This is a genomic window from Microbacterium lacus, assembly GCF_002812805.1.
Taxonomy (GTDB): Bacteria; Actinomycetota; Actinomycetes; order Actinomycetales; family Microbacteriaceae; genus Microbacterium; species Microbacterium lacus_A.
Map to the genome: position 1 here is coordinate 172019 of NZ_NMUM01000044.1, position 112089 is coordinate 284107.

Below are 112089 nucleotides of genomic sequence, written 5' to 3' on the forward strand. Positions count from 1 at the left end.
CTGGAATGCGGCATCCGTCGTCGCCCGAAGGTCGTACGTCGAGCTGAACACGATCTGCGGTAGCCGGGCCAGCTGTTCGAGACGGATGCTGTCGCCGACGACGATCGGCGGACGGTCGGTGGAGGCGATCACGACCAATTCCTCCATGAGGAGGGGAACGACCGTGAACCCGTCGCCGGTCGCGGTATCCGATGCGGTGATGAGGGCGAAGTCCAACTCACCAGCCGCGAGCTCTTCGAGGAGCCGGCGGGAACCCTGCTCGCTGACGTGGATGTCTATGTCGGGGTGCGCGCCGCGGAAGGCATTCACCCCCTCGGCGACGAGGCTGATGCACAGGCTCGGAGTCGCTCCGAGGCGGACGCGCCCCCGGCGGAGTCCCGCGAGTTCGTCCAGCTCGCGGCGAACGGAGTCCGCATCGGCGAGCATCCGTCGCGCGCGGGGCAGCAGCGACTCGCCCGCGGCGGTCAACGAGGCGCCGGTACGCGATCGATGGAAGAGCTCAGCACCGAGGCTGTGCTCGAGCGCCGCGATCTGTCGACTGAGGGATGGTTGCGCGAGGTGCAACTGATCGGCGGCACGCGTGAAGTTGCCGACCTGAGCGATGGCGACGAAGCCCTTCAGTTGATCGAGGTTCATAACCATACGATATTGCTATCGTTGGAGTGAAATAGATGCATTGGAGGAATCGCTCGATTCTCTTTAGTTTCGATCTATGAGCAATTCAGAGCGCCGCCTGTCCACGTCCGTCCTCGTTATCGGCACGGGGGGTTCAGGTCTTCGCGCCGCCATCGAGCTCGCCGAAGCGGGCGTGGACGTTCTCGCGCTCGGCAAACGTCCGAAGTCTGACGCACACACTTCTCTCGCCGCAGGAGGAATCAATGCGGCACTCTCGACGATGGATCCCGACGACAGCTGGCAGCAGCACGCCGCAGACACGCTCACCGAGAGCTACCTGCTCGCCAATCCCGAGACGGTTCGCATCGTCACCTCCGGCGCCGCCCGCGGCATCGCAGACCTCGAGCGGTACGGCATGCCGTTCGCCCGCGAAGAGGACGGCCGCATCTCGCAGCGGTTTTTCGGCGCGCACTCGTATCGCCGCACGGCGTTCGCGGGCGACTACACGGGACTCGAAATTCAGCGCACGCTCATCAACCGCGCAACCCAACTTCGGATCCCCATCATGGACACGGTCTACGTCACGCGCATCCTCGTTGACGAGGACGGTGCGGTGTTCGGTGCGTACGGCTTCGATCTCGAGGACGGCACGCGCTACCTGATCCACGCGGACGCGGTGATCCTCGCCGCCGGCGGACACAACCGCATCTGGCGGCGCACCTCGTCGCGTCGCGACGAGAACACGGGCGACTCGTTCCGGCTCGCGGTCGAGGCGGGCGGACGCCTGCGCGATCCCGAACTCGTGCAGTTTCATCCCAGTGGCATCATCGAACCCGAGAATGCGGCGGGGACGCTCATCTCGGAGGCAGCGCGAGGCGAGGGCGGCATCTTGCGCAACGGGCTCGGCGAGCGATTCATGCAGAACTACGACCCGGAACGCCTCGAACTCTCGACCCGCGACCGCGTGGCGCTGGCCTGCTACACCGAGATCAAAGAGGGTCGCGGCACGCCCAACGGCGGAGTCTGGCTCGACGTGTCGCACCTCCCCCGCGAAACGATCATGACGCGGCTTCCCCGCGTGTACCAGACGATGCTCGAGCTGCAGATGCTCGACATCACGCGGGATCCCATCGAGATCGCCCCCACCGCCCACTACTCCATGGGGGGTGTGTGGGTGCGCTCGTCGGACCACGGCACCGATGTTCCGGGACTCTACGCGATCGGCGAGGCGTCTTCGGGGTTGCATGGCGCGAACCGACTGGGCGGGAATTCGCTGATCGAGTTGCTGGTGTTCGGACGTATCGTCGGGCAAGCCGCGGCGGCGTACTCCGCGGCTCTGCCCGCGCAGAAGAGATCCGCCGAAGCCATCGCCGTTGCCCGAGATGAGATCACGGCGCTGCTGGCGGCATCCGGTCCCGAGAACGTGCGGGCGCTCCAGCGCGCGATCCGCAACACGATGACCGAGCACGCCGGCGTCGTTCGTGACGAGGCGGGCCTGCTCGCCGGGCTCGCAGAGCTTGATGCGATCGAGGCGCGCATGGGCGACATCGGGGTTCATCCCGATATCGCCGGCTACCACGACCTCGCGCACGCGTTCGATCTGAAGTCGGCAGCGCTCGCCGCCCGCGCGACCCTCGAAGCGGCTCTCGAGCGTCGCGAGACACGCGGATGCCACAACCGCAGCGACTTCCCCGAGAGTGACCCCGAGCTTCGCGTCAACCTCGTGTGGTCGCCCCGCACGGGGGTCACTCGAGAGGCGATCCCGCCGATCCCCGCCGACATCGCCGAGCTGATGCGCGAGGTGTCGGTGGCGGGCAAGCTGCTCGAGTAGCGCAGAGGCAACGGTAGGGCTGCGCCGCCGAGACCTCGGTCAGTGGTCCGACTAGGAGCCGATGAGCGCGCGCTCGAATCGGTCGACCGAACCAGCGAGATCCGCCAGCTCGGCCGCGGTGAGGGCCACGTCGATCGACCCGTCCGTTCGATGCGCGAAGACCACGGGTAAATCGACCCCACTCGCCGCGGCGCGGAGTTGCTCGTCGAGCTCGTTGCGGTGCAGAACCACGATGGGCACCCCGAGTCGTGTCACCATGCGATTCCACTCGGGTTTCCGACGCACCGGCGAGTGCGTGATGTCGCAGAGTGCGCACTCGGCGGTGCCGAAGAGATGACCGATCACGTACCGTGCCTCGCCGACGAGACCGCCGTCGGCGTTGTAGACGCCGGTGTACTTCGTCACGGCCGCGCCCGGCACGAAGCCGTCGGGATGGGTCTCGGGCATACGCGCAACCCTATGACGCGCAGGAGCCCGGTGGCCGGGTCCGCCGCACTCCGACACGCGCCCGAGTCAGGCCGGATGCTTCGCGAGCAGCTTTGAGACGGCGATCATCGCCCCTCCGAGCACCGCCGGTATCCCCCCGCCCGGATGAACGGATGCCCCCACCCGCCAGAGCCACGGCGCCCGCAGGTCGTGGTGAGCCGGCCGATGGAGCGGCCCGCTCATCCACAGCGGTCGCGCAGCACCGTAGAGAGCGCCGTGCGGTTCACCGAAGGAGCCGTAGTACTGCGGGTCGAGCACGGTGGTCCCGACCATGCCGTCGGTCAGCGGCGCATCGAGGCCCATGGCGGTCGAGATGCGTTCGATCTCGCGACGTACGAACGGGTGATCGAGTGAGTATTCTGCACCGTCCGCGGGACTGGTCAACAGGATGCCGAGGGTGCTCCGCTCGTTCGGATAGACCTCCCCGGCGCGGTAGTGATTGACGAATGCCATCGTGTCGGCAGGCTCGTCCCCCGCGGCGAGGCTGCGATGGAGCGCCGCCGGTTTGCTCGGGAGGATGACGCTGTGCGCGGCGACGTCCTCAAGGAGGGCTTCTTGCAGTACGCCGTAGATCGCGATGGCAGAGCACGAGAGCGTGCGGGCGCTTCGGGAGACGGGCCGACCCAGCAGCTCGTTGAGGCGGTCGGCGTCGAGCGCGCTGACGACGAGCTCGGCCGGATACTCGGCGACGGTGGTCGTGACCCGTCCGCGCTCCAGGCTCGTCACCGCTTCACCGGTGCGCACCTCGACGCCCGCGGCATCCGCGAGCCGCTTCAAGGCAAGTACGATCTCGTAGATTCCCCCGCGGGGCACCCAGGCGCCGGCCTCGGCCATGATCGCCGGCATGCTCGCGTAGAGCGCGGGGGTGCGCGCCGGTGAGACGCCGGCGTTGAGCGTGTGGATGGCGATGATCTCGCGCAGGCCGTCCGGCAACCACCTGAGGCTCTCGAGGTAGGCGCGAGTGTTCAGCCGCGTGCCGTAGACGGCGAGCAACCGACGCAGAGCGGGCAGAGAGGCCCGGTCGAGGGGATCCGCGAGCAGCAGCGCGGTGACATCGTCGGCGAGAGGGGCGTGCAGATCACTGAACCTCTGCCACGCCGGGTACCACGGGTGCGTGGGCGGCACAGGCAGCGGCACGATCTCGCCGTTGTAGTAGTACCGGCCGATCTCGGGCAGTCGTACGAGATCGAGCGCGCCGAGGTGCGCGATCGGAGGACGCCCCGCATCCAGCCGGCGCAGCAACTCGTCCCAGACGCCCGGGAAGGTGAACAGAGACGGACCGGTGTCGACTCGTTCGCCGTCGAGCTCAACACGCCGACTTTTGCCGCCCACGGTCGGAGCGGATTCCAGCAGGGTGACCTTGTGTCCCGCTTGCGCGAGCAACGCGGATGCGGCGAGCCCGCCGAGCCCGCCGCCGATGACCACGATCCGCATCATGACGGCACCCCGCCTTCCCCGCACGCCCGCGTCACGGGTAGACCCCGAAGAAGATGCCAGCAAGGATGAGCCCGCTCGCCACCGAGCCGGCGATGTACGGAAATGCAACCGACAGCGGATAGAGCAGCCGTCCGGTCGCGGGGGACGGTCGACGCAACAGCCAGACGATCAGGATGCCCGCGATCACGAGGTTGACGGCGGCCACGGGCAGACTGACCGCGGCGAAAAACGCGGTGGACACGAGCCACCATGCACCGCTCCACACGGCGGTCCCGCGCGGTCCGAGCCGGATCGCCGTTGTCATGATGCCCGACTGGCGGTCCTCCTCGATGTCCTGAACCGCGTCGAAGGCGTGCTTGGCCACGCTCCAGGCGAGCAGCCCGAGCACTGCGGGCCATACCGGCGGTACGCCGAGCGCGACCGGAACGATCAAGAGAGGCAGTGCGTATGCAGCGTTGCTCAGGGAGTCCAGGAACGGGCGTGTCTTGAATCGAAGCGGGGGCGCGGAGTAGAAGACGAAAACGCCCGCGTAGAGCAAGATCAGGGCGACCGCGAGAGGGGGAAGGGCGACGACGAAGTAGACGAAGAACGGCAGGTTCGACGCCGCGACCGCCCACGCGATCAGCCGGACCTCTCGCGGCTCGATGCGAGCGCCCTCGATGGACCCCTTGCGAGGGTTCAGCGCATCGGTTTCCTGGTCGTAGATGTCGTTGACGCCGTAGATCAGCAGATTGAACGGCAGAGTCAGCCAGATGAGGATCGGAAGCGCCTGCGGGTCGAGCAATTGGCCGGTCAGCCACATGCCGACGACACCGGTGCCGATGGTGTTGATCCACAGCACGGGCCTCGAGATATGGATCAGCCGCGCGGCATTCGACAATGCCCTGGGCTTTCGCGTCCGGGGTTGGTCGATGGCAGTGCCCCTTGAGCTTTCCGTTGGCGCGTCAGTTGATGCGTACGCATCGATTTTACCGTTGCTCGTGCCCCTCGGGTCCGACCTGCCCTTCATTCCGCTCGGCTTCGGCCTCTTTGCGGGGATTGAGTTCGCTGACCACGGCGCCCGCGACGATGAACGCAGCACCGAGGATCGCAATCGCCGGCAGGCGGTCGCCGGCGATACGGCCGACGATTCCGGCCCACACGGGCTCGCCCGCGTAGATGATCGTTGCCCGGGTCGGTGAGACGGACCGCTGAGCCCAGTTCATCGTCAGCTGAATGATGCAGCTCGCCGCCCCCAGGGCGAGTGCGGATACGACCCACACCCAGGAGAACGCGGGCAGCTGTTCGCCGACGACCGGCATGGTCAGCATCGCCAACACCCCAGCGACGAGGAGCTGCACGACCGTCACGCGCCCGACGTTGACCTTGCGAGCAAAAACGCTGATCAGGATGATCTCGGCTGCAATGGGGAGGGTGCTGATGAGCGTCATGATCTCGCCCTCGCCGAACGTGAAGCCGACGCTCGTCGGGTCGGCGATCAGCATCAGCCCGGTGAACGCGAGGGCGACGCCGATCCAGGTCAGCAGCCGCGGGGGTTTGCGGAAGACGATCCACTGCAGAACCGGAACCAGCGGGACGTACAGGGCCGTGATGAAGGCGGACGTGCTGCTGTTGATGGTCTGCAGGCCCACGGTCTGCAGTCCGTAGCCGAGGAATATCATCACGCCGATCGCCGAACCGGCGCCGATTTCTCTCCAGCGCATGCCCGGGAGGACGCGCGCGAAGATGACCGCACTGATGACGCCGGCCGCAAGGAACCGCATGCCGACGAAAAACCACGGGCCGCTGTATTGCACGGCGATGTGGACGATGAGGAACGTCGAGCCCCACACCGCGGTAACCAGGACGAGGGCAAGCTCTTGCTTGGACAGCAGTCGCTTGCGCGTCCCGATTTTTGGCACGCTTCACACCCTATGGCTCGTGGGCCGGGCGGTCGGTGACTAAGCGGCCACGCCGGGGACCTCGGTCAGTGCCGTATAAACGGGCAGGCCGCGCTCGCGGGCGATCGCGACATCCTGATCGGCACCGCGGGACTCCCCTGGCAGCCGTAGCACCGCGTCGCAGTGCTGCAGGAGCCGGTGCGCGACGGGATACATCACGTCCGCGGCTAGCGGGTCGCTGGGGCCGCTCGCCCCGGCGCTGGTCAATACCGGCAGGGCTACCCACTCCCCGATCATGGGAATGTGGCCCGCCTGGAACAGCGGCCACGCCGCCTCCTCCAGCCGGTCGAGGTTGCGGCGCATGAGTGCGGGGTCGCCATCGGTTCCGGTTGCGTAGGGTCCGGCGATCAGAATCATCAAAGGCTTCGTCATAGTGGCAAGATAGTACAACAACGTGCAACAACGTTAAGGAGTGTGCATGCTCGCCGCATCCAGGAAAGACCTCTTGCTCGCACGATTGCGGTCGGACGGACGGATCGTCGCAAAAGAGCTGGCGTCCGAACTCGGCGTCTCGGAAGACAGCATCCGGCGCGATCTGCGCGAGCTCGACGCCGCGGGCCTCGCAACGCGCGTCTACGGCGGAGCGCTCCCGGCGTCGCCCGCCGTCGCCGACTACGCGGCCCGGCAGAGTGTTGCCACAGAAAGCAAGCAGCGGGTCGCCCGTTTCGCCGCAAGCCTGATCGAGCCCGGCAGCACCGTCATCGTCGACGGAGGAACGACGGCACTCGCCACGGTCCGTGCGTTGAGTCGGACCCTCGAGTGCACCATCATCACGCACAGCCCCACGATCGCCGCCGCGCTGCTCGATCACGCCGCCGACGTCATCATCCTGGGCGGGCGCTTGTTCAAGCACTCCGCGGTCGCGAGTGGCGCGGCAGCGGTGGAGGCGGCGCAGGCGATCAGTGCTGATCGATTCCTGCTCGGGGTGACGGGCGTCCACGAAACGGCCGAGCTGACGACGGGCGACGCGGACGAGGCCGCGATGAAGCGCGCGCTCGCCGCACGAGCGAGCGAGACATATGTGTTGGGCAGCGCGGAGAAGATCGGCGCGGTGTCGCGGTACCGCGTTCTCCCGCTCGACGAGGTCGCGGGGATCATCGTCGACGGTGCGGACGAGGCATCCGCTCCGACCCTGGTTGCCCTCGCGGATCACGGCGTGCGCCTGCTGCGGGCCGGGTAGATTTCCGGGATGGGCGATGTCGTGAGCATCGAGCTTCTGCTCGACGACGAGACGCAAGGCTCCGTCCGCGCCGACTGGGAGCACCTGGCGCGAGCCGGGCATTCCAGCCTCGCCGCGCATACTGCGCCCAGCAACCGCCCCCACATCACCGTGCTGGTGCGCCAGTCGTTGCCGCTCGTCGACTTCGCCTCAGCCTCGGCGCTGTTGCCCGTGAGAGTGATGCTCGGGACGCCCATCGTGTTCGAACACGGCGATCGCGGCGTTCTGGCCCGAACGGTCGTGCTCGATGAAGCGCTCCTCGCCGTCTACAACGCGGTCCGCGCCGCAGTGCCGCCGGGAGAGGATGCGCCGCACACAGATCCGGACTCGTGGACCCCGCATGTGACGCTGGCCCGGCGCCTCCGGCTCGCGTCGCTCGATGACGCCCGCGCGCTGCTCGGACCGGAGCGGGAGGGATGGGCCGTCGGGCTCCGGCGATGGGATTCACGGACGCGGACGGTAACAACGCCCAGGTAGCGTGTGCCGTCCGCACGACCGAGCGCCCGACACGCCGGACGCTCGAGGCCGGGTCGGCGTGTTGATATTCGCGCCGTGCGGACGGCACCGCCGCTCCGTCGACACGCTCACAGAGCAGGCGGGTTAGCGAATGCGGCGGACGTCGAGAGCACGGGGCACCGTCACGCGGTCGCCGAGGTCCTCGCCCCGCGCGAAGCGCCCCCACACGGCACGGACCTGACGGCCGGATGCATCGATTTCCGCCCACGGCGTGCCCGTCACGAGCGCCGCAGCGCGCCAGGCATCCGCGTCCCCGAACAGCAGAGGCAGATCGACGGTGTGCGCAGACCCCCAGCCGCTCTTCGGCGCCGACCAACTGATGACGTAGTGATGCGCGCGGCCGCCTGCCCGGGCGTGACGGCGAGCGAACTTCCGGCTGTCCCGCGAATACACCAGGCGCGTGACGAGCGACACCACGGTGCGTCCGACGAGTTTGCCGAGCACGGGAACTCGCAGAACACCCTGCAGACTCTGCAGACGGGGCAGAAACAGCGCCGCCTCTTCGGCCGTGTGTCCGATCAGGATGTCGATGCTCGGCGCCGCGGCATCCCATGCTTCGTCCAGCTCGGACTCGGCGGGCAACGGCTCCTGCCCGTACTGCGTGCCGAAAGCCATGCCGCTCTTCAGGCCGAAGCGCGAGGCGGCCGTGTCGACCGCGGGTTGCATCGCCAGGATGTCCGCGGCCGGTGCATCCGGAGCGACACCCGTAAGAGCCTCACCGAAAACGTCGTTCATCGCGGCCGACATCTCGGACCGGCCCCGCGCCAATCCGAGGGGCGCACTCTGAATGATCGCGCGCGTGAAGAGCCCGGCCGCTCCGGGCGTCGCCATGAGGTGGGCGACCGCATCGCCTCCGGCGGATTGCCCGAACGCCGTGACCCGGCGGGGGTCGCCACCGAAGGCCGAGATGTTGCGCTGCACCCACGCGAACGCGGCGAGCTGATCCAGCAGACCGAGGTTGGCGGGACGCCCCGGTACTCCCCCGAGAAAACCGAAAAGACCGAGGCGATAGGTGACGGTGACGACGATCACGTTCTGTTCCGCGACGAGCGCGGCCGGATCCATGATCGGCAGGTCACCCGCGCCCGAGACGTATGAGCCGCCATGAATCCAGAGCATGACCGGCAGGTCGTCGCCCGGTTCAGTGCCCGCGGGCATCGTGACCGACAGGTGCTGGCAGTCCTCGTCGAGGCGCCGCTGGTCGAGGGTGCTGCCGAGCACCCTGTCCAGAAACGGCATCGCGCGCTGCGGGCACGCGGGCGACCAGTCCGTCGCGTCGAACGGCTCGCTCCAATCAGGGACGACGGATGGCTCGGCGAACCGCTCTGCGGATGCATACGGAATGCCGGTGGCCCGCGTCACGGGACCGTCCAGCCAGCCGCGAACCGGCCCGCAAGGCGGTGCGAACAGCGGGCCGCTCGTCGGGTCTGCCGTCACAGCCAGCGCTTCTTCCGGAACACGACGTAGAGGGTGATGCTCGTCGCCGCCATGAGACCGAGGGCCATCGGATAGCCGTAGGTCCAGTGCAGCTCGGGCATGTCGTCGAAGTTCATGCCGTAGATCGTGCCCACGAGGGTCGGACCGAACAGGATCGCCGCCCATCCGGAGATCTTCTTGACCTGCTCGTTCTGCACGAGCGCGGTCTCGGTGTGGCGCTCGCTCACCAGGGTCGAGTTGACGGTCAGCGCGTTGTCGAGCAGGGAGCGGAAGGTGGCCAGGCGATCAGTCGTCGACAGTGTGTGGTCGTGCACGTCCCGAAGCGACCGCTGCAGTTCGATGTTGACGTTGTACTTGTCGGCGCCCTTGAGCAGCGCGTCGAGCATCTCGGTCAGGGGCTGCGTGGCGCGCTGGAAGCTGATGACCTCGCGCGAGAGCTCGTAGATGCGCTGTGACAGCGACGCGCTTCCGCCGCCGAAAAGAGTGTCTTCGATCTCGTCGATGTCGTTCTCGACACCGAGCACCACGGGCTTGTACTCATCGACGACCTCGTCGAGGATCGCGTACAGCACCGCCTCGGGTCCAAGCGCGAGCAGATCCGGCTGCGATTCAAGCCGGTGCCGTACCCGGGCGAGGTCCGGGGCTTCGGCGTGCCGGATCGTCACGACGAAGTCGGGTCCGACGAAGATATGCAGCTCGCCGAATTCGACCGTTTCGGTCGCGTCCAGGTAGCGCGCGGGTCGTAGTACCGCGAACAAGATGTCGCCGTAGCGCTCCAACTTCGCGCGCTGATGCCCGGTCAACGCATCTTCGACGGCCAGGGGGTGGAGCGAGAATTCCTCCGCCACCTGACGGATCTCATCCTGAGTCGGTCGGAAGAGCCCGATCCACGCCATCCCCCCGCAGGCGCGCATGTACTCGAAGGTCTCGTTGAGGCTGGCGGGATTGTCCATCCGGCGACCGGCCACATACACGGCGTTGTCCACGATGGGCATGGTCAGAGCCCCGGCAGTCCGTCGATGCTGACGGCGTTCTTCTCGGCGCGGTACGCGGCCATCCCGTCCGGACCCTTCTTCTCGGCGTGGAGTCGGATCAGGTCGCGTTCGTCGCGCACCTCCATCACGGGCACTCCCCAGCCGCACGAGTCGCTGATGCGCGTGACATCGACCGCGATGACGGCTCGAGTGCTCGGATTCTCGGCATGACGGGAGGCGACCTCGTCGAAGCCCGCGTCGCCGGGCAGCAGCACGGTGCCGGTCCCGTGCAGTCGGACGATCCTGGGCCGGCCGTCGAACGACGTGAACATCACGCAGATGCGGCCGTTCTCGCGCAGGTGCGCGATGGTTTCGACTCCGCTGCCCGTGTAGTCGACCCAACCGATACGGTTCGGTCCGAGCACCGAGAAGGTGTCGTGTCCGCGGGGCGAGACGTTGACGTGTCCGTCCTCGGCCAGGGGTGCCGTCGACACGAACCAGAGGGGCTGCGCCTCCATCCACTCCGCGAGTTTCGGATCGATCGCGTCGAAGACTTTGCCCATGGACCTCACGATATAGCCGCCCGGTGAACACTTCGGCCGCCGCTCTGGCCGATCGTCGGCGGGGGTTCTAGGCTCACACGATGACCGGATTGGTGCCGTACCTGAAGTTCGATGGGCGCGCGCGTGAGGCGCTCACGTTCTACCGCGACGTTTTCGGCGGCGAACTCGAGATCCACACGTATGCCGACCTCGGCAATGAGCAGGGACTCCCGGATGCTGTGGCCCACGGTATCTTGAGCGGCCCCGTCGCTGTGTTCGCCTCGGACGTGGCGGGTGACGAGGCATCCTTCGACACCGCCGGGTTGATGTTCGCGCTGCTCGGCACGGCCGATTCGGCAACGCTCGAGGCGTGGTTCGCCGCGCTCGCCGAGGGGGGTGCGGTGAGCGATCCGCTGCAGGAGCGACCCTGGGGTGCGCACGACGGGCAGGTAACCGATCAGTTCGGGGTTCCCTGGCTGATCGGCTACGAGGACTGATGCCTTCCGCGAAGCACAGTCCCGTGCAGCTGTCCGGCGCGCACATGCTGATCACCGGCGGCGGCAACGGGATCGGGCGGCTGATGGCGCTCGGTGCCGCCGAGCGCGGTGCGCGCGTCACGATCTGGGACGTCTCGGAGGAGCGGGGACGCCAGGTCCGTGACGAGATCCGTGCGCGGGGCGGCAGCGCCGAAGCGACGACGATCGACATCACCGATCGGGAAGAAGTCGACCGGGCGGCGGCAGAGACCGGAGCCGTCGACATCCTGATCAACAACGCCGGCGTCGTGACGGGCAAGCGTCTGCTCGACGCGGACCCCGACGCGATCCGGCGGACCTTCGAGGTCAACACCCTCAGCCTCTACTGGATGACGCGTGCCTTTCTCGGCGGGATGGTCGCCCGCGACCGGGGCACGGTCGTCACGATAGCGAGCGCTGCGGGCCTCGTCGGTGTCGCGCGGCAGACGGACTACTCGGCCAGCAAGTTCGCCGCGTTCGGGTTCACCGAGTCGCTGCGCGCCGAGCTCGCTGCCGACCGCAGCCGCGTCGGAACGCTCGTCGTCTGCCCGTATTACATCAACACCGGCATGTTCGCGGGCGTCACAACGAGGTTCCCGTGGCTGTTGCCGATCCTCGACGAGCAAGACGTGGCGACCCGCATCCTGAACGCGATCGAGCGCGGAAAGCGCCAGCTCGTCCTGCCGCGGCTCGTCCGGTTGATTCCGGGAGTACGGATGCTTCCGGTCCCGGCCTTCGACGCCGTGCTGAACACTCTCGGCATCAACAAGACCATGGATCACTTCCGCGGCCGTGCTGGCCCACGCTAAGCGGATCGGCGTTCGTGGGTCGGAGATCCGGGCGGCGTCGGAGGATCCGTGCTCAACACTCCGACCCTGAGCGGATCTCCGACCCTCACGAGCTCGACGAGCGCTCAGCGGCCCACGCAGCATGACCGCGAGCGATCCGCCCCGAGGCGCTCAGCCGTGCCGCCGTGGATGAGGGCTTGCGAGAGGCCTGAGCCTCGATTGCCGCCGCAAACTCCGGGCCGAAGTCGAGGCGAGGCAGGGCCGCTGCCACCTCTCGACGAAGCACCACATCCCACTTCTCCGGGTCGGCATGCGCGACGTCGAGGCTCGTGGCCGCCTCGAGCAGGAAGCCCTCGGGGTCTTCGTCGACGTCGACACTCACCCACATGTGCCGTTCGATCACCTGCATGACGCGTTCCCGCCGCGAGGCCGGCCAACCAGCACCCGCCGCGAACGTCCACGCGGCAGCACCGCCGGATGATTCGAACGGCATGAGGTGCGCATCGAACGGTTCGGTCACGCCCAGGTCGTGCAGCATCGCCGCGACGAACAGCAGTTCATCGTCCACGGACAGTCCGAGCGACTCCCCCAGCGCCTTTGCCCACACCCACGACCGCAGGCAGTGATTGACGAGCGCTGGGCTGCACCACTCGCGTGCGACCTCGAGCGCGTGACCCGCGGTTGCGGTGGGTGGCTCGACCAGCCGCCCCACATCGAACGTCGATGGCATCGCCGACTCCTTCTGTTGAAGGCGACGGTAATGCCACGGAGTCGTCCCCGCGCTTCAGAGCAGCGGACGCGTCCGGATCAGCGGGAAACGTGGCAGTACTGAAGCGGGATCAGGTCTGAAACGGGATCAGCGCGCCTGAGCCGCGAGCGCGTCGGCGAGCAGATCCGGGTGGTGGATCTCGGCGACATCCGGGTGGGCGCGCAAGCGGGACTTCAGCTGGTTCTCGCCGTACGACCCGTGGATGACGTTCGAGGGGTCCTGCTCGATCCCGCGCGCGGCGGCGCTGTATTCGGGCGCCATGTTCAACCGGGGTACGACAGCGTCGAGTCGCGGGTTGAAGAAGAACGGAACCGAGATGCGCTCGGAGCCCTCCGCGGGAGCGATGACGCGGTGCACGGTCGCGCGCAGGTAGCCGTCCGTCGCCCATTCGAGCAGCTCACCGATGTTGACGATCAGTGCGCCGTCCTGCGGCGGCACGTCGTGCCACTCGCCCTGGTATTCGACCTGCAGCCCGCCCGCGTCCGGTTCGATCCACAACAACGTGAGCACTCCCGCGTCCTTATGCCGACCGACTCCCTGGCGCGAGCTGGCGTCCGCGGGAACCCCGGGGTATCGGGCGATCTTGATGTGGATCGATGGCTCGTCCGCGAAGATGTCGAGGAGCTGTGCAGGATCGGAGCCGAGCGCTTCGGCCCACGCGGCGAGCAACCGCAGTCCGATGACTTCGAGGCGCTCACGCCACTCCTCGATGACGGGGCGGAGTTCCGGGAGTGCACTCGGCCACTGGTTGGGGCCGTCGAGCCGCAGGTACGCCGGGTCGTCGGGTCCGAGTTCGCGCGCCTCGCGGCCGGGGCCGATGTCGATCTGCTCGCGCCAGTCGACCTTGCCCTGGGTAAGCTCGCCGCCGACCCGCGCGTAGCCCCGGAAGTACGGGGACTTCAGGTTCTCGATCTCGAGCTTCTGCTCGTCGGGCAGAGCGAAGAACGCGCGGGATGTCGACAGCAGGCGCGCCTGCAGGTCGTCGGGGATGCCGTGACCCACGAGGGTGAAAAAGCCCACCTCGTGCGTCGCGCGGCGCAGCTCGTCACGGAATTGCTCGGCCGCCGCCGGACCCTGGTCGAGCAGCGAGAGGTCGAGAACGGGAATGGGCGTGGCACTCATGCATACGACGCTAATTCGCTGCGGGCGGGATACGGCGAATTGTTTCAGAGAGTGACGCTCGCGCGGCACGTGCAGGCGTCATCCGCAAACGGCCCACCGTCCACGTGAGCGGTAGCTGTAGCGTCGAGGGATGGCCCTCGCATCCCGCACGTCCAGCCGTTCACCGCGACCCGCTATCGACCTCACTGTCGTGGCGAGCACGTGGCTCACTCCGCAGCTGGTGCGCGTGACGCTCGGGGGAACAGGATTCACGCAGTTCGAGGATCGGCCCGAGACCGACAAGTACGTCAAGCTCATGTTCACGGATGCTGACTCGCTCATCGTCACGCGGACCTACACGGTGCGTCGGGTGGACCACGAGGCACAGACGCTCGACATCGACTTCGTCGTGCACGGGGACGACGGCCTGGCGGGGCCGTGGGCGGCTGCTGCGGAGCCGGGTGCGACGCTTCGGCTAATGGGCCCGGGCGGCGGTTACGCGCCCAACCCCGAGGCATCCTGGTACCTGTACTTGGGTGATCTCTCGGCCGTGCCGGCCATCGCCGCCGCGCTCGAGGCGCTGCCCACCGATGCCGTCGGGGTCGCCTATATCGAGGTCGATTCGGACGATACCGCCCTCGCCCTCGAAGCGCCCGCGGGTGTGGAAGTGCACTGGGTCGTCAACACCGACCACGCCCCGGAAGCACTCGCCGACCGCGTTCGTGGCATGCCGTGGCGCGAGGGTTCGGTCGACGTCTTCGCCCACGGAGAGCGCGAATCGATGAAGGCCCTTCGCCGCGCGTTGTTCGAAGACCGTGGGCTCGACCGTGGCCAGGTCTCGCTCTCGGGTTACTGGGCGCGCGGGCGGACGGAAGACCGCTTCCAGGCCGAGAAGCGTGAGCCGATCGGCCAGATCCTGTAACTGCGCGCCTGCCGTGCGTTCAGACGCCGACGCGGGCGAAAGCGTCCTGACTGATGCCCTGATCGAGCACGACCTTCGCCCACTCGCGGGCGCTGTGCAGCGAGTGGTCGCGGAAGTTGCCGCACTCGATCGCCGAGACACCGGGGATGTCGGCCTCGACGGCTTCGTCGGCGATGAAGCGCAAGCTGCCGGTCAGAGCGGCCACGACATCCGGAATCTCGGGTTCGCCCCACATCAGCAGGTGGAAACCGGTGCGGCACCCGAACGGCGAGATGTCGATCACGCCGTCGATGCGGTCGCGCAAGAGTCCCGCGAGCATGTGCTCGAGCGTGTGCAGACCCGCGGTGGGGATCTCGCCCGCATTGGGCTGCACGAGACGCACGTCGAAGTTCGTGATCGTGCCCCCGCCCGGTCCGTGCTCAACACCGATGCGGCGCACGTACGGGGCGAGCACGGCGGTGTGGTCCAGCGTGAAGCTCTCGATCTCGGCCATTAGTTCCTCCTTGCGAACGCGGCGAGGCGCTCGATCAATTCTCGCAGCGTGTTCTCATCGTGCACGAGTCCGAGGCGGATGTGCCCGCGTCCCCGGGTGCCGAAGCCATCCCCGGGCGCGACGGCGACTCGCGCCTCGTCCCGAAGCCGCCGGGCGAAGTCGACGGCGTCCTGATCTCCGGGCAGGCGAACCCAGACGAAGAATGTGCCCTCGGGCGCCGCGACATCCCATCCGATTGCGCGCAGACCATCGACCACGACGTCGCGTCGGCGCTGATACAGCGCGACGAGGTCTGCGGCGGCGGATTGATCACCCTCGAGCGCGACGGCGGCGGCCTCTTGCGTGGCCCCGAACATGGTGCTGAACGCATGGGACTGGTACCGCTTCATAGCGGCGATGATCGAGGCATTGCCGGCGGCGAACCCGACGCGCCATCCGGCCATGCTGTACGTCTTCGACAGGGTTTGCACCTCGACCGTGACGTCGAATTCGCGGTCGATGCCGAGCGCCGACAGAGGGCGATTGCCGTCGAATCCGAGCGATGAGTACGCGAAGTCGTGCACGAAAGCGGCGCCCGTGCGCTTCGCGAAACCGACGGCCGCCTCGAGGGTGGCGCGTGAGGCGAGGGCCCCGGTCGGATTGTTCGGGTAGTTCAGCACCAGGACGCTGGCCGCCGAGACATCCGCGAGCGCGTCGAAGTCCGGCTGATAGCGCGGTGGTTCGAGAGGGAGAGGGACAACGGATGCCCCGGCCAGGTCGGCCGCGGAGGTGTAGATCGGATAGCCGGGGTCAGGCAGCACGACGTTCGTGCCCGGATCCGCGATCGCGAGGACCGCCGCCATGAAGCCCTCGTGCGAGCCGTGGAAGATCGCGACCTCGGTCTCGGGGTCGACCCCGACGCCGTGATCCTCGCGGTATCGGAGCGAGATCGCCTCGCGGACGCTGGGGCGACCGGCGTACGACGGGTACCGGTGGTTGCGGGGATCGGCGACCTCGTGCTGCATCGCCGCGACGATGTGCTCGGGCGTCGGCTGATCCGGGTTGCCCTTCGAGACATCGATCACCGCCGGGCCGGGCTCGGCGGCGAGGCGCGCGATCTCGCGGTCCATCCCTCCCCAGAAGTTGACCGGCAGGCCCGCGACGCGGGCGGCGGGGGTGAATTCGCTCACGGCCTACCGCCTCCGGTAACGCCGGGCCACGCCCGTGCCGATCGTCTGCAGGCCCTGCACCAGGATGATCAGGGTCACGCAGGTGATGACCATCGCGAAGCCGTCATAGCGCTGGTAGCCGTACGACAGGGCCAGGTCACCAATTCCGCCGGCGCCGACGGTTCCGGCCATGGCCGTGGCATCAACGAGTCCCACGCTCGCAATGGTCAAGGCCAGGATCAGAGAGCTGCGGGCCTCGGGCAGCAAGAAGCGCCAGAAGATCTGGAACGGCGATGCACCCATGGCACGCGCGGCCTCGATCACTCCCTGCGGGACCTCGAGCAGCGAGTTCTCGACGAGTCGACCGATGTACGGTGCGATCATCACCGTCAGGGGCACGATCGCAGCCCACACGCCGATGCTCGTGCCGACGAGCAGGCGCGTGAACGGCAGGATCGCGACCAACAGGATGATGAACGGTAACGAGCGGATGAGGTTGACGACGATCCCGAGGATCAGGTTGACGGGACGGTTGGGCAGCACGCCCCCGGGCCGCGTCAGCGCCAGGACCGTGCCGATCGCGATGCCGAGCACCGAGCCGAGGGCGAGTGCGACGCCGAGCATCTGCAGCGTCTCGCCGAGCGCCGTCAGGAAGATCTCGGGCGTAATGAGCGTCCACTTGTCGTCGTTCATCCCACGACCTCCTCGACGTGCGCCACGCGGCCCTCGAGGAACGCGTGCGCCGCGGCGACCTGCTCGGGCGAGCCCGTGACCTTCAGGATCATCTGCCCGACCGTGTGATTGCGGATCTCGGTCATGTCGGCGTGCAGCATGTTGATCGAGACGCCGATGCCGGTGATCAGGTCCGAGACGAGGGGCTGCGTGACCTGGTCGTCCACGAGCAGCAGACGCCAGAGGCCGTCGCCGCCCAGGTGTTCGACGACGCGTTGCGGGATCCCCTGCGGGATGACGGTGGTTACGAAATCGCGGGTGATGTCGGCCTTCGGGTGCAGGAAGGTCTCGAGCACGGTGCCCTGTTCGACGACCTCGCCCGCGGCCATCACGGCGACTTCTTCGGCGAGGTCCTTGATGACGTCCATCTCGTGCGTGACGACGAGGATCGTCGTGCCGTACTCGCGGTTGATGCTCCGCAGCAGCTCGATGATCTGACCCGTGGTCGTGGGGTCGAGGGCGCTGGTGGCCTCGTCCGACAGCAGGATCGTGGGGTTGCGCACGAGCGCCCGCGCGATGCCGACGCGCTGCTTCTGCCCGCCCGAAAGCTCGCCCGCGTGGTTGTCGGCCTTGTCGCCGAGCCCGACGAACTCGAGCACCTCTTCGGCCCGGGCCCGGGCGGCGGCCTTGCCAACGCCGTCGAGACGGAGGGGAAGGGCGACGTTGTCGCGCACCTTGACCGTCTCGAGCAGGTTGAACTGCTGGAAGATCATGCCGGTGCGCTTCTGGGCCGTGCGCAGGCGTGATCCCTGGAGAGATCCGACATCGATGCCGTCGACGACGACGCGACCGGATGTCGGATGCTCGAGGCCGTTCACCAGCCGGATCAGCGTCGACTTGCCCGCACCGCTGTATCCGATGACGCCGTAGATCGTGCCCGGCGCGATGTCGAGTGAAACGCCGCGAAGGGCCGCGGTGTCCGCGGCCCTTCCGGTGAAGGTCTTCGAGACATCCTCGAAGACGATCCTTCCCTCTGTGGGAGTGCTCAACTGAACCAGGCCGGCAGGTTGTACCCGTCGTACTGCGAGTTCGACTCGATGTATTCGATGAACTCGGGCGACTCGTAGGCAGCCTTGATGGCGAGCGCCCAGTCCGACTCGAGGTCGTCCGCACGCACGGTCACGACATTCGAGAACTCGATGGGCTGGTCTTCGAGAGCAAGCGCGTCGTCGTATTCCAGGCCACCGGCCACGATGAAGTTGCCCTGGATTGTGGCGTAGTCCACGTCCTGCAGCGCCGGCACCTGCTGCGCGTTCTCGATCGGGGTGATGTCGAGGTTCTTGGGGTTCGACGTGATGATCGACAGGTCGGCCGTGTTGGGGTCGTCGACGTCGTCGAAGTCGATCCAGCCGATGTCGCGCAGGATCAGAAGGCCGCGGTAGAGGTTCGCGGGCGAGTTCGGAACCGTGACGGTCGCGCCATCCTGAACGTCGTCGATCGACGTCGACTTGCCACCGAACAGTGCCATGCGCGGCGTCGGAATCTGCACGAGTGCGGCGTTGTCGATGCCCTCTTGGGCATTCACGAAGTCCATGTACACGGGGTGCTGCATGATGTTCGCGTCGATCTCGCCCGTCGACACGGCGACATTCACGACGATGCCATCGGTGAAGTCCACGGACTCGACGCCGTAGCCCTCGTCCTCGAGGATCGGCAGGATGCCCTCTTCGAACATCTGCTGGTAGGGGCCGGGGTTAAAGCCGATCTTGAGTTCGGTCTTCTCGGCCGCCGGGGCGCCGGACTCGGACGTCGTCGCTCCCCCGCTGCACGCGGCCGTCGTCAGGACCAGTGCCGCGGTGGCGGCGCCGAGCAGGGCGGTACGGATGAGCTTCATGGTCGTCCTTTTTTGTGATGGTGCGGGGGTGTCGTGATGGTGCGGGGGTGTTGTGATGCTGTGAGGTGTGCGCGATGCCAATCCCAGGGTTCCTGGGACACCGGCGCGCTGAAAACCGTAACCGGCAGAGCGCCCGGGCGCGGATTCGCGTCGTCACACTCGGCAACACAGCCGTTCGGACGGCCCCGATTCAGACGATGACCACGGCGCGCGCGTCGGCCTCCTGCGGCGTGAACAGGGTCAGGCCGGAGCGCTCACGGAATGTGTCGCCCCGGTATTCGCTCGGGAAGTACCCGCGCTCCTGCAGCTCCGGCACGAGAAGTTCGAGCATGTTCGACATCCCGGCCCCGACGTTCGGCGGATCGAAGTTGAACCCGTCACAGGCGCGTGCCTCGAACCAGTCGATCATGGTCTCGGCGACCGATGCCGGGGTACCCACGAGCGATTGGTGGCCGGTAGACCGCGACATCTTGATCATCAATTCGCGCAGCGTGAGTTCAGACGCCATCGCGCGGAACAGCCGCCACCGCTCCATCCGGTGCGGGCTGTCGCCGAGGCGCTCCGCAGGGATCAACTCATCGACATCGAGGTCGCTCACGTCGACGTCGAGCAGCCCGCTGACGAGCGCGCGTCCGTTCGTATCGGTGACACACTCATCCAGCTCGGCGGCGATCTCTTCCGCCTCCGCCATTGTCCGACCGACGATCGGGATGATGCCGGGCAGGACTTTGACCCGCTCCGGGTCGCGCCCCTTCGTCGCGAGGAGCTTTTTGTAGTCGGCGTACCAGGCGATCGCGCCTGCCTTCTCGGGCTGCACGGCGTAGATGATGTCCGCGTACGTGGATCCCAGTTCGATTCCCGCCGGCGACTGACCGGCCTGAACGAGCACGGGCCGGTCCTGGGGGGAACGCGGGATATTGGTCGGGCCCTGAACGCGAAAGTGCGCACCGACGTGGTCGATGTCGTGCACGCGATCGTTGTCGATCCACTGGCCGCCCACCTTGTCGTCGATGATGGCGTCGCGGTCCCAGCTGTCCCAGAGCTTTGTGACCACGTCGACGAACTCCATCGCACGCTCGTAGCGGGAAGACTTCTCGGGCATCTCGTCACGGCCGAAGTTCTGGTTGCCACTCACCGACGTGACGATGTTCCATCCCGCTCGGCCGCCCGAGAGCTGATCGAGGTTGCCGAATTGGCGTGCCACCGTGAACGGTTCCGACCAGGTCGTCGATGCTGTGCCGATCATCCCGATCTTCTCGGTGAAGCCGATCGATTCCGGCGCGCTCGGCGGCCTGGGCCATGTCGCGGACGTGAGCGAGAGAGCCGATGTCGGCGGTTCGACTCTGTGGATGACGCCAGGCGTCGTTCGCATAGCCGAACGCGGCCATGAACATCGTGAGCGTCATCCTGCGTTCGGTCATCCGCCGTCTCCTCGTTGATCGCGACAGTCGGCTCCGTCGCCGCCCGATCAGTTCCGCACACCCGGGATGGGCGGTCAACGGGGTATTCCGGGTGACGAAAGGTCGGGATGTGCGTCGCCAGACGGAGGTCGGCATAGCCTCGGTTCATGGACGCGCGCTTCCGCTTCTCGGACGATCCCGACGACATCGACCGCGAGCGTGTACACCACTGGCTGAGCGAGCAGGCCTACTGGGCGCTCGGGCGTGCGCGCGATGTTCAGGACGCCGCCATCGACGCATCCCGCAACTTCGCGGTGATCGATACCGCGACGGGAGCGCAGGTCGCGTATGCCCGGGTCGTGACCGACGGCGTCACGTTCGCGTGGTTGTGTGATGTGTTCGTCGATCCTGAGGTGCGCGGTGAAGGCGTCGGCATCGGGCTGATCGCGGGTGTCGTTGCGGCCCTCGAACCCCTCGGGCTGCGTCGCATTCTGCTTGCGACGGCCGACGCGCACGGTCTGTACGAGAAGTTCGGTTTCGCCGCGCTCGTCCAGCCCGAGCGATGGATGGCGCGGCTGCAGGGCTGACGCTCAGACGGCCGAGCGGGTGGTCAGGCGGCGCAGATCTCAGGCTCAGGCCGGTAGTCGCGAGAACGCGGCCGCGCGCTCGACCTGGTCGCGGGTGGGGACGACGCCCGTGTAGCGCTCGAACTGCCGGGCGGCCTGGAGAGCGACGACCTCGGCGCCCGAGATGACCGCGAGGTCCCGCTGGCGTGCCGCGCGGATCAGCGGCGTCTCGGACGGGAATGCCACGACGTCGAAGACGGTGCTGGCGGCCGCGAGATGGTCGTCCGAGAACGACTGGGCGGAGGCATCCGCTCCCTCCATGCCGAGCGGGGTGACATTGACGAGCATCGCGTGCCCGGGCGCGGGATCCGTTGCGACCCAGCGGTACCCGTATTTGTCGGCGAGCGCGCGTCCGGCGGCCTCATTGCGCGCGAGCACCGTCAGGTCATCGAAGCCCGCGCCGCGGAACGCCGCGACGACGGCCTTGGCCATGCCGCCCGACCCCCGCACGAGCACCGACTGGGCCCGGTCGACGTCATGCTCGGACAGGAGGGCCTCGACGGCTTCGTAGTCGGTGTTGGACGCGGTGAGTGTGCCCGCATCGTTCACGATCGTGTTGACCGACTCGATCGCTTCCGCGGACGGCTCCATCGCGTCGACCAGCGGGATCACGGCCTCTTTGAACGGCATCGACACCGAGCAGCCGCGGATGCCGAAGGCCCGCACTCCCCCGATCGCGCCCGCGATGTCGTCGGTCGTGAAGGCCTTGTAGACGAAGTTCAGCCCGAGCTCGTCATAGAGGAAGTTGTGGAAGCGGGTGCCAAGGTTGGACGGACGGGCGGCCAGAGAAATGCACAGCGTCATGTCTTTGTTGAGGATCGGCATGGGTTCATTCTGCCGCCGTCTCGTCGGCGGATGACAGGGTGGGCCCGAGAACCGGAGGCATCATGCGTATCGATCTGTCGGGCAAGACCGCCCTGGTGACCGCGTCGACCTCGGGTATCGGGGCCGCGATCGCCAGCGGATTGAGGCGCGCGGGAGCGAGCGTCGTCGTCAACGGGCGCTCCGAGGCCAGCGTCGAACGGGCCGTTGCCGCGCTTCGCGCCGAAGACGGCGAGGGGACCGTGACGGGAATCGCGGCGGATGCGGCCGAAGCATCCGGCGCCGAGGCCCTCGTCGCGGGCGCGGGTGACGTGGATGTTCTCGTCAACAACCTGGGCATCTTTGGCGCGGCGCCCCCGCTCGAAATCGAAGACGACGAATGGCGTCGCTACTTCGAGACGAACGTCCTGTCGGCAGCCCGGCTCACACGCATGGTGCTGCCCGGCATGATCGCCCGCGGGTGGGGTCGTGTGCTCAACATCGCGAGCGATTCGGCGATCGTCATCCCCGCAGAGATGATCCAGTACGGGATGTCGAAGACCGCCCTGCTCGCGGTCTCGCGCGGATTCGCGAAGGCGGCGGCTGGCACCGGCGTGACGGTCAACGCCGTGATCGCCGGTCCCACCCACACGGGGGGCGTCGAGGAGTTCGTCTACGAACTCGTCGACCGCAGCCTTCCCTGGGACGAGGCCCAGCGTGAGTTCATGCGCACTGCGCGCCCGCAGTCGTTGCTGCAGCGACTGATCGAGCCCGAAGAGATCGCGAACATGGTCGTGTACCTCGCTTCACCCCTGGCCTCGGCGACGACCGGCGGGGCGCTCCGCGTGGACGGCGGGTACGTCGACTCGATCCTGCCGTGATCGCACTGCAGGCGGCGCTGCAGGTCGCGCCGCAGACGGCCGTGTGGGCGCCGGGGACCCGCGCCGCCTGACGATCTAGACTGGGAGTATCCCCGTTTCGAAACCAGGTTCCACCGTGTCCACCGCCACTCCCGCGCCATCCGCAGCTGCACCGCGCTTCGCACTGCGGCATGTGCAGCTCGCGCGCGCCGGAATTGCCGCCGTCGCCGCGATCATGGTCACGTTTTCGTCCGACCACTCCGCGGCGGTCGGGCTCTCGGTCTTCAGCGGTTTCGCCATCGTCACGGGCCTGATCGAGCTGGTGTCGGCCTGGCTGACCTATCCGGCTGGGCGCCGCGCCGTGCCACTCACGCTCGGTGCGCTTTCGGTCGTCGCGGGAATGCTCGCCGGGATCTTGGTCTGGCGTTCCACGACCTTCTTCTTCGCCCTGGTGATCTCATGGGCGCTCGTCACGGGGTTGATCGAGGCGATCGGGGCGCTACGCGAGCGACGCTCCCCCGCCCTGCGGGCAGAGGCGCGCGATTCGCTCGTCGTCGGCATCTTCACCGTGTTGCTCGGCCTCGGCCTGCTGCTCGTACCCGCGCAGTACGCGCTGAGCTACCGCATTGACGACGTCGACACGGAGTTCACGCTGACCGGGATCATCATCGCGGTCGGGATCTTCGGTGCCTACGCGGCGATCGTTGCGGTCTTCCTCGGAATCGCAGGCTTCTCGCCGCGCCGTGATGCCATCGACGCCGGATCGCGCGACGCGGATGTCGCGGGCACAGCCGCTCCGGACGCCCGCACTGCGCCGGCACGGCGCGAGGAGGAGAGGGCATGACCGATCGACCCACCCGGCGCGAGCTCATGCGCCCGGTCCAGCTGCTCGGCGTCGCCTTTGTCTGCGCGGTTTTCGCCGCGGTGGTGACTTTCGTTTCCACCGGGGGCTTTCAGCCCAGCGTGGGAGTCCTCGCTCTGCCGCTGACCGCCATCATCGGCGGCGTCACGTTCATCGTCGTGCTCCTGGGGCTGTCGCTACTGCTGCTCGCGGTCGACCCGGCGCAGGTACAGAAGCCCATCGACCGCGCCGTGCTTCTCGACGACGAGCCGGACGACGCGCCGCGTTCCTGACTCGTCCGCGGTGCGCGGGTGTCGTCTCGCTGCGCTCGCTCAACGGGCGACCGGGCCCGGTCATTGAGCGAGGCCCGCAGGGCAGAGTCGAAATGACGTCGGTCACTGAGCTCGTCGAAGTGACTCGCAGTATCCTACCGCTCAGCCCTCGCGGTCGATGAGCTCCGCCGCCAAGCCCGTGTACGTCGCAGGCGTGAGGGCGAGCAGTCGGGCCCGAGCTTCTTCGCCGATGTCGAGCCCTCGCACGAACTCGGCCAGATCCGCGGAATTCACGCGACGACCCCGGGTCAGTTCCTTCAGTAGCGCGTAGGGGTCGGAGATCGTCGAGCGACCCGCGACGACCTCGGCCCGCACGACCGTCTGAATCGCCTCACCGAGCACTTCCCAGTTGGCGTCGAGGTCGGCCGAGAGCAGGTCCTGCGCGAGCGCGATCTCGTCGAGGCCGCGGCGCAGGTTGTCGAGCGCGAGCAGCGAGTGGCCGAAGGCGACGCCGATGTTGCGCTGCGTCGACGAGTCCGTGAGGTCGCGCTGCAGGCGGCTCGTCACGAGCGTCTGCGAGAGCGAGGCGAACAGCGCTCCCGCGATCTCGAGGTTCGCCTCGGCGTTCTCGAACCGGATCGGGTTGATCTTGTGCGGCATGGTCGATGACCCCGTGGCGCCCGCGATCGGGATCTGCGTGAAGTATCCGAGCGAGATGTACGTCCAGACATCCGTCGCCAGGTTGTGCAGGATGCCTCCCGCGTGACGCGCGCGGTCATAGAGCTCGACCTGCCAGTCGTGCGACTCGATCTGGGTGGTCAACGGGTTGAATCCGATTCCCAGCGATTCGACGAACTCGCGCGCAACGAGCGGCCAGTCGACATCGGGTCCGGCGGCGAGGTGCGCGGCCCACGTGCCGGTCGCGCCCGAGAACTTGCCGAGGTATTCGGATGCCTCGATCGCCCGTTCGACCCGCGCCAGGCGAGCCGCGAAAACGGCGATCTCTTTGCCCATCGTCGTGGGCGTCGCGGGCTGGCCGTGCGTGCGCGAGAGCATGGGCGCCGCGCGGTGCTCGACCGCGAGCTCGTCGAGGCGCTTGCGTACCGCCGAGAGGGCCGGCAACCAGACACGCTCGACGGCGCGCTGAACCGTGAGCGCGTAGGCGAGTGAGTTGACGTCTTCGCTCGTGGCGGCGAAGTGCGTGAGCTCGGCGATGCGGTCCAGGCCGAGCGTGGCCAGGCGGTCGCGCACGAGGTACTCGACGGCCTTCACATCGTGCCGGGTGATCGCTTCGCGCTCGGCGAGCCAGGCGATCTCATCCGCGCCGAACGAGCGGTAGAGCTCACGCAGCGCGTCGCGCTCGGAGGCTGCCAGGGGCGTTGTTCCGAAGAGCGACCGATCGGTGAGTGCCAGCAGCCACTCGACCTCGACCTCGACCCGTGCGCGGTTGAGCCCTGCCTCGGAGAGGTACTCCGCGAGGGGCGCGACGACGCCGCGGTAACGGCCGTCGAGGGGGCTCAGGGGCTGCGGGGGAAGGGACGTCACGGGGATGCTCCGAACGGGAAGGCGGCGGTGCGCGATCCCGGACGAAGGGCGGGTTCGAGCTGGCGGAAGAGCGACCGGGTCGCGTCCTCGATCATACCGAGCACGTCATCGAACATTTCGGTGGCGGCGTAGTACGGGTCCGGAACATCGAGCGTCGTCGGGCTGGGGAGGAACCCCAGCAGCAGGGCGACCTTGTCCGCATCCTCTTCCGTGCGTGCCCATCCCCGCAGGATCCGTTCGTGGCTGCGATCGAGCGCGACCACGAGGTCGTTGACGTCGAACGTATCGGCCGTGAACTGTCGGGCCCGATGGCGGCTGCCGTCGTATCCGCGGCGCTGAAGGGCCGCGAGGGTACGCTCGTCGCCCTGCTCGCCCACGTGCCAGTCGCCCGTGCCGGCGCTGCTCGAGGCGACGCGTGCGCCGTGACCCGAGGCATCCGCGAGCTGCCGGAAGACGACCTCGGCCATCGGTGAGCGACAGATGTTGCCCGTGCAGACGAACACGACGCGGAAGGGCGCTGAGGCGTCCAGGTTCCGCGTCATCCGCCCATTCTGCCCGCCCGCCTCTCTCCGCGCACTCTCTGCATCTCCTCCCCACGGGCGGAGGACGCCCATAATCCCCCATTTCGAGCGATGCGGACCGGAGTGAGGCCCCGGCACGGCCACCCTGAATCGGTGCCCGCTGCCGCCTTTCCCCGCTCCCCGCCGCCCGATCGCGAGTACGACGCCTCCGATGCGTGGCTCGCCGACCTCGTGACGGCGGCGCTGACGCTCGTCCGGGCCGTTGCCGCGGAGTCGGAGTCGGTCGCTGCGGCCCTGATCGCGCTCGAGGGGCGGGTGTCGTGGGAGGGTCCGGCCGCCCGAGACTTCCGGCGGCGCGCCGGTGCCCTCTCGGCCGACGGATCGGCCAGTTCCGCGGCGCTGGATGCGCTCGTCGATGACATTCGAGCTCTCCGCAATCGCGTCTGGACGCTGACGGAGGCGGCGCCCCATGGCTGATGACCTCGACATCCGATCGAGCGGCGCCGCCGCGATCGACACGTCCAGTTTGCGGAGCGCCGCGAACGCGGGGCGTGCACTGGCCAATCGGCTGCGCTGCATGGACGCGCCTCTCGACCTCGCCGCGGGATTCATCGCGTCGGTGCCGGGACTGCGCGCGGCCCGCGACGTGCAGCACGAGCTGGCGCGCGAGGCGCGACGGGTCGAAGGACTGGCCGAGGACTGCGAGCGCCTCTCAGTCGCTCTCGACCAGTCGGCCGACCTGTACGAGCTCATCGAGGTCCATGCCGCGTGGTACCTCTCGCAGCACGGCGACGCCGAGCGCACGGCCCTCGAAGCCCGGGCGGGTGTGCTCGGTACGCGGCTGTGGGGCGTCTCGGGGTCGGACGCGGCGTTCGAGATGCTGCTGCGAACGGGTGCGTTCGGGGATGGCGACAGCGGCGGCGCCCTTCGGATGCAGGCGGCCCTGGGCGCGGGTCTGGTCGGCGGAGCGTGGGCAGCGCCGCTCGGGTTCGCACTCGTCGCCGGCCTGCAGCTCGCCGCGGCGGGAGCCAGGAGTACCCGGGTGAACGCCGTACGAGCGCCCACCGCATCCGCGTCCCCGTCGCCCGCAGTGCGCCGGGAAGTCACCGTCACTCCCCTGCGCCGCATGGTGGCAGCGCCGGTCGCGGGTTTCGCCGATGCCGGGAAGCGCCTCTCGGGCCCCGAAGGCGCGCGCGTCCGTGTGGAGCGCTACACGATGCCGAGCGGCGGACGCGAGTGGGTCGTATACGTCACGGGCACCCAGAGTGTCGCGCTCGATGGACCCGAGCCGTTCGACATGCGCTCCAACCTCGCGCTCTACTCGGGTCAGGATGCCGCGGCGAGTGCTGCCGTTCGCGCTGCCCTGGCCGATGCCGGGGTCAGCCCCGGCGAGCCCGTGCACGCCGTTGCCCACTCCCAGGGCGCGATGGCGGCGGAGCTGCTCGCACGTGAGGGCGAGTACGACGTCCGAACGCTCGTGACCTTCGGCGCCCCGACGACGGATCCCCTTCCCGCCGACGTGACCGCGGTCACGATCCGCCACACCGACGATCCCGTGGCCGCCCTCGCCGGTTCGGTGCCCACCGCTGAGCGCGGCGCGCAGGGCGGCTTCGTCGCCGAGCGCATGGCCGACCCGCTCCCGGGACTACACGACATCACGATGCCGGCACACGCTCTGACTGCCTACGTCGAAACGGGGGCATTGCTGGATGCCTCCGCGGACCCGCGTGCCCGGGGAATCGACACCCTCTGGAACCGACTGGGAACGGCGGAGTCCGTGCAGGTCACCGAATACAGCGCGCGACGCGTCAGTCGCGGCGACGCTGGCGCTGGGGGCGCAGGATGATGCCGAAGATCCCGTTGATCACGGCGATGATCAGGGCCGCCAGAACGCCCCACCAGAAGTCGCCGACGGTCAGGCCAAACCCGAACCACGACGTGACCCAGGCCGTCAGCCAGAGCAGAAAACCGTTGATGATCAGGGAAATGAGACCGAGAGTGAGGATGTAGAGCGGGAAAGCGATGATCTTGACCACCGTGCCGATGACGGTGTTCACGAGCGCGAAGATCGCGGCGACCAGCAACAGGGTCAGCACGAGCTGGAGCGTCTCCCCCGGAGCGAACGGGGTGACCCTCACCTGCAGATCCGGGATCAGGGTGACGACCCAGATCGCGAACGCATTGATGACGACACGGACGATGAATCGCATGATCCCGAGTCTCCCACGGCGGGCATCCGCGCGTCTCCCCCACCCGCCTCGTAGACTCGACCGGGTGACCGACTCGCCCGCCGCACCCGTGCGACTCCGCCCCGAGATAGCCGCCCTGCCTGCGTATCGACAGGGCAAGCAGGCGGATGGCTCGGCTCACAAGCTCTCCAGCAACGAGAACCCCTTCGGGCCCCTTCCCGGGGTGCTCGAGGCCGTCGCCGCAGCATCCGGCATCAACCGCTACCCGGACGCCACAGCGGGACGCCTGCGCGGCGCGCTCGCCACGCGATTCGGGGTCGACGAGGATCGGGTGCACGCAGCCGCGGGAAGCGTGGCTATCCTCGCGCAACTGATTTCGGCGGCGGCAGGCCCCGGCGACGAGGTTCTCTATGCCTGGCGGTCGTTCGAGGCTTATCCCAATCTCGTGACGGTCGCCGGTGCGACGAGCGTCACGGTGCCGCTGACGGCCGACGGGCGTCACGATCTTCCGGCGATGGCGGCGGCGGTCACCGAGCGGACCCGAGTCGTGATCGTCTGCACTCCGAACAACCCGACGGGGCCGACTGTGCGCCGCGACGATTTCGACGCGTTCCTGGCCGCGCTCCCCCACGACCTGCTGGTGCTGCTCGACGAGGCTTACGCCGAGTTCGTCACCGACCCCGACGCGGTGAATGGTCTGGGTGCCACCGGATACCTCGACCATCCGCAGGTGGTGGTGCTCCGCACCTTCTCCAAGGCCTACGGCCTCGCGGGACTGCGAATCGGCTACGCGGTCGGCGATGCGTCGATCCTCTCCGCCGCGCGCAGCACAGCTATCCCCCTGTCGGTCACGGCCCAGGGTGAGGCGGCGGCACTGGCCAGCCTCGAGGCGGAACCGATTCTGCGCGGTCGTGTCGCGGAACTCGTGGAGCGGCGCGATCGCCTCGCCGGTGGGCTGCGGGATCTCGGCTGGCGTGTGCCCGAAGCGCAGGGCAACTTCGTCTGGCTGGCGACCGGTCCGGAGACGGCTCGGACGGCCGAGGCCTTCGAAGAGGCCGGTCTGATCGTGCGGCCGTTCGTCGGCGAGGGAGTCCGTATCTCCGTGGGCGAAGAAGAATCTGTCGAGAAGGTCCTACGCGTCGCGGCATCCATTGTGCAGAACCTCCCGGAAGACCATCCGGTGCGGACGTTAGCGTAGGGCAGGTGGATCCGCTCGAAGCACCAGACGTCGTGCGCGTACTCGCCGCAGACGGAACGTTCTCCCCGACCGAGTCGGCCGAGCCCTACCTGGCCTTGATCGATTCCCTCTCCGAGGAAGAGCTGCAGGGCTTCTACCGCGACATGGTGGTCATCCGCGCCTTCGACCGCGAGGCGACCAACCTGCAACGCCAGGGGCAGCTCGCCCTCTGGCCGCCGAGCTTCGGCCAGGAGGCCGCTCAGGTCGGGTCTGCCCGGGCGACCCGACCGCAGGATCACGTCTTCCCCTCGTACCGCGAGCACGCCGTGTGCATGATCCGCGGGGTCGACCTGGTCGACATCATCCGCGTCATGCGCGGGCACTCGCACGGTGGCTGGAACCCGAGGGATCCCCGCAACGGCAACACGAACATCTACACACTGGTGCTCGGTTCGCAGACTCTGCACGCTACGGGCGTCGCGATGGGCTTCGGGCTCGACGGGCTGAGCGGGTCGGGCGACCCCGAGCGCGATCAGGCCGTCATCGTCTACTACGGCGACGGCGCTTCGAGCCAGGGCGACGTCCACGAGGCGATGGTCTTCGCCGCGAGTTACGCGACGCCCGAGGTCTTCTTCTTGCAGAACAACCGGTGGGCTATCTCGGTGCCCGTTGCGACGCAGTCACGGACGCCGCTGGTCAACCGCGGCGCGGGCTACGGAATGCCGAGCATCCAGGTGGACGGCAACGACGTGCTCGCCAGCTACGCCGTCACGCGCATCGCGCTGGACGAGGCGCGCTCGGGTCTCGGACCTCGCGCGATCGAGGCGATGACGTACCGGATGGGTGCTCACACGACGAGCGACGACCCGACGAAGTACCGCACGGGCGACGAAGAATCCACCTGGGCGGGACGCGATCCCATCATGCGGATGCGGGCATATCTCGAGGGGCGCGGAGCATCCGACACCTTCTTCGCCGATGTCGAAGAGCAAGCCCATGCGCTTGCCGACGACACGCGTCTCCGCACACCGAACCTTCCGCTCCCGACGGTGGCGTCGATCTTCGAGCACGTATACACCGAGCCGCATCCACTGATGCAAGAGCAGCTCGCCTGGGTGCAAGAGTACGAAGCCTCGTTCGAGGAGGGGGACGTATGAACGCGCCCCAGAACATGCCGCTGAGCAAGGCCCTCAACGCCGGGCTGCGCAAAGCGATGGAACGCAGCGACCGCGTGCTCATGATGGGCGAGGACATCGGGCCACTGGGCGGCGTCTTCCGCATCACCGAGGGGCTCCACGCGGAGTTCGGCCCGAACCGCGTGATCGACACCCCGCTCGCCGAGTCCGGAATCGTCGGCACCGCGATCGGCCTGGCCATGGGCGGATTCCGGCCGGTGTGCGAGATCCAGTTCGACGGATTCGTCTACCCGGCCTTTGATCAGATCACGTCACAGCTCGCGAAGATCACGAACCGCATGCAGGGCGCACTGAGCATGCCCGTCGTGATCCGCATCCCCTATGGCGGGCACATCGGCGCGATCGAACACCACCAAGAGAGTCCGGAGGCGTACTTCACGCACACCGCGGGACTTCGGGTCGTCAGCCCGTCGACACCGAACGACGCCTACTGGATGATTCAGGACGCGATCTTCTCCGATGACCCCGTCATCTTCCTCGAGCCGAAGAGCAAATACTGGCAGAAGGGCGAGGTCGACCTGACTTCTCCCCCGGTCGGCCTGCACGAGAGCCGTCTCGTGCGTCGCGGAACGGATGTGACCCTCGTCGGTCACGGCGCCATGGTCACGACCCTGCTGCAGGCCGCGGCTCTCGCCGAGGCCGAAGGCATCAGCTGCGAAGTGATCGATCTGCGCTCGCTCTCGCCGGTGGACTACGGTCCCATCCTGGATTCGGTGCGTTCCACGGGACGCATGGTCTATGCGCAGGAGGCGCCGGGCTTCACGAGCCTCGGAAGCGAGATCGCCGCAACCGTCACAGAGCGCGCCTTCTACTCCCTCGAGGCGCCGGTTCTGCGCGTGTCGGGCTTCGATGCGCCGTTCCCCCCGGCGAAGCTCGAGGGCACATACCTCCCCGACGCCGACCGCGTCCTCGAGGCCGTCGACCGGGCCCTGGCATACTGAGCCCTGGTTCCCGCGGAAAGGATCCCGCATGAGCACGCAGACGTTCCTCCTCCCCGATGTCGGTGAGGGATTGACCGAGGCCGAGATCGTGACCTGGCGGGTCGCGCCGGGTGACGAGGTGAAGGTCAACGACGTCCTCGTCGAGATCGAGACTGCGAAGTCGCTTGTCGAGCTGCCCTCGCCGTTCGCCGGCACCGTGAGTGAGCTGCTCGCGGGGGAAGGCGAGACGGTGAACGTCGGAGCGCCGATCATCACGATCGGCGAGGCGGGAGCCGATGCACCGCCGCCGAACACCGCGCCCACCGAGGTGGGAGAGGCGACCGGCGGAGCCGTACTCGTGGGCTATGGCACGGGCGGCGCCGTCACCTCGCGCCGGCGCAAGACGGCGGAACGTCCGGTCGCCGCGTCCATCGGTGTCGTCGCGAAGCCGCCGATTCGCAAGCTGGCTCGCGACCTCGGGGTCAACCTGAGCGATGTGGCCGCCAGCGGAGACGCGGGCGAGGTGACGCGCGAGGATGTCGTGCGTCACGCGTCGCAGGCCAGCGTCTTCCGCAACATCGAGACTCCCGAGTGGGGGGCCGTGCGCGAAGAGACAATCCCGGTACCCGAGGCGGCGCCCGCGGAGACCAGCCCGAAGGCAGCCTCGGCGGATTCCCGCGAGGAGTCCATCCCGGTACGCGGCGTGCGCAAGGCCACAGCCACGGCGATGACGAGCAGTGCATACACCGCGCCGCATGTATCTGTGTGGGTTGATGTGGATGCATCGCGCACGATGGAACTCGTCAAGCGCCTCAAGACATCCCCTGACTTCGCGGACGTCAAGGTTTCCCCGCTCCTGATCATGGCTCGTGCCGTCATCTGGGCCGTTCGTCGCACTCCTATGGTCAACGCGGCATGGGTCGACACGGATGAGGGTGCGCAGATCCGCGTGCGTCATTACGTCAATCTCGGCATTGCTGCCGCCACGCCGCGAGGGCTGCTCGTCCCGAACATCAAGGACGCGCAGGATCTGAATATGCGCGAACTGGCACGTGCCCTTGAGAAGCTCACGATGACGGCGCGCGAGGGAAAGACGACGCCCGAAGATCAGCGCGGAGGCACGGTCACGATCACGAACATCGGAGTGTTCGGCGTCGATGCCGGTACCCCGATCATCAACCCGGGCGAGGTCGGAATCGTCGCGCTCGGCGCCATCCGCCAGAAGCCGTGGGTCGTCGACGGCGAGGTCCGACCGCGTTGGGTGACGACGGTCTCGGGCTCATTCGATCACCGCGTCGTGGATGGCGACGGGGTGTCTCGGTTCATCGCCGACATCGCTTCGGTGCTCGAAGAGCCCGCACTTCTGCTCGACTAGACATCCGCGCGTCACACGATCGGAAGCGGGCGCAGATCCTCGGCGAGGGACCGCGCCCGTGACGCGGCCGCATCATCGGCTTCGCGCACGGCGGACTCGTACGCTTCGACCGACGCGCGGTACGCCTCGAGTTCGAGGCGGGCCGTTTCGTGGGTCCAGTGCAGTTCGGTCTGAGCAACCTGTGCGACCTCTTCGATCGCCGCGAGACCGAGGTGGTCGTACTCGTAGCTGATCCGGGTCCGGCGATCGAGGAGGTCGTCGAGATGCAGCGCGCCCTCGTAGCGGATCGCGAAGATGATCTCGGCGCGAAGGTAGGCCGGGGCGTCAGCCAGCGGAGTCGCCGCGTCGGGAACCTCACGGCAGATGTCAGCAATGATCTCGACATCGGTGCCGTAGCGGTGGGCGAGGTGATCCTGCATCGCTGTGCCGAGGCCGAATTCGGCGCCGACACGCGCGGCGGCATGAGCTGCCCGGGGTGCGTCGGCCGCGCCGGCGAGCGGGACGCGGGTCGTGCGCGAGGGCCGGGACTTCGCGCCGTCGCCGAGGGCGAAGTCGACCGCATCCTCGGCCATCACGCGGTATGTGGTGAGCTTGCCGCCGGCGATCGAGACGAGCCCGGGCACGGGGGAGGCCACCGTGTGCTCGCGCGAGACCTTGGCAGACGCCGTCCCGGCCTTCGTCCCCGGCTGCAACAGAGGTCGAAGTCCCGCCCACGTGCCGATGATGTCGTCCCGGGTCAGGGGGGCCGCGAGCACCTTATTCGCCTCGGCGAGGACATAGTCCACGTCGCGGGACGTCGGCACCGGATGCGTCAGGTCCTCCGTCCACGGAGTGTCGGTCGTGCCGATCACCCAGTAGCGGGACCAGGGGATGACGAACAGCACACTGGATGACGTCTGGAGGATGAGGCCCGGGTCTCCCGCAATGCGGTCCTTCGGGACGACGATGTGGATCCCCTTGGAAGCGAGCACCTTGAGGCCGCTAGATGTCGCCATGGACTGCGTGTGCTCGGTCCATACGCCCGTGGCGCTGATCACGTTCTTGGCGCGAACGTCGAAGTTCTCGCCCGTCTCGAGGTCTTTCAGGGTGGCGCCGACGACGCGTCCCGCTTCGTCCTTGAGCAGCGCCGTGGCCTGTACGCGGGAAGCGGCGAGTGCCCCGTGGCCAACCGCCGTGCGCATGAGCGTCACGACGAGGCGGGCGTCGTCGACCGTGGCATCCCAGTACTGGATGGCGCCGACGGCCGCGTCGCGGCGGAAGCTCGGGAACGCGCGCGACACCGCGGAACGGGTGAGGTGGCGATGCCAGGGGAGGGGGCGCGGAGCGCGCTGCAGCGATGCGAGCACGTCGTACAGACCGATCCCGGCCCCGACGAACAGGCGATCAAAGATCGGTCGCTTCAGGGGGTACAGGAACGCCGCGGGTCGGACGAGATGCGGTGCCAGTCGCGTGAGAAGGAGGTTCCGCTCGGTGAGGGCCTCGCGGACGAGCTTGAAATCCAGCATCTGCAGGTACCGCAGCCCACCGTGCATGAGTTTGCTGGAGCGGCTCGAGGTTCCCGACGCCCAGTCCTGTCCGTCGATGACCGCGGTCCGCAAACCCCGGCTGGCCGCGTCGAGCGCGATTCCGGCGCCGGTGACGCCGCCGCCGACGACGAGCACGTCCAGCTCGTTGTGCGCTGAGCCATCTTTCATGGCGCGGAGCGCAGCCTGCCGAGTGTTGCCGTCCATACGGTTCTCGCGCATCAGATGGACCACCCTCCTGGTTGATGGGGTTGCATGCGGACGTGACGTGACGTGCCGCGCGTCCGAATAACGGTACGGCGCCATGAAGGGCTGGTGAACCTTCTTGCGTCGTACTTGCACATATGTGCAACATGGGTTTGAAGAAGGGTGGCGCCATGGAGAAACAGGAGCAGATGCTTGCGGCCGCCTCGATGTACTACCTGCAAGACCTCAAGATGGAGGCGATCGCGGCCCGGCTGCACCTGTCACGCTCGAGCGTCTCGCGCCTGCTGAAAGAAGCACGAGCTCGTGGACTGGTCGAGATCACGCTGCGCTCGCCGCCCACGGCAGCCCCGGAGGTGGGGCGACGGATTCAGGATGCGTTCGGCATCACAACCCATGTTGTTCCCCTGGGGGCCTCGGCGAGCGCGCCCGAACGCCTCGAGCAGGTGGCCCTGACATCCGCGCGACTCATCGGAGGCTGGTTCGACTCGGGCATGACGATGGGTGTGGCGTGGGGCACGACGATGGCGGCTATCACGCGGCATCTCGCGAAGAAGCCGACGCGGGGGAGTGCGGTGGTGCAGCTGAACGGGTCGGCGAACACCCGGACGTACGGCGTGGAGTTCGCGGGCGAGATGATGGTGCGCTTCGGCGAAGCCTTCGATGCGCGCCTGCACCTCTTTCCCGTCCCCGCCTTCTTCGATTACGCCGAGACGCGCCAGGCGATGTGGCGCGAGCGATCGGTGGCCCGTGTGCTGGATCTGCAGCGCACCGCCGATATCGCGCTGTTCGGCGTGGGCGCCCTGACGGGGGAGGTCCCGAGTCACGTGTACTCCGCGGGCTACCTCGAGCAGGACGATATACGTGCGCTCACCCGGGATGGCGTCGTCGGCGACGTTTGCACCGTTTTTCTGCGCGCCGACGGCACGTACGAGGATCTCGATCTCAACAGACGAGCGACCGGTCCGACGCCGGCAGAACTGCAGGCCGTGCCCCGGCGGGTGTGCGCCGCGGCGGGCGACAACAAGGCCGCGCCTCTGCTCGCCGCGCTCCGTTCGCAGGCGGTGACGGACCTGGTGGTGGATGAGATCACGGCCCAGGCCCTCGTCGAGGTGATGTCGGCGACCGAGCACGCCGCCGCCATCCGGTAGGTGCTCGTCTTCGTCGAGCTGATTCGAGAGCCGAGCTGATTCGAGAGTCGAGCTGATTCGAGAATGATAATCATGAGGGTTACGCTGACGGGGTGAACCCGACACGTCGCCTCCTTCCGATCATCGCCCTCTCGGCCGCCTCGGCGCTCGTCCTTGCCGGATGCGCGGGTGCGAGTCCCGGCGGAGAGGAGTCCGCGGGAGCGGGCCGACTCCAGGTCGTCGCGTCCACGAACGTCTATGGCCAGATTGCCGAGGAGATCGGGGGTGACGCGGTCGACGTGTCGTCGATCATCACCTCCACCGGCCAGGACCCGCACTCGTTCGAGGCGACCGCGGGCCACCAGCTCACGGTGTCACGCGCCGACCTGATCATCGAGAACGGTGGGGGATACGACTCGTTCATGGAGTCGCTCGTCGAATCCAGCGACGCTTCGGCGCACGTCATCACCGCCGCCGAGTTCTCCCACGACTGGCCCGGGAACGAGCATTCGGATGACGAGCACTCGGAAGAGGAGCACTCGGACGAGGAGCACGCCGAGGACGATCACGCCGAGGACGATCACTCGGGGCACGACCACATCGAAGGTTTCAACGAGCACGTCTGGTACGACCCGCACACCATCGAGCACGTCGCCGAGGCGATCGCCGAAGAGCTGAGCGAACTCGACCCCGCGAACAGCGAGACGTTCGAGACCAACGCCGCCGCGTTCGTCGAGCAGATCGAGGGTCTCGAGGCGTCGCTCGGCGAGATCGAGGCATCCGACGCCGGCGCCGATGTCTTCGTCACGGAGCCGGTCCCGGTCTATCTGATCGCCGCCGCCGGGCTCGTGAACGTGACGCCCGAGGCCTTCAGCGAGGCCGTCGAAGAGGGCCAGGATGTCCCGCCCGCGACTCTTCTCGAATCGCTCGACCTGATCGAGTCGGGCACCGTGCGCGTCGTGATCGCGAACTCGCAGACCGGCGGAGCGGAGACCACTCAGGTGCTCGAAGCTGCCGAGGGCCAGAACATCCCCGTGCTGGAGTTCTCCGAAACGCTTCCGGAGGGCCAGACTTACATCTCGTGGATGCAGCAGAACATCGAAGCCCTGTCGGGCGCGCTCGCGGGGTGAGTGCCGCACCTCCTCTTCTCATCGAGAACGCGGCGCTCCGCAGGGGTGACCGAGAGCTGTGGTCGGGCCTGGACCTGAGCGTTCAGGCGGGGGAGTTCATCGCCGTCCTGGGACCGAGCGGCTCGGGCAAGACAACACTTCTGCGCGCCATTCTCGGACTCGATCGTCTGAGTGACGGGACGATCACCGCCCTGGGCGAGCGCGTGCGGCGGCCGGGAAATCGGCGGATCGGATACATCCCGCAGCAGCGTCCGCTTGCCCGAGACGCAGCGTTGCGCGGCAGAGACCTTGTTGCGCTCGGCGTCAACGGCCATCGGTTCGGGCTCCCGATCCCGCGCAAAGCCGACCGGGAACGCGTTGACCAGCTGATCCAAGCGGTCGGTGCGAGCGGGTTCGCCGACCGTCCCGTCGGGGATCTCTCCGGAGGCGAGCAGCAGCGACTGCGCGCGGGCCAAGCGCTCGCCGACGAGCCCCAGTTGTTGCTCTGCGACGAACCGCTGACGAGCCTCGATCTGGCGAATCAGCAGGCGGTCACGTCGCTGATCGACCGGCATCGGCGCGAGACGGGCGCGGCGGTGCTCTTCGTCACCCACGACATCAACCCGGTGCTTCGTCACGTCGATCGGATCCTCTACCTGGCCGGCGGGCGATTCACCCTCGGAACCCCCGAAGAGGTTATGGACTCGCGCGTCCTGTCAGAGCTGTACGGCACCGAGGTCTATGTCCTCCGCGCGGGGGATCGGGTCGTGGTCGTCGGCGCGCCGGATGCCGGCGACTCCCACCATCACCACCATGACCACGAGGACGAGTCGTGAACTGGACGGATGTGTGGGAGGCGATGTTCGGCGGCCTCGCGGACTATGGCGACATCCTCGCGCTCGTGTCGAACTCGGTCATCGCGGGCGCGGCGCTGGGGCTCGTCGGTGGGCTGGTCGGCGTTTTCATCATGCAGCGCGACATGGCTTTCGCCGTGCACGGCATCAGCGAACTCTCCTTCGCCGGCGCCGCCGCCGCACTGCTGATCGGTGCCGACGTCGTGCTGGGGTCGATCTTCGGATCCCTCATCGCGGCGGGATTGATCGGATGGCTGGGCGCCCGCGCCCGCGACCGCAACTCGATCATCGGGGTGCTGATGCCCTTCGGGCTGGGACTCGGCATCCTGTTCCTCTCGCTCTACAGCGGTCGGAGTGCGAACCGTTTCAGCCTGCTGACGGGTCAGATCGTCTCCGTGCAGTCGGGGCAGCTGAGCCTGTTGATCGGCATCAGCCTGGTGGTCCTCGCCGGAATCGTGCTCATCTGGCGGCCGCTGCGCTTCGACTCGCTCGACCCGCAGTCGGCAGCCGCACGCGGGGTGCCCACGACCGCCGTCTCGCTGATCTTCATGCTGCTGCTCGGGCTGATCGTCGCGGTCAGCGTGCACATCATCGGTGCCCTGTTGGTCATGGCCCTGCTGGTGACCCCCGCCGCCGCGGCCATGCGCATCGCCTCGGGTCCGCTGTCGGTTCCTCTGCTGGCCGCGACATTCGGGTTCGTCTCGGCGGTCGGCGGCATCCTTCTCGCGATCGCCGGGACCCTCCCCGTGAGTCCGTACATCACGACGATCTCGTTCGCGATCTACGTCGTCTGTCGACTCGTCGGGCGTCGCCGCGAGAGGGTCACCCGGGCCCCGCGTTCGGGAACCTCCAAGCCGGCACGCGCCTAGACTTCTCGCATGGCCAAGCGCAACACCTGGCAGCGCGAACGCGTGCGCGACGCCCTGGACGAATCCCCGGGCTTCGTCAGCGCGCAGTCGCTGCACGCACTGCTGCGCGACGAGGGCACGGGCATCGGCCTCGCGACGGTCTACCGTGCGCTCGCCGACCTGGCGGCCGAGGGCGATGCCGACAGCCTGCAGAGCCCCGAGGGCGAGAGTCTCTACCGCGCCTGCCAATCGCCCGGTCATCACCATCACCTGATCTGTCGTTCGTGCGGCCTGACGGTCGAGATCGAGGGCAGCGACGTCGAAGAGTGGGCGCATCGCACGGCCGCACAGAACGGATTCACCGAGGCGGCGCACATCGTCGACATCTTCGGTCTGTGCGCGGCCTGCACGGCGGTGCGTGCGAGCGAGCGTGACGCGCAGTAGCGAGACGCGCGGTCACGGGTACACCCACCTCGCGGGGGTCCCGACCGTCGGTCGACCGGCGGCGCGGCCGCGGCGTGCTGCCTTGATCGGGGCCGCGATCGGCCTGGCCACGATCGCGGTGCTGTTCGCGATCGACGCGTGGGCGCCGCAGCTTTTCCCGAGTACTCTGCCGAGCCGCGCCCAGGACGGCTTCACGCTCGCCCTATCCGTGCTGATCGAGTCGCTGCCGTTCATCATCCTGGGGGTGCTGCTGTCGGTCGTCGTGCAGGTGTGGGTGCCCCCGGGTTTGATCGAGCGATGGATGCCTCGCCGCGCGTGGGCTCGCCGTGCCGTCCTGTCTCTGCTCGGCATGCTGCTGCCCGTATGCGAATGCGGGAATGTTCCTCTTGCGCGTGGCCTGCTGATCCGCGGATTCTCCGTTCCCGAGACCCTGACGTTCCTCATCGCGGCACCGATCGTGAACCCGATCGTCATCCTGACCACGCACCAGGCATTCGGCTGGGACGGCGGGATCCTCGTCGCCCGTCTCGTGGGCGGATACCTGATCGCGAACCTGATCGGATGGATCTACAGCCGCCACCCGGACCCGCAGGCGTTGCTCACCGCGCGCTTCCGCGCCGAGTGCGCACACGACGAACACCTCGACGGCTCCCGCACCCGCCGCAGCCTCGAGCTGTTCGTGCGCGAACTCCGCGCCGTGATGCCGGCCCTCGTGCTCGGCTCGGCCATCGCTGGTGCCGTGCAGGTCCTCGTGCCGCGCGATGTGCTGGTCGCCATCGGGTCGGACCCCGTGTTGTCGATCTTCGCGATGATCGCCCTCGGGCTGACAGTCGCGATCTGCTCCAACGTCGATGCCTTCTTCGCGCTGTCGTTCGCGTCGACCTTCACCCCGGGATCGATCGTCGCGTTCTTGCTGGTCGGGCCGCTCGTCGACGTCAAAATGCTCGCGCTGATGCGCACGACCTTTACGACCCGCACGCTCGCGGGCATCGTCGCCGTCGTGATCGCGGCGGCCTTCGTGATCGCGGTGGGGGTGAACCTCCTTGCGTAAGGGCATGGCACTCGGCACCCGCTGGCTCGGCGTCGGGCTGGCGACCGCGCTCGCCGTCGTGACGATCGGCCTCTGGGCGACCGGACGCATCGGGCTATACATCAACCCGGATGCCGCATGGTGGGCCGTGTCGATGTCGATCGTCTGCGTGGTGGCCGCGGTCTGGTCATGCGCGGTGCCGATCTCGCGGGAGCACGAGCACGAGCACGAGCACGAGCACGACGATGCTCCTGTGGTCCCTTCGACGAGCTCAGGGACCGAGAGTGCCCGTTCAACGCGCGAGAGTGCCGGTTTTGGCGCCGAGAGTGCCCGTTCAACGCGCGAGAGTGCCGGTTTTGACGCCGAGAGTGCCCGTTCTGGAACCCAGGGTGCCGGCGCGCGACCCGTGGGGCTCGTCGCGACGGGCGTGGGTGCGGTGCTGGCCTCCGGTCTCGTCGCGCTCGCCGTCGTCATGCCCCCGGCATCCCTCTCCGCTGAGCTCGCGCTCGCCCGCTCGAGCGGCGCACCGCCCGTGCTCTCCACCTCGGCGACGCTCGCGCTCGCGACATCCGACGACACCTCCGGCTTCGGCATCGGCGAATGGGCATCGCTGTTGTCCACGACGACCGATCCGGCGCGGTTCGTCGGTGAGAAGGCGACACTCACGGGCTTCGTCGGCCCCGACGGCGACAGTGACGGGTTCGCCCTGACCCGCCTGGTCATCGTGCACTGCGTGATCGACGCCCAGGCCGCCAACGTTCCGGTCGCGGAGCTCGCGGGCGGCGAGAACCTCTCGCCCGGGCAATGGGTCGAGGTCGAGGGGGAGTTCGTGCGCGACGAGGGGGGAGCGCTCGTGCTGCAGCCGGCGAGCGTGACCGCGATCGATGAGCCCGGGGATCCGTATGAGTACTGACGCCCCTCGTTCTTCCCGCGCCCCGCGGGATCAGACCCGGGGTGCCGCTCGTCGAGATCGTGAACACCGCCGCGCACGCTCCTCGTTCACGCGTTCGCTTGCGGTCGTGATCGCCGCGCTCGTCGTGGCCGGCGCGGGCGGTGCGGCTTACAGTCTCACGCAGGGGCCTCGCGTCAGCACGGTCGCGATCGACGCGCTCTCCGTGGCGGAGGCGGCCGGGCAGCGAATCGTGTTCACGACCAATCAGCCCTTGGCTCCGATCGAGGCCTCGCAGGTCACGATCGAACCGGCCGCCCCGTTCACGATCGAGGCATCCGGCCGCAACGTCGCCGTCCAGTTCACGTATCCACTCGATGCCGAGACCGAGTACACGGTGTCGGTCGCGGGTGTCGAAAGCGCCTCGGGTGGCCCCACGGCGACCATCTCGCACGACTTCGAGACGGGCACGCCGCCGATCTACGTGCTGCAGCGGCGCGATGGTAACGACGATGCGGTGTTCCTCACGAACCTCACCGGCGATCAGGCCGTCCCTGTCTTCACCCACCCGCAGATCGAGGACTACCGGGCTTCCCGCGACGGCCTGGTCGTCGAGACGTCGGATGGTTCGGGCGCGGCAGCCCTCACCGGGATGGCTCTCGACGGCTCCGACCCCGCGCCCCTCGCCGTTCCCGGCGAGGGCACGATCGCCGGTCTGCAGATGGCCGACCACGACGGGCTGGTGGGGTATACGTACACCGACCTGGACATCTCGGCGACCTCCGGAATCGAGTCTGCCCTGTACGTCTCGCGGCTCGACGACCCCGACGCCGAGCCGCAGCGCATCGAGGTGGGCACGGATCCGCGGGTCGTGGACTTCCTGTTCGTGCCGCAGACCTCGTCGCTCGTGGTGCTGACCTTCGACGGGCAGCTGCGCCTCGTCGACACCTCTCGGCCGGACGCGGAACCGGTTCTGTTGGGCGGTGCCCTCGGGCTATCGGGCATCGAGCGGGGGAGTGGCCGTGTGATCGCGGAGCAGTCCGACGGCACGGTGCTGATCGATCTGACCGACCTCAGCGAAACGCCCCTGCCGCAATCGGCCGAGCTCGACGCGCTGGGGATCCCCGGACCCGTCGTGCCGACCGTGCAGGGCAAGACCCTGCGGACCTTCACGCAGATGGGTGAGGATGGCTACCCGGAGTCACAGGCCGTCGGTCTGGTCGATGAGGCCGGAACGTTCGAGCCCGTGTTCGGGCTGGAGGACGGAGGCGACGCTGTCATGCAGACGTGCGCCTCGCCGAGCGGGAGCCACGTCGCCGTGATCGTCTCGCCCGATCTCGCGAACAACCCCTACGACACGTACTCACGCCCGCTTCCGTCGCGGCTCGAGACGCACATCGTCGACGCGCGAACGGGGGAAGAGGTCACGGTCATCGACGGCACGGATATCTCGTGGTGCGCGGTCACTATCGGATGATGCGTCACTATCGGATGACCGACTACCGCCCGGCGACGCGTGAGGATCTGCTCGATACGGCCCTCGTCGTGGCGCCCCGGCTGCTCGGCGCCCGGCTCACCACGCTGGTCGACGGGCAGCGCGTCTGCGTCCGCATCACCGAGATCGAGGCCTATCACGGCCTCGGAACCGGAGAGGTGAGTGACCCCGGTTCGCATGCGCGTATGGGCGAAACCCCGCGGAACGCGACGATGTGGGGCGAACCCGGTCACCTCTACGTCTACCTCAGTCATGGCATCCACTCGTGCGTGAACGTCGTCACCGGGCCCGCGGGCGTTGCGGGCGGGTTGCTGTTGCGCGCGGGCGAGGTCATCGAGGGAACGGATGTCGCGACGGTGCGCCGGCCTGCCGCCCGGGCGCCGAGGGACCTCGCCCGCGGACCCGGGCGCCTCGGTCAGGCGCTGGGCCTCAGGCATCCGATCCACGACGGAATCGACGCGATCGCCGGGGTGGCGCCCTGGCCGCCCGAGCGCGCTGGAGCCGTCGCCCGCCTCGACCTGGCGCGCGCGCCGGTGCGCGACGTATCGCGCGGCCCCCGTGTCGGCGTCGCGGGCGTCGCGGGAACGAGCGCGTTCCCGTGGCGGTTCTGGATCACCGGCGATCCGACCGTTTCGGTGTTCCGTCCCGGGCGCGGCGCCGTCGAGAGCTGACGCCTACCGCGGTCGGCGGGCTGGGCGCGCAGACACGCCGTGCTAGGATCAATGTTTGTCTGCGCGCTTTCCCGTGCGCAGTTCGTGCCCATTCATCCCCTTCGAGCCGGAAACGGTTCCTTCGGGCGTGGGCGCAGACAAGGGATCTTGGGTGAGGCCGTCCGGTCTCACGGTATTGAAGGAGAAATCACTATGGCAGCAGTGTGCCAGGTGACAGGAGCCGTTCCCGGCTTCGGTCACTCGATCAGCCACTCGCACCGCCGGACGAAGCGCCGCTTCGACCCGAACGTGCAGAAGAAGACGTACTTTGTTCCGTCGCTGGGCCGCAACATCAAGCTCAACGTTTCGGCCAAGGGCATCAAGGTCATCGACGCGCGGGGCATTGAGTCCGTCGTCAAGGACCTCATCGCGAAGGGTGTGAAGCTCTAATGGCGAAGAAGTCTCAGGACGTACGTCCGATCATCAAGCTGCGTTCGACCGCCGGCACGGGATACACCTACGTGACGCGCAAGAACCGCCGCAACAACCCCGACCGCATCGTGCTGAAGAAGTACGACCCCGTTGTGCGCAAGCACGTCGAATTCCGCGAGGAGCGCTAAACATGGCGAAGAAGAGCAAGATTGCTCGCAACGAGCAGCGCAAGGTGATCGTCGAGCGCTACGCCTCGCGTCGCGCCGAGCTGAAGAAGGCCCTGGTCGACCCGACCTCCACCGACGAGCAGCGCGAAGAGGCCCGCCTGGGTCTGCAGAAGCTGCCCCGCAACGCCTCGCCCGTGCGCGTGCGTTCGCGCGACGTCATCGACGGCCGCCCCCGTGGTGTGCTGACGAAGTTCGGCATCTCGCGTGTGCGTTTCCGCGACATGGCCCACCGTGGCGAGCTGCCCGGTGTGACCAAGTCGAGCTGGTAGCCAGCAGCATTCGTTCCGAAAGGGCGGGGATTCTTCGGAGTCCCCGCCCTTTTGCGTACCCCCGCGCCGTCCGCCCTCGGGGGTGCTCCGCTGTCACACATCGATGTTCAGCGCGCGGATGAAGGTCGATGTGCGACAGCGGAGCGGCTCCAGGACGCCGCGCAAGCGCCCGCGGACGGGGCCTCAGCAGTCACATTCGTCACACGAGCACCGAAAATACCCCGAAGTTGGTCAGAAACCCGCGGAAAGCCGCGGAAATACGCGGCGGACGGCGATTCGCGGGGTAGATTCGACGCGGTCGATCGACCAGCCGGGCTGAACGGTCCGGTCACGTTTACATGAGGCGGCGCTTCGGCCGCCGCTGGAGGGTAACCCCATGGCTGACAAGTCCATCACCAAGACCGAGCTCGTCGCGAGCATCGCCAGCGCCACCGGTGAGAGCCAGGCCACGGTTTCGCGCGTCGTCGACGGTCTGTTCACGACCGTCGCCGAGGCCGTTGCCAAGGGCACCAAGGTCTCGATCCCGGGCTGGCTCGCGTTCGAGCAGGTCGACACGGCCGCTCGCACCGGCCGCAACCCGCAGACGGGCGCCGAGATCAAGATCGCCGCTGGCAAGCGCGTCAAGGTCACCGCGGGCTCGAAGCTCAAGGCTGCAGCGAAGTAGTCAGAGGTTCTGTGAGGGAGGATGCCGCACCCGCGGCATCCTCCCTCTGTCTGTGCCCGACGGCCGGGCGTGCACACCGTCCGCCTAGGCTGGATGGGTGAGCCCCCGAACCCTGCGCGTAGCCGGGCCTGTGATCCTCGCGGTCACCGCCTTTGCCGCCGCCGTCGTGGCGCTCGCCTACGGCGGGGGAGCGGACGCTCTCCTCGTGGGGGACCCCGGTCCCGTCGTGCGCTGGGGTCTTCCGATCGCGAATCTGGGTGTCAACCTCGGTGCCGCCGCGATGGCCGGGTCGCTCGTGCTCGCCCTCTTCGCGCTTCGCGCCGGTGACACCGAGTTCGACACGGCCCTCGACCTCGCGTCCGTCGGCGCCGCCGTCTTCACCATCGCGGCGGGGACGACCGGTTTTCTGACCTTCCTGAACACCTTCAACGCGACACCGAGCGCGGATGCCGCGTTCGGGCAGGCTCTCGGGCGGTTCTTGCTCGACCTGGATCTCGGCCGCGCGTGGCTCATCACCACGTTGGCCGGTGCGGTCATGACGGTGCTCGCCTTCGCGGTGCGCTCATGGACCTCCACTCTGTTGGTCGGCATCCTGGGTCTCGCTGCCATCGTGCCGATGGCGACCACGAGCCACGACGGTGCCGCCGCCAACCACACCGCGGCCGTCACGACGCTGGCGCTCCACATCGTCGGTGCCGCCGTCTGGTTGGGCGGTCTCGTGCTGTTGGTCGTGCTACGGGCGTCATCCACGCCGCAGCGGATGGCGCAGGTGCTTCCGCGGTACTCGACGATCGCGCTCGTCGCCTTCGTCGTCGTAGCCCTGTCGGGTTACGCGCGTGCGGCCCTCGGGCTCGGCTCGTGGGAGGCCCTGCTTTCGGCCTATGGGGTCATCATCGTCGTCAAGGTCGCGGCGTTGTTGGCCATCGGTCTGCTCGGCGCTCTGTATCGACGCCGCCTCATCGCACGGATGGGCGAGGGTGCCGCCGCGCGGACCTTCTGGAGCCTGATCGCTCTCGAGCTGGCGTTCATGGGAATCGCGAGCGGTGCCGCGGCGGCGCTCGCGCGAACGGCACCCCCGATCGGAGACATCCCGACCACCGACCCGACCCCGGCCGAGACCCTGACCGGATCACCCCTTCCGCCCGAACTCGGCCTGACCCAGTGGTTCACCGTGTGGGACATCGACCTGCTGTGGGTTCTGGTCTGCGGCTTCGCACTCTTCTTCTACCTGGCCGGGGCGGTTCGGCTGCACCGGCGCGGTGACGCGTGGCCGCTCTACCGCACGATCAGCTGGTGCGCGGGCATCCTGCTGCTGTTCTGGGTCGTCTGCGGACCCGTCGCCGCCTACGAGAACTACCTCTTCAGCATCCACATGGTCGGGCACATGCTGCTGACCATGGCGATCCCCCTTCTGCTCGTTCCGGGGGCACCGGTCACGCTCGCGGCGCGAGCGATCCGCAAGAGGGATGACGGAACGCGCGGTGGCCGGGAGTGGATCCTGTGGACGGTGCACACACCCGTGGCGCGGGTGCTCACGAATCCCCTGGTCGCGGCGGCGCTCTTCATCGGCTCGCTCTGGGTGTTCTACTACACCGACATCTTCCGCTGGGCGCTGAACGACCATCTCGGGCACCTCTGGATGATCGCCCACTTCGTCATCACGGGGTACCTGTTCGTGCAGTCGCTGATCGGGATCGATCCGGTGCCGTACCGCCTGCCGTACCCGTTCCGGCTGATTCTGCTGATCGGCATCATGGCGATGCACGCGTTCTTCGGAATCTCGATCATGTCCCAGTCGGGTCTGATGCTGGCCGACTGGTTCGGGTCGATGGGGCGCACCTGGGGCGTGCCACCGCTCGAGGATCAATACATCGGCGGGGGCGTCGCCTGGTCGGTCGGCGAGATCCCGACCCTGATCCTCGCGATCGCCGTTGCGATCCAATGGAGCCGCAACGACGACCGTGCACAGCGCCGACGCGACCGCCACGTCGATCGGGTCGGCGACGACGAACTGGACGCCTACAACGCGCGTCTCGCCGCACTCGCCGACCAGGATGCGCGAGGGGATTCCACCCGCGGCGCGAAGGTCACTAGCCCTCCGGCGACCCCACGAGAATAGAAGCCGAACCGTCGGGCAAGACGGTGATCTCGGCGTCGAGACCGAAGGTGACGTCCTCTTCCACCGTTCGCACCGAGCCGTCGAACAGCGAGCGGATGTCGACGCTGATGTGGGCCACGGCTTCCGCCGGCTGCATGGCCCAGCCGGCGCCGTCCGGCACGAGCGTGACGGTCGGGTAGTCGACGATCGACCACGTGGGTAGGTTCGCGATGCGGTTCTGCACGACGAAGCCGAAGGGGCATGCAGTGGGCTGCAGCACCTGTTGCGTCGCGCAGTCGTCGAGGAACGAGTCGACGCGTTCTTGCACGACGCTCACGAACTCTGCCGTCGGCTCGGCCTGCAGTTCGAGCGGAACACGTGCAAGCGGTTCATCCGCCAGCACATCGGCGCCGGTCGTTTCGGCGATCGCGGTGTCGACCGAGACCCGGTAGAGCCCGGGTGAGAACACCAGGAGCGCGACGGGGTCGAGCGGGGGCGCGTCCACACCGAGGGGCGAGACCTGCCTTTTGTCGAGCGTGAATCCGTTGACCTCGAACGCCATGGACCCACGAACGGTGACGTCGATCACCGCGAGTGGGCTCTCGGTGAATCGCCACGAGGGGAGGATGCCCCTCCATCCGTCCTGCTCGACGGTGAATGTCGAGGCGCCCTCGTTGCCGCCGGCGCGGAAGCCGATCGTCACCTCGACAGCGCCGTCGACGATACGCTCGCCGACGGCGCGGATATCGCTCAGTGCGCTGAGAGCATCCCGCCGCAGGAGGGCGTCCGACGCCGTCTCGGGCAGGCCCGCGTCGGCGAGATGTGTTGCATCGACCGCGACCCCGGGGATTTCGAGGGCGTCGGCGGCGCGGCCCGCCGCGATCAACCCCACGTAGCGCTCGACGAAGGCGCTCGGGCCCCAGAACTGCTGGTACAGGGTCGCCCAGCCCGCGCCGAGGGCGGAGATCAACAGAACCCCGACGATCGCGAGGATCGTGAGATCCCGGGAGAGGCTGGAGCGCCGGGGTGCACGCTGCGCGCCGCGCCGCGAGCCCGTGTCCACCGCACTTGGCGCGCGGACGGTCGCCGCGTCGTGCGCGCGCGTGTTTACAGCCCCCTCGTCCACCTGGCCAGTTTAGGCGGCGGTCTTCACGGACCCGGCAGGCCCGGGCGGGTGAGCGCCGTGGCGCGAATAGCATGTTGCAGTGACCACGCCGCTGCTGTCCTCAGAACAGGACGCGTTGTTCCGGCGCATCGAAGACACCAACGACCACATCTTCGTCACCGGTCGGGCGGGAACCGGCAAATCGACGCTGCTGCAGCATTTCGCGGCGAACACGGCGAAGCAGATCGCGGTCTGCGCCCCGACAGGTGTGGCGGCGCTCAACGTCGAGGGTCAGACGATCCACTCGCTTTTTCGCCTTCCCATCGGGTTGATCGCCGATCAAGAGCTCGAACAACCGGAGGCGACGCGCAAGATCCTGGGCGCGATCGACACCCTCGTGATCGATGAGATCTCGATGGTCAACGCGGATGTGATGGATGGCATCGACCGTTCCCTGCGCCAGGCTCGGGCACGCCGCGCCGAGCCGTTCGGCGGGGTCCAGGTCGTCATGTTCGGTGACCCATATCAGCTCGCCCCCGTCCCTCCGCGGGGGGACGAACTCGCCTACATTCGCGACCACTACCGCTCGTTCTGGTTCTTCGACGCGCAGGTGTGGGCCGGTGCGGACGCGGGTGGCGGCAGCGGTAATGGCGGCGGGACCGCGCTCGCCGGCTTCGGGGACCTCGGGCGCTACGGCTCCGAGCTGAACGTGCACGAACTCGTCGACATCCATCGCCAGTCCGACGCGGCGTTCAAGGCGATGCTCAACGCGGTGCGTTACGGACGCGTCACGGCAGACATCGCGGGCGTGCTGAACGGCATGGGCGCTCGAACGCCCCCCGCGCCGGAGGCATCCGAGGCCCCCACCATCACGCTCGCAACGCGCAACGATCGCGTTTCGGCGATCAATCGCAAGCACCTCGAGGCTCTGCCGGGACGATCGCAGACCGCTATGGCCGAGATCACGGGGGACTTCGGTCGGGGCGAGGGTGCGTACCCTGCGGACGTCGAATTACAGATCAAAGTGGGTGCACAGGTCATGTTCCTGCGCAATGACATCGCCTCGTTCGGCGAGGCGCCTCGCTGGGTGAATGGCACGATCGGCACGGTGACGCGCATCACGGGCGGAACGGTACGGGTCGAGGTGGATGGTCGCGAACACGATGTCGAGCCCGCGGTGTGGGAGAAGTACCGCTACAACTACTCGCCGCTGACCAAGCGCATCTCGCGCGAGATCGTCGCCGAGTTCCACCAGTTTCCATTGCGACTGGCGTGGGCCGTGACGATCCACAAATCTCAGGGCAAGACGTACGACCGTGCCGTGATCGACCTGGGTCAGGGGGCGTTCGCGCCGGGGCAGACGTACGTCGCGCTCAGTCGGCTCACATCGCTCGAGGGCCTTTACCTCTCGCGTCCGCTTCGACCGAGCGATATCCGCGTCGATCCGGACGTCGAACGCTTCATGCGCTCCGTCCGCGGCTGAGGTCCGGCGGGGGCCCCGCCAGGCGGACGACGTCTCAGGCGACGGATGCCTCAGGCGACGGATGCTTCGGTGCGCGCGCGCTCGAGGTCCTGGAACAGATCGGTGTTGAACTGGTACGCCCGCAGCACCTCGTCGACGACGCGCTCACGCTCTTCGTCGTCCCACGGAACGGCGTCCAGCTGCTCGCGGTAGACGTCCTTGAACGCGCGGGGGTCCGCGATGTCGTCGAAGACGTAGAACCCGACGCCGTTCGTTTCGAACCCGAAACGGCGCTGCATGACGCGTCCGATGAAGATGCCGCCGGAGAGGTCGCCGAGGTAGCGCGTGTAGTGGTGCGCGATGAAACCGCCCGGCCAGGTCGCCCCGACCTCTTCGATGCGAGCGACGTAGCGCTCGGTGGTGGGGAGCGGACGGATGCTGTCTGCCCAGTCGGGTCCGATCAGGAACTCCAGGTCCGCCTCGAGCGCCGGCAACCGGGTCAGTCGCTCGGTGATGAAGGGAGCCGCGACGGGATCGCTCGACATCCGATCCGCGGCCGCCTCGAGGGCCCGGTAGATGAAGTAGTGCTGCGCGACGAGCGAGATGTAGTCGTCGCGGGTGCCCTCGCCCTTGAGCAGGCCGGACATGAAACCCTCGCCCTCGCTCGCGGAGTGGGCGCCGCTCGAGCGCTGACGGAGCAGGGTGGAGAACGGAACGACGTTCGACATGCAGACAGCATAGCGGGCGAATTTAGGATGCCCTAAGTAAATTTTACGCGTGGGGCCGAGGTTCGATTCCGAGCTCAGCGCAGGCCGCGTCGTAGAGGGCGACGACCTCGCGACGCACCTCGGGACGTTCGCTGATCGGGGCGCCGGGCCACGGTACACGCAACGCCGAAGACGTGCCCGCGGCATCCGTGACACTCCACTCGGCACCATCGCCGTCGAACCCGGTCATGACGGCGCCCACCGCTGCCGGGTGACCGAAGGCGCGCGCGATCAGAAGGTTGTCGTCGTTGTGATCGCTGTTCATGTGGTGCAGCACCGCCGAAACGGTGGCGTCGTCGAAAGCATGCGGCATCTGCACAGCTTAGGACGGCCGGGCGTGATGGAACCGTGACATCGAACCCATAAACTTCTGGGGACGACGCCGGAGGTGAGCATGGCCGCACGATGGACGCGCCGGCGTACCCTCGGTACAACAGCGGCGCTGTTGGCGGCGACTCTGGGCCTTGCGGGTTGTGCCGCCGATGGCCCCCAGGACGTCGACCTGCCCGCTCAGGCAGAGGCTGCCCTGGCGGATGACGTCGTCACTCAGCTGGACGAGGCCGTCCGCAGCGCGATGGCGGCCACCGCGTCCACGGGCGCGATCGCCGGGGTGTGGTCGCCGTGGAGCGGCAGTTGGGTCTCGGCGATCGGTACGGATGCGACGGGATCCGTGCTCACGTCCGACATGACTTTCCGCGCGGGTGATGTGACCCGCATGATGACGTGCGACGTGCTCTACGCGATGGTCGATGACGAGCTCGTCGCTCTCAACGATTCCGTCGTCGACTACGTTCAGGGCGTACCCTCCCTCGAGGCCGTGACGCTGCTCGATCTGTGCAACGGTACGGGCGGCATCGGGGCGTATGAGCCTGTCGTCGGTGCGTCGTGGATCACGAACCCGGAGCGGGTGTGGCATCCGCTCGAGATCGCGTCGTTCGGTGTCGGCCAGCCGCGATCCGCGGTCGGTACCGAGTACCGCGACTCTGACTCCGGCTACGTGCTGCTCGGTATGGCGCTCGAGCGGGCGTCCGGGCAGGATGCCGCCGAGCTGTATGACCGCTACATCTTCACCCCCCTTGGCCTCGACAACACGACGCTGCCGGGTACGCGGCCGGCCCTTCCGGGCACCGATCCGCTGCACGGTTATCGCATCCTCTCGAACGCGGACGGATCACTTGCGTGTGATGCGCCGCTGGATGTCTCGACCCTGTCGTCGTCCGTCGGCTTCACGGACTCGGGGGTCGTTTCGACGGTGACCGACCTCGGCCGTTACGTGCAGGCCACGGCGGTCGGCGCGCTCGCGCCGGAGTCCGCCGAGGGCCGCTGGTCCGCTCCGTTGCCCGTCTACGCCGGAGCCCCGGCGTGGTTCACGACGACGGGTGGAGCACTTCAGGCGGGATCGCTCGTCGGCCAATACGGCGGATTGCCCGGCTACCTCACGGCCGCGTTCGCGGATCCCGAGACCGGAATGACCGTCGTCGTCGTACTCAACAACTCGACCGCCTCGGCCCAGGTGATCGGTGATCTCGCCTTCGAACTGGCCGCGATCGCTTCGAAGGCGCCGGCCGCGTCCGGTGCGACGGCACCCGAGTTCGGGCTGCCCTGGACCGCGCAGCAGTACCACGACTCGATCAACCAGACGAACATCTGCCGGTGACGCGGGCGCCCCTCGGCCGCCCCGGCGCCGTGGCGCTCGTCGTCGGAGGCCTGGCGTGCCAAGAGCTGGGCGCTTCGCTCGCCGTCCTGCTGTTTCCCGCGGCCGGACCCCTCGGAATGGTCATGCTGCGGCTGGTGTTCTCGGCGATTCTGCTGTTCGCGATCGCCCGCCCGTCCCTCCGCGGGCGGAGTTCTGGTGCGTGGCGCGCCGTCGTCGCCTTCGGGCTCGTGCTCGCGTTGATGAACGGATTCTTCTACCTGGCCCTCGAGCGCCTGCCGCTCGGCGTGACCGTGACCATCGAGGTGCTGGGCCCGCTCGCCTTGTCGGTCATCGTCGCGCGCCGGCTGTCGGCCTGGCTCTGGGCGGTTGTGGCGCTCGCGGGTGTCGCACTCCTGGCGGGCGGCGGATGGGACGACCTCGACCTGCTCGGTGTGTTGTTCGCGCTCGCCGCGGCGGCATGCTGGGCCGGATACATCCTGTCGTCGGCGCGAGTCGGACGCGAGTTCTCGCAGCTAGACGGGCTGGCCATCGCGATGGGAATCGGCGCGGTCGTCGTGCTTCCGTTCGGCATCGCGGACGCGGGTGCGGCGCTCCTGAACCCCGTGACGCTCGGCTTGGGCGCCGCCGTCGCGGTGCTCTCATCGGCCATTCCCTATGCACTGGAGCTGACCGCGTTGCGTCGGCTGCCCGCATCCGGGTTCGCGATCCTGATGAGTCTCGCCCCCGCCATTGCGACGCTCGCGGGCTGGATCCTGCTCGGGCAGATGCTCACGGCACTCGAACTGGCGGGCATCGCGCTCGTGATCATCGCCAGCATCGGCGCTGTCCGCGCGAGCGGGCGGGCGGCGGATGCGGCGGCTCAGCCCGTCGGCTGAGGCTCGGGCGGGCGCCGCTCAGCTCGGTGAGGTCATCCCCGTCAGGACCTCAACCAGGTGAGGACCGAGGGGGCGGTCGATCTCGCGCACGAAACGGGTGCGGTGCCCGTCGTGGTGCAGATCACCCAGGCGCTGATTGCGCAGGTCGGCGATCGTCTGTCCACGGCCCGGGCCGGCGCTGGTGTCGACAGTGATCGGCACGAGCGGTGCACGGGTGGCGGTGACATCGCCCACGGCGAGTGCGGCAGCGAGCGGGTCGTGCAGGGCACACATCCGTCGTCCGTAGGTGGGTTCGTAGAAATCGAAGTAGTGATCGAGGATCTGGCCGAGGGCGCGGGGGAAGGGCGCGTTCGCAGCGAGCAGGGTCTCGCGGTCGGCCTCTTCGAGGGTGTGTTCCATCGTCACGTCGAGGGGCACGAGGGTGACGTCCCAGTCCGCGGCGAACACGTCGGCCGCGGCCTCGGGATCGTTGCCGATGTTGGCCTCGGCGACCGGGGTGATGTTGCCCGCCGCGACCCCCGCGCCGCCCATGATCGTGACGGAACGGATGCGTTCGGTCAGGGTCGGGTCGGCCCGCAGGGCCAGCGCGAGGTTCGTCAGTGGGCCGATCGCGACGATCTCGAGCTCGCCCGCAAACTCGTGCGAGAGATCGAGCAGCAGGTCGACCGCGTGTCCGTCTCGCGGTTCGCGGGTGCTGCGCGGCAGCTCGACATCCCCGATCCCGTTCGCGCCGTGCACGTGGGGCGCGCCGCCGCCGAAGCCGTGACTGAGGTGGTCGTGGGCGCCGATCGCGACGGGCACGTCGGGCTGGCCTGCCAGAGCCAGCAGGTCGAGCGTGTTGCGCGCGGCGGGCGCCGAGGCCAGGTTGCCGCTCACGGTGCCGATGCCGACGAGCCGGACGGCGGGGGAGGCGAGCAGGTAGCCGAGGGCGACGGCGTCGTCGACGCCCGTGTCACAGTCGAGGTAGAGGGGGCGGGGCGTGGCGGCGATGATGTTCTCCTAGCGGGGCCGAGGGCTCACTGGGTTATACCCCGGCGAGGGTGGCATGGGCAAAACGTGGGGCCCGATACCCGGAGGGTGATGGAATGGCGGGTATGGCACTTTCCGCTCTCGCGCCCCTCGCCGTCGTCGGCAGCATCAATGTCGACCTGACAGCCAGCGTCGCGCGCCTGCCGGGGCCGGGCGAGACCGTCCTCGGCGGAACGCTTGCCCGTGAGCCCGGTGGCAAGGGGGCGAATCAGGCCGCGGCGGCCGCGCGACTCGGCGCGCCGGTGCGGATGATCGGATGCGTCGGCGACGACACCGACGGACGCTGGATGCTCGAGGGCCTTGCGAACGCGGGCGTCGACGTCAGCGGCGTGTGGCTCGGCGATGAACCGACCGGCACCGCGCTCATCACGGTCGACGCGGAGGGCGAGAACCAGATCGCCGTCTGTCAGGGCGCGAACGCGGATGTCTCGTTGCTCGGTGTCTCGTTCGACGCCGCGGAGGCGGTGCTCGTCCAGCTGGAGATTCCGATGGAGATCGTGACCGATCTTGCGGTATCCGTGCCCGGGTTCTTCGCCGTGAACGCGGCCCCCGCAACGCCCTTGCCCGCCGCGGTGGTCGAGCGGGCGGACCTGATCATCGTCAATGAGACCGAATTCGCCCTGCTGCCGGAGGTTGCACGGGCTCGCGTCGTCGCGGTCACCTACGGTGCGGAAGGCGCCGCCCTCCGTCGAGACGGAATCGAGGTGGCGCGGGTCCCCTCGCCGCGCGTCGAGGCCGTCAGCTCGGTCGGCGCGGGCGACGCGTTCTGCGCCGCACTGACGCTGGCGCTGCATGCCGGCTGGGATGACGAGGCCGCGCTCGTCGCCGCCTGCGCCGTCGGGGCCGATGCGGTGAGGCATCCGTCGGCGCAACCGCCGCTGCGGGCGCTCGTCGAGTACGCGTCGCTCGGCTGAGGTCTTCAGCGCGACGGGCTCTCCACCTGTGCGGCAAGACGCTCGAGGTCTGCCTCGACCATTCGGATGTCCCGGGCGAACTCGTCGTCGGTGAGCTCGATCTGACGGACGGTGAAGATCACCTCGCAACCGTCCGGGTGGGCCACGACGCGCAGGGGGTTGGTGACGACCGTTCCCGAGGGCAGGCTCACGTCGTGATCGAGCACGCCGAATGTGTTCTGCTCCACGAAGCGGACGCGCACCTGTCCCATCGGTGACTCGACCACGAGGTCGTCGCCGTCGCGGGTGACGTTCGACTGCGCCAGACCGGCAGCCCATGCCGGCAGGTTCTCGACGTCCGACGCGTATGCGTAGACGACATCGGCAGGCACGGGGATGACTCGGCTGACGTGGTGGCTCCTCATGCCCTTAGCCTGGCACGCGTATGCCCCGGGTCTTGGGCGAGCGCGTTACCGTTGCCGGATGGATCTGCAACTTCGAGACCGAGTCATCCTTGTCGTCGGCGGTCATGGCCTCGTCGGTCGCGCCGTCGTCGCTCAGCTGGCGGCGGAGGGAGCCGTGGCCGTGCCGGCGTCGCGAACGAGCGCCACGGGCCTCGTGATGGACGCCGCCGACGACGCATCCGTGTCCGCAGGGATCTCGCGGATGCTCGAATCTCACGGGCGCTTGGATGGCGTCGTCGTGGCCGCTGCCCCGAGCGCGCGAACCCTGGATCCCTCCAAGAACTCGGAGCCGGCACAGGTGGGCGAAGCTGTCGATGGGAAGGCTCTGACATTTCTCCGCGTCGCGAACTCGGCCCTGGGGCCAATGCGGGCGAGCGGCTACGGGCGCATCGTCGGAATCAGCGGCCAGAATGCTTTCGTTACCGGCAACATGGCGGGTTCGATCCGCAACGCGGCGCTCATCATTGCCGCGAAACACCTCGCGGATGAGATGACGGGAACGGGCGTGACCGTGAACGTGGTGAATCCCGGGATCGTCACGGAGGACCCTTCGGCGGATGTGCCCGTCGGTTCGAGCGGCCAGTCGACGCCCGCGGACACGGCGCGGCTGGTCACGTTCCTGCTGTCCCCGCTGTCGGGAACGGTGAGTGGCGAGTCCATCGCGGTGGGGCACCGTACGCGCGGCTTCGTCAAGCTCTGAGCCTCGGGCGAGCGGATCCACCGTCGCGGGTCGGTTCCTGCGGCACCCACGCGAAAGTCCCGCCGCGCGGCCTGCGGCCACACGTCGGGACTTTGGAGGGGCTGACGGGAATCGTCCCCACCGCCTCTCCACACGTCGCTGCGCGACGCGCGGAGCCTCTGGCGGCGTGGGCCCACCGTCGGTTCGATCCCCAACCACACGACGATCGCCCCGCCGCTCGGCCTGCGGCCGAACGTCGGAGCGATGGAGGGGCTGACGGGAATCGAACCCGCGCTATCTGCTTGGGAAGCAGAAGTTCTGCCATTGAACTACAGCCCCGGAACGCCTCGCGGCGCCCGGCCAGCCTAGCAAACGGCCGATGCGGCCCTCGCGCTGTTCGCAATTCAGTCTCGACGACTCGAGCCGGATGCCGGTGAGCCCAGAATCCGCGTGATCTCGGGAAAATGTCACGCGGGCCGGTTCGCGGGGACTGAATTGCGAACACGATCGGCTCGGTAGGCTGAGCCCGTGCTGCTCTCGGATCGCGATATCAAGCTCGAACTCGACGCGCGGCGGATCGGTCTCGAGCCCTACGACCCGCAGATGGTCCAGCCATCCAGCGTCGATGTGCGGCTCGACCGGTACTTCCGGCTGTTCGACAACCACAAGTACCCCTTCATCGACCCGGCCGAGGATCAGCCCGAGCTGACGCACCTGATCGAGACGGCGCCCGACGAGCCGTTCATCCTGCACCCGGGCGAGTTCGTGCTGGGCAGCACCTTCGAGCTCATCTCGCTCCCCGACGACGTTGCCGCCCGACTCGAGGGCAAGTCTTCGCTCGGCCGCCTGGGTCTGCTCACGCACTCGACCGCCGGGTTCATCGACCCCGGATTCTCCGGTCACGTCACGCTCGAGCTCTCCAACGTCGCGACCCTGCCGATCAAGCTGTGGCCGGGCATGAAGATCGGGCAGCTCTGCTTCTTCCGCCTGTCGTCGCCGACCGAGAACCCCTACGGCTCCGGCCCCTACGGCAACCGGTATCAGGGGCAGCGGGGGCCCACGGCATCCCGTTCGTTCCAGAACTTCCACCGCACCGATGTCGGCGTGACCGACTCGGGCGCCGCCGGAGGCTGACGCCCGAGCGATCTTGACGCGCGAGAGGACGCAACATGCCGTGTGGTCGCGTTGAGCGACGGCATGTTGCGTCCTGTCGGTGAGGAGTTAGTGCGGATCAGGATGCCTCGGCGCGCTCCTTCGCGGCCCGGAAGCCCGCGTCGAAGCCGCGCTCGAAAGCGCGCTCCGCGTGGCGCTCGCCGCGGTGTCCGTGCCGGTGCTCGCCCCGACCGTGGGGGCCGTCGTGCTCGGGTGAACCGTGGTGACCTCGTCGATGTCCGAATCCAGGGCCGAACCCAGGCGCAGATCCAGCGCCGAATCCCGGCGCGAATCCCGGCCGGAACCCCGGACCGAACCCGCGGCCAGGCCCGAAACCAGGGCGTGCGTGGCGGCCGAATCGAGGCATCCGTTCACTCGCGTCCCCGCCCAGCTCGCGGGCGATGGCTTCGAGTGAGGCGGTCATGGTCGCGTAGTCCTCGGGGCTCACGGCGCCCGAGACCCGCTCGCGGATGCCGTCGACGATCCCGGAGAGTCGCGCCTTCGCGGCGCGCCCCTCGTCGGTGAGTGTCCAAGAATCCTCGGTGCGAGCGACCCAGCCCCGGTCTGCGAGAGCACGCAGGCGCTTGCCTCCGCGTCCGTGCAGACGGGATGCAAGCCAGCCGGGCACGTCGCCGTCGCCGGACACCGCGTTCAGCAGCATCCAATCGCGTCGGTCTACGTCCTCGTGGGCGAGAGCCGTCGCGAACTCGCGACCGATCATCGTATCGACGGCGCGCAGCCAGTAGCCGAGGGGAAGGCCGGGGCGCTCGTGCGAGTCGCCGTCGTGATTGTTCTGTGTGTCAGTCATGGAAAGTCCTTTCAGGGTGTCCGGATGAACAGCCGGACTCGGTGCATGTCATCATGCATGCATATGTACTGTGACATGTAAGGGGATCGATGTCAACTCGCATGTAAATTAAGGGGATGCCTCACGACGGATCCTCACCTCGAGACGATGCACCGCACGGCGGGGACGACGCTGACGCGATCGCCGCGGCTCTCGCGCGTTTGCGCGGGCGCCGCATGCCGAGACCTCCCTGGGCCGAGGAAGGCTCGCAGCACGGCCCCGGCATGCGCGGCGGTCCGGGATGGATGCGCGGCGGACCCCACCGGGGTGGGCATCCGCACGCGGGCTCACCCCCATGGGTACCGCCGCGCCTGGGCGGACCCGCGCGAATGCGGCTGCTCGAGACCCTGGCCCAGGCATCCGGTCCGCTGTCGGTCGGTGAGATCGCCGACGCGATCGGTGTTGATCAGCCTCGCGCGTCGCGGCTGGTGCAGCAGGGGGTCGAGCTCGGTGTCGTGCGTCGTGAGGCCGACCCCGACGACGCGCGTCGAACGCGGGTGGCGCTGACGGATGCCGGTTCGGCCCTGGTGCGCGGCTTCCGCGGCGACCGGCGCGAAGCCGTCGACCGCGCTCTGTCATCGTTCACGGAACAGGAGCGCGCAGATCTCGCCCGGCTGCTGAACAAGCTCGCGGACGGGTGGCCGCAGGGCTGAACATCAGGCATCCGTTGACCGTTCGCGACGCAGCGGGGTGAAGGTCCCAGGTCAGGCGCGGTCGGCGATGCGCTGCCCGGCCTTGACCGGCAGCAGAAGCAGAAGACCGATCAGCAGGACCAACACGATGCCCAGGATGCCGAAATAGGCCTCGCCCGAAATGCCCACGAAGATCGCGAACATCGTCGGCGCGAGGAACGAGACCGCGCGTCCCGTCGTGGCGTACAGGCCGAAGACCTCGCCCTCGCGCCCCGGCGGGATCGAGCGGGCGAGGAAGGTGCGCGAGGCGGACTGCGCGGGCCCGACGAAGAGGGTCAGTGCGAGGCCGGCCGTCCAGAACACGATCTGCCCGCCGTCGTGGAGGAAGAAGACAAGAGACCCCGAGACGATGAGCCCGATCAGGGCGATGACGATGACGGGCTTCGCTCCGATGCGGTCATCGAGCGACCCGACGGCGATCGTCGATATTCCGGCGACGATGTTCGCGGCGATGGCGAAGATGATGACCTCGCCCGCAGAGAACCCGAAGACGGATGCCGCGAGCACCCCACCGAATGTGAAGACACCGGCCAGCCCGTCCCGGAACACCGCGCTGGCGAGCAGGAACCAGACCGTCTGGCGGCTGTCGCGCCAGAGGTGGGCGATGTCACGCCCGAGGCGCGCGTAGGAAGCGAAGAAGCCGACCTTCTCGCGGCGCGTCCCTGCGCCCTTGTACTCGGGCACGGCGAAGAGGACGGGGAGGGCGAAGAGCCCGAACCACACCGCGGCGACGATCATCGAGAGTCGCACGTCCAGGCCGTTATCGCTGGGGAGCCCGAAGAGCCCCTGGATGAAACCGAAGTAGACGATCAGGAGCAGGACGATGCCGCCGACATACCCCATGCCCCAGCCGAAGCCGCTGACGCGTCCGATCGAGCGCGGCGTCGAGACCTGCGTGAGCATGGCGTTGTAGTTCACGCCCGCGAATTCGAAGAAGACGTTGCCCGCGGCCAAGAGCAGCAGGCCGAGCCACAGGAACGAGGGGTCGGGCTGCACGAAGAACAGCGCGAGGGTGATGCCGACGACGATGTAGGTGTTGACCGCGAGCCAGAGCTTGCGGCGACCCGAGGTGTCCGACCGTTGCCCGGTGACGGGGGCGAGAAGCGCGATCAACAGGCCCGCGGCCGCGAGGGCCCATCCGAGCTGGGCTTCGACGGTGCCCTCCGGGCCGAAGCTCGAGCTCGTGAGGTAGACGGCGAAGACGAAGGTCGTGACGACCGCGTTGAACGATGCCGAGCCCCAGTCCCAGAGACCCCAGGCGATGACGCGCTTGCGGCTGGTGCTCGCGGGTGTGTCGCCGGCAGCGCCGAGGGCGGCCAGGGTGTCGGTGGATGTCGCGGGTGCCACCCGGGCAAGGTTCTCGGGCGTGTGGGCCTCAGCGTTCGGACGGTCGGGGTCGCTCATGTGCGGCAAGTTATGGCCCTTCGGTGAACGGCGGGTGACCCGGGCCGCGACGGTGCGGCGCGCTCAGGCTATACCCGGCGTCGCTCAGCGGCGGATGCATCCGTCAGCATCCCTCTCGCTCCTCAAAGTTGAGCCAGTTCATATCAAGTTCATTTGACGTTCTCTCGAGTGGGGGATACCCTTGAGTCATAACGGCTCAACCCGTCCGATTCACCCCGAACCGGACGACCTCGAGCCCACAGACTTCAGGCCGCGGCATCCGTCCGGCCTCACACGAAGAAGAGAGAGACACACATGCCACGTGCAGTTGGAATCGACCTCGGCACGACCAACTCGGTCGTCAGCGTCCTCGAGGGCGGCGAGCCCAAGGTCATCGCGAACGCCGAGGGCTTCCGCACGACCCCCTCGGTCGTCGCATTCACGAAGGACGGCGAGGTGCTCGTCGGCGAGACCGCCAAGCGCCAGGCCGTGACCAACGTCGACCGCACGATCTCGTCCGTCAAGCGCCACATGGGCACCGACTGGACGTTCGACGTCGACGGCAAGAAGTACACCGCGCAGGAGATCTCGGCGCGCATCCTCGGCAAGCTCAAGCGCGACGCCGAGGAGTACCTGGGCGACAGCGTCACCGACGCCGTCATCACCGTTCCCGCGTACTTCAACGACGCCGAGCGTCAGGCGACGAAGGAAGCCGGCGAGATCGCGGGCCTCAACGTCCTCCGCATCATCAACGAGCCCACCGCGGCCGCCCTGGCCTATGGCCTCGACCGCGGCAAGGAAGACGAGCTCATCCTCGTCTTCGACCTCGGTGGCGGAACGTTCGACGTCTCGCTGCTCGAGGTGGGCAAGGACGACGGGTTCTCCACGATCCAGGTGCGCTCGACCGCCGGCGACAACCGTCTCGGTGGCGACGACTGGGACCAGCGCGTCGTCGACTACCTGATCAAGCAGTTCAAGGACACCACGGGCGTGGATGTCGCGGGCGACAAGATCGCTCTGCAGCGTCTCAAGGAAGCCGCGGAGCAGGCGAAGAAGGAGCTCTCGAGCTCCAGCTCGACGAGCATCAACCTGCCCTACCTGTCGCTCACCGAGAACGGCCCCGTGTCGCTCTCCGAGACGCTGACGCGCGCCAAGTTCGAGGACCTGACGAAGGACCTGCTTGACCGCACCAAGAAGCCGTTCGAGGACGTCATCCGCGAGGCCGGCATCAAGGTTGCGGACATCGACCACGTCGTGCTCGTCGGTGGCTCGACCCGTATGCCCGCCGTTGCCGAGCTCGTCAAGCGGGAGGCCGGCAAGGAAGCCAACAAGGGCGTCAACCCGGACGAGGTCGTCGCCGTCGGCGCCGCCCTGCAGGCCGGTGTGCTGAAGGGTGAGCGCAAGGACGTTCTGCTCATCGACGTGACCCCCCTGAGCCTCGGTATCGAGACCAAGGGTGGCATCATGACGAAGCTCATCGAGCGCAACACGGCCATCCCGACCAAGCGCAGCGAGACCTTCACCACGGCCGACGACAACCAGCCGTCCGTGGCGATCCAGGTCTTCCAGGGCGAGCGTGAGTTCACGCGCGACAACAAGCCGCTCGGAACGTTCGAGCTCACCGGAATCGCTCCCGCGCCCCGTGGCATCCCGCAGGTCGAGGTCACCTTCGACCTGGACGCCAACGGAATCGTGCACGTGTCCGCCAAGGACAAGGGCACCGGCAAGGAGCAGTCGATGACCATCACGGGTGGCTCGTCGCTACCCAAGGAGGACATCGAGCGCATGGTGCGCGAGGCCGAGGAGCACGCCGCGGAGGACAAGAAGCGCCGCGAGTTCGCCGAGGTCCGCAACCAGGCCGAGACGCTCTCGTACTCCATCGAGAAGCTCATCCAGGACAACGCCGACAAGCTGCCCGAGGACGTCAAGTCGTCGGTGCAGGCCGACGTCGATGCGCTGAAGACGGCCCTCGCCGGCGATGACGACGAGGCCGTGAAGTCCGCGTTCGACACGCTCAACGCGAGCCAGGGCAAGCTCGGCGAAGCCATCTACGCCTCGTCGCAGGCGGCGGGCGATTCGACGGGCTCAGGGACCGACCCTGACGCGACCGACCCGGGCAACGGCGAGACGCCGAACCCGGAAGAGGACGTCATTGACGCCGAGGTCGTGGACGACGAAGACGAGAAGAAGCAGTAGGACATGGCAAACAAGGACGACGAACGCCCCGAGGGGCAGGGCGCCGGTCCTGATGGCACGCAGGGGCCGGAGGAGCAGTCCTCCGGCCCCGTGTCGCAGGATGGGGTGTCGCAGGACGGTACGTCGCAGGATGGCTCGAACGCCCAGGCCGACGAGCTGACGCTCGACGACATCCTGGGTGCGCCGCAGAACGCGGATGCTGCAGCTCAAGAAGCCGTGCTCGCCGATCTCGAGTCGGCCCTGTTGGGCGACCTCAAGCGGCTGCAGGCGGAGTACGCCAACTACCGCCGCCGCACGGAAGAGCAGCGCGAGCGCGAGATCGAACGGGCGAAGGGCGAGGCCGCCAAGGGCCTTCTGCCGGTGCTCGATGATCTCGACCGCGCCGCGAAGCACGGCGACCTGCAAGAGGGCACACCGTTCTCGGCGATCGGCGAGAAGATCCGTACGGTGGCTGAGCGGCTCGGCGTGACCTCGTTCGGTTCTGCCGGCGAGGCTTTCGACCCCCAGGTGCACGAGGCGATCTTCCAGCAGCCCATCGCGGGCACGGAGGTGCCGACGGTGCTCGAGGTCGTCGAGGTCGGTTACCGGCTCGGCTCGGTGGAACTGCGGCCCGCCAAGGTCGTCGTCGCCGTGCCGGCAGAGTAGACGGAGCGGCGATGGCTAGCCAGGACTGGTTCGACAGGGACTTCTACGGTGTGCTCGGCGTCTCGAAAGACGTCACGCCGGCCGACTTGAAGAAGGCCTACCGCAAGCTTGCGCGCACGTATCACCCCGATTCCAACCAGGGCGATGCGAAGGCCGAGGCGAAGTTCAAAGAGATCAGCGAGGCGTACTCGGTGCTCTCGGACGCCGGGCAGCGAGAAGAGTACGACCAGATCCGCGCCATGGGTTCGGGTGCTCGCTTCACCGCGGGTGGCGGCCAAAGTCAGGGCTTCGAAGACGTCTTCAGCCGGTTCGGCCAGGGTCGCGGCGGGCAGCAGGCCCCGGATTTCGACGACATTTTTTCGATGTTCAACCAGCAGGGCGCGGGCGGGTCCTTCGGATCCGGCCGGTTCGGTCAGACATCCGGTGGTTTCCGTGGCTACGGCGGACCGACGCGCGGCGCAGATATGACGGCGCGCACGACGGTCGACTTCGTCACGGCGACCAAGGGCGAGACCATCACCCTGCAGGGTGAGGACGGCAGCCCGTTCAAGGTCAAGATCCCCGCGGGTGTCGCGGACGGGCAGAAGATCCGTCTGCGCGGACGCGGGCGACCCTCGCCCGATGGCGGGGAGACGGGCGACATCGTCGTGCAGGTCACGGTCAGGCCGCACCCCGTCTTCACGCGCGACGGCCTGAACCTGCGGGTAACCGTGCCCGTGACGTTCACAGAGGCGGCGCTCGGCGCCACGATCGAGGTTCCGACGCTCGGTGGCGATCCCGTCAAGCTGCGGGTCGCCCCCGGCACGCCCTCGGGTCGCGTGCTGCGCGTCAAGGGACGCGGCGTGCAGACCCAGAAGGGCACCGGTGATCTGCTCGCCGAGGTCCAGGTGGCCGTTCCCGCTCATCTGGACGATGCGGCCCGTGAGGCGCTCGAGCGGTTCCACGAGCTGGAGCCGAAAGAGAACCCGCGTGCCGACCTGATGGCCAGGGCGCGGGGTTAGGGCGCTCATGATGAATGGGATGCGCGGCGAAGAGATCGACGAGGATGCTCCGATCTTCGCGATCGCGGTCGCTGCCGAACTCTCGGCGATGCATCCTCAGACCCTGCGCCAGTACGACCGGCTGGGACTCGTCGTCCCCGCCCGCACGCAGGGCGGTTCGCGGCGGTACTCGACGCGTCACGTCGAGCAGCTGCGAGAGGTCGCGCGCCTGTCGTCCGAGGGCATGAGCCTTCCGGCGATCGCGCGCATCCTCGAGCTCGAAGAAGACGTGCGGACGCTTAGACGTCAGGTGCGCGAGCTCGAGTCGCGTGTTCGGGCTGAGGTGCAGAATCGCCCCGGCGCGCGTGTTTTCGCGGCCGGCACGGCGGGTGCGGTCATCACGCTCCGCCACGGCAAGCGCGTGCGTCGCGCGACCGACATCGTGCTCTGGCGCCCGGGGCATCCCGAAGACTGAGCGCGAAACTTCAGCTTTGTCTCGTTTTGCCGTGCTTTTTCAGACATAGCTGAAGTTTCGCGCGCTGTATGCGGCTCAGGACTGGGCGGCGAAGGCCGCGTGATCCTGGCGGGATAGCTCGGCGTAGGCGTACGACCAGTCGACGATCGCCTCGGCGACGGCGCGGCCCCCGCCGATGTAGCCGGCCACTTCGGGTGCGGCCGGCGACTGGCCGTGCGCGCGGGCGAGCACGATCGCGCACGCCTGCGCGTAGCGACGGAACGGTCGATCCTCGAGCGTCTCGATGTCGATGCCGCCCTTCATGTCGTGGAACTGGCGCACGTAGTAGTCGTTGCCGTTCGCGCGCAGATGACCGAGGAACGGGTCCGACACCGCCTGCAGGATGCGTTGCATGGCCACGACGCGCGCGCCCTCTCCGTTGAGGTCGATGTGCTGGGTCAGACTTGTCGGCTGGCGGATGCCGCCGTACTGGGCCAGGACGCTCTGCCCCGCCTGCTTCGCCTGCAACAGCAGGAGATTGCCGTCTCCGTCCTGGAACGCCGTCAGGAAGCACCGCGTGCCGACGCTGCCGACGCCCACGACGCGGCGGGCCATGTCGGACGCGACGTACTGCTGCACGACCATGCGCACATCGACGTTTGCGGAGGCGAGGTAGTCGGCGATGAACCGGTGCAGTCCCTCCTCGATCTCGTCCGAGACGTGCGTCATCGTCGGGGCCTGCTCGACGAACGTCACGCGCCCATCGATCACCTCGGTCAGTCGGCGAGCGGCGCGCTCCGAGGTGCGCTTCTGCGCGTCCCGAATGGCGGCGCGCAAGGCGTTGGCCGACGCCGCGTCCATGGCCTCGAGTCCCGCCTGAGCGTCGAAGTGCTCGTAGTAGCGGTGCAGGGGGCTGTGACGACGCCCGGAGGAGAGCGATTTGGCGTATCTCTTGACCGTGGCGAGGGCAGTCTCCCTCACCACCGCTTCATCGCGGCCCGTGTCCTGCCCCGCGATGATGACGCTCGCAACCAGCCGCTTGACGTCCCACTCCCAGGGAGCCCAGGCGGCCTCGTCGAAGTCGTTCAGGTCGAAGACGAGGGTGCGAAGGGGGCTTGCGTAGAAGCCGAAGTTGGCGACGTGCGCATCGCCCGACGAGCCGACCAGGATGCCCGAGTGCGGGTCTCGCGCGAGGTCCGCAGCCATGACCGCCGCCGCGCCCCGGTAGAACGCGAAGGGGCTCGCGGCCATCCGTTCCCGGCGTATGGGCACGAGTTCGGGAACGCGGGGTTCATTCTGCTCGGCCAGAATGCCGAGCGGGTCGCGACCCGTCGTCGTGAGCGTCGAGAGCGCGGCGCGGGGAATGCGTGAACGTGCGGATCGACCAGCCTGAGCGTAGCTCTCGCGCGAGGGGGGCGGGGTCCACGGGGGACCGGCTGAAGAATCGGCAGCGCTCATGAGCCCATCATGCCGTCAGAGAGCGTGCGGCCGGCGGATGCTCAATCGTCGAGTTCGAACGGCGACGCGGTCAGGCGGATCAGCTCCTCCGCCTCGGCACAGAAGCCCTCGATCCGGTCGAAGAGCTGGGTCAGCGACGTCGATCCGAGCAGCGCGTATCGGTCGATGGTCTGGATCGGGGCGATCCCTGCGAGCTGCCAGGCTGCGGTCACGGGATCGTCGGCCAGCTCTTCATCGACGGACCACGGCACATCGACGTATTCGGAGGCCGTCGCGAGCAGTCTCCGGACGCAGCGCTCGGTCTGCCGGTGTCTGTCGGCGAGATCCGGCGTCCACTCCAGCGCCGGCAGATCCCGCACCTCCGCCAGCGGGTACGTGTCGTGATCCAGCCAGCGCACGACCTCGATGCGGCGGCCGCCGCCGGCGACGGCCATTGTCGAACTCTCCAACGCGTAGCACGCCCGAACGTGCGCGACCGTGCCGATGGGGAAGCGCTGGTCGCCGCCGCCGACCTCGGTTCCGCGCTCGATGAGCACCACGCCGAACTCCGCGTCTCCGGTCATGATGTCGGCGAACATCGCCAGATACCGCGGCTCGAAGATGCGCAGGGGAAGGGGCATGCCCGGCATGAGCACCGACTCGAGCGGAAACATCGGCATGATCGCCATGTTCTCAGCGTGCCATCGGTTCGAGGGGGTGGGGGCGGCTCCGCCTCGATCCGCCTCGAGCAAGACGCCGGCGCGGGATCAGGCGGGGTCGATCCGGAGCGTCTGCGCGCCCTCGCCCACCGTCATGTCGTCGACGAGTCGGATGCTTCGGGCCACCTCGTCGATCGCGGGCAGCACCGTTCCGAATCGCGTGCGATCGCTGCACACGGCGTTGACCGTCACGAAGTGCGTCCCGGTGTCCCACGTGTATGTCGCAAAGGGTGGTGTGCGCTCGTCGGGCGGCAGGTCCATGACGAGCCTCTCGCCGATCCCGAGGTAGGTGCCGCGGAACGATTCGGTGTCGTCGTACTCCATCGGCATCATGGCGCGGGCCGTGCGCAGTTGCGCCGTCGCCTCCTGAACCTGCGCCAACATGACGACGAGTTCGGGATCGGACTTCCACACCCACGCGAGTACGCGGCCCTCGGCGCGTCGCATGAGCAGGGGAGCGGCCTGGCTCATCGCCCACGCGGCGAACCCGGAAGAGGGCCGCTCCGTCGCACCCATCGCCCGGTTGGCCTGCGACAACAGCATTCCGATCGCGGCCTTGCGGTGGCGCCGACCCCGCCAGCCGAGGGATCCCGTCACCGCCACCCAGCGGTTCGGATCGGCATCGGCCTGCAGTCTCGCCATGCCCCCACAGTAGGACGGATGCCTGGGCATCCGCACGATCATCCGCCCGGCGCGTGGGCCCGGGCGGTCAGAGGGCGCTCGGGTAGAGTGGGCGGCGCGCAGCACCCGACCGTGCGACCCCGTTCCGCCGCACAGATTGGCACCCAGCATCCCGTGAGCTCCCCCGAGACCCACGGCGTCCCTCGCGAGTCAGCCTCAGCGGCGCCCGCCGGGGATGCGAACGCTTCCGCACGCCCGCTGACCATCGTGATGGGCTGCGACACCTTCTTCCCCGACGTCAACGGGGCCGCCCGTTTCAGTGAGCGACTCGCTGCGGGCCTCGTGCAGCGCGGCCACGACGTGCACGTGGTGGCACCGAATCAGGCGTATCGCCGCAAGGCGCCCGGAATCGAGATCATCGAGGGTGAACCGATGACGGTGCATCGTCTGCCGTCGGTGCGTTGGCCCCCGCACGACTGGCTGCGATTCGTCTGGCCGTGGCGCACCAAGCACTACGCCCGACAGGTGCTCGACGCCGTGAAGCCGGATGTGGTCCACATCCAGTCCCACATCGTGATCGGGCGGGGCCTGACGCGCGAGGCCGCCAAGCGGGGCATCCCGGTCGTTGCGACGAACCACGTCATGCCCGAGAACATCCTCGATCACACGACTCTGCCGGCGTGGATGGACGCCCTGCTGGTGAAGTGGGCGTGGGCGGACGCCAACCGCACGTTCCAGATGACGTCCGCGGTGACGACGCCTACCCGCAACGCCGCGAACTTTCTCGAAGCCGCGATCAACATCACGGGCGTTGTGCCGATCAGTTGCGGTATTGCCGCGTCGAACTATCGCCCCGACCTGACCCCGCGCGATCGCAATCGCGTGCTGTTCGTCGGCCGGCTGACGCGCGAGAAGCAGATCGACCTGCTCCTCGAGGCGATCGTCACCCTCGACCCCGCGCTCGATGTACAGGTCGACATCGTCGGCGGCGGCGACCAGCGCAAGCACCTCGAACAGCTCGCCGAACGGCTCGGACTCGCCGACCGCGTGACGTTCCACGGTCGTGTTGAGGAAGAGGAGCTACGGGCGCTGTACTCGCGCGCCAGTGTCTTCGCGATGCCCTCGGTGGCAGAGTTGCAGTCGATCGCCACGATGGAGGCGATGGCCTCGGGCCTGCCCGTCGTCGCGGCCGACGCGATGGCGCTGCCGCACCTGGTGCATGACGGCGAGAACGGTTACCTCTTCGACCCCGCGTCGGCCGCCGATCTGGCTGCGAAGCTCACCACGGTGCTGACGGCCGCACCCGACGAGCGGCGCCGGATGCAGGAGGCCTCGCTCGAGGGTGTGCGCATCCACGACATCGACCGGACGCTGCGCACGTTCGAGTCGCTGTACCGGGGCCAGCCGGTCGAGGACTGAGGCGACCCGGTGAGCGTTGCAGCACGCCGGGTGGCGTTGGTGTGCGACTACTCGCTCGACTACCTGGGCGGTGCGCAGAGCGCGTTCCTGGACGAAGCGCGTCTTCTGCGCGATCGCGGACACGAGGTCGTCGTCGTCGCCCCCGCCTCGCGCCGCGCGGACGGGGGAGCCCTGCGCCGCTGGCAGGACGAGGGTGGTGACGTGATCGCCGTGCGAGCCTGGGTGACGCTGCCGGGTGTCCAGCTCCCGGTGATCCGCAACACCCAACGCCTGCGGACCCGGTTGGCGGATGAGTTCGCGGAACGCGACATCGACGTCGTGCATGTCCACTCCGAATTCGGGCTCTCGGCTGGTGCCGTCTCGGTCGCGCGGGCTCGAGGCATCCGCACCGTCCAGACCGTGCACACGTTCTTCTGGCGCGCGGATATGCCTCAGGGATTCGGCCGGGTGCTCGGCGCCACGGTCCGTGCTTTCGGGCGGTGGCTCCGCGGATTTCCCACAACGCGCGCGGAACTCGCTCCGGCCCCCGTCGATTCGGCGCTGCGCAACCTGACACTCTCGCTCGCCCTGCGGGTGGACGTCGTCGTCTCACCCTCCGCCCACCAGGCCGAAAGACTTCGTGACGCGGGAGTGCGGACGGTGCGGGTCGTGCCGAACGCCGTTACGCCCGGACCCGTCGGCGAGCCGCTGACCGAGGTCGGCCCGCCGCTGCGCATCCTCTGGGTCGGCCGATTAGTTGCCGAAAAGCGCCTGATCGAATGGATCGACGCCGTGGTGCAGACCGCCGCCGTGGTGAATCCCGGCAGCTTCGAAGTCGAGATCGTGGGCGAGGGTCCGTTGCGGGCCGCCGCGGAGCAACGCGTCGATGACGCTCCGGTGCGATTCCTCGGGCGCCTGCCACGCGAGGCGGTGCAGGAGCGGATGCGTGCGGCCCATCTCATCGCCCTGACGTCGTTCGGGTTCGACAATCAGCCGGTCACCATCGTCGAGGCCCTCGAGGCTCGGCGGGGGATCTTCTACGTCGACCCCGCGTTGACGGAGGGTACGGAGCTATCGGGCATCCGTGCGTCAGGCCCCGACGTTCGCGCTATCGCGCAACTGCTGACGACGCTGGTGCGCGACCCGCGCCCGGTGCTCGAGGCATCCGCTCGCGCGGCCGAGGCTGCGCGCGAGTTCGACCCGGTGCTGCACGTCGCCCGCATCATCGACGCCTACTCGGCAACCCCCGCGCTCTGAGTCCGCGCGGCGATGCCCGTCACGGCAGACGCGAACAATCGATGGGTGTCGCGCGATAGCCATCGCGCAGAACGGCCACCACGGTGGCGGTGAAACCGACGACGGACAGTGCGGCGAAAAGGATGAAAAGGACCATGGCAGAAAAGCTACGGGGATTGTTATTTCGCCACGAGTGGCAGGAAAGACGTGTATCGTATGAATCCTGCCAGCGTGAGTGAGCCCCCAGGAGTGCCATGAAGACCGTCGCCGTGATCGTCCAGGACGGGTTCGCTCCCTTCGAGTTCGGTGTCGCCTGCGAAGCCTTCGGTCTCGATCGCTCCGACGACGGGGTGCCGAACTTCGACTTTCGGGTCGTCACTCCTGACCCGGGGGCGGTCGCATCCAGCATCGGATTCTCGATCAATGTCGTGGCCGACCTGTCGTTCGCAGACGAGGCTGATCTTGTCATCGTGTGCCCCGTTCCCCGGCGAACGTGGGGCGCCGTCGATCCGCGCGTCCTGGACGTCGTCCGTCGCGCCGCTGACCGGGACGCGTGGCTGCTCAGTGTGTGCAGCGGATCGTTCGTCCTCGCGGCGGCCGGTGTGCTGAACGGTGGCCGGGCCACGACCCACTGGCGCTACGCAGACACGATGGCGGCGATGTACCCCGCGATCGACGTCGATCCGGACGTGCTCTACGTGCAGGATGGTCGGATCATCACGAGCGCCGGTACCGCGGCGGGCCTCGATGCCTGCCTGCACCTCTTGCGGATCGAGCTCGGAGCCGAGCTGACGAACATCATCGCCCGGCGCATGGTCGTGCCCCCGCAGCGCGACGGCGGGCAGGCGCAGTTCATCGCGCAGCCGTTGCCCGAGGCAGCGTCCCTCTCACTGTCGCCGGTGACGGACTGGATGCTCGAGAACCTGAGGCACGATCTGAGTGTCGAGGACCTCGCGGCACGCGCGCACATGTCGCCGCGCACGTTCGCGCGTCGGTTCAAGGCCGACCTCGGCACGACTCCCGCGGCCTGGCTCGCGCGGCAGCGCATCATCCACGCTCAGCGCCTGCTCGAGACGACAGACCTCGCTCTCGACCGCGTCGCATACGAGTGCGGGTTCGGCTCGGCGGCTGTCCTACGGCAGAACTTCGCGCGGGTGCTCGGCACGACGCCGACCGCGTATCGCTCGACGTTCAGCTGCGCGACCGATGTCGCGGGGATGCCCGAGCCCGTCCTCGCGGGGTCCACCACCTGAACTTCTGGTGGTGTGTCTTGTTGTCCTGACGGAGCCCTGATAAACTTGAGTCCATCAGGCTCAAGTTTCTGAGCCACAGGATTGAGGAGACACCATGAACGCCACGCCACAGCCGGGGCAGGACGAGCAGCAAAGCCCTCTCGAGCAGTTCGGCATCAACCTCACCGACCGCGCCCGTCAGGGCAAGCTCGATCCCGTGATCGGCCGCGACGCCGAGATCCGACGCGTCAGCCAGGTGCTCACGCGTCGCACCAAGAACAACCCCGTCCTCATCGGCGAGCCCGGCGTCGGCAAGACCGCCGTCGTCGAGGGGCTCGCGCAGCGCATCGTCGCGGGTGACGTCGCCGACTCGCTGCGTGACAAAGAGCTCGTCAGCCTCGACATCTCGGCGCTCGTCGCCGGCGCGATGTACCGCGGCCAGTTCGAAGAGCGCCTGAAGAGCGTCCTGAAAGAAATCACCGAGTCAGATGGGCGCATCATCACGTTCATCGACGAACTGCACGTGCTGATGGGCGCGGGCGGGGGAGAGGGTTCGGTTGCGGCTTCCAACATGCTCAAGCCGATGCTCGCCCGCGGTGAGCTGCGCATGATCGGCGCCACCACGCTCAACGAGTATCGCGAATTCATCGAGAAGGATGCCGCGCTCGAGCGCCGCTTCCAGCAGGTCTATGTCGGCGAGCCGACGGTCGAAGACACCATCGCCATCCTGCGCGGACTAAAGGAGCGCTATGAGGCGCACCACAAGGTCGCGATCGCGGATGCGGCGCTCGTCGCCGCCGCGAGCCTGTCGAACCGATACATCCCGAGTCGTCAGCTGCCGGACAAGGCGATCGACCTGATCGATGAGGCCGCGTCGCGCCTGCGCATGGAGATCGACTCTGCGCCGCTCGAGATCGACGAACTGCGTCGGCACGTCGATCGGCTGAAGCTCGAAGAGATGGCGCTGAAGAAGGAGAAGGACGAGGCATCCAAGGAACGCCTCGGCAAGCTCCGCACCGACCTGGCGTCGCAGCAAGAGCGCCTCGGCGAACTGCAGGGGCGTTGGGAGCGCGAGCGCGCGTCGCTCAACCGTGTCGGTGACCTCAAGACGCGGCTCGACGCCGCGCGCGTCGAGGCCGAGCGCGCACAGCGCGAGGGCAACCTCGAACGCGCATCTCGGCTGCTCTACGCCGATATCCCGGCGCTCGAGCGCCAACTCATGGAGGCCGAGCGCGCCGAGTCGACCGAGGAGCGGATGGTGGGCGACCAGGTCACAGATGAGGACATTGCATCGGTCATCGCGGCCTGGACGGGGATCCCCGTGGGGCGCCTGTTGCAGGGCGAGACCGAGAAGCTGCTGCACCTCGAGGCGGAGCTCGGCAAGCGCCTGATCGGTCAGAAGGATGCGGTCAAGGCGGTCTCGGACGCGGTTCGCCGCTCGCGGGCGGGTATCAGCGACCCGGCCCGGCCGACCGGCTCCTTTCTCTTCCTCGGCCCGACGGGTGTCGGCAAGACCGAGCTCGCCAAGGCGCTCGCCGCGTTCCTCTTCGACGACGAGCACGCCATGGTGCGGATCGATATGTCGGAGTACGGCGAGAAGCACTCCGTGTCGCGCCTCGTCGGCGCCCCTCCGGGCTACATCGGCTACGAGCAGGGCGGCCAGTTGACCGAGGCCGTACGTCGACGCCCCTACAGCGTGGTGCTTCTGGATGAGGTCGAGAAGGCGCATCCCGAGGTCTTCGACGTGCTGTTGCAGGTCATGGACGACGGGCGGCTGACGGATGGTCAGGGTCGCACGGTCGACTTCAAGAACGTGATTCTGATCCTCACCTCGAACCTGGGCTCGCCGATCCTGATCGACCCGACCCTGTCGATCGAGCAGAAGCGCGACGCCGTGCAGGGGCTCGTGCGCCAGGCCTTCAAGCCCGAGTTCATCAACCGTCTCGACGACATCGTCATCTTCCAGGCCCTCACGCAGGACGACCTCGCGCAGATCGTCGAACTCTCGGTCGACGCCCTGCAGCGGCGCCTGCACGAGCGCCGGCTCACCCTCGCGGTGACGCCGGATGCCCGGGCCTGGCTGGCCGAGCGCGGGTACGACCCCGCGTTCGGTGCGCGACCATTGCGCCGACTCATCCAATCCGAGATTCAGGACCGCCTTGCGATGGCGATCCTGGCGGGCGGGGTACGCGACGGCGACACGGTGCGGGTGGATGTCGCGGCGGATGGTTCGTCGCTCGTGCTGACGAGCGCAGGCCCGACCGCGCCGACGGCGCCCGATGCATCCGATGACGACGTGATCGAGGCCGAGCTTCTCGACGACTGACCGCGTACCTCCCGCTCACCGAAACACCCCATTTGCGCCGAAACACCTCACGACACGGGGTGTCTCGACGCACGATGGGTGTTTCGCCGAGATCGGGGTGGGAGGGGCGGTGCGAGCGGCGGATAGGGTTGCGGGCATGCGCGCCGTCTTCGCCCTCTGGCGCTCGACCCATCCCGGTCCGACGCTCGTCGTCACCGCTCTATCGCTCGGTTTGGGCATAGCGGCGGGCCTGGATGCCTGGCGCGGCGCGGTGCTCGTGATCTCGGTCTTCTTCGGGCAGCTCTCTATCGGGCTCTCGAACGATGCGATCGACAGTGACCGCGATCGCCGCGTCGGGCGCACCGACAAGCCGATCGCCCGCGGGGATGTCTCGCTCCGCGCGGCCTGGATCGCGGCGATCACCACCGTCGTCATCGCCCTCGGGCTTTCGGCGGTGCTCGGACTCGGGATGCTGGGGGCGCACGCCGTTTTTCTCGGCTCCGCTTGGGCGTACAACGCGGGGCTGAAGTCCACCGCGATCTCGATCGTTCCATTCCTCGTGAGTTTCGGCCTCCTGCCTTCGCTCGCGACACTTTCTGCGCCGGAGCCCGCGATCGCCGCGTGGTGGGCGACGCTCGCGGGCGCGGTGCTCGGTGCGGCCGTACACCTGACGAATGTGTTGCCGGATCTGGACGACGACCGAGCAACCGGTGTCCGCGGGTTTCCGCACCGGCTCGGAGCGCGGTGGTCGGCGGTCCTCGCGGCGGCGGGAATCGTCGCCGGAGCCATTGCCGTCGTGTGGGGATCTGTGGACGGAGACATCGACCGTGTCGGCGTGCTGACCTGGGTGTTCGTGGCCCTCGTGATCACCGCGGCGATCGCCACCATTGTCCTCGCCCTCAACCGCGCGCCGGGTCGGTTGCTGTTCCGACTGGTGATGTCGGCAGCGCTCATCCTGGCCCTGCAACTCGTCCTTTCGGGCGGTGGATTGGCCGGCTGAAGAATGGTGGCGTGAACCTAAGACCGCGCCGCGGGATCGAAGTCCATGGCGTACGCCCGTGCCAGCACGTCTCCGCACTTCCCCCCGAGGGCCAGGCGGACCGCGGTGCGACGCACGCGATCGGGCACACCCGTCAACGCACGCCCGAGTACCGTGTTAGCCGCCGCGATGCGGCCCGAGAGGACCGCGGCCGCCAGCCGACTTCGCTCCCACCGCGCGAGCTCGGTCTCGGGTGCGGCGCCCTCCCGGACCCACCGGGCGAGCAGGGGCGCGAGCGTGGCGGCGTCGACCAGCCCGAGATTCATGCCTTGGCCACCGATGGGACTCACCTCGTGTGCCGCGTCTCCGATCGCGAAGACCCGGCCCGCGCGCATCGCCGGCACGAGCGCCCGGCGAACCCCGAAGGACGTTGCCCACGTGATCGACTCCGCGCCGCGCTCGGTGCCCATCCGGCGCGCGACGATGGAGCGGAGGCGGTCGGTGGCGGCATCTCCCGCCTCGACCCCGCCCGATTCCACCCATGCTACGTACCGGCGCATCCCGCCGGGCAACGGGAACGACTCGAGCACCCCGTCCGCCTCGAGCCGGACGATCGCCGAGTCGCCGTCATCGCTCGTGTCCGAAGCATCCGTCATCAGATAGCGGTCGGGATAGTTCCGCGTGCGTACGGCACCGGTCAGAGGACTGATCGCGCGGCCTCGAGACCCGGTGGCGATCACGACGAGTGGTGTGTGCTCGATCACCGTCGCGCCGTCGCGGTCGCGAAGTTCCACGTCGACCCCGGACGCTCCCGTCTGAGCAACACGTGTTGCCGTCACCCCGCGGCGCACGTCGGGCGCACCCCAGAAGTCCGCCGTCGCGGCGAGCGCGGCCTCGGTCGCGTGCTGGGGGAGTGTGGCGACGTACGGATGCCTCGAGCGCAGCCGATCGAAGTGGACGCTGCCGAGCCGTCGCCCCTGCGCCGTCGCAACGCCGGTCCGTGCGCGTCGCGCGTCGGCGAGCAGCCGCTCCGTCGCGCCCGAATCCTCGAGGACGCTGAGCGCCGCGGCGTGCAGCCCGACCGCTCGCGTCCCGGCCGAGGGATTCTCGCGACCATCGATCATCGAGGCCGTGACCCCCAGTCGCGCGAGTTCGGCCGCGACCATCACGCCCACCGGGCCGGCACCGACCACGATCACATCGCTCATGTCGTGAGGTCCTGCACGGCGATGAGGCGGAACGGGGCGGGGCGCTCGACTCGCCATCCGTCCGGCATCAGCTCGGCCAGTTCGGCGGGGGTCCAGCTGCGCCTGATCGAGCGCAGGCCGTCGGTGCGGAGGAAGCTGCCCGGAGCGAGCGGCGTGATGCCGACGGCGTAGGCCGCGTAGGCGAGGCGCGAGCGGGCGATGTCCGAGTGCAGGGCCAGCCGGGTGGCGAGACGCCCCGAGTCCTCGAGCACCGTTCGTAGGTCCGCCGGAGTGAGGTGATGCATGACGTGGCTCGAGACCACGACGTCGAAACGCTCGCCCGAATCGGCGAGGCGCGTGCTGTCGGTCAGCCGGTATTCAACGCCCCGCACCGGGTTGGCGGCGCGGGCGACGGCCACGCTCCGGTCGTCGGGATCGATTCCCATGCCGCTCACGTCGAACCCGTCCGCTCGCGCGCGCGCGACAAGCCGGCGCAGCACGTCGCCTCCGCCGCAGCCGATGTCGAGGAGCCGCGCCGGCCCCGGTGCCGCGGCCAGTGCTGGGCGCACTCGCTCGCGATAAACGGTGCCCCAGGCGGCGATCAGCCGGTTCACGAGGGTGAAGCGCTCCAGCGTTCTGCGCAGCCGATCGGGGGCGCAGTCCGGGTCGTCCATGAGTTCACGCAGATCCTCCGCGCGCGTGGCGAGGGTTGCTCGGCCGCTCCGCACCGTCTGAGCTCTCATCTCACATCCGTCATCGCAGCGCCCTCATCGCAGAGCCGTCATCGCAGAGCCGTCATCGCACGGCGACCGGCTCGGGTTCGCGTTCCAGCTCGACCGGATCGTCAGCGCCGACCGCGTCCACCCCTGCCGCCGCCGTCTCCACCCCTGCCGCCGCGGGCACGCGCGCGGTGAGCAGCGCGGACTCGACGGTCAGGCCGGGCCCGAAGGCGACGCCGATCGCGCGCGATCCATCGGCGAGAGCCGGGTCTTCGAGCATCCGCGCCATGATGAACAGCACCGTTGCGGACGACATGTTGCCGAAGCGGCGCAGAACATCGCGCGAGAGCTCCAGAGCATCCGCGGGCAGCTCCAGCGCAGCCTCGAATCGGTCCAGGATGCGTCGGCCCCCGGGATGCACGAGCCAGCGATCGACGTGCCCCGAGCGGCTGAGGATGGGGGCGAGTGCATCGCGCACCTCACGCCCGACGATGCGCGGAACCTCTGCGGTGAGCGTCATCTCGAACCCGTCGTCGCCGATGATCCAGCGCATATCGTCTTCGCCCTCGCTCGTCAGGGCCGTTGCGAAACCCTCGAGCTCGAGGCTCGGAGCGTCGAGTGAGGGCTGTGCAGACACCACGGCCGCGGCAGCGCCGTCGGCGAAGACCGCAGACGCGACGATCTGCTCGGGGTCGGCCGATGCGCGCAGGTGGATGCTGCAGATCTCACCGCACACGACCAGAACGACAGCGTTCGGGTCGGCGGCGCAGATGCGCGCCGCCTGGCGGAGTGCCGGGAACGCCGCGGCGCAGCCGACGAACCCCAGGTGGTCACGCTCGACCGTGGTGCGCAGCCCGAGGTCTCGCACGAGTCGGTAGTCGGGGCCCGGGGCGTAGAAGCCGGTGCACGACGCCGTCACGACGTGCGTGATCGCGGATGCCTCGACATCCGCTCGCGCCAGAGCATCACGCGCCGCCCGCTCGAAGAGCGGCGGAGCCTCGCGGCGATACACGTCATTGCGCGTTCCCGTCAGCGGCGAGAGCACCTGCCGGGTATCGGCGTCGAGGAATGCCGACGGTTCGGCGGAGTGCTCGGCGAGCTCGGCCAGAACCGTGTGCCGGGTGTCGATGGCCGACTGATCGAACGCCGCGCCGATCAGGCGTGCCGTCAATCTCTCGACACCGGGCTGGGCGAGAAAGAGGTCGCGTACCGCAGTTTGCGGCAGAACGGGGGTCGGAACGGCCGTGCCGATGCCGAGGATGTGGGCGGGCATGTCTCAGAGTAACCAGCCCCGGGATGCCGAGGGCCCGGGGTTGACAGCTGAGTCTGCTGATGCGACCGGGTCTGGACAGTCACGTCGATGAGGAGGAGCCTGGAGGCGGACGTGCGCTGACGGGTGCGCACGGGTACGAGGAGGACACATGTTCACGGGTGAGCACGCCTTCAGCGGTTTTTCGGTCGGCGACATCGACGCGGCGCGGCACTTCTACGGCGCACAGCTCGGGCTGAGCGTCGAGGACGATGAGATGGGCTTCCTCCGCCTGCGGCTTAGCTCGGGCGCACACATCCTCATCTACGGCAAGCAGGGTCATGAGCCCGCGTCCTTCACGATCCTGAACTTTCCCGTCGACGACGTCGAGGCCGCGGTGGATGACCTCAATGCGCGGGGCGTGGTCACCAAGATCTACACCGACCCCGACTACGGCACGGACGAGAAGGGCATCTCACGCGGGATGGGACCCGATATCGCGTGGTTCCGCGACCCGGCGGGGAACGTCCTGTCGGTACTCAAGGTCGACTGAGCCCGCGCGGAGGGATTCGTCGCGGGTCCCCCGCCTTCGCTGTGCGCAATTCAGTCCCGGCGGGTGCGGCATCGCCGGCCAATCCCGGAATTCCGGGGCAACGACCGGCTCCACCGCACGGATTTGCTGAATTATGAACGCGCAGCGGCAGCCGTAGCGGCGGCGCTGCAGGCCGACTCTGCCAGGGCCGCCTCAGTCCAGGCTTGCCCAACCCGTGGGTCCGCTCGACCCGGCCGCGTATTCGTCGAGTGGCACGGTGCCCGCACGCCACGCGTCGATCGCGGGCTGCACGATGCGCCAGCACTGTTCCGCGGCGTCCGCCCGCACCGAGAGCGTGGCGTCGCCGTCGAGGATGCCCGACAGGACCTCGCCGTAGGCCTTGAGGGCACCGTCGCCGAGGTCGGCCGTGAGCACCGTCTTCTCGAGCCGGAACGGGTCATCCGCTCCATTGACGTTGAGTTCGAGCGACATCCGGTCGGGACCGAGCGTGAAGCGCAGCACCGACCCGTCGGCGTCGCCCGTAAAGCCCGCGGGCAGGTGGCGGACCGGGCGGAATCGCACGATGATCTCGGCGTCGCGCGCGGCGAGTGCCTTGCCCGAGCGCAGCGTGAACGGCACGCCCTGCCAGCGGGCGTTGCGGACCTCGCACGTCAGCTCGGCGAGGGTCTCGGTCTGGCGGGAGGGATCGACGCCGTCCTCATCGACGTACGACGGCACCGGCCGGCCCGCGATCGCACCCGCCGTGTAGATCGCGCGGCGGGAGGCGTGCGCCGGATCGTCGTCCCACAGCGCTGTGGCGCGCAGGGCCGCGGATGTCGCGTCCCGCAGGTCGACCTCGTCGAGGGTCGCGGGTGGCTCCATCGCCACGAATGCGAGCACCTGCAACAGGTGGCTCTGGATCATGTCCATCAGCGCACCGGCGTGGTCGTAGTAGCCGGCCCGGCCCTCGAGCGCGAGCGATTCGTCGTAGCGGATGACGACGGATTCGACGTTCTCGGCCGACCAGACGGGCTCGAGCACCCGGTTCGCGAAACGGACACCCAGAAGGTTCAGCACCGTGGATCTTCCGAGGAAGTGGTCGACGCGGAAGATCTGCTGTTCGGGGACGAGCCCCTGCACGGTGGCGTTGAGGGCCCGTGCACTTTCTTCGTCGACGCCGAACGGCTTTTCGAGGGCGAGGATGGTGCCCTCGGGCAGCTCGACGTCGGTGAGTGCCTCGCAGGCCCGCGCCGCGACTGCCGGGGGCACCGCGAAGTACAGCGCGAGCCGGCCGGGGGTCGAGGCGACGAGGGCGCGCAGGTCGTCGGCGTTCGTGATGTCCGCGCGCGTGTAGCTCGTCGAGGCGATGACGTCGTTCGCAACCTGCGCGCCGCCGGCGGCGAACGAGGCCCGGACGACATCACGCCAGTGGTCGTCGCTCCAGTCGTCCATACCGGCGCCACGCAGGTGTACACGCCGCCAACTTTCGCGGGTGAGCAGCTCGCCGAGTGCCGGCAGCAGCAGGCGCGAGGTCAGGTCGCCCGAGGCGCCCAGGATCAGGAGCGTGGTCTCGACCGTCATGCGCCCACCCTATCCGCGACCTCCGGAGCGGAGCCCGACAGGGGCCACGGCAGTGGCACGACAGGGCCCACGGCGGGCTTCTCCCAGGCCCGGCTGACACCATCGGGAAGATGACTTCTCCCATCGCGGACTACGCCGTGCTCAGTGACACCCGGACGGCCGCTCTCGTGTCGCGTGAGGGCAGCATCGATTGGCTCTGCCTTCCCCGCTACGATTCGGCATCCGTCTTCGGCGCTCTCTTGGGTGATCGACGGCACGGATGCTGGAGCCTGCGACCGACGGATGAATCCGCGGTCCCGACTCGGCGTTACGAGGACGACACGTTCGTGCTCGTGACGCGCTGGGAGGGCGCGAGCGGTGTGGCGGACGTCTGGGAGTTCATGCCCCACGGAGGGGACACGATGCCGACCGGAGGCGCCGGGGTGGCCCTCGTACGTCGCGTCATCGGGGTGAGTGGGGCGATGGAGTTCACGCAGCACCTCACGCTGCGCTTCGATTACGCGCGGGCCGTTCCGTGGGTGCGTCAGGTCGGCACCGACGAAGCCCCCGAGCTGCTCGCCGTCGCCGGGCCCGACGCGGTCATCGTGCGTGGTCCCCGTTTGGTGCCGACCGACCACGCGCACGCGGGAACGCTGTCGGTGGAGGCGGGGGAGCACGAGGATCTCACGCTCTCCTGGTTCCGCTCGTATGAGGACGCGCCTCCGGCTATCGATGTCGATCGTGCGCTCGCCGCGACGACCGAGTGGTGGCGGCGCTGGGCGGCCCGGATCGAGCACGACGGGCCGCATCACGACGCCGTGGTGCGCTCGCTGCTGGTGCTGCGCGCACTGTCGCATCACGACAGCGGGGGGATCGTGGCGGCCGCGACGACCTCGCTGCCCGAAGAGTTCGGCGGAACGCGCAACTGGGACTATCGCTACGTCTGGCTGCGTGACGCGGCGCTCACCCTCGAGGCCTTCATCAGCCACGGGTTCCTCGGGGTCGCCGATCGCTGGCGGGCATGGCTGATCCGAGCCATCGCAGGGGACCCCGCCGAGCTGCAGATCATGTACGGACTCGGCGGCGAACGCGACCTGTTCGAGCGGGAGCTCGACAGCCTGCCGGGCTATGACGGCGCGGGACCCGTCCGCATCGGCAACGGTGCCGCGCACCAGTTCCAGGGCGATGTGATCGGCGAGGTCATGGTCGCGCTCGACGAGGCCCGCAGGGCGGGGTTGCCCGAGTCCGAGGCGTCCTGGCCCATGCAGCGTGCGCTGTTGACGTACGTCGAGGCGAACATGGACCGGCTCGACAACGGCATCTGGGAGATCCGCGCCGAGCCGCGGATGTTCACCCACTCGCGCGTCATGATCTGGGCGGCGCTCGATCGCGGCATCCGCGCGGTGCGCGAAGAGGGTCTGGACGGACCCGCCGAGCACTGGGAGCGGCTACGGGACCGCATGCGCGACGAGATCGACGAGCGCGGTGTCGACCCCGACGGCGGCTTCTTCGTGCAGTTCTACGGCACGCGCGAGGTGGATGCCTCGCTGCTCATCCTTCCGCAGGTCGGATATTGCGCGCCGGACGACCCGCGGATGCTCGCGACCGTTGCCGAGATGGAGCGGACGCTCATGCCCGACGGGCTGCTGCTCCGGTACCGCACCGAGAGCGGTGTCGACGGGCTGGAGGGCGACGAGCATCCGTTCCTCGCCTGTTCGTTCTGGCTCGTCCAGCAGTACGCCGCCTCGGGACGGGGTGAGGACGCCGCGCGCCTGATGGACAGGCTCTGCTCCCTCGCGAACGACGTCGGTCTGCTCGCAGAGGAGTACGACGTCGGTGGGCGCCGCCACGCGGGCAACACCCCCCAGGCGCTGTCACATCTCGCATTGGTCGGTGCCGCCGACGCGCTCGTGGGTCACTACGGGCGAGCCGCAGCCTCCGCGCTGAAGCATCCTTCCTCCGTCACGTCGCCCATCGATACGACGGGTACACGCGTATCCTGAACTCTCCTGTCGTTCCGCAAGGAGAGCTCGCATGGCTTCACCGCAAGAGCTGACGCGTCGGGCTGCGATCGCCGGCTACGAGCTGATCGGGCAGCCCGCGGCGCCGGATCTCGAGGGCATCGCTCAGGTCGCGGCGACGGTGTGTGGGGTGCCGCAGGCGGTCGTGAACATCATCGACGAGAGCTATCAGCACCAGGTCGCGGCGGTGGGCTTCACACCGGCGGTGTGTTCACGAGATGACTCGATGTGCGCCGTCGTGTTCGAGAACCCCGGGCACGTGGTCGTGCCGGACGCCCGCGCAGACCCCCGCTTCGCCGCCAACCCTTTCGTCACGGGTGTGGTCGCGAACGTGCGGTTCTACGCGTCCAGTCCCCTCGTGACTCCCTCGGGGGTGCCCATCGGGACGCTGTGCGTCTTCGACGATGAGGTGGGCGACCTTTCGCCCGCGGCGAGCCGTGCCCTGGAGCTGCTCGCGCACCAGGTCGTCGAGGTTCTCGAGTTGCGGCGCGCCGCGCGCATCCTTCTGCGCACAAACGCCGAACTCGCCCACTTCGCGGGGCAGGTCAGCCACGATCTGCGAAACCCGCTCAACGCGGTCTCGGGCTTCATCGAGATCGCGGCCGACGATCCGGAGATCGCCCACGCACCCCACGCGGTCCGCGCGCTCGAACGCGCGGAATCGGCGGTCTCGCGGATGGACTCGATGATCGTCGATCTGCTCGACTACGCCCGGACCGGGGGCGCGATCGCCCCGCGCTCCGATATCGATCTGGAGAGAATCGTCCGGAGCGTCGCGGATGATCTGGATGCTTCGCTGCGCGAGACGCGGGCCCGGATCGTCTATGACGCGCCGGTCCGCGTCACGGGCGACCCCACCCTGCTGCGGGCACTGTTGCAGAACCTCATCGCCAACGCCGTGAAGTTCACGGCGGCTGAGGGGCACGAGCCGTTCGTCGAGGTGCGCGCCCTGCGGGTGTCCGGTGGATGGCGCGTGACCGTGGACGACAACGGCCCCGGGGTCCCTCTCGAGGACCGCGAGCGTGTGTTCGTCGCCATGGAGCGGGGTGATCACTCCACACCCGGTATCGGGTTGGGGCTTGCGACCTGCCGCCGCATCGTCGAGGCGCACGGTGGCCTGATCGGCATCGAGGACTCGGACCTGGGCGGTGCCAGCTTCTGGTTCGTGCTGCCCGACGGGCCCGCGTCGGCAGACGGCCCGAGCGGCGCCAGTTCGCGGCATCCGCTCCACCGATCGATGGCGCGGATGCCGCGAAGACGGGCCGAAGCTCGGGGTCAGCCGCGCAGCGCCTCGACGAGCTTGACCCGACCGCCCATGCGCAGCAGCGAGTTCTCGTAGATCTTCGCGCCGATGAAGATGGCGGCGATGCACGTCGCCATCAGGATCGCGAGTGACAGCAGCGGCTCCCACCACTGCGCGTCGCCGAGGAACAGCCGCAGGGGCATACCGACCGGGGCCGAGAACGGCACGTACGACATGATGCCGACCACGAGCGGGTTGTCGTTGAAGAAGATCACGAGGAAGTACGGCGCCATGATCAGCATGGTGAGGGGCGTCGTCGTCGATCCGATGTCTTCCTGACGCGAGACCATCGCGGCCGCGGCGGCGAACAACGACGCGAGCAGGATGAAGCCGAAGAAGAAGAACACCGCGAACCAGGCGATGGGACCGCCGAGACCCTGCAACAGCGCTGTCTGATCGGTCACGGTCAGGCCGATGACCGCTATCGCTGCAAGTCCCAGAATCTGGGCCATGGCGAGGATCGTGTTGCCGATCACCTTGCCGGCGAGCAGCGCCCGGGTGGGAACGGCCGAGATGAGGATCTCGACGACGCGGGTCTGCTTCTCTTCGACGACGCTCTGCGCGATCGTCCCGCCGAACAGTGATGCCGCGAGCAGGAAGACGGCCCCGAATCCGATCGCGACCAGGTAGCGGAGCGCGCCGCCGGTCTCGTCCGGGTCGAGCAGCTCGACGTTGGGCGTCTGCGCCAGCAGCAGGAGCAGTGTGGTGGGCGCGGACGACTCCGCGATCAGCGTGATGCCGACGGACGACGAGGAGTCGCCGACGATCGCCGCGTCCACATCGCCGTCGCGAACGAGGGTCTCTGCGGCGGCACGATCGGGCGCGTCGGTGATGTCGAGGCCCTCGATGCCCTGCACCTGCGACGAGGCGTCGGGCGTCACGGCGACGGGGATGCCCGAGGCGTCGCGTGCGGTGAAGCCGCCCCAGATCACGCCGGCGAGGGCGATCAGGAACAGGATCGCCGTCGAGATGACGAAAGCCTTCGAGCGCAGCTTCGATCCGATCTCGCGCTCGGCGACGAGATAGACGCTCTGTGCGGTCGACGGCGCGGGTCGGCTGGCGGGGGATGTCGTGGGAGTGCTCACTGGATGACCTCCTTAAAGATCTGGGCGAGGGTCGGATGCTGGGGCGCGAAGCTCGTCACATCACCGCGTTCGACGGCGCGGCGCAGAACGGCCTGCGCGGTCTCTTCGGTATCGGTGTCGAACAGCGCGTAGCCTCCGTCGAACTCGAGCACGGTGACCCCGGGAACCTCCCGCACCCACCCGGCGTCGGCGGCGGAGATGAGCTCAAAGCGCTGGGCGGAGTGCTGGGCGCGGAGGGCGTCGCGGCTTCCCGCCGCCCGGATCGTCCCGTTCGCGATGATGACGAGGTCGTCGCAGAGCCGCTCGACGACATCGAGCTGGTGGGACGAGAACAGCACCGCGGTGCCCTGCGCCGCGCGCGCCTGCAGAACGCCCGCCACGACGTCGACGGCGAGGGGGTCGAGACCCGAGAACGGCTCGTCCAGGATCAGCACCTCGGGGTCGTGCACGAGCGCCGCGGCGATCTGCGCACGCTGCTGGTTGCCGAGGGAGAGCGTTTCGACGTTGTCGCCGAGTCGCTCGCCGAGCCCGAGCTGTTCGAGCAAGCTCTGAGCGCGCTGGGTGGCGTCTGCCTTCGAGTAGCCGTGCAGGCGCGCCAAGTAGACGATGTGCTCGAGCACCTTCATCTTCGGGTACAGGCCGCGTTCCTCGGGCATGTAGCCGAACCGGCGCCGGTCGGACGACGACACGGGCGCGCCGTCGATGTCGACCTGTCCACCGTCCTTGCCGAGGACGCCCAGGATGATGCGCATGGTCGTCGTCTTGCCCGCGCCGTTGCCTCCGACGAATCCCGTCAGACGGCCCGGGAGGACATCGAATGAGACGTCGTCGAGCACACGACGTCCCCCGTAGCTCTTGGTGATACCGGTCAGTCGCAGCATCCGTCATCCTTTCCGTGGGTGTGATTCCACGCTACGGAGGGCGCGGCAGCGGGACATCCCCCGGGTGGGGGGTCTTCGTCCTCCGGCGTGCGGGGGAGGAGGGGTCAGCGATCAGACGATCAGGATCACGCGAAGCCGTTGCGGTGGGCCCAGACGACCGCCGCGACACGGTCGCGGGCGCCGAGCTTCTGCAGAACGTTGGAAACGTGGGTCTTGACCGTTGCCTCGCCGATCACCAGTCGGGCGGCGATCTCGGCATTGCTGAGGGCTTGCGCCAGCAGGCGGAGGACGTCGACCTCGCGCTCGGTGAAGGGCGGCGCGACCCCGCCCGATGTGACACCACCGGGCGCGGTCGGCTGACCTCCGGCGGTCGTGGCGTGTTCGGGTTCGCCCGCGAACCGGGCGATGACCCGCCGCGTGACTTCGGGCGCGAGCAGGGCGTCACCGGATGCCACGACGCGGACCGCCGCGACGAGGTCTTCGGGTCCCGCGTTTTTCAGCAGAAATCCGCTCGCTCCCGCAGCGAGGGCCCGGAACAGGTAGTCATCGCGATCGAACGTGGTGACGATGAGGACGGCTGCCGAGCTGTCGGGATCCGCCACGATCCGCCGCGTCGCCTCCAGGCCGTCGAGAACGGGCATTTGCACGTCCATGCAGATGACGTCGGGCCGCTCCGCGCGCGCCTGCGCCACCGCGGCGGCGCCGTTCTCGGCCTCGCCGACGACCGTGATACCGCCCGCCGCTTCGAGGATCATCCGGAATCCCGTTCGCATGACGGCGTGGTCGTCGGCGAGCAGGACCCGGATCGGCCGCTCCGCCACACCCTCGTCGCTCACGCGAGTTCCGCTGCGGGTTGACGGGGCACGCGGACCCGCACGAGGTACCCACCGCGCGAGCGGGGTCCGGCATCGATCGTGCCGCCCGAGGCACTCGCGCGCTCGCGCATGCCGACCAGGCCGAGACCCCCGCCGCTCGGCACTCCGGTGCGGCCGGTGTTCGTGACTTCGATCTCGACCGCGTCGGGGCTGTAGCGCAGGCGCACATCCGCGCGGGCGTCGGGCCCGCCATGGCGCCGCGCGTTCGTCAGAGCCTCCTGCACGATGCGGTACAGGTTCACCTGCACGACATCGGGCACCGGCCATGGGTCGCCGAGTTCGCTCAGGGTCGTCGGCAGGCCGGCGTCGACGGCGTGCTCGACCAAAGCGGGCAGTCCCGCGAGACGTACGGTCGAAGCGGCGTTGTCGGCGCCCTCGATGCCCGCCTCTTCGGGGGCGCGCAGGGTCCCGAGCAGGTGGCGCAGTTCGTCGAGTGCTTCGCGAGCGGATGCTTCGATGCCCGACAGCGCCTGCCGGGTCGCGGCGGGATCCGCATCGAGCACCGCGCGCGCCGCGCCCGCCTGGACACCCATCGCGGAGACATGGTGGGCGACGACGTCGTGCAGCTCGCGCGCGATGCGCAGCCGGTCGAGCGCCACCGCCTGCCGCGCGGTCACCTCGCGCTCGCGTTCGAGCTGTGTGGTGCGTTCGTGCAGCTCGGCCCGCTTGCGGGCGGCCGCATACGCGTGATCGCCGAAGTAGTAAGCGCCGCCGAAGTACAGCGCGTTGATCAGGAACTGGATCAGCATGAACGCGACGTAGGGCGAGAACGCGCCCACCCGTGAGAAACCGTCGTCGGTGGGCGCCGTCGCATCCTGGAACGTCGTGATCAGCAGCCAGAGGAACATGCCGGCGATCAGCACAACCCTGACGAGCATCGCCCGCCGCCGGTCGTCGACCCACGCCCCGACCGTGTATATCGCGATGAACATGGCAATGTTGCCGACGTAGATCTCGGGGATGCGCAGGCTCACGGCGACGAAATAGGCGGCGCACACGACGATCGCGACGAGCGAGGGGAAGCGCCGGCGAAGGGCCAGCGGCGCGGTCACCGCGGCCGCATACACGACGCCCCACATGAGGGGCGCCTGCTCGTCGCCGTAGAACCCCGCGACCGACGTCAACCAAGCGCTCAGCACGCCGCCGACGAGCATCGCGGCGGCGAGGAAGACGTCGGCCCGTAGGTCCGCCGATGTCGGCGTGCGTTCGGCGAACGGACGATCGGACTCGCTCATCCCTCCACGGTACGTTGCGGCGCTCGCCGAGACATCCGTCCCGCGGGGGAGACTGCGCGCTATCCGAAGATCATGGGGACGTCGTCCGAATCCTCTGCCGAGTCCAGCTCGAGGTCGACGACGACGGGCACGTGGTCGCTCGGGATCTCGCCCTTCCGCTCGTTGCGGTGGATGGCCGCGCCGCGGACGGCCTCGGCTACAGCGTGCGAGCCGAGGATGAAGTCGATGCGCAGACCCTCGTTGCGGGGGAAGCGCAGCTGCTTGTAGTCCCAGTAGGTGAACCCGGTGGGCACCAGGGGCCGGACGACATCGCTGAGACCGGCCGCCTCGAGGTCGCGGAAGGCCACGCGCTCGGGCTCAGACACGTGGGTCGTGACGCCGGGGACGACCGTCGGGTCGCCGTTGTCGGCATCGGTCGGCGCGATGTTGAAGTCACCGACCAGCGCGAGCGCGGCGTCCGGGTCATGATCCAGCGTGTCGCGCGTGTACTGCGCAAGCGCGCCGAGCCAGTCCAGCTTGTAGATGTAGTGGGGGTCGTCGAGCGATCGACCGTTCGGGACGTAGAGGCTCCACACCCTCACCCCGCCGACGGTTGCCGCGATAGCGCGGGCCTCGAGCGGGGCATCCGGACCCTCGTGGCCCTTCGCGAACCCGGGCATGCCGGGAAAGGAATGTTCGATGTCGGTCATCGGCAGGCGGCTCGCGATCGCGACGCCGTTCCACTGGTTCAGCCCGTGCGCTTCGACGGAGTACCCGGCGTCTTCGAACTGCGCGTAGGGGAACTGGTCGGGCCGGCACTTGATCTCTTGCATCGCGAGCACGTCGATGTCTTCGCGCACCGCGAAGTCGACGGTGCGCTCGACGCGCGCGCGGATGGAGTTGACGTTCCAGGTGGCGAGCCGCATCGCTCCAGCCTAGGAGGTGCCGGGTACATCCGAGGAGGGCCCCGCGGCGCCCTAGACTCGAGCCCATGACCGCGTCGACACCCGAAATCGAAGCCGACCGCCAGCGGCTCATCGCCCTCATCGCCGACGAGGCGGTGTTCCACGGCGACTTCACGCTCTCGAGCGGCAAGCAGGCGAACTACTACGTCGATATGCGCAAACTCACGCTCGACCACCGTGCCGCCCCCGCGATCGGCCGCATCATGCTCGACCTGATCGCGGACATTCCCGACGTCGCATCGGTCGGGGGCCTGACCCTCGGCGCCGACCCGATCGCGAACGCGATCCTTCACGAGTCGGTGCACGCGGGGAGCCCGCTCGATGCTTTCGTCGTCCGCAAGGAACCTAAGGACCACGGGCGCGGTCGCCAGATCGAGGGAGCGGATGTCTCGGGCAAACGCGTCGTCGTGGTCGAAGACACCTCGACCACGGGGCAGTCGGCGCTGAAGGCCGTCGAGGCCCTGCGCCGTGAGGGTGCCGAGGTCGTGGCGGTCGCCGTTATCGTCGACCGGGCCACGGGCGCACAGGCCGCCGTCGAGGCCGCGGGCCTGGAGTGGCGCGCGGCGATCGGCCTCGCCGACCTCGGGCTCGACCCGCAATAGGTTTCGCCCGCCGAGCACCGCCCTGCCCCGAGATGTGGGGCACCGTGGGTGCTGTGGGGCACGTTCTACCCTGCCCCGCGGCGCGGAACCTGCCCCGCTTTGGCCCAAGCGTCAGTCGCGGTCGCCGGGACCTCTCTTGTCACGACTCCGCTTGTCACGACTGCGCCACCAGGCCACGACAAACGCGACGAGGGTGCCGCCGACGATGAGGGTCGACACGGCGAAGATCAGATCACGTTGCGACATGGGTACTCCCTCGGGTTGATCTACGGCCGGCGTCCGGCGGCGGCCTCGGACACGATCCGTGCGATCCGTGCCGTCCGCGTTTCGGGGCGCTTGGCGCTCGCAATCTGGGTGAGGCCGTAGGTCCGCACGGATGGTGGAAAGCCGTCCCACGCCGCGCGAGCCTCGGGAACGGCGTCGAGTGCTGCGGCGAACTCGGGCGGCTCGATGAGTGCCTCCGGCCCGTCGAGCATCGTCCACGTCCCGTTGGTCTTGGCGATCTCGATGGCGCGGATGCCGGCTGCCTCGAGCTGGCCGTCCGCCTCCAGGATCTCGACGCGGGCCTTGTTGGTACCCGCCCATCCGCTGCTCGCGCGCCGCGGGGCGAACCAGAGCCCGGATGTCTCGTCGTCGAAAACGCGGACCGGACCGTCGATCCACCCGAAGCACAGGGCTTGCCGGATCGCGTCTTCGTGCGGGATGTGGAGGTGGGCGAAGCCCTTGCGGCCCCGCACCAACCACGCGCCCTTCGAGTCCGCATGGTTCTCGGCGAGCCACGTGCGCCAGGTGGCGGCATTCGCTGCCCGCACCCGCTCGCCGTCGTCCAATACGCCCATGCTCAGAAGATACCGCGGCGACGATACCGTCACTCCCGGACATCGCGGGCGGTCATGCGACCGCGTCCCGTGCGTCCCGGGGTCGGCTCAGATGACCTCGGGCAGCTCGGTCTCGGACGGCTCTTCCGCGACGAGATCGGCGACCGAGTCGAGCACCTCGTCGGGTCGGAACGGGTAGCGTTCGATCTCGGCGGTATCGCTGATGCCGGTCAGTACGAGCACGGTGTGCAGGCCCGCCTCGATACCGGCGACGATGTCGGTGTCCATCCTGTCGCCGATCATCCCGGTGTTCTCGGAGTGAGCGCCGATCCTGTTCATGGCCGAGCGGAACATCATCGGATTGGGTTTGCCGACGACGTACGGTTCTTTGCCCGTGGCCTTCGTGATGAGGGCCGCAAACGAGCCGGTCGCGGGGACGACACCCGAAGGCGTCGGGCCGGTAGCATCCGGGTTCGTGACGATGAACCGCGCGCCCGCATTGATGAAGCGGATGGCCTGGGTGATGGCCTCGAAGGAGTACTGACGGGTCTCGCCGACGACGACATAGTCGGGCTGCGACTCGGTGATGATGTAGCCGGCCTCGTGCAGTGCGGTTGTGAGGCCGGCCTCGCCGATGACGAACGCCGTGCCGCCCGGCAGCTGCGACGCGAGGAAGTCCGCCGTCGCGAGCGCCGAGGTCCAGATGCGGTCCTCGGGCACGTCCAGGCCGGACGCGCGCAGGCGCGCGCTCAGGTCTCGTGGCGTGAAGATCGGGTTGTTCGTCAGCACGAGAAAGGGCGTGCCCTGGTTGCGCCACTGTTCGAGCAGTTCGGCCGCGCCCGGAACCGGGCGGTTGTCGTGCACGAGCACGCCGTCCATGTCGGTGAGCCAACACTCGATGTCGGCCCTCGTGCGCGTGAGGATGCGTTCTGCGGCCATGCCGCCAGCCTAGGCCGATGAGTCGGCTCGCGCCCGCCCGCAGGACCGGCATACGGCGCGTCGTCGGCGTCTGGCCGTACTGTCGACACATGAGCGCCCGACGCGATCAGTGGAACCCGACATCCCTCCCCGCACAGACGGGGCGAGCGTTCCTCGTGACCGGGTCGAATGCCGGGCTCGGCTATTTCGCGAGCGAGCAACTCGCCCGCGCGGGAGCTCACGTCATCATGTCGGGACGAAACCCCAACCGCCTCGCCGCCGCCCGCGCGGCGATCGGCAGACGGGTGCCGGATGCCTCGGTCGAGACGCTGCTGCTCGACACCAGCAACCTGGGATCCGTGCGTGCTGCCGCGGCATCCGTCGGCGGCCGAGCTCGCCTCGATGGGGTGCTGCTGAACGCCGGCATCGTGCACCCGCCCCGCACGCGCGAGGTGACGGGCGATGGCAACGAGCTCGTGCTGGCGACCAACGTCCTCGGCCACTTTGCGCTCGCCGGGGCGCTGTTGCCCGTGCTCGAGCGCGCCGAGCTGCCCGCGCGGATGGTCTGGCTCGGCAGTATCTCGACAGCGATGTGGTCGTACGACCCGGTCGATCCGCAACTGGAGCAGGACTACTCACCGTGGCGGGCCTACGTGCAGTCGAAGGTGATCGCCCAGGCGCTGGGATTCGAAGCCGACCGCCGACTCCGAGCCCACGGCCTCGCGGTGCGGAGTCTGGTCGCTCATCCCGGTTATTCGGTGAGCGGACGCACACCCGGCATCCGGGGCGTTAATGAGCCGACGCGTGGCGCACGCTTCGTCGACAACCTGCAGGCCGCTGTGACGCAGTCCAAAGAGCGCGGGGCGTGGGCGCCGGTGCGTGCCCTCATCGATCCGGATGCCGAGGGTGGCACGTTCTGGGGTCCGAAGGGCGGGCTCAGGGGCATGCCGCGAACAGCGCGCCCGGCTGCCCTGACGGCCGATCCCGCGCGCGGCGAGAGGCTGTGGGCCTTCTGCGAAGAAGCCACGGCGGTGCAGTGGCCATCCGATCGGGGGTCTTCCGAGCGTAGGCGCTGGCGCCGTCGGTCAGGCCGATAGCCACACGGCCGAGGCCGCGCCCTCCGGGAGCGCGATCGACCCGCTGTCGCCGTCGAGGATCTCGCGCGACACCACGCGCACGGTCGCTCCGACTTCGACACCTCGCTCTTCGAGGTGGCGCAGCAGCGGGGCGTCGCGATCGCTGACGCGCAGGACGCGGCCCTCGTGCCCCGGGGCGGCGTGGGCGAGCAACACGAACCTGACGCGCTCGACCCGACCCTCGGCATCCGGAATCGCGTCGCCGTGCGGATCGAAGCGAGGGCGACCGAGTCGCTCGTCGATCCCCTCGAGCAGCCGGTCGCTGATGGTGTGCTCGAGGACCTCGGCCTCGTCGTGCACCTCGTCCCAGCCGTACCCGAACTCGCGCACGAGCCAGGTCTCGATCAGGCGGTGCCTGCGGATGATCCCGCTCGCCCGTTTGCGGCCGGCTTCGGTCAGCGTCACAGGGCCGTACGGGCGGTGGGTGACGAGCCCCTGCGCGGCGAGCTTCTGCACCATCTCGGTCACGCTCGAGGGGGCGAGGCCCAGTTCGCCCGCGAGCTGCGACGGGGTGATCTGGCGATCCTGCCACTCGGTGTGGTGGTAGATCGCCTTGAGGTAGTCGTCGACCACGGCGCTCGGGGGTGCCATTGCCTCAGGGTACCGTCCGAGGATGACGGCGATGTCAGGCGCCGGTGAACACGAGGAACAGCAGCACCGCGTTGAGGGTGACCAGGAACACGCTCGCGATAATGCCCCCGATCGTCGTGATCGGCCGGTTGCGGTACTCGCCGAGGGTGCGCTGCTGGGCGGTCAGCACCACGAGGGGGATGAGGGCGAACGGGATGCCGAACGACAGCACGACCTGGCTGAGTACGAGCGCGAAGGTCGGATCGAACCCGGCGCCGAGGATCAGCAGCGCCGGGATGAGGGTGACGAGGCGGCGGACGAGCAGGGGCACACGCGCGCGCAGCAGGCCGCTCATGATCTCGGCGCCGGCGTACGCACCGACGGATGTCGAGGCGAGGCCCGAGGCGAGCAGGCCCACGGCGAACAGGGTTGCGACGAGCGGTCCGAGTCCGTCGCGGAGCGCCGCATATGCCCCCTCGAGGCTGTCGGTGCCGGGCACGCCCGCGAGATTCGCCGCCGCGAGCAGCAGGATGCAGAGGTTCACGGTGCCCGCGATGATCATGGCGATCGAGACATCCCACCGCGTCGCCCGAAGCAGGCGAGCCGTGCCGACTCCGCGGAGAGCCGCGAGCTCATCGCCCGCGTGACGGGTCGGGGCTGCGGTTGCGGTGTCGCCGGCCGCGCGAGGCGGGGCGAAGCGGTCGCGCGAAAGAGCCGAGTGGGCGTAGATCGCGTGCGGCATGATCGTCGCGCCGAGGATGGACGCGGCGAGCAGCACCGAACCCGCATCCTCGAAGCGCGGCACCAGACCGGCGACGATCCCGGCCGGGTCGGGAGGCCCGACGAAGACGCCCGCGGTGAAGCCGACGGCGATGATGACCATGAGCGCGATGACCGCGTTCTCGAACGGACGAGCACCGCGCTTGGACTGCACGAGCAGCAGGCCGATCGAGACGACACCGGTGATCACGCCGCCCCACAGCAGGGGGATTCCGAAGAGCAGGTTGAGGGCGACGGCGCCGCCGATCACCTCGGCCACATCGGTGGCCATCGCCACGAGTTCGGCCTGCAGCCAGTAGGCGCGCCGTGCCCAGCGGTTGCGTAGGCGTCGACCGAGCACCTCGGGCAGGCTCTCGCCCGTGACGATGCCGAGCTTGGCCGAGAGGTACTGGATCAGCCAGGCCATGACGTTGCCGATCACGACGACCCAGACGAGCAGGTACCCGTACTGGGCGCCCGCCGTCATGTTGCTCGCGACGTTGCCCGGATCGAGGTAGGCCACCCCGGCGACGAGGGCGGGACCGATCAGCCACGCGACCTTCGGGGTGCTGACGGCACTGCTCGCCTCGTGCGTTGCGCCCTGTTGCGCTGGCGAATTTTTCGGCACACCGAAACCTTAGCTATATTTCGGCACGCCGAAAAGAGCTTCGGTCGGTGAGCGAGCCGAACGCGAGTCGAAACGACGGTCTCGTGCGTGGAAGCGTTTCGTCTCGCTTCGCTCGCTCAACGACCGGGGTCGAGACACCGGCCCGGATACGCTGGCCCCGTGACCGACGAACCCGCGCCCGAGATCGAACCCGAGGCGGAGCCGGAGCGCGAGGCGGACACCACTGTCGGCGTCGGCCCCTGGCCGGGCGGACCGGATGCCTGGCCCGACGACCCGCGGTTCGACCCGGTCTTGCTCGCCGACGGGGATCGGCGAAACGTCGTCGATCAGTACCGCTACTGGTCGATGGACGCGATCATCGCGGACCTGGACGAGCGCCGGCATCCGTTCCATGTCGCGATCGAGAACTGGCAGCACGACATGAACATCGGATCGATCGTGCGCACCGCCAACGCGTTCCTCGCCGAGGCCGTGCACATCATCGGCCGCCGGCGCTGGAACCGCCGCGGGGCGATGGTCACCGACCGCTACCAGCACGTCATCCACCACGAGGACGTCGCGACCTTTGTGGCTTGGGCAGCGGAGCGCGCGTTGCCGATCGTCGCGATCGACAACGTCGAGGGATCCGTCGCGCTCGACCGTGCGGACCTGCCCGAGCGGTGCATCCTGATCTTCGGGCAGGAGGGTCCCGGGCTCTCGCCCGAGGCGCTCGCCGCAGCATCCTCCGTCGTCGAGATCACGCAGTACGGCTCGACCCGTTCGCTCAACGCGAGCGCCGCGGCCGCCGTCGTGATGTACGACTGGGCCCGCCGCTACGCCTAACCGGCGCGTCTAGTGCGCGCCCACGCGCTGCCAGGCCGTGCCGCGCACGCGCCAGCCGAGCGTCAGCAGGCGGGCGCACAGGTAGACGCCGAAGAACGATGCCGCGAGCCAGGCGAGCCCGCCCGCGCCCGTGACCCCGGTCGCCGAGACGATGACCAGCGCAGGCAGGAAGACGACGAGGTTCACAACACCGGCGAGGGCGAGATACGCGGCGTCGCCGGCGCCGATCAGCACGCCGTCGAGCACGAACACCACGCCGGCGATCGGCTGCGCGATGGCCAGGACGAGCAGGGCGGGCAGGATGAGCGCTGCCAGGACGGGCGATCCGGTGAATACCAGACCGATGGCACCCGAGAACACCGCGATCACCGCCCCCACGATCACGCCGAACCAGACGCCCCATGCCGCCGTCCGGCCGAGCACACGGCGCACACCGGCCGCGTCGCCCGCGCCCAGGCCCTTGCCCACGAGCGCCTGCGCCGCGATCGCGAGCGCGTCGAGGGCGAAGGCTGCGGCCGAGAAGATCGTGAACACCACCTGGTACCCCGCGAGTTCCTCGGGGCCCATGGCGGTCGCGACGACAACGGTCGAGAGCAGGGCGACCCGCAGGCTCACGGTGCGCAGGAACAGCCACCCGCCCGAGCGCGCCGAACCCCCGATGCCCTCGCGCTGCGGACGGAGGCGCGCGGAGTGCCGGGACGCGAGCCGTCCGATCACGACGATGTAGGCCGCGACCATCGCCCACTGCGCGATCACGGTGCCGATCGCCGAGCCCGCGATGCCCCAGCCGAATCCGTAGATCAGCAAAAAGTTGAGCCCTGCGTTCGCGGCGAATCCGACGCCGGCGATCCAGAGCGGCGTGACGGTGTCCTGCATTCCGCGCAGCAGTCCCGTCGCGGCGAACACGATCAACATGGCGGGCAACCCGCCCATCGAGAGCCCCAGGTAGATGCGCGCCTGCTCGGCCACCTCGGGTGTCGGGCCGAAGACGCCCACGAGCGCAGGTGTGGCGAGCCATCCGCCAAGAGCCAGCACGGCGCCGACGCCCAGCGCCAACCACATGCCGTCGATCCCGACCGACACGGCGCGGGACGGATCGCCCGCGCCGAATCGACGGGCCACGGCCGGGGTCGTGGAGTAGGCGAGGAAGATCATCAGCCCGACGATCGTCTGCAGCACGGCCGAGGCGATGCCCAGGCCCGCGAGGGGGTCGACTCCCAGATGCCCGATCATCGCCGCATCGACGATGAGGAACGCGGGTTCGGCGACCAGCGCCCCCAACGCCGGAACCGCGAGGCGCAGGATGTCGCGGTTCAGCCCGGCGGATGACGGCCGTTCGTCGCTGCGCTCGGGATCAGTCACTCCTTGAGCCTAGGAGGCCTACCCCGGCGCGGCGCGCCCGGTCAAGGGGATCGCGCGGGTGTCGTCGCGGCCTATTCTGGTGGTATGGACGACGCGCTCCGGTCCGGTCTCGCGCTCGATGAACTGAGCTCCGAGATCCGCCCCCAGGACGACCTTTTCCGCCACGTCAACGGCGGGTGGCTCGAAAGAACCGAGATCCCCGAAGACAAAGCGCGCTGGGGGTCCTTCCACGCGCTTGCCGAGCAGGCCGAAGAGCACGTGCGCGAGATCATCGAGCAGTCGCAGCTCGCCGAGCCCGGTACCGAGACCCGCAAGATCGGCGACCTCTTCACGAGCTTCATGGACACCGAGCGGATCGCCGAGCTGGGCGCGAGCCCGATCGCCCCGCAGCTCGAGCGCGTCGCCGCGATCGAGGACATGACCGGCCTGCTCACCGTCATCGGCGATCTCGAGCGCGAGGGCGTCGGGGGACTCCTCGGCCTGTATGTCGAGCCCGACCCGGGCTCGCCGGACCGCTACGTCCCGTTCTTCCTGCAGGGCGGCATCACCCTCCCCGACGAGAGCTACTACCGTCTGCCGAACTTCGCCGAACTGCGCCTCGCGTACCGCGCACACATCGAGCGGATGCTGGAGCTCGCCGGTGTTGCGGATGCCTCCGCCACCGCGGACCGCATCTTCGCGCTCGAGACCGAGCTCTCCACACACCACTGGGACAACGTCAAGAGCCGCGATGCGGTCGCGACCTACAACCTGATGTCGTGGGAAGACTTCGCGACACTCGCCGGTGTCGACCTCGCGCCCTGGCTCTCTGCCGTCGCGCCGGGTCACGAAGAGGCCTTCGCCGAGGTCGTCGTGTCGCAGCCGAGCTTCGTGGAGGGTCTCGGACCGCTCCTCACCGAAGAACGGCTCGAGGACTGGCGCGCCTGGCTCGCCTACAAGGTCATCCACGCCGCCGCCGCGTTCCTCTCCGACGAGTTCGTGGCCGAGAACTTCGCCTTCTTCGGGACGCAGATGACCGGTGTTCCCGTGAACCGCGAGCGCTGGAAGCGTGGGGTGAGCCTGACGCAGGCCGCCCTCGGCGAGGCCATCGGCAAGGTCTACGTCGAACGTCACTTCCCGCCGACGGCGAAAGAGGCGATGGACGAACTCGTCGCCAACCTGATCGAGGCCTACCGGCAGAGCATCACGGATCTCGAATGGATGAGTCCCGAGACCCGCGAGCGTGCGCTGGACAAGCTCGACAAGTTCACTCCGAAGATCGGCTACCCCGATGTGTGGCGCGACTACGACGCCCTCGAGATCGACGCCACCGACCTCGTCGGCAACATCCGTCGCGCTCATGTCGCCGAGCATGACCGCCAGCTCGCCAAGGTCGGGGGCCCGATCGACCGCGACGAATGGCACATGACGCCGCAGACGGTCAACGCGTACTACAACCCGCTGATGAACGAGATCGTGTTCCCCGCGGCGATTCTGCAGTACCCGTTCTTCGACGCCGACCGCGACGCCGCCGCGAACTACGGGGGGATCGGCGCGGTCATCGGTCACGAGATCGGGCACGGCTTCGACGACCAGGGCAGCCGCTTCGACGGCGATGGGCGTTTGCACGACTGGTGGACGGACGCCGACCGCGCTGCTTTCGAAGAGCGCACCTCGAGCCTGATCGCCCAGTACGACGCGCTGTCGCCCCTGGGCCTTCCCGAACACCACGTCAACGGGGCGCTGACGATCGGTGAGAACATCGGAGACCTCGGCGGCCTCGGCATCGCGCTGAGGGCGTACGAACTGTCGCTCGGCCCTTCGACAGGCTCAGGGACCGAATCCGCGCCTCGCGCGGAAGCCGGTGGGCCGGTCATCGAGGGTTACACGGGAACCCAGCGCCTGCTCCTGTCGTGGGCGCAGGTCTGGCAGCAGAAGGGACGGGATGCCGAAACCATCCGTCTGCTGACGATCGACCCGCACTCGCCCAATGAGTTCCGCTGTAACCAGATCGTCCGGAACATCGACGCGTTCTACGACGCTTTCGAGGTGACCGCAGACGACGCACTCTGGCTTGAGCCGGCGGAACGTGTCACGATCTGGTGACCCCCTTCTCATAACCCGCATCGGAAGGACGCCCACTCGTGGGTACGCCCCCTGAGCCGCTCCGGGACGCATCGTCCCGGCCTGGGTCGCGCCGTGGCGGACATCGCACGAACCGCCGCGCCGCCGCCGGGCGCCGCTCCTTCGCTTCATCGCTGAAGGCGCTGGACGCGCTCGCCGCCTCGGGTGCCCGGGTTTCGGTGCACGTGGCAGACCTCGATACCGACAAGATCGTGCTGGCGGGGGATGACTTCCTGACGAGCCCGATCGGTGGCCTCGGCATCCTGCCCCTCCTCATCGAGGTTGCCGCTCGCTTCGACGACGGATCGCTCGATCCCCTTGAGATCGTGGAGCGTGCCCGCATCGAGCAGGTGGAGGGTGCCGGGGTGTGGCGGCACCTGCGCGCTCCCGCGCTGCCGCTCTGCGATCTCGCGGTGCTCGCTGCCGCGACGGGCGATTCGCTCGCGGTGAACCTGCTGCTGGACCGGGTGGGTATGGAGAGCGTGCACGCGCGGATCAATTCGCTCGGGTTGGAACGCGTCGCGCTCCTCGACCGCCTGCGCGATCGACGCGGTCCGGATCACGCGCCGCACTTCGCACTGGGTTCGGCACGTGAGCTGGCCGGACTCTTCGCAGCCATGGTCAACACCAGCCTCGTCAACGCGGCCGTGAGTGCGCAGGTCTCGGAGTGGTTGAGCCTGAACGAAGACCTGAGCCTCGTCGCATCCGCTACCGGTCTTGATCCTTTCGCGCACGAGGACGACCACGGGCTGCTCTTCGTGAACAAGACGGGGCGGGACGCCGGGGTGCGCGCCGAGGCGGGAGTGCTGGCCGGCCCCCGTGCGGGCGTTGCCTATGCGCTCATCGTCTGCTTCGACGACCTCTCGATCGCGCACCGCCTGCGCGCGCACGACGCCTTCCGGACGCTCGGCGTCGACCTCATGGAGTACGTGTACTGACGGTCAGGCTTCGAGCGCGTCGACCAGGTCGAGGCCGCGACGCGCCCACTCGATCTCGCCCTTGGCGCGCTCGACCAGGCCCTCGTAGGCGAACCGCTTGTACGCCACGGTGCGCTCGCGCTCCGCTTCGGGGGTGACCGCGAGCCGTCGCATCAGCATGGGGTTGTCGCGCGCGTCGATGCGGCGGAGCTCCCCCTCCCACTGCTCGAGCTCGCTCTCCCACTGCACGATATGCGCCCGCAAGAAGGCACGGGCGTCGTCGGGCGCTGCGACCTCGAGGTAGGCGGCGCGCAAGTGCGCGGGATCCCGGACCCGCTGGTAGTCGAGGGGAGCAGCCATCCACGCAACGAACGCCGCGTCGCCCGTGGGAGTCACATGGTAGAGCCGGCGGGTGCCGCGCTCGCCGCGAAGCTGATCTTCGCCCTCGACGAGTCCCTCGGACTCCATCTTTCGCAGCTCGGGGTAGATCTGGGAGTCGGGCGCGTGCCAGACATGGCCGACCGAGAGCGAGAACTGCTTCTGCAGGTCGTAGCCGGATTGCGGGCCCACGCGCAGGAGGGCGAGCAGTGCGTAACGCAGGCTCATCTGTCCTCCTCTTGGACGGTCACCCGAGGTTAGCAATCCCGCAGGGTGGGAATGGTGCGAGGGGGCCCGAGCTGTCGCCCGGACCCCCTCGGGTCAATCAGCTACTCAGTCCGAGTAGCCCGTGCGCCAGCCACCCTGGTAGGTGGCGCGGGCGACGGTGGAGTACGGAATCGGGCTGACCACGGCGCGAACCTCGGTTTGCTCGTGCGGCTCGACGGAGGCCTTCTTGGTGCCACCGTTCGGCTCGCCCCAGACGACCTTGAGTTCGGTACCCTCGGGAACCGACGGGTCGATCGTCGCGAGCGAGAGGCCGCGACGCTCGTTCGAGGAGTACCCGGTGAACATCGAGTAACCGACGACCGTGCCATCCGCGTCCACGACCGAGTCGTAGTTCGCCGAGCCGTAGTTGGCCAGCGGCAGGTCGAAGAACTTGTAGTTCGGGCCGTCGACGTTCAGCAGCGACGTCCAGACCTTGCCGAGGTCCTCGGCGTCCCACGCCAGCGTGACCTTCTTGCGCTGGCCGGCCTGGTCCATCTTCTCGAGCGCGTCGCGACCGATGAAGTCGTGGTCGAACTTCACGAACGAACCGTAACCGAGCTCCCACGGCGTGAGGTAGTAGTCCTCGATGTTGTCCGACACGAACGAACCGGCAAGCGTTCCGGTCGCCTCGTAGCTGTCGGCGGGCAGCCACTCGCGGTAGGCCTGCTCTTCGGCGCCGGTGTAGATGGCGGGGAGCGGCGAGGGGATCCAGCCCGACTCGAGCGTGTTCGAGGGGTAGGCGCGCGATCCGACGGGGAGCAGACCGAACTCCTGGCCGGCCTCGACGATCAGGTCGCGGATCTGGTGGTGCTCGGCGTACGGGCCCCAGATCTCGAGTCCGGGTGCTCCGGCCATACCGTGGCGGAGCGTGCGGACGTTCATGTTGCCGATCTTCATCTCGGACATGTTGAAGAAGCCGAGCTTCTCGAGCGGTCCGCCGTTGAGCTTCTCGATGACGGCCCAGGCGTTCGGGCCCTGGATCTGGAAGCGGTAGTACTTGCGGGCCACCGCGTCGCCGTAGGGACGCGAGGGCGAACGACGGTCGACGACGACCTCGAGGTTCTGATATCCGCCGGTCTCGCCGTGGAACATCAACCAGTTCGACGCGGGCGCGCGGCCGACGTACACGTACTCGTCCTCGGCCTCGCGGAAGAGGATGCCGTCACCGATGACGTGACCCGAGGCCGTGGTCGGAACGTACTGCTTGGCCTTGTTGACCGCGAAGTTCGCGACGGAGTTGATCGCGGTGTCCGAGATCAGCTTGATGGCGTCGGATCCCTTGAGGAACACGTTGTCCATGTGGTGCGACTGGTCGTAGAGCACGGCGGTGTCGCGCCAGGCCTTCTGCTCCTTGATCCAGTTCTGGAAGTCGGCCGGAACGACCGGGTAGATGTACGAGCCGATCTGCGAGTTGCGCAGGAGTTCGACGGGGCTTCCCGCCGCGTCGATGACTTCCTGCAGATTCTTCGGTGCCACGTTGGACCTCTCTCTCGGGATTGCGGACGGATGCCCGCGGGGTGGTTAGTAAACGGTTGGATTAGAAAACGATGGTGTGGTTGCCGTGCCGGATGACGCGGTCGTCGGCGTGCCATTCGACGGCGCGCGAGAGCACGGCGCGCTCGACGTAGGCGCCGCGTGCCTGCAGGTCCGCAGCCGTGTGGGCGTGCGTCACGCGGGCGACATCCTGCTCGATGATCGGGCCCTCATCGAGGTCCTTCGTCACGTAGTGGCTCGTCGCGCCGATCAACTTGACCCCGCGTTCCTTGGCCTTCTTGTAGGGCCCCGCGCCGATGAAGGCGGGCAGGAACGAGTGGTGGATGTTGATCACGGGCACGCCGACGTTCGTGATGAAGTCGTCCGACAGGATCTGCATGTACCGCGCCAGCACCACGAAGTCGACGTTGCCGGCGAGCAGCCGCACGATCTCGGCCTCGGCGGCCGACTTGTCCGGTCCCTGCGAGGGGACGTGGAAGAACGGGATGCCGAACGAGCGCACGTCGTCCGCCGTGTTGGTGTGATTGGAGATCACCATGGGGATCGTCACGTTCAGCTCGCCGCGACGGTGGCGCCACAGCAGCTCCAGCAGGCAGTGATCCGAGGTCGAGGCCAGGATCGCCATCCGCTTCGGGACCGACCGGTCGGTGAGGTTCCACTCGAGCCCGAGCGGCGTGATCGTCTCGGTCAGGTCGGCCGAGATGTCATCGAAGGCCGCGGTCAGGTTGGGGCGGTGGAAGACGACGCGCTGGAAGAACGCACCGCCGTTCGCGTCGTCCGAGTACTGATCCAACGAGACGATGTTTCCCTCGTTGCGGGTGATCAGGGCCGATACGGCCGAGACGATCCCCGGCTGATCCGGCCCGTGAAGGACCAGGCAGGCCTGATCCATCCGTGCTGCGATGTGCGTGCTCACAGTGTCCTCAGCTCATTCCGTCGACGTACTGGTGTGCCCAGTCTGCCGTGGCCTTGAGCCCACCGAAGGTGTAGAAGTGCAGTTTCACCTCGCCCGAGGCGGGGTCGGCAGCGAGCAGCGCCGACAGGTCCGTGACGAACTTGTCGGGGCCGGCGGTGCCCATCAGGTTGGTGAGCGAGAAGCCGTACTTCTTCACGATCATCGCGTTCGCACCCACGCCGAAGCGGCGGGCGAAGTTGATCAGGCGCTTGATGCCGGCGGGGCCGGGCGTGCCGATGCGGATCGTGGATTCGATGCCGCGCCCACGAACTCCCTGGACCCAGTCGATCACCGGGTCGGTGTCGAAAGCGAACTGGGTGAGGATCGTCGCGTCGAGGCCCTGTTCCTTGAGGGCGGCCGACTTGTCCTCGAGGTGACGCCAGAGCACGTCCTTCGCGATGTCGGGGTGGCCCTCGGGGTAGCCGGCGATCGAAACTTCCTTGACGCCGTACTTCTGCAGGAGGCCGGTCTGGATGACCGACAGCGAGTCGGGGTACGGGCCCTCGGGCTCGGCCGGGTCGCCGCCGACGGCGAAGACGCTGTCGGTCGCGCCGACTTCCTGCAGGCGGCCAAGGAACTCCTCCAGCTGGTCCTGCGACGACAGGCGGCGGGCCGAGATGTGCGGGACCGGGATGAAGCCCATGTCGCGGACGGCCTTCGAGGCGGTGACCCGCATCTCGAGGTCCTCGTTGCCGAGGAACGTGACGTTGATCTTCGTGCCGGCGGGGATGGAATCCTTCGCCTCGATGAGGCCCGGGACATCCTTGCCGGTCATCTCGAGGGAGTAGTTGCTGACCAATTCCAAAGCTGCGGCCTTATTGACCGGCTGAGTAGAACGTGACACTGATCGAGGTCCTTTCCGCTCTCAGTACGGAACGCGTCTTCGCGCTTCCTGTCTGCGACATTACCTATCTACATAGGGAATGTCCAGAGGGAAATCGGATGCGTCGGCTCAGGCGCGTTCGTTCCGTGCGGCCGATGCGACGCCGGCCTCACTCTCGAGGGTCATGAGCGCGCGGGTTTCTTTCAGCATCGCGAGCAAGAGATCGTTGAGTTGCGTGATCTGTGCGGGCTCGAGGTGGGAGAGGACGATCTCCTGCCCGCGCAGCGAGACGGGCATCATGAGATCGTGCATCTCGGCACCGGCACGCGTCAGGAACATCGGCCGCGACCCGCGGGGACCGTCCGAGAGTTCGATCAGTCGGCGGTCGGTGAGCACACCGACGCTCTTCGAGACGACCGCCTTGTTCATCGAGGTGAATTCTGCGACGTCCGTAGCCGCCATCCCGGGTCGCAGCCCGAGTGACGAGATGACGCGCCAGTCGTTCGTGCCGAGCCCGAAGCGTCGACGAAGCTCGTGGGACTCCCGCCAGACGAGCGCGTTGGAGAGCAACGCAAGCAAGCGCGGGGTGAAGTGATCGGGGTCGATGGAGTTCGGCAATGGATCAGTGATCAGTCCGGACTCTCGCCCAGCACCGGTCTGCGGCACGTCCGTCATCGCTGTCCTTTCGTGTCATCGGTGCGGAGAGCAGCACTACTCGGGAGATACGCGTCGGCGCGGCATCCGATTTCCTGAGAATCCGGATGCCGCGCCGAAACGATCGCTCAGTGCGCCATCTGTGCGAGAGCCTCGGGGTCGATGACCCCGATCGACCGGGTGTCCTGGAACGCCCGAATGCCCTCGATACCCTGTTCGCGCCCGATGCCCGACTGCTTCATGCCGCCGAACGGGGCGCGCAGGTCGAGCCGCGTTGCTCCGTGATCGTTGACGAAGACGTATCCGCAAACCAGCTGGTTGCCGATACGCGTCGCGGTGGCCGGGTCGGCCGTCCAGACGCTGCCGCAGAGTCCGCCCCAGGTGTCGTTGGCGACGTGGACGGCCTCCTCTTCGGTGTCGAACGGGATGATCGGGATGACCGGGCCGAACTGCTCCTGCGTCACGACCCGCAGTTCCGGGTCGGGGTCGACCACGATCGCGGGGCGCAGGAAGTTACCGCCGGCGAGGTCGCCGCCGGGCAGCTCCCCGAATTCGAGCACGGTCGCGCCGGAGTCCTTGGCCTCTTCGATGATCTCCTCGACGAACGCCTTCTGCACCGGGGAGTGGAGCGGACCCATCGTGGTGCCCTCGTCGAGCCCGTAGCCGATGACGGCCTTCTCGAGTCGTGCCGACAGACCGTCCACCACCTCCTGCATCCGGGAGCGGTGCACGTAGATGCGCTTGGCATTCATGCAGATCTGGCCCGTGGAGTCGAAGATCGCCGCGTACAGCCGGTCGAGGTGCACGTCGTCGATGATGGCGTCCTCGGCGAAGATCGCCGCGTCGTTGCCACCGAGCTCGAGCGTCACGCGGGTCAGCGACTTCGCCGCCATCTCCATGATCCGCTTGCCACCGTTGACGGACCCTGTGAAGCAGACCTTCGCGATGTCCGGGTTCTGGATGAGAGCACCCATGTTCTCGTCCTTGCCCGTCACGACGTTCAGCACACCCGCGGGAAGCTTCTCAGCCACCCGCTGCACGACCCGGGTCGTCGCCAGCGGCGCCGAGGGCGGTGGCTTGACGATCACGGTGTTTCCCGCGAGGAGAGCGTGCGGGAGGGAGGCCGCGAGGATCGCGATCGGCCAGTTGAACGGCACGATGATGGTCACGACCCCGAGCGACTGGTACGACACCTCGGTCGTGACCGGGATACCGGGAACGACGGGGAGCGTCTTGCCGGCGTCGACCTCGTCGGCGATCATGAGCGCGAGATTCCAGCGGATCTCGAACACCAGGGCGTCGACCCAGGACTCCATACGGATCTTGCCGTTCTCCTGCGACAGGATTGCGGCATCGGTGTCGCGATCGTCCGCGATCCCGGCGATGGCGTCGGCCATCTGGCGCGCGCGCTCGGCGGTCGACAGGGCCGACCAGGCCGGGTACGCCGCCTTCGCGGCCGCAACGGCATCGGCGACATCGGCGGCGGAAGCTGCGGCAGCCTCGCCCACGACGACTCCGGGCTTCGCCGGGTCGGCGACCGAGATCGTCTCCGCTGTCTGCCGTTCCTGGCCACCGATGAACAGTCCTGTACGGACGGGGGCTTCAGTACTCAACGTGTCGGACAAGCCGACCACCCACCTCTCTGTGTGTTTGTCGAACAAAAGCGTGCTGCCTTCACCTGCGCCATGATGGCACGGGTTTCGGGTGTCGGTCTCAGGTTTCATGAAGTCGTCTTCGACCTTCCTGAAGTTTACCTCCATTCTTGTTTACCTGTAAATGAGTTCGTGCTAACGTCTCCCAGGTCAGCCCCCCTCGGGCCCGGCTGACACGGTCGATGGCGACGCAGATGTGCTGCACGCATCGACATCCATGTCATCAAAGAGGAGGCAGAGGATGGTTCGAGAGAGCCTTGTTCCCGTGGGCGAACGCCGCGATGTGGCGCAGCTGGAGGATCTCGCATTCGAGCTTCGCCAGAAGTTGCTGCACCTGTGCGGCACGTACGAGGGTGCGGTGCACATCGGCGGGGACCTGTCGTCAGCGGACATCTTCACCGCGCTGTTCGAGTACGGGTTGACGGTCGATCCGACCGATCTCACCAACCCGTCCCGCGACCGCTTCGTGCTCAGCAAGGGGCACGCGGCCGTGGCGATGTACATCGCGATGGCGATCCGCGGCTTCTTCTCGTACGACGGAATCGTCGACACGTACGGACAGCTCGACAGCGCCTACGGTATGCACCCCTGCAAGGTTCAGCTTCCGGGAGTGGAGGCGTCGACGGGTTCGCTCGGTCACGGCCTGCCGCTCGCGGTCGGGATGGCGCTCAGCGCCCGCGGCCGTGGCGAGAGCCATCGCGTCGTGACCCTGATGGGTGACGGCGAGACCGGCGAAGGCTCCGTCTGGGAGGCGGCGCTCGCCGCCAGCTCGAACAAGCTCGGCAACCTCGTCGCCTTCATCGACCGCAACCGACAGCTCATGACGAGCTTCGACGAGGAGCGCGTCACGCTCGAGCCCTACCCCGAGAAGTGGGCCGCGTTCGGATGGAACGTCATCCACATCGACGGTCACGACATGGGGGCGCTCGTCGGCGCGATCGACAGTCTTCCCGCAACCGATAGCAAGAAGCCCACCGTTGTCATCTGCGAGACGGTCAAGGGCAAGGGCGTCGACTTCATGGAGCGCAACCTCGCGTGGCACGCGGGATCGCTCGGCGCCGCCGACCTCGAGCGCGCCATGGCCGCGCTCTCCGCCAGCCGCGTTAAGGAGTCCGTCTGATGCCCGTTACGTTCACATTCGGCGAGTTCCTCGGTGCTCGCTCCGTCATCGGCACCACGCTCGCCGAACTCGGCGACGAATACCCGAACCTCTGGGTCCTGACCCCCGACATCGGGGCCACCCTCGTGGAGTTCCGCGACAAGTTCCCCGAGCGCTTCCTCGACGTGGGCCTCGCCGAGCAGGCGTGCGTCGGCATCAGCGCGGGCCTCGCTTACGACGGCAACATCCCCGTGGTCTCGGGCATGCTCCCGTTCCTCTCCATGCGCGCGCTCGAGCAGATCCGCACCGACGTCTGCTACCCGAACCTGCCCGTGAAGATCATCGGCACGCACGGCGGTCTCGTTGGCAACGGCGGCTCGACGCACTACGCCGTCGAGGACCTCACCCTCATGGGTGCGCTCACCAACATGACGGTCACCTCGATCGGTGACCCGCTGATGGTGGGCGAGGTGTTGCGTCAGTCCATGACGATGACGGGACCGCTCTACATCCGCCTCGCCGTCGGCAAGAAGGACAAGGTCCTCTACGAACCCGGCACGCAGGACATCCGCATCGGCAAGGGCATCATCGCCCGCGAAGGCACCGACGCGACGATTTTCACGCACGGCACAACCGTCGCCCAGGCCCTGGACGCCGCGGACGAACTGGCCAAGGACGGCCGCTCCATCCGCGTCGTCGACATGTGGACGCTGAAGCCGATCGATGAAGAGCTCATCATCCGGTCGGCCGCCGAGACCGACGGCCGGTTCATCGTGCTCGAGGACCACCTCGCGTACGGTGGGCTCGCCACCCGCATCGCCGACGTCGTCACCGACAACGGTGTTCACCTGACGGCCTTCGAACGCCTGGGCATCCCCCAGGTCTACGCCGGCTTCGGCGAGGACGAGCAGCTGCGCGATAAGCACGGGTATGGCCTCGAGGCGACGATCGCAGCGATCCGACGCGTCATCGCCGCGAAGCGCTGACGGACATCCTCGAATCCACTCAACGGAGAGTCATGAGAACAGTAGCCGTCACCAAGATCGGCAGCCTTCGGGATCCTGACGCGGATGCCCGCGGCCGCATCGGCGTCGTGGATTTTCCCGAGCAGCCGCTCGGACCCGAGGACGTCCGCATCCGCGTCGCGTACGCCGCCATCTGCGGGTCTGACCCGCACCTCGCCGAGGGATTCTTCGGCACCGATGTTCCGATCGGCCTCGGCCATGAGATCTCGGGCGTCATTGAAGAACTGGGCGAGCGCGCGCATCGCAACGGGCTGCGCGTGGGCGACCGGGTCGCGGGAAACTTCCTGCGGTTCTGCGGCACCTGCCGGCCGTGCCAGGAGGGGCGCCAGCAGTTCTGCGAGAACATCCAGGAGTACAACCGACCCGGCATGGCCGAGAGCGTGACGTGGCACGAGTCGCAGGTGTACCGGCTGCCCGACGATGTGTCGCTGCTGCAGGGGTGCATTCTCGAGCCGACCTCGGTCGCCGTGCGGATCGCGGACAAGACGCGGATCCGCGTCGGTGATCGCGTGGCGATCTGCGGCGGCGGACCGATCGGTCAGCTCACGCTCCAGGTCATGAAGATGTACGGTGCCACGTCGCTCACGATGATCGAGCCGATCGAAGGTCGTCGCGACATGGCCCTCCGCCACGGCGCCGAGCACGTCATCGACCCGGTCGGTGAGAACCAGTTCGAGCGCGCCGACGCCATCACCTCCGGCCGAGGATACGACATCGTGATCGATGCTTCGGGGTCGCCGCGCGCTGTGCAGGGTTTGCTCGACATTGCGGCCAAGGGCGACACGGTGATCTACGGCGCGATGTATCCGGCCGAGTTCGCGATGCCACTCAACCTGTCGGACTACCTGTACCTGAAAGAACTGACGCTCACGGGTATCTTCGTGTCGCCGTACGCGTTCCCACGGGCGCTGCAGGTCCTGCCGCACCTCGATGTCGACGAGCTCACCGCCGCGGTTTTCGACCTCGATGATGCACCCGCCGCGTTCGAGGCGCACATGAGCGGCGCACATCCCAAGGTCGTCATCCGCTGCAACGATCTCGACGCCGCCGGGAGTGCGTCATGACGTCGGTCGGGGACGCGGCGGTCGCGACCGACGTGCTGCCCGCTCTCGAGGCGATCGACATCGCCAAGAGCTTCGACGGCGTGCATGCCCTGAAGGGCGTGAGCTTCTCGGTCCAGCCGGGCGAGATCCACGCGCTCCTCGGTGAGAACGGCGCCGGTAAGTCCACGCTCATCAAGGTGGTCACGGGTCTGTACGCCCCGGACTCCGGTCAGATCAGACGAGAAGGTGAAGATGTCGTCTTCGCCAACGTGCGGGCCGCCCACAAGGCCGGCATCGTCGCGCTCTATCAGGAGCTTTCGATCGTTCCGACGACCTCGGTCGCGGAGAACGTCCTTCTGGGGGAGCAGCTGCCGAGCCGCGCCGGCATCGTCAACGGGCGCGCTCTGCGTCGTCAGGCGCGAGAGCAGCTCGACCGACTGAACCAGAAGATCTCGATGCGTAAGCTCGCCGGTGACCTCTCGCCGGTGCAGCAGACGATGGTCGCCGTGGCTCGTGCGCTCGCGACGGACGCGCGCGTGCTCATCCTCGACTAGCCGACGGCGTCGCTCACCGATACCGAGATCCGCGAGGTATTCACGGTCCTGCGCTCGCTTCGCGACGAGGGCGTCGCGATCGTCTACGTCTCGCACCGCCTCGAAGAGGTCTTCGAGCTGTGCGACCGTCTCACGATCATGCGTAACGGCGAGACGATCACGACGAAGAATGTCGCGGACACCACCATCGGAGAGGTCATCTCGACCATGGTCGGCCGGAACGCCGACTCGCTCTATCCCGAGCGGGGGAAGACCTCGACCGAGGTCACTCTCGTTGTCGAGGGGCTGGACGGCCGGCGCGTCACGGATGTCTCCTTCACCGCGCATAAAGGCGAGGTACTGGGAATCGGAGGGCTGGCAGGCTCCGGACGGAGCGAATTGCTGCGGATCCTCGCGGGCGCGCAGGCCTCGAAGGCGGGCACGATCACCGTGGGTGGACAGGTCATTCCGCGCCGTGCGGGCGTCGGACGAGTCCTCGCCGCCGGCGTCGCGCTCGTGCCGGAGGAACGCCGCAGCCAGGGTGTGCTTTTGGGCTCGTCGATCCAGGACAACATCGCGCTCGCCAACATCTCATCGGTGAGTCGACTCGGCTGGGTGTCGCGGGGGCGAATCGCTGAGATCGCCAAGCGCGGCATGGCAGACCTGCAGATCAAGGCGCGGAGCGCCCGCCAGCCGGTCGGCGAACTGTCCGGCGGGAACCAGCAGAAAGTGGTTCTCGCCAAGATGCTCGCGCGCAAACCGCAGGTTCTGCTCATGGATGAGCCCACCCGCGGTATCGATGTCGGCACCAAGGCCGAGATCTACCGCCTCATCCGCGAACTCGCCGCCACCGGCACGACGGTGATCGCGGTCAGCTCCGAGCTACCAGAACTCATCGGGATGTGCGATCGAATCCTGATCATGCACGAAGGCTCGATCGCGGGCGACGTGCCCGCCGAAGGCGCCGACGACGAACTCCTCCTCTCTTACGCATACGGAAGGTCCACATCATGACAGTTCAGAAGGAGCCGACGCGGACCGGGACGATCATGGCCCAGCAGTCGCGCACGGCCGGCAGGGTCCTCATCCAGAGCGGCACGGTCGTCGCCCTCATCCTGTTGATCATCTTCTTCTTCGCGATGCGGCCCGAGACGTTCCTGTCGTTCGTGAACATCCGAAACATCCTGTACCAGATCTCGATCCTGGCGATCATCGCCGGGGCGCAGACGATCGTCATGGTGCTCGGTGACTTCGACCTGTCGGTCGGCGCGACATCGAGTCTTGCCGGTGCGGTCACCTCGGTGATGCTTCTCGACGAGAACTCCATGCCCGTGGCGATCGGGGCGGGCCTGGCGGTGGGGATCCTCGTCGGGTTGGTCAACGGAGTGCTCATCGCATATCTCAATCTTTCGGCGTTCGTAGCGACGCTTGCCACAATGACCTCGGTGATCGGCCTCGCGTACCTCGTCACCGGGGGAACGACGGTGTTCGGGATGCCGGCAGAGTTCAACGCGCTCGGGCAGGGACGCTTCCTGAACGTGCCCCTTCCCGTCTACTTCGCGGTGGCGATCTCGATCATCATCTGGGCGCTGCTGCGGTTCACGACACTCGGACGCCGCCTGCACGCCATCGGCGGCAACGTCGAGGTCGCGCGGCTCTCGGGTGTCAACGTGCGGTGGGCGCGCCTGCTCGCGTTCACGATGGCCGGCTTCGTGTCGGCGATCGGCGGAATTCTGCTGGCCGCTCGCCTCGGAAGTGCCGCAGCGGAGCAGGGCGGCGACAACACGCTGTTCTCGGTCGCGGCGGTCTTCCTCGGCATGACCGTGATCCGGTCAGGTGCCGCCAACCTCGGCGGCACGATGATCGGCGTCGGCATCATCGGCGTCATGAGCAACGGCCTGAACATCCTCGGCGTGAACGCCTATGTGCAGCAGGTGGTGACCGGACTCATCATCATCCTCGCCGTCGTCCTGTCCGGCCTCAAGACGCGGGAGCGATAGCAACGCTCCCACGGGCCTCGCGACCCGTTTTTCGCGGGGCCATCAATCCCTCACAACCAGCGCAATCACACAAAGGAGTAGATACGTGCGTACACAATTCAAGGTGGTGGCTGCTTTCGCAGCCGCTGCAGTCCTCGCTCTCACCGGCTGCTCGGGCGGAGGCTCCGGCGACAACACCGGCGGCGGTGGCGAGGACGACCCCTTCAAGGTCATCGCGTTCACCTCGGGCAACCAGACGCCGGTCGGCGCCTGGTGGGTCAAGGCCGTCACGGCCAAGGCCGAAGAGCTCGGCTGGGATCTCACGATGATCCAGGGCGACTTCGACTTCCAGAAGATGAACCCGGCTGTCGAGAGCGCCATCGGTCAGGGCGCCGACGTCATCCTCGACGGGTACACCGACGTCTCGTCGATCGGGTCGATCGTGACCGCGGCCCAGGATGCCGGCATCCCCATCTTCTCGATGGACGCCGGAACTGAGCCGACCGACGCCTTCGCCACCAACATCACGACGAACCAGCAGCAGATCGTCGACATCACCGTCGATGCAATCGGCGAGGACATCGGCGGTCTGGAAGGCAAGACGGTGATGGTCATCGGCCACGACCCGCACGCCGGCATCCGCCAGCGCTCGGGCTTCGCGGTCGAGGCGTTCGAAGCCGCGGGTGCCACGGTTGTCGGCGGTGAACCGCAGCAGGTGACGAACCCGGCGACGGGTCGTACCGAGGCGCTCAACTTCGTCACGGACTACCTCTCCGCCAACCCCGACGGCCTGGACGCCGTCTGGGCCGGCTGGGACGACGCGGCGCTCGGTGCTGCTCAGGGCCTGTCCGAGTCGGGATCCGATGCACCCGTCACGGGTGTCGACGCTCTGGCCGAGACGCTCGCGGCAATCGAGGCCGGCGGCAACATGCTCGCCACGATCGATCAGCCCTGGCCCGTCGTGCTCGACATGTTGATGGAGGACGTCCTGGCCTACCAGGAGGATGGCACGATGCCCGCCGAGAACTTCGTCGCCGTCGACGTCACGCTCGTCACGGTCGACAACGCGGCCGACACCACCCCGTCCGACCAGCTCTAACGCTCGACCGCTGTGCCCGCGGGGGCGGGTGCTCCGGCATCCGCCCCCGCACCATTCACTTCCGCCGATCCAACGATGACCGGATCTGCGAATCCATACACTCGAAGAAGAGGAATACCCATGCGTCTCGACGGAAAAGTCGCGCTCATCACCGGTGGCGCCAGCGGCATCGGTCTCGCCACGGTTCGGAAGTTCGTCCGTGAGGGCGCGAATGTCATGATCGCCGACATCAACCAGGCGCAGGCGCAGGCCGCCGCGCAAGAGATCGCGAGTGAGGGTTTCGAGGGCAGTGTCGCCGCCGTCGGAGTCGATGTCTCGGTCTTCGCCGAGGTCGAGGCCGCCGTCGCCCGCGCGGTCGAGGTCTTCGGCAAGCTCGATGTGATCTTCAACAACGCCGGCATCGCGGGCGGCAAGCCTCTTCTCGACCATGACCCCGCCGTCGACTACGCACCCATGATCCGTGTCGACCAGGACGGCGTCTACTACGGCATCCTGGCCGCCGGTCGGCAGTTCCGCGACCAGGGCACGGGTGGCGTGATCATCAGCACCTCGTCGATCTATGGCGAGCAGGCCGCCGAGCTCTCGTTCACCTACAGCGCCGCAAAGGCCGCCGTCATCTCGTTCACGCGCTCGGCCGCGTATGAACTGGCCGAGTTCGGCGTGCGTGCCGTCGCGATCACCCCGGGCCGCGTGGGCACGGCCATCATCAACCAGTTCAGCGACGAGCTGAAGGCGACGTTCGCCGCCGAGCAGCTGCGCAACAAGAT

General features: G+C 68.1%; 116 protein-coding genes and 1 tRNA gene (2 of these 117 only partly in view). 63 read left to right on the forward strand and 54 right to left on the reverse strand.

Annotated elements, in window-relative coordinates:
* Positions 1-636 carry the 5' portion of a LysR family transcriptional regulator gene (locus CGU34_RS15605; protein ID WP_100814633.1) on the reverse strand. 303 nt of this gene lie to the left of the window's left edge, so only the first 636 of its 939 coding nucleotides appear in the window; the start codon lies at positions 634-636; its stop codon lies beyond the left edge, outside the window.
* Positions 637-712: 76 nt separating this feature from the next.
* Here CGU34_RS15605 and CGU34_RS15610 point away from each other — a divergent pair, with 76 nt between their 5' ends.
* Positions 713-2446, forward strand: coding sequence for an L-aspartate oxidase (locus tag CGU34_RS15610; protein WP_100814634.1), 1734 nt, complete (start codon positions 713-715; stop codon positions 2444-2446).
* Between the two features lie 51 nt (positions 2447-2497).
* Here CGU34_RS15610 and CGU34_RS15615 read toward each other — a convergent pair whose 3' ends face one another.
* The 5 genes from CGU34_RS15615 to CGU34_RS15635 form a co-directional block, all read right to left on the reverse strand.
* A complete protein-coding gene (locus CGU34_RS15615; protein ID WP_100814635.1) occupies positions 2498-2893 on the reverse strand; it encodes a hypothetical protein in 396 nt (131 codons plus the stop codon).
* Between the two features lie 66 nt (positions 2894-2959).
* Complete coding sequence (locus tag CGU34_RS15620) at positions 2960-4369, reverse strand: phytoene desaturase family protein (protein ID WP_100814636.1); 1410 nt, start codon at positions 4367-4369, stop codon at positions 2960-2962.
* A 31-nt stretch (positions 4370-4400) separates the two neighbouring features.
* Positions 4401-5378: a UbiA family prenyltransferase gene (locus CGU34_RS15625; protein ID WP_100814637.1), complete on the reverse strand. Its 978-nt coding sequence runs from the start codon at positions 5376-5378 to the stop codon at positions 4401-4403.
* Positions 5338-6270 carry a DMT family transporter gene (locus CGU34_RS15630; RefSeq protein WP_232711707.1) on the reverse strand — a complete coding sequence of 311 codons (933 nt, stop codon included), beginning with the start codon at positions 6268-6270 and terminating at the stop codon, positions 5338-5340. Before CGU34_RS15630 ends, CGU34_RS15625 begins: the two co-directional genes overlap by 41 nt.
* A gap of 39 nt (positions 6271-6309) precedes the next feature.
* Positions 6310-6681, reverse strand: a complete 372-nt coding sequence (locus CGU34_RS15635; RefSeq protein WP_198517858.1) for a DUF4406 domain-containing protein — start codon at positions 6679-6681, stop codon at positions 6310-6312.
* A 46-nt stretch (positions 6682-6727) separates the two neighbouring features.
* On the opposite strand from CGU34_RS15635, the gene CGU34_RS15640 reads away from it, so the two are divergent.
* Both CGU34_RS15640 and CGU34_RS15645 read left to right on the forward strand, forming a co-directional pair.
* Positions 6728-7489, forward strand: coding sequence for a DeoR/GlpR family DNA-binding transcription regulator (locus CGU34_RS15640; protein ID WP_100814639.1), 762 nt, complete (start codon positions 6728-6730; stop codon positions 7487-7489).
* A gap of 9 nt (positions 7490-7498) precedes the next feature.
* Positions 7499-8005, forward strand: coding sequence for a 2'-5' RNA ligase family protein (locus CGU34_RS15645; protein ID WP_100814640.1), 507 nt, complete (start codon positions 7499-7501; stop codon positions 8003-8005).
* Positions 8006-8128: 123 nt separating this feature from the next.
* On the opposite strand, the gene CGU34_RS15650 is transcribed toward CGU34_RS15645, so the two are convergent.
* The 3 genes from CGU34_RS15650 to CGU34_RS15660 are packed head-to-tail and all read right to left on the reverse strand — an operon-like array spanning position 8129 to position 11018.
* Positions 8129-9481 carry a carboxylesterase family protein gene (locus CGU34_RS15650; protein ID WP_100814641.1) on the reverse strand — a complete coding sequence of 451 codons (1353 nt, stop codon included), beginning with the start codon at positions 9479-9481 and terminating at the stop codon, positions 8129-8131.
* Positions 9478-10476 carry a magnesium/cobalt transporter CorA gene (corA, locus tag CGU34_RS15655; protein ID WP_100814642.1) on the reverse strand — a complete coding sequence of 333 codons (999 nt, stop codon included), beginning with the start codon at positions 10474-10476 and terminating at the stop codon, positions 9478-9480. Before corA ends, CGU34_RS15650 begins: the two co-directional genes overlap by 4 nt.
* 2 nt (positions 10477-10478) lie before the next feature.
* Positions 10479-11018 carry a pyridoxamine 5'-phosphate oxidase family protein gene (locus CGU34_RS15660; protein ID WP_100814643.1) on the reverse strand — a complete coding sequence of 180 codons (540 nt, stop codon included), beginning with the start codon at positions 11016-11018 and terminating at the stop codon, positions 10479-10481.
* Positions 11019-11098: 80 nt separating this feature from the next.
* Here CGU34_RS15660 and CGU34_RS15665 point away from each other — a divergent pair, with 80 nt between their 5' ends.
* Both CGU34_RS15665 and CGU34_RS15670 read left to right on the forward strand, forming a co-directional pair.
* Entirely contained in the window at positions 11099-11494 is a 396-nt protein-coding gene (locus CGU34_RS15665) for a VOC family protein (protein ID WP_100814644.1), read from the forward strand.
* Positions 11494-12321, forward strand: a complete 828-nt coding sequence (locus CGU34_RS15670) for an SDR family oxidoreductase (protein WP_100814645.1) — start codon at positions 11494-11496, stop codon at positions 12319-12321. The genes CGU34_RS15665 and CGU34_RS15670 overlap by 1 nt, the downstream gene beginning before the upstream one ends.
* Positions 12322-12406: 85 nt before the next feature.
* Here CGU34_RS15670 and CGU34_RS15675 read toward each other — a convergent pair whose 3' ends face one another.
* Both CGU34_RS15675 and CGU34_RS15680 read right to left on the reverse strand, forming a co-directional pair.
* Positions 12407-13030 carry an HD domain-containing protein gene (locus CGU34_RS15675; protein ID WP_100814646.1) on the reverse strand — a complete coding sequence of 208 codons (624 nt, stop codon included), beginning with the start codon at positions 13028-13030 and terminating at the stop codon, positions 12407-12409.
* Positions 13031-13156: 126 nt separating this feature from the next.
* Positions 13157-14191, reverse strand: coding sequence for an isopenicillin N synthase family dioxygenase (locus CGU34_RS15680; protein ID WP_100814647.1), 1035 nt, complete (start codon positions 14189-14191; stop codon positions 13157-13159).
* 130 nt (positions 14192-14321) lie between these two features.
* On the opposite strand from CGU34_RS15680, the gene CGU34_RS15685 reads away from it, so the two are divergent.
* Complete coding sequence (locus CGU34_RS15685) at positions 14322-15092, forward strand: siderophore-interacting protein (protein ID WP_100814648.1); 771 nt, start codon at positions 14322-14324, stop codon at positions 15090-15092.
* A gap of 19 nt (positions 15093-15111) precedes the next feature.
* Here CGU34_RS15685 and CGU34_RS15690 read toward each other — a convergent pair whose 3' ends face one another.
* The 6 genes from CGU34_RS15690 to CGU34_RS15715 form a co-directional block, all read right to left on the reverse strand.
* Complete coding sequence (locus tag CGU34_RS15690; RefSeq protein WP_036301823.1) at positions 15112-15585, reverse strand: S-ribosylhomocysteine lyase; 474 nt, start codon at positions 15583-15585, stop codon at positions 15112-15114.
* Entirely contained in the window at positions 15585-16754 is a 1170-nt protein-coding gene (locus CGU34_RS15695) for an aminotransferase class I/II-fold pyridoxal phosphate-dependent enzyme (RefSeq protein WP_100814649.1), read from the reverse strand. The genes CGU34_RS15690 and CGU34_RS15695 overlap by 1 nt, the downstream gene beginning before the upstream one ends.
* Positions 16755-16757: 3 nt before the next feature.
* Positions 16758-17426 (reverse strand): methionine ABC transporter permease, encoded by a 669-nt coding sequence (locus CGU34_RS15700; RefSeq protein ID WP_036301827.1) that lies wholly within the window; start codon positions 17424-17426, stop codon positions 16758-16760.
* Positions 17423-18454 (reverse strand): methionine ABC transporter ATP-binding protein, encoded by a 1032-nt coding sequence (locus CGU34_RS15705; RefSeq protein ID WP_198517860.1) that lies wholly within the window; start codon positions 18452-18454, stop codon positions 17423-17425. The genes CGU34_RS15700 and CGU34_RS15705 overlap by 4 nt, the downstream gene beginning before the upstream one ends.
* A complete protein-coding gene (locus CGU34_RS15710) occupies positions 18451-19299 on the reverse strand; it encodes a MetQ/NlpA family ABC transporter substrate-binding protein (protein ID WP_051514224.1) in 849 nt (282 codons plus the stop codon). The genes CGU34_RS15705 and CGU34_RS15710 overlap by 4 nt, the downstream gene beginning before the upstream one ends.
* A 190-nt stretch (positions 19300-19489) precedes the next feature.
* Positions 19490-20545, reverse strand: coding sequence for an NtaA/DmoA family FMN-dependent monooxygenase (locus CGU34_RS15715; protein WP_157811357.1), 1056 nt, complete (start codon positions 20543-20545; stop codon positions 19490-19492).
* On the opposite strand from CGU34_RS15715, the gene CGU34_RS17270 reads away from it, so the two are divergent.
* Together CGU34_RS17270 and CGU34_RS15720 are read left to right on the forward strand one after the other, a co-directional pair.
* Positions 20535-20738, forward strand: coding sequence for a hypothetical protein (locus tag CGU34_RS17270; protein ID WP_198517861.1), 204 nt, complete (start codon positions 20535-20537; stop codon positions 20736-20738). The genes CGU34_RS15715 and CGU34_RS17270 overlap by 11 nt on opposite strands.
* Before the next feature lie 128 nt (positions 20739-20866).
* Complete coding sequence (locus CGU34_RS15720) at positions 20867-21286, forward strand: GNAT family N-acetyltransferase (protein ID WP_036301831.1); 420 nt, start codon at positions 20867-20869, stop codon at positions 21284-21286.
* 45 nt (positions 21287-21331) lie between these two features.
* Here the strand turns inward: CGU34_RS15720 and CGU34_RS15725 are convergent, their stop codons facing one another.
* Complete coding sequence (locus CGU34_RS15725) at positions 21332-22150, reverse strand: shikimate 5-dehydrogenase (protein ID WP_100814651.1); 819 nt, start codon at positions 22148-22150, stop codon at positions 21332-21334.
* Positions 22151-22212: 62 nt separating this feature from the next.
* Between CGU34_RS15725 and CGU34_RS15730 the strand changes: the two genes are divergently transcribed.
* The 3 genes from CGU34_RS15730 (at position 22213) to CGU34_RS15740 (ending at position 24120) form a co-directional block, all read left to right on the forward strand.
* The gene (locus tag CGU34_RS15730; RefSeq protein ID WP_100814766.1) at positions 22213-23007 is read left to right on the forward strand and encodes an SDR family NAD(P)-dependent oxidoreductase; all 795 of its coding nucleotides are present in this window, start codon (positions 22213-22215) and stop codon (positions 23005-23007) included.
* 115 nt (positions 23008-23122) lie between these two features.
* Positions 23123-23830 carry a hypothetical protein gene (locus CGU34_RS15735; RefSeq protein ID WP_051514227.1) on the forward strand — a complete coding sequence of 236 codons (708 nt, stop codon included), beginning with the start codon at positions 23123-23125 and terminating at the stop codon, positions 23828-23830.
* Positions 23827-24120, forward strand: coding sequence for a hypothetical protein (locus tag CGU34_RS15740; protein ID WP_036301847.1), 294 nt, complete (start codon positions 23827-23829; stop codon positions 24118-24120). Before CGU34_RS15735 ends, CGU34_RS15740 begins: the two co-directional genes overlap by 4 nt.
* 141 nt (positions 24121-24261) lie before the next feature.
* Here CGU34_RS15740 and purB read toward each other — a convergent pair whose 3' ends face one another.
* Positions 24262-25644, reverse strand: coding sequence for an adenylosuccinate lyase (gene purB, locus CGU34_RS15745; RefSeq protein WP_100814652.1), 1383 nt, complete (start codon positions 25642-25644; stop codon positions 24262-24264).
* On the reverse strand, positions 25641-26186 hold the full coding sequence (locus CGU34_RS15750; protein WP_051514230.1) for a low molecular weight protein-tyrosine-phosphatase: 546 nt from the start codon (positions 26184-26186) through the stop codon (positions 25641-25643). Before CGU34_RS15750 ends, purB begins: the two co-directional genes overlap by 4 nt.
* Positions 26187-26318: 132 nt before the next feature.
* On the opposite strand from CGU34_RS15750, the gene CGU34_RS15755 reads away from it, so the two are divergent.
* Together CGU34_RS15755 and CGU34_RS15760 are read left to right on the forward strand one after the other, a co-directional pair.
* Positions 26319-26642: a hypothetical protein gene (locus tag CGU34_RS15755; protein ID WP_100814653.1), complete on the forward strand. Its 324-nt coding sequence runs from the start codon at positions 26319-26321 to the stop codon at positions 26640-26642.
* Positions 26635-28011, forward strand: coding sequence for a hypothetical protein (locus tag CGU34_RS15760; protein ID WP_100814654.1), 1377 nt, complete (start codon positions 26635-26637; stop codon positions 28009-28011). Before CGU34_RS15755 ends, CGU34_RS15760 begins: the two co-directional genes overlap by 8 nt.
* Here CGU34_RS15760 and CGU34_RS15765 read toward each other — a convergent pair.
* Complete coding sequence (locus CGU34_RS15765) at positions 27974-28375, reverse strand: phage holin family protein (RefSeq protein WP_100814655.1); 402 nt, start codon at positions 28373-28375, stop codon at positions 27974-27976. The genes CGU34_RS15760 and CGU34_RS15765 overlap by 38 nt on opposite strands.
* A 64-nt stretch (positions 28376-28439) precedes the next feature.
* Here CGU34_RS15765 and CGU34_RS15770 point away from each other — a divergent pair, with 64 nt between their 5' ends.
* From CGU34_RS15770 to CGU34_RS15785, 4 genes are read left to right on the forward strand one after another with little or no spacing between them, the layout of a single operon-like run.
* Positions 28440-29552 (forward strand): histidinol-phosphate transaminase, encoded by a 1113-nt coding sequence (locus CGU34_RS15770; protein ID WP_232711709.1) that lies wholly within the window; start codon positions 28440-28442, stop codon positions 29550-29552.
* Between the two features lie 5 nt (positions 29553-29557).
* Positions 29558-30688, forward strand: a complete 1131-nt coding sequence (locus CGU34_RS15775; protein ID WP_100814657.1) for a thiamine pyrophosphate-dependent dehydrogenase E1 component subunit alpha — start codon at positions 29558-29560, stop codon at positions 30686-30688.
* Positions 30685-31668 (forward strand): alpha-ketoacid dehydrogenase subunit beta, encoded by a 984-nt coding sequence (locus CGU34_RS15780; RefSeq protein WP_036301679.1) that lies wholly within the window; start codon positions 30685-30687, stop codon positions 31666-31668. The genes CGU34_RS15775 and CGU34_RS15780 overlap by 4 nt, the downstream gene beginning before the upstream one ends.
* 28 nt (positions 31669-31696) lie before the next feature.
* The gene (locus CGU34_RS15785; protein WP_100814658.1) at positions 31697-33022 is read left to right on the forward strand and encodes a dihydrolipoamide acetyltransferase family protein; all 1326 of its coding nucleotides are present in this window, start codon (positions 31697-31699) and stop codon (positions 33020-33022) included.
* Between the two features lie 11 nt (positions 33023-33033).
* On the opposite strand, the gene CGU34_RS15790 is transcribed toward CGU34_RS15785, so the two are convergent.
* Positions 33034-34767, reverse strand: a complete 1734-nt coding sequence (locus tag CGU34_RS15790; protein WP_100814767.1) for a glycerol-3-phosphate dehydrogenase/oxidase — start codon at positions 34765-34767, stop codon at positions 33034-33036.
* Between the two features lie 155 nt (positions 34768-34922).
* On the opposite strand from CGU34_RS15790, the gene CGU34_RS15795 reads away from it, so the two are divergent.
* The 14 genes from CGU34_RS15795 to CGU34_RS15860 all read left to right on the forward strand — a co-directional run bounded on the left by CGU34_RS15795 (position 34923) and on the right by CGU34_RS15860 (position 46909).
* Positions 34923-35900 carry a sugar-binding transcriptional regulator gene (locus tag CGU34_RS15795; protein WP_100814659.1) on the forward strand — a complete coding sequence of 326 codons (978 nt, stop codon included), beginning with the start codon at positions 34923-34925 and terminating at the stop codon, positions 35898-35900.
* Positions 35901-35992: 92 nt separating this feature from the next.
* Entirely contained in the window at positions 35993-37009 is a 1017-nt protein-coding gene (locus tag CGU34_RS15800) for a metal ABC transporter solute-binding protein, Zn/Mn family (RefSeq protein WP_036301153.1), read from the forward strand.
* Entirely contained in the window at positions 37006-37824 is an 819-nt protein-coding gene (locus CGU34_RS15805) for a metal ABC transporter ATP-binding protein (protein WP_036301150.1), read from the forward strand. The genes CGU34_RS15800 and CGU34_RS15805 overlap by 4 nt, the downstream gene beginning before the upstream one ends.
* Positions 37821-38711: a metal ABC transporter permease gene (locus CGU34_RS15810; RefSeq protein WP_100814660.1), complete on the forward strand. Its 891-nt coding sequence runs from the start codon at positions 37821-37823 to the stop codon at positions 38709-38711. The genes CGU34_RS15805 and CGU34_RS15810 overlap by 4 nt, the downstream gene beginning before the upstream one ends.
* 9 nt (positions 38712-38720) lie before the next feature.
* Entirely contained in the window at positions 38721-39134 is a 414-nt protein-coding gene (locus CGU34_RS15815; protein WP_100814661.1) for a Fur family transcriptional regulator, read from the forward strand.
* Between the two features lie 112 nt (positions 39135-39246).
* Positions 39247-40185: a permease gene (locus tag CGU34_RS15820; protein WP_232711726.1), complete on the forward strand. Its 939-nt coding sequence runs from the start codon at positions 39247-39249 to the stop codon at positions 40183-40185.
* 4 nt (positions 40186-40189) lie between these two features.
* Positions 40190-41077, forward strand: coding sequence for a TIGR03943 family putative permease subunit (locus tag CGU34_RS15825; protein WP_232711710.1), 888 nt, complete (start codon positions 40190-40192; stop codon positions 41075-41077).
* Positions 41078-41183: 106 nt separating this feature from the next.
* Positions 41184-42530, forward strand: a complete 1347-nt coding sequence (locus CGU34_RS15830) for a hypothetical protein (protein ID WP_100814664.1) — start codon at positions 41184-41186, stop codon at positions 42528-42530.
* Positions 42530-43219, forward strand: coding sequence for a DNA-3-methyladenine glycosylase (locus CGU34_RS15835; RefSeq protein WP_440344743.1), 690 nt, complete (start codon positions 42530-42532; stop codon positions 43217-43219). Before CGU34_RS15830 ends, CGU34_RS15835 begins: the two co-directional genes overlap by 1 nt.
* A 192-nt stretch (positions 43220-43411) precedes the next feature.
* Positions 43412-43648 carry a 50S ribosomal protein L28 gene (rpmB, locus tag CGU34_RS15840; protein ID WP_036301133.1) on the forward strand — a complete coding sequence of 79 codons (237 nt, stop codon included), beginning with the start codon at positions 43412-43414 and terminating at the stop codon, positions 43646-43648.
* The gene (rpmG, locus tag CGU34_RS15845) at positions 43648-43818 is read left to right on the forward strand and encodes a 50S ribosomal protein L33 (protein WP_036301131.1); all 171 of its coding nucleotides are present in this window, start codon (positions 43648-43650) and stop codon (positions 43816-43818) included. Before rpmB ends, rpmG begins: the two co-directional genes overlap by 1 nt.
* 2 nt (positions 43819-43820) lie before the next feature.
* Complete coding sequence (gene rpsN, locus CGU34_RS15850; RefSeq protein WP_036301128.1) at positions 43821-44126, forward strand: 30S ribosomal protein S14; 306 nt, start codon at positions 43821-43823, stop codon at positions 44124-44126.
* A gap of 376 nt (positions 44127-44502) precedes the next feature.
* Positions 44503-44790 carry an HU family DNA-binding protein gene (locus CGU34_RS15855; RefSeq protein WP_036301126.1) on the forward strand — a complete coding sequence of 96 codons (288 nt, stop codon included), beginning with the start codon at positions 44503-44505 and terminating at the stop codon, positions 44788-44790.
* A 97-nt stretch (positions 44791-44887) separates the two neighbouring features.
* Positions 44888-46909, forward strand: coding sequence for a cytochrome c oxidase assembly protein (locus CGU34_RS15860; RefSeq protein ID WP_100814665.1), 2022 nt, complete (start codon positions 44888-44890; stop codon positions 46907-46909).
* Here the strand turns inward: CGU34_RS15860 and CGU34_RS15865 are convergent.
* A complete protein-coding gene (locus CGU34_RS15865) occupies positions 46881-48014 on the reverse strand; it encodes a hypothetical protein (protein ID WP_232711711.1) in 1134 nt (377 codons plus the stop codon). The two genes, CGU34_RS15860 and CGU34_RS15865, sit on opposite strands and share 29 nt — an antisense overlap.
* Positions 48015-48093: 79 nt before the next feature.
* On the opposite strand from CGU34_RS15865, the gene CGU34_RS15870 reads away from it, so the two are divergent.
* Entirely contained in the window at positions 48094-49476 is a 1383-nt protein-coding gene (locus CGU34_RS15870) for an ATP-dependent DNA helicase (protein ID WP_100814666.1), read from the forward strand.
* A 50-nt stretch (positions 49477-49526) separates the two neighbouring features.
* Here CGU34_RS15870 and CGU34_RS15875 read toward each other — a convergent pair whose 3' ends face one another.
* On the reverse strand, positions 49527-50183 hold the full coding sequence (locus tag CGU34_RS15875) for a heme oxygenase (biliverdin-producing) (RefSeq protein WP_100814667.1): 657 nt from the start codon (positions 50181-50183) through the stop codon (positions 49527-49529).
* 43 nt (positions 50184-50226) lie between these two features.
* Entirely contained in the window at positions 50227-50535 is a 309-nt protein-coding gene (locus tag CGU34_RS15880; RefSeq protein ID WP_036301180.1) for a DUF2470 domain-containing protein, read from the reverse strand.
* A gap of 81 nt (positions 50536-50616) precedes the next feature.
* Between CGU34_RS15880 and CGU34_RS15885 the strand changes: the two genes are divergently transcribed.
* Together CGU34_RS15885 and CGU34_RS15890 are read left to right on the forward strand one after the other, a co-directional pair.
* Positions 50617-51879 carry a serine hydrolase domain-containing protein gene (locus CGU34_RS15885; protein ID WP_100814668.1) on the forward strand — a complete coding sequence of 421 codons (1263 nt, stop codon included), beginning with the start codon at positions 50617-50619 and terminating at the stop codon, positions 51877-51879.
* Positions 51870-52754: an EamA family transporter gene (locus CGU34_RS15890; protein ID WP_440344744.1), complete on the forward strand. Its 885-nt coding sequence runs from the start codon at positions 51870-51872 to the stop codon at positions 52752-52754. The genes CGU34_RS15885 and CGU34_RS15890 overlap by 10 nt, the downstream gene beginning before the upstream one ends.
* Before the next feature lie 18 nt (positions 52755-52772).
* On the opposite strand, the gene CGU34_RS15895 is transcribed toward CGU34_RS15890, so the two are convergent.
* Positions 52773-53747, reverse strand: a complete 975-nt coding sequence (locus CGU34_RS15895) for a nucleoside hydrolase (RefSeq protein ID WP_332870632.1) — start codon at positions 53745-53747, stop codon at positions 52773-52775.
* A 101-nt stretch (positions 53748-53848) separates the two neighbouring features.
* Between CGU34_RS15895 and CGU34_RS15900 the strand changes: the two genes are divergently transcribed.
* The gene (locus CGU34_RS15900; RefSeq protein WP_036301112.1) at positions 53849-54697 is read left to right on the forward strand and encodes a ribokinase; all 849 of its coding nucleotides are present in this window, start codon (positions 53849-53851) and stop codon (positions 54695-54697) included.
* A 5-nt stretch (positions 54698-54702) separates the two neighbouring features.
* Here CGU34_RS15900 and CGU34_RS15905 read toward each other — a convergent pair whose 3' ends face one another.
* Positions 54703-55101: an SRPBCC family protein gene (locus CGU34_RS15905; protein ID WP_036301110.1), complete on the reverse strand. Its 399-nt coding sequence runs from the start codon at positions 55099-55101 to the stop codon at positions 54703-54705.
* Positions 55102-55159: 58 nt separating this feature from the next.
* Here CGU34_RS15905 and CGU34_RS15910 point away from each other — a divergent pair, with 58 nt between their 5' ends.
* Positions 55160-55840: an SDR family oxidoreductase gene (locus CGU34_RS15910; RefSeq protein ID WP_036301106.1), complete on the forward strand. Its 681-nt coding sequence runs from the start codon at positions 55160-55162 to the stop codon at positions 55838-55840.
* 244 nt (positions 55841-56084) lie between these two features.
* Here CGU34_RS15910 and CGU34_RS15915 read toward each other — a convergent pair.
* A tRNA-Gly gene (locus CGU34_RS15915) sits at positions 56085-56158 on the reverse strand.
* 189 nt (positions 56159-56347) lie between these two features.
* Here CGU34_RS15915 and dcd point away from each other — a divergent pair.
* On the forward strand, positions 56348-56953 hold the full coding sequence (gene dcd, locus CGU34_RS15920; protein WP_036301104.1) for a dCTP deaminase: 606 nt from the start codon (positions 56348-56350) through the stop codon (positions 56951-56953).
* 97 nt (positions 56954-57050) lie between these two features.
* On the opposite strand, the gene CGU34_RS15925 is transcribed toward dcd, so the two are convergent.
* Positions 57051-57779, reverse strand: a complete 729-nt coding sequence (locus tag CGU34_RS15925; protein WP_051514021.1) for a MarR family winged helix-turn-helix transcriptional regulator — start codon at positions 57777-57779, stop codon at positions 57051-57053.
* Positions 57780-57895: 116 nt separating this feature from the next.
* Between CGU34_RS15925 and CGU34_RS17475 the strand changes: the two genes are divergently transcribed.
* On the forward strand, positions 57896-58471 hold the full coding sequence (locus CGU34_RS17475) for a MarR family winged helix-turn-helix transcriptional regulator (protein WP_232711713.1): 576 nt from the start codon (positions 57896-57898) through the stop codon (positions 58469-58471).
* Between the two features lie 51 nt (positions 58472-58522).
* On the opposite strand, the gene CGU34_RS15935 is transcribed toward CGU34_RS17475, so the two are convergent.
* A complete protein-coding gene (locus tag CGU34_RS15935; protein ID WP_036301100.1) occupies positions 58523-59914 on the reverse strand; it encodes an MFS transporter in 1392 nt (463 codons plus the stop codon).
* Between the two features lie 294 nt (positions 59915-60208).
* On the opposite strand from CGU34_RS15935, the gene dnaK reads away from it, so the two are divergent.
* From dnaK to CGU34_RS15955, 4 genes are read left to right on the forward strand one after another with little or no spacing between them, the layout of a single operon-like run.
* Positions 60209-62089 carry a molecular chaperone DnaK gene (gene dnaK / locus CGU34_RS15940; RefSeq protein ID WP_036301098.1) on the forward strand — a complete coding sequence of 627 codons (1881 nt, stop codon included), beginning with the start codon at positions 60209-60211 and terminating at the stop codon, positions 62087-62089.
* A gap of 3 nt (positions 62090-62092) precedes the next feature.
* Positions 62093-62734, forward strand: a complete 642-nt coding sequence (locus tag CGU34_RS15945) for a nucleotide exchange factor GrpE (RefSeq protein WP_036301095.1) — start codon at positions 62093-62095, stop codon at positions 62732-62734.
* Positions 62735-62745: 11 nt separating this feature from the next.
* Positions 62746-63735 (forward strand): DnaJ C-terminal domain-containing protein, encoded by a 990-nt coding sequence (locus CGU34_RS15950; RefSeq protein WP_100814669.1) that lies wholly within the window; start codon positions 62746-62748, stop codon positions 63733-63735.
* Between the two features lie 19 nt (positions 63736-63754).
* A complete protein-coding gene (locus CGU34_RS15955) occupies positions 63755-64189 on the forward strand; it encodes a heat shock protein transcriptional repressor HspR (protein WP_036301088.1) in 435 nt (144 codons plus the stop codon).
* A 75-nt stretch (positions 64190-64264) separates the two neighbouring features.
* On the opposite strand, the gene CGU34_RS15960 is transcribed toward CGU34_RS15955, so the two are convergent.
* The 3 genes from CGU34_RS15960 to CGU34_RS15970 form a co-directional block, all read right to left on the reverse strand.
* The gene (locus CGU34_RS15960; protein WP_036301086.1) at positions 64265-65626 is read right to left on the reverse strand and encodes a DUF2252 domain-containing protein; all 1362 of its coding nucleotides are present in this window, start codon (positions 65624-65626) and stop codon (positions 64265-64267) included.
* A gap of 41 nt (positions 65627-65667) precedes the next feature.
* Positions 65668-66294, reverse strand: coding sequence for an LON peptidase substrate-binding domain-containing protein (locus CGU34_RS15965; RefSeq protein ID WP_100814670.1), 627 nt, complete (start codon positions 66292-66294; stop codon positions 65668-65670).
* Between the two features lie 78 nt (positions 66295-66372).
* Positions 66373-66966 (reverse strand): hypothetical protein, encoded by a 594-nt coding sequence (locus CGU34_RS15970; RefSeq protein WP_100814671.1) that lies wholly within the window; start codon positions 66964-66966, stop codon positions 66373-66375.
* Positions 66967-67215: 249 nt separating this feature from the next.
* Here CGU34_RS15970 and CGU34_RS15975 point away from each other — a divergent pair, with 249 nt between their 5' ends.
* The 5 genes from CGU34_RS15975 (at position 67216) to CGU34_RS15995 (ending at position 74116) form a co-directional block, all read left to right on the forward strand.
* Positions 67216-68364, forward strand: a complete 1149-nt coding sequence (locus CGU34_RS15975; RefSeq protein ID WP_081766442.1) for a glycosyltransferase — start codon at positions 67216-67218, stop codon at positions 68362-68364.
* A gap of 9 nt (positions 68365-68373) precedes the next feature.
* Positions 68374-69600: a glycosyltransferase gene (locus CGU34_RS15980; protein WP_100814672.1), complete on the forward strand. Its 1227-nt coding sequence runs from the start codon at positions 68374-68376 to the stop codon at positions 69598-69600.
* Positions 69601-69833: 233 nt separating this feature from the next.
* Complete coding sequence (locus CGU34_RS15985) at positions 69834-70832, forward strand: GlxA family transcriptional regulator (protein ID WP_100814673.1); 999 nt, start codon at positions 69834-69836, stop codon at positions 70830-70832.
* Positions 70833-70926: 94 nt separating this feature from the next.
* Positions 70927-73137: an ATP-dependent Clp protease ATP-binding subunit gene (locus CGU34_RS15990; protein ID WP_100814674.1), complete on the forward strand. Its 2211-nt coding sequence runs from the start codon at positions 70927-70929 to the stop codon at positions 73135-73137.
* Between the two features lie 136 nt (positions 73138-73273).
* A complete protein-coding gene (locus CGU34_RS15995) occupies positions 73274-74116 on the forward strand; it encodes a UbiA family prenyltransferase (protein WP_100814675.1) in 843 nt (280 codons plus the stop codon).
* A gap of 17 nt (positions 74117-74133) precedes the next feature.
* On the opposite strand, the gene CGU34_RS16000 is transcribed toward CGU34_RS15995, so the two are convergent.
* From CGU34_RS16000 to CGU34_RS16010, 3 genes are read right to left on the reverse strand one after another with little or no spacing between them, the layout of a single operon-like run.
* Entirely contained in the window at positions 74134-75303 is a 1170-nt protein-coding gene (locus tag CGU34_RS16000) for an FAD-dependent oxidoreductase (RefSeq protein WP_100814676.1), read from the reverse strand.
* Positions 75300-76025, reverse strand: coding sequence for a methyltransferase domain-containing protein (locus CGU34_RS16005; protein WP_100814677.1), 726 nt, complete (start codon positions 76023-76025; stop codon positions 75300-75302). The genes CGU34_RS16000 and CGU34_RS16005 overlap by 4 nt, the downstream gene beginning before the upstream one ends.
* Positions 76026-76077: 52 nt before the next feature.
* Complete coding sequence (locus CGU34_RS16010; RefSeq protein ID WP_100814678.1) at positions 76078-77274, reverse strand: type III polyketide synthase; 1197 nt, start codon at positions 77272-77274, stop codon at positions 76078-76080.
* 148 nt (positions 77275-77422) lie between these two features.
* On the opposite strand from CGU34_RS16010, the gene CGU34_RS16015 reads away from it, so the two are divergent.
* On the forward strand, positions 77423-77803 hold the full coding sequence (locus CGU34_RS16015) for a VOC family protein (RefSeq protein WP_100814679.1): 381 nt from the start codon (positions 77423-77425) through the stop codon (positions 77801-77803).
* Between the two features lie 192 nt (positions 77804-77995).
* Here the strand turns inward: CGU34_RS16015 and CGU34_RS16020 are convergent, their stop codons facing one another.
* Positions 77996-79363: a glucose-6-phosphate dehydrogenase gene (locus tag CGU34_RS16020; RefSeq protein ID WP_100814680.1), complete on the reverse strand. Its 1368-nt coding sequence runs from the start codon at positions 79361-79363 to the stop codon at positions 77996-77998.
* Between the two features lie 110 nt (positions 79364-79473).
* Here CGU34_RS16020 and CGU34_RS16025 point away from each other — a divergent pair, with 110 nt between their 5' ends.
* Together CGU34_RS16025 and CGU34_RS16030 are read left to right on the forward strand one after the other, a co-directional pair.
* On the forward strand, positions 79474-81345 hold the full coding sequence (locus CGU34_RS16025; protein ID WP_198517862.1) for a glycoside hydrolase family 15 protein: 1872 nt from the start codon (positions 79474-79476) through the stop codon (positions 81343-81345).
* 31 nt (positions 81346-81376) lie between these two features.
* Complete coding sequence (locus tag CGU34_RS16030) at positions 81377-82702, forward strand: GAF domain-containing sensor histidine kinase (RefSeq protein WP_100814681.1); 1326 nt, start codon at positions 81377-81379, stop codon at positions 82700-82702.
* On the opposite strand, the gene CGU34_RS16035 is transcribed toward CGU34_RS16030, so the two are convergent.
* From CGU34_RS16035 to CGU34_RS16055, 5 genes are all read right to left on the reverse strand, one after another.
* Positions 82639-83751, reverse strand: a complete 1113-nt coding sequence (locus CGU34_RS16035; RefSeq protein WP_036300589.1) for an ABC transporter permease — start codon at positions 83749-83751, stop codon at positions 82639-82641. The two genes, CGU34_RS16030 and CGU34_RS16035, sit on opposite strands and share 64 nt — an antisense overlap.
* Complete coding sequence (locus tag CGU34_RS16040) at positions 83748-84632, reverse strand: ABC transporter ATP-binding protein (protein WP_100814682.1); 885 nt, start codon at positions 84630-84632, stop codon at positions 83748-83750. Before CGU34_RS16040 ends, CGU34_RS16035 begins: the two co-directional genes overlap by 4 nt.
* A gap of 125 nt (positions 84633-84757) precedes the next feature.
* Entirely contained in the window at positions 84758-85405 is a 648-nt protein-coding gene (locus CGU34_RS16045) for a response regulator transcription factor (RefSeq protein WP_232711727.1), read from the reverse strand.
* Between the two features lie 59 nt (positions 85406-85464).
* A complete protein-coding gene (locus CGU34_RS16050; RefSeq protein ID WP_100814683.1) occupies positions 85465-86742 on the reverse strand; it encodes a sensor histidine kinase in 1278 nt (425 codons plus the stop codon).
* Between the two features lie 59 nt (positions 86743-86801).
* Positions 86802-87647 carry an exodeoxyribonuclease III gene (locus CGU34_RS16055; RefSeq protein ID WP_036300843.1) on the reverse strand — a complete coding sequence of 282 codons (846 nt, stop codon included), beginning with the start codon at positions 87645-87647 and terminating at the stop codon, positions 86802-86804.
* 65 nt (positions 87648-87712) lie between these two features.
* Here CGU34_RS16055 and pyrE point away from each other — a divergent pair, with 65 nt between their 5' ends.
* Positions 87713-88288, forward strand: coding sequence for an orotate phosphoribosyltransferase (gene pyrE / locus CGU34_RS16060; protein WP_036300846.1), 576 nt, complete (start codon positions 87713-87715; stop codon positions 88286-88288).
* A 111-nt stretch (positions 88289-88399) separates the two neighbouring features.
* Here pyrE and CGU34_RS17605 read toward each other — a convergent pair whose 3' ends face one another.
* The 3 genes from CGU34_RS17605 to CGU34_RS16070 all read right to left on the reverse strand — a co-directional run bounded on the left by CGU34_RS17605 (position 88400) and on the right by CGU34_RS16070 (position 90045).
* Positions 88400-88534 (reverse strand): hypothetical protein, encoded by a 135-nt coding sequence (locus CGU34_RS17605; protein WP_269800314.1) that lies wholly within the window; start codon positions 88532-88534, stop codon positions 88400-88402.
* A gap of 20 nt (positions 88535-88554) precedes the next feature.
* On the reverse strand, positions 88555-89127 hold the full coding sequence (locus CGU34_RS16065; RefSeq protein WP_100814684.1) for a YdeI/OmpD-associated family protein: 573 nt from the start codon (positions 89125-89127) through the stop codon (positions 88555-88557).
* A gap of 87 nt (positions 89128-89214) precedes the next feature.
* On the reverse strand, positions 89215-90045 hold the full coding sequence (locus CGU34_RS16070; RefSeq protein ID WP_036300379.1) for an HAD-IIA family hydrolase: 831 nt from the start codon (positions 90043-90045) through the stop codon (positions 89215-89217).
* Between the two features lie 89 nt (positions 90046-90134).
* Here CGU34_RS16070 and CGU34_RS16075 point away from each other — a divergent pair, with 89 nt between their 5' ends.
* Positions 90135-91121, forward strand: coding sequence for an SDR family NAD(P)-dependent oxidoreductase (locus tag CGU34_RS16075; protein WP_100814771.1), 987 nt, complete (start codon positions 90135-90137; stop codon positions 91119-91121).
* Here CGU34_RS16075 and CGU34_RS16080 read toward each other — a convergent pair.
* Together CGU34_RS16080 and CGU34_RS16085 are read right to left on the reverse strand one after the other, a co-directional pair.
* On the reverse strand, positions 91110-91751 hold the full coding sequence (locus tag CGU34_RS16080) for a metal-dependent transcriptional regulator (RefSeq protein ID WP_100814685.1): 642 nt from the start codon (positions 91749-91751) through the stop codon (positions 91110-91112). The two genes, CGU34_RS16075 and CGU34_RS16080, sit on opposite strands and share 12 nt — an antisense overlap.
* Before the next feature lie 34 nt (positions 91752-91785).
* Complete coding sequence (locus CGU34_RS16085; protein ID WP_232711728.1) at positions 91786-93039, reverse strand: Nramp family divalent metal transporter; 1254 nt, start codon at positions 93037-93039, stop codon at positions 91786-91788.
* Positions 93040-93276: 237 nt separating this feature from the next.
* Between CGU34_RS16085 and CGU34_RS16090 the strand changes: the two genes are divergently transcribed.
* On the forward strand, positions 93277-93939 hold the full coding sequence (locus tag CGU34_RS16090) for a TrmH family RNA methyltransferase (protein WP_100814687.1): 663 nt from the start codon (positions 93277-93279) through the stop codon (positions 93937-93939).
* 9 nt (positions 93940-93948) lie between these two features.
* On the opposite strand, the gene CGU34_RS16095 is transcribed toward CGU34_RS16090, so the two are convergent.
* Complete coding sequence (locus CGU34_RS16095; protein ID WP_232711714.1) at positions 93949-95301, reverse strand: MATE family efflux transporter; 1353 nt, start codon at positions 95299-95301, stop codon at positions 93949-93951.
* Between the two features lie 84 nt (positions 95302-95385).
* On the opposite strand from CGU34_RS16095, the gene CGU34_RS16100 reads away from it, so the two are divergent.
* Entirely contained in the window at positions 95386-97386 is a 2001-nt protein-coding gene (locus CGU34_RS16100) for a M13 family metallopeptidase (RefSeq protein WP_036298661.1), read from the forward strand.
* 38 nt (positions 97387-97424) lie between these two features.
* The gene (locus CGU34_RS16105) at positions 97425-98342 is read left to right on the forward strand and encodes a serine hydrolase (RefSeq protein WP_051513508.1); all 918 of its coding nucleotides are present in this window, start codon (positions 97425-97427) and stop codon (positions 98340-98342) included.
* 3 nt (positions 98343-98345) lie between these two features.
* On the opposite strand, the gene CGU34_RS16110 is transcribed toward CGU34_RS16105, so the two are convergent.
* From CGU34_RS16110 to CGU34_RS16135, 6 genes are all read right to left on the reverse strand, one after another.
* On the reverse strand, positions 98346-98927 hold the full coding sequence (locus tag CGU34_RS16110) for a PadR family transcriptional regulator (RefSeq protein WP_036298660.1): 582 nt from the start codon (positions 98925-98927) through the stop codon (positions 98346-98348).
* Between the two features lie 105 nt (positions 98928-99032).
* Complete coding sequence (ligM, locus tag CGU34_RS16115) at positions 99033-100442, reverse strand: vanillate/3-O-methylgallate O-demethylase (protein WP_036298653.1); 1410 nt, start codon at positions 100440-100442, stop codon at positions 99033-99035.
* A gap of 61 nt (positions 100443-100503) precedes the next feature.
* Positions 100504-101352, reverse strand: coding sequence for a formyltetrahydrofolate deformylase (gene purU, locus CGU34_RS16120; RefSeq protein ID WP_051513506.1), 849 nt, complete (start codon positions 101350-101352; stop codon positions 100504-100506).
* A 31-nt stretch (positions 101353-101383) separates the two neighbouring features.
* Entirely contained in the window at positions 101384-102190 is an 807-nt protein-coding gene (locus CGU34_RS16125) for a methylenetetrahydrofolate reductase (protein ID WP_157811362.1), read from the reverse strand.
* 177 nt (positions 102191-102367) lie between these two features.
* Entirely contained in the window at positions 102368-102913 is a 546-nt protein-coding gene (locus CGU34_RS16130) for a MarR family winged helix-turn-helix transcriptional regulator (RefSeq protein ID WP_100814689.1), read from the reverse strand.
* 107 nt (positions 102914-103020) lie between these two features.
* Positions 103021-104526 carry an aldehyde dehydrogenase family protein gene (locus tag CGU34_RS16135; protein WP_232711715.1) on the reverse strand — a complete coding sequence of 502 codons (1506 nt, stop codon included), beginning with the start codon at positions 104524-104526 and terminating at the stop codon, positions 103021-103023.
* Between the two features lie 259 nt (positions 104527-104785).
* On the opposite strand from CGU34_RS16135, the gene CGU34_RS16140 reads away from it, so the two are divergent.
* The 8 genes from CGU34_RS16140 to CGU34_RS16170 all read left to right on the forward strand — a co-directional run.
* Positions 104786-105664, forward strand: a complete 879-nt coding sequence (locus CGU34_RS16140; protein ID WP_100814690.1) for a transketolase — start codon at positions 104786-104788, stop codon at positions 105662-105664.
* Positions 105664-106629: a transketolase family protein gene (locus CGU34_RS16145; protein WP_051513503.1), complete on the forward strand. Its 966-nt coding sequence runs from the start codon at positions 105664-105666 to the stop codon at positions 106627-106629. Before CGU34_RS16140 ends, CGU34_RS16145 begins: the two co-directional genes overlap by 1 nt.
* 32 nt (positions 106630-106661) lie before the next feature.
* The gene (locus CGU34_RS16150) at positions 106662-107732 is read left to right on the forward strand and encodes a zinc-dependent alcohol dehydrogenase (protein ID WP_100814691.1); all 1071 of its coding nucleotides are present in this window, start codon (positions 106662-106664) and stop codon (positions 107730-107732) included.
* The gene (locus CGU34_RS17275; RefSeq protein WP_198517863.1) at positions 107729-108265 is read left to right on the forward strand and encodes an ATP-binding cassette domain-containing protein; all 537 of its coding nucleotides are present in this window, start codon (positions 107729-107731) and stop codon (positions 108263-108265) included. Before CGU34_RS16150 ends, CGU34_RS17275 begins: the two co-directional genes overlap by 4 nt.
* A gap of 138 nt (positions 108266-108403) precedes the next feature.
* Positions 108404-109258: an ATP-binding cassette domain-containing protein gene (locus tag CGU34_RS17280; protein WP_198517864.1), complete on the forward strand. Its 855-nt coding sequence runs from the start codon at positions 108404-108406 to the stop codon at positions 109256-109258.
* A complete protein-coding gene (locus CGU34_RS16160; RefSeq protein ID WP_051513498.1) occupies positions 109255-110244 on the forward strand; it encodes an ABC transporter permease in 990 nt (329 codons plus the stop codon). The genes CGU34_RS17280 and CGU34_RS16160 overlap by 4 nt, the downstream gene beginning before the upstream one ends.
* 85 nt (positions 110245-110329) lie before the next feature.
* Positions 110330-111322: a sugar ABC transporter substrate-binding protein gene (locus CGU34_RS16165; RefSeq protein WP_157811359.1), complete on the forward strand. Its 993-nt coding sequence runs from the start codon at positions 110330-110332 to the stop codon at positions 111320-111322.
* A 120-nt stretch (positions 111323-111442) separates the two neighbouring features.
* Positions 111443-112089, forward strand: partial view of an SDR family NAD(P)-dependent oxidoreductase gene (locus tag CGU34_RS16170; protein ID WP_100814692.1) — the 5' portion only. It continues 136 nt past the right edge of the window; only the first 647 of its 783 coding nucleotides appear in the window; the start codon lies at positions 111443-111445; its stop codon lies off the right edge, out of view.

Coding starts and splice junctions, on each gene's coding strand:
- CGU34_RS15610 (WP_100814634.1), top strand. CDS start 713: ATGAGCAATTCAGAGCGCCGCCTGTCCACGTCCGTCCTCGTTATCGGC.
- CGU34_RS15615 (WP_100814635.1), bottom strand. CDS start 2,893: ATGCCCGAGACCCATCCCGACGGCTTCGTGCCGGGCGCGGCCGTGACG.
- CGU34_RS15620 (WP_100814636.1), bottom strand. CDS start 4,369: ATGATGCGGATCGTGGTCATCGGCGGCGGGCTCGGCGGGCTCGCCGCA.
- CGU34_RS15625 (WP_100814637.1), bottom strand. CDS start 5,378: ATGAAGGGCAGGTCGGACCCGAGGGGCACGAGCAACGGTAAAATCGAT.
- CGU34_RS15635 (WP_198517858.1), bottom strand. CDS start 6,681: ATGACGAAGCCTTTGATGATTCTGATCGCCGGACCCTACGCAACCGGA.
- CGU34_RS15640 (WP_100814639.1), top strand. CDS start 6,728: ATGCTCGCCGCATCCAGGAAAGACCTCTTGCTCGCACGATTGCGGTCG.
- CGU34_RS15645 (WP_100814640.1), top strand. CDS start 7,499: ATGGGCGATGTCGTGAGCATCGAGCTTCTGCTCGACGACGAGACGCAA.
- corA (WP_100814642.1), bottom strand. CDS start 10,476: ATGCCCATCGTGGACAACGCCGTGTATGTGGCCGGTCGCCGGATGGAC.
- CGU34_RS15660 (WP_100814643.1), bottom strand. CDS start 11,018: ATGGGCAAAGTCTTCGACGCGATCGATCCGAAACTCGCGGAGTGGATG.
- CGU34_RS15665 (WP_100814644.1), top strand. CDS start 11,099: ATGACCGGATTGGTGCCGTACCTGAAGTTCGATGGGCGCGCGCGTGAG.
- CGU34_RS15670 (WP_100814645.1), top strand. CDS start 11,494: ATGCCTTCCGCGAAGCACAGTCCCGTGCAGCTGTCCGGCGCGCACATG.
- CGU34_RS15675 (WP_100814646.1), bottom strand. CDS start 13,030: ATGCCATCGACGTTCGATGTGGGGCGGCTGGTCGAGCCACCCACCGCA.
- CGU34_RS15680 (WP_100814647.1), bottom strand. CDS start 14,191: ATGAGTGCCACGCCCATTCCCGTTCTCGACCTCTCGCTGCTCGACCAG.
- CGU34_RS15685 (WP_100814648.1), top strand. CDS start 14,322: ATGGCCCTCGCATCCCGCACGTCCAGCCGTTCACCGCGACCCGCTATC.
- CGU34_RS15690 (WP_036301823.1), bottom strand. CDS start 15,585: ATGGCCGAGATCGAGAGCTTCACGCTGGACCACACCGCCGTGCTCGCC.
- CGU34_RS15700 (WP_036301827.1), bottom strand. CDS start 17,426: ATGAACGACGACAAGTGGACGCTCATTACGCCCGAGATCTTCCTGACG.
- CGU34_RS15710 (WP_051514224.1), bottom strand. CDS start 19,299: ATGAAGCTCATCCGTACCGCCCTGCTCGGCGCCGCCACCGCGGCACTG.
- CGU34_RS15715 (WP_157811357.1), bottom strand. CDS start 20,545: ATGATCGGCACAGCATCGACGACCTGGTCGGAACCGTTCACGGTGGCA.
- CGU34_RS15720 (WP_036301831.1), top strand. CDS start 20,867: ATGGACGCGCGCTTCCGCTTCTCGGACGATCCCGACGACATCGACCGC.
- CGU34_RS15725 (WP_100814651.1), bottom strand. CDS start 22,150: ATGCCGATCCTCAACAAAGACATGACGCTGTGCATTTCTCTGGCCGCC.
- CGU34_RS15730 (WP_100814766.1), top strand. CDS start 22,213: ATGCGTATCGATCTGTCGGGCAAGACCGCCCTGGTGACCGCGTCGACC.
- CGU34_RS15740 (WP_036301847.1), top strand. CDS start 23,827: ATGACCGATCGACCCACCCGGCGCGAGCTCATGCGCCCGGTCCAGCTG.
- CGU34_RS15750 (WP_051514230.1), bottom strand. CDS start 26,186: ATGACGCGGAACCTGGACGCCTCAGCGCCCTTCCGCGTCGTGTTCGTC.
- CGU34_RS15760 (WP_100814654.1), top strand. CDS start 26,635: ATGGCTGATGACCTCGACATCCGATCGAGCGGCGCCGCCGCGATCGAC.
- CGU34_RS15765 (WP_100814655.1), bottom strand. CDS start 28,375: ATGCGATTCATCGTCCGTGTCGTCATCAATGCGTTCGCGATCTGGGTC.
- CGU34_RS15780 (WP_036301679.1), top strand. CDS start 30,685: ATGAACGCGCCCCAGAACATGCCGCTGAGCAAGGCCCTCAACGCCGGG.
- CGU34_RS15785 (WP_100814658.1), top strand. CDS start 31,697: ATGAGCACGCAGACGTTCCTCCTCCCCGATGTCGGTGAGGGATTGACC.
- CGU34_RS15790 (WP_100814767.1), bottom strand. CDS start 34,767: ATGCGCGAGAACCGTATGGACGGCAACACTCGGCAGGCTGCGCTCCGC.
- CGU34_RS15795 (WP_100814659.1), top strand. CDS start 34,923: ATGGAGAAACAGGAGCAGATGCTTGCGGCCGCCTCGATGTACTACCTG.
- CGU34_RS15815 (WP_100814661.1), top strand. CDS start 38,721: ATGGCCAAGCGCAACACCTGGCAGCGCGAACGCGTGCGCGACGCCCTG.
- CGU34_RS15825 (WP_232711710.1), top strand. CDS start 40,190: ATGGCACTCGGCACCCGCTGGCTCGGCGTCGGGCTGGCGACCGCGCTC.
- CGU34_RS15835 (WP_440344743.1), top strand. CDS start 42,530: ATGCGTCACTATCGGATGACCGACTACCGCCCGGCGACGCGTGAGGAT.
- rpmB (WP_036301133.1), top strand. CDS start 43,412: ATGGCAGCAGTGTGCCAGGTGACAGGAGCCGTTCCCGGCTTCGGTCAC.
- rpmG (WP_036301131.1), top strand. CDS start 43,648: ATGGCGAAGAAGTCTCAGGACGTACGTCCGATCATCAAGCTGCGTTCG.
- rpsN (WP_036301128.1), top strand. CDS start 43,821: ATGGCGAAGAAGAGCAAGATTGCTCGCAACGAGCAGCGCAAGGTGATC.
- CGU34_RS15855 (WP_036301126.1), top strand. CDS start 44,503: ATGGCTGACAAGTCCATCACCAAGACCGAGCTCGTCGCGAGCATCGCC.
- CGU34_RS15875 (WP_100814667.1), bottom strand. CDS start 50,183: ATGTCGAACGTCGTTCCGTTCTCCACCCTGCTCCGTCAGCGCTCGAGC.
- CGU34_RS15880 (WP_036301180.1), bottom strand. CDS start 50,535: ATGCCGCATGCTTTCGACGACGCCACCGTTTCGGCGGTGCTGCACCAC.
- CGU34_RS15885 (WP_100814668.1), top strand. CDS start 50,617: ATGGCCGCACGATGGACGCGCCGGCGTACCCTCGGTACAACAGCGGCG.
- CGU34_RS15900 (WP_036301112.1), top strand. CDS start 53,849: ATGGCACTTTCCGCTCTCGCGCCCCTCGCCGTCGTCGGCAGCATCAAT.
- CGU34_RS15905 (WP_036301110.1), bottom strand. CDS start 55,101: ATGAGGAGCCACCACGTCAGCCGAGTCATCCCCGTGCCTGCCGATGTC.
- CGU34_RS15910 (WP_036301106.1), top strand. CDS start 55,160: ATGGATCTGCAACTTCGAGACCGAGTCATCCTTGTCGTCGGCGGTCAT.
- CGU34_RS15925 (WP_051514021.1), bottom strand. CDS start 57,779: ATGACTGACACACAGAACAATCACGACGGCGACTCGCACGAGCGCCCC.
- CGU34_RS17475 (WP_232711713.1), top strand. CDS start 57,896: ATGCCTCACGACGGATCCTCACCTCGAGACGATGCACCGCACGGCGGG.
- CGU34_RS15935 (WP_036301100.1), bottom strand. CDS start 59,914: ATGAGCGACCCCGACCGTCCGAACGCTGAGGCCCACACGCCCGAGAAC.
- dnaK (WP_036301098.1), top strand. CDS start 60,209: ATGCCACGTGCAGTTGGAATCGACCTCGGCACGACCAACTCGGTCGTC.
- CGU34_RS15945 (WP_036301095.1), top strand. CDS start 62,093: ATGGCAAACAAGGACGACGAACGCCCCGAGGGGCAGGGCGCCGGTCCT.
- CGU34_RS15950 (WP_100814669.1), top strand. CDS start 62,746: ATGGCTAGCCAGGACTGGTTCGACAGGGACTTCTACGGTGTGCTCGGC.
- CGU34_RS15955 (WP_036301088.1), top strand. CDS start 63,755: ATGCGCGGCGAAGAGATCGACGAGGATGCTCCGATCTTCGCGATCGCG.
- CGU34_RS15960 (WP_036301086.1), bottom strand. CDS start 65,626: ATGAGCGCTGCCGATTCTTCAGCCGGTCCCCCGTGGACCCCGCCCCCC.
- CGU34_RS15965 (WP_100814670.1), bottom strand. CDS start 66,294: ATGGCGATCATGCCGATGTTTCCGCTCGAGTCGGTGCTCATGCCGGGC.
- CGU34_RS15970 (WP_100814671.1), bottom strand. CDS start 66,966: ATGGCGAGACTGCAGGCCGATGCCGATCCGAACCGCTGGGTGGCGGTG.
- CGU34_RS15975 (WP_081766442.1), top strand. CDS start 67,216: ATGGGCTGCGACACCTTCTTCCCCGACGTCAACGGGGCCGCCCGTTTC.
- CGU34_RS15985 (WP_100814673.1), top strand. CDS start 69,834: ATGAAGACCGTCGCCGTGATCGTCCAGGACGGGTTCGCTCCCTTCGAG.
- CGU34_RS15990 (WP_100814674.1), top strand. CDS start 70,927: ATGAACGCCACGCCACAGCCGGGGCAGGACGAGCAGCAAAGCCCTCTC.
- CGU34_RS15995 (WP_100814675.1), top strand. CDS start 73,274: ATGCGCGCCGTCTTCGCCCTCTGGCGCTCGACCCATCCCGGTCCGACG.
- CGU34_RS16000 (WP_100814676.1), bottom strand. CDS start 75,303: ATGAGCGATGTGATCGTGGTCGGTGCCGGCCCGGTGGGCGTGATGGTC.
- CGU34_RS16005 (WP_100814677.1), bottom strand. CDS start 76,025: ATGAGAGCTCAGACGGTGCGGAGCGGCCGAGCAACCCTCGCCACGCGC.
- CGU34_RS16010 (WP_100814678.1), bottom strand. CDS start 77,274: ATGCCCGCCCACATCCTCGGCATCGGCACGGCCGTTCCGACCCCCGTT.
- CGU34_RS16015 (WP_100814679.1), top strand. CDS start 77,423: ATGTTCACGGGTGAGCACGCCTTCAGCGGTTTTTCGGTCGGCGACATC.
- CGU34_RS16020 (WP_100814680.1), bottom strand. CDS start 79,363: ATGACGGTCGAGACCACGCTCCTGATCCTGGGCGCCTCGGGCGACCTG.
- CGU34_RS16025 (WP_198517862.1), top strand. CDS start 79,474: ATGACTTCTCCCATCGCGGACTACGCCGTGCTCAGTGACACCCGGACG.
- CGU34_RS16030 (WP_100814681.1), top strand. CDS start 81,377: ATGGCTTCACCGCAAGAGCTGACGCGTCGGGCTGCGATCGCCGGCTAC.
- CGU34_RS16040 (WP_100814682.1), bottom strand. CDS start 84,632: ATGCTGCGACTGACCGGTATCACCAAGAGCTACGGGGGACGTCGTGTG.
- CGU34_RS16045 (WP_232711727.1), bottom strand. CDS start 85,405: ATGCGAACGGGATTCCGGATGATCCTCGAAGCGGCGGGCGGTATCACG.
- CGU34_RS16050 (WP_100814683.1), bottom strand. CDS start 86,742: ATGAGCGAGTCCGATCGTCCGTTCGCCGAACGCACGCCGACATCGGCG.
- CGU34_RS16055 (WP_036300843.1), bottom strand. CDS start 87,647: ATGCGGCTCGCCACCTGGAACGTCAACTCCATCCGCGCGCGCGTCGAG.
- pyrE (WP_036300846.1), top strand. CDS start 87,713: ATGACCGCGTCGACACCCGAAATCGAAGCCGACCGCCAGCGGCTCATC.
- CGU34_RS17605 (WP_269800314.1), bottom strand. CDS start 88,534: ATGTCGCAACGTGATCTGATCTTCGCCGTGTCGACCCTCATCGTCGGC.
- CGU34_RS16065 (WP_100814684.1), bottom strand. CDS start 89,127: ATGGGCGTATTGGACGACGGCGAGCGGGTGCGGGCAGCGAATGCCGCC.
- CGU34_RS16070 (WP_036300379.1), bottom strand. CDS start 90,045: ATGGCCGCAGAACGCATCCTCACGCGCACGAGGGCCGACATCGAGTGT.
- CGU34_RS16075 (WP_100814771.1), top strand. CDS start 90,135: ATGAGCGCCCGACGCGATCAGTGGAACCCGACATCCCTCCCCGCACAG.
- CGU34_RS16080 (WP_100814685.1), bottom strand. CDS start 91,751: ATGGCACCCCCGAGCGCCGTGGTCGACGACTACCTCAAGGCGATCTAC.
- CGU34_RS16100 (WP_036298661.1), top strand. CDS start 95,386: ATGGACGACGCGCTCCGGTCCGGTCTCGCGCTCGATGAACTGAGCTCC.
- CGU34_RS16110 (WP_036298660.1), bottom strand. CDS start 98,927: ATGAGCCTGCGTTACGCACTGCTCGCCCTCCTGCGCGTGGGCCCGCAA.
- purU (WP_051513506.1), bottom strand. CDS start 101,352: ATGGATCAGGCCTGCCTGGTCCTTCACGGGCCGGATCAGCCGGGGATC.
- CGU34_RS16125 (WP_157811362.1), bottom strand. CDS start 102,190: ATGACCGGCAAGGATGTCCCGGGCCTCATCGAGGCGAAGGATTCCATC.
- CGU34_RS16130 (WP_100814689.1), bottom strand. CDS start 102,913: ATGACGGACGTGCCGCAGACCGGTGCTGGGCGAGAGTCCGGACTGATC.
- CGU34_RS16140 (WP_100814690.1), top strand. CDS start 104,786: ATGGTTCGAGAGAGCCTTGTTCCCGTGGGCGAACGCCGCGATGTGGCG.
- CGU34_RS16145 (WP_051513503.1), top strand. CDS start 105,664: ATGCCCGTTACGTTCACATTCGGCGAGTTCCTCGGTGCTCGCTCCGTC.
- CGU34_RS16150 (WP_100814691.1), top strand. CDS start 106,662: ATGAGAACAGTAGCCGTCACCAAGATCGGCAGCCTTCGGGATCCTGAC.
- CGU34_RS17275 (WP_198517863.1), top strand. CDS start 107,729: ATGACGTCGGTCGGGGACGCGGCGGTCGCGACCGACGTGCTGCCCGCT.
- CGU34_RS17280 (WP_198517864.1), top strand. CDS start 108,404: ATGCGTAACGGCGAGACGATCACGACGAAGAATGTCGCGGACACCACC.
- CGU34_RS16160 (WP_051513498.1), top strand. CDS start 109,255: ATGACAGTTCAGAAGGAGCCGACGCGGACCGGGACGATCATGGCCCAG.